The sequence below is a fragment of the Desulfobulbaceae bacterium DB1 genome (assembly GCA_001914235.1).
Lineage (GTDB): Bacteria > Desulfobacterota > Desulfobulbia > Desulfobulbales > SURF-16 > DB1.
This window is the reverse complement of sequence record MQUF01000006.1, coordinates 230,686-346,028: the sequence shown is the minus strand read 5'-3', so window position 1 is coordinate 346,028 and position 115,343 is coordinate 230,686. Positions and strand designations below refer to the sequence as shown.

At 50.7% G+C, this 115,343-nt stretch carries 110 protein-coding genes, 2 tRNA genes and 3 pseudogenes (2 of these 115 only partly in view); 76 read left to right on the top strand and 39 right to left on the bottom strand.

Going from position 1 to position 115,343, the window contains the following annotated elements:
* Nucleotides 1–848: the 3' portion of a hypothetical protein gene (locus tag BM485_08315; GenBank protein ID OKY75707.1), read on the top strand. The gene continues 49 nt to the left of window position 1, outside the view; only the last 848 of its 897 coding nucleotides appear in the window; its start codon lies off the left edge, out of view; the stop codon is at nt 846–848.
* 141 nt (nt 849–989) lie between these two features.
* Here the strand turns inward: BM485_08315 and BM485_08310 are convergent, their stop codons facing one another.
* Nucleotides 990–1,685 carry a Non-canonical purine NTP pyrophosphatase gene (locus BM485_08310; GenBank protein OKY75706.1) on the bottom strand — a complete coding sequence of 232 codons (696 nt, stop codon included), beginning with the start codon at nt 1,683–1,685 and terminating at the stop codon, nt 990–992.
* Between the two features lie 210 nt (nt 1,686–1,895).
* Nucleotides 1,896–2,507: a peroxiredoxin gene (locus BM485_08305; GenBank protein ID OKY75705.1), complete on the bottom strand. Its 612-nt coding sequence runs from the start codon at nt 2,505–2,507 to the stop codon at nt 1,896–1,898.
* A gap of 201 nt (nt 2,508–2,708) precedes the next feature.
* On the opposite strand from BM485_08305, the gene BM485_08300 reads away from it, so the two are divergent.
* The 8 genes from BM485_08300 (at nt 2,709) to BM485_08265 (ending at nt 15,288) form a co-directional block, all read left to right on the top strand.
* Nucleotides 2,709–3,251, top strand: coding sequence for a hypothetical protein (locus BM485_08300; GenBank protein OKY75791.1), 543 nt, complete (start codon nt 2,709–2,711; stop codon nt 3,249–3,251).
* A 71-nt stretch (nt 3,252–3,322) separates the two neighbouring features.
* A complete protein-coding gene (locus tag BM485_08295; protein ID OKY75704.1) occupies nt 3,323–4,408 on the top strand; it encodes a chorismate synthase in 1,086 nt (361 codons plus the stop codon).
* Nucleotides 4,409–4,493: 85 nt separating this feature from the next.
* On the top strand, nt 4,494–6,095 hold the full coding sequence (locus BM485_08290; GenBank protein OKY75703.1) for a glycogen synthase: 1,602 nt from the start codon (nt 4,494–4,496) through the stop codon (nt 6,093–6,095).
* Nucleotides 6,095–6,931 carry a hypothetical protein gene (locus BM485_08285; protein ID OKY75702.1) on the top strand — a complete coding sequence of 279 codons (837 nt, stop codon included), beginning with the start codon at nt 6,095–6,097 and terminating at the stop codon, nt 6,929–6,931. Before BM485_08290 ends, BM485_08285 begins: the two co-directional genes overlap by 1 nt.
* A gap of 106 nt (nt 6,932–7,037) precedes the next feature.
* Entirely contained in the window at nt 7,038–8,042 is a 1,005-nt protein-coding gene (locus BM485_08280) for a type I glyceraldehyde-3-phosphate dehydrogenase (GenBank protein ID OKY75701.1), read from the top strand.
* Between the two features lie 130 nt (nt 8,043–8,172).
* Nucleotides 8,173–12,438 (top strand): phosphoenolpyruvate synthase, encoded by a 4,266-nt coding sequence (locus BM485_08275; GenBank protein OKY75700.1) that lies wholly within the window; start codon nt 8,173–8,175, stop codon nt 12,436–12,438.
* Nucleotides 12,439–12,595: 157 nt separating this feature from the next.
* The gene (locus BM485_08270; protein ID OKY75790.1) at nt 12,596–14,449 is read left to right on the top strand and encodes a secretion system protein E; all 1,854 of its coding nucleotides are present in this window, start codon (nt 12,596–12,598) and stop codon (nt 14,447–14,449) included.
* Nucleotides 14,446–15,288: a hypothetical protein gene (locus BM485_08265; GenBank protein ID OKY75699.1), complete on the top strand. Its 843-nt coding sequence runs from the start codon at nt 14,446–14,448 to the stop codon at nt 15,286–15,288. Before BM485_08270 ends, BM485_08265 begins: the two co-directional genes overlap by 4 nt.
* Before the next feature lie 5 nt (nt 15,289–15,293).
* On the opposite strand, the gene BM485_08260 is transcribed toward BM485_08265, so the two are convergent.
* The 5 genes from BM485_08260 to BM485_08240 all read right to left on the bottom strand — a co-directional run bounded on the left by BM485_08260 (nt 15,294) and on the right by BM485_08240 (nt 19,867).
* Nucleotides 15,294–16,436 (bottom strand): hypothetical protein, encoded by a 1,143-nt coding sequence (locus BM485_08260; GenBank protein OKY75698.1) that lies wholly within the window; start codon nt 16,434–16,436, stop codon nt 15,294–15,296.
* 5 nt (nt 16,437–16,441) lie between these two features.
* Complete coding sequence (locus BM485_08255; GenBank protein ID OKY75697.1) at nt 16,442–17,167, bottom strand: hypothetical protein; 726 nt, start codon at nt 17,165–17,167, stop codon at nt 16,442–16,444.
* Nucleotides 17,168–17,187: 20 nt separating this feature from the next.
* On the bottom strand, nt 17,188–18,621 hold the full coding sequence (locus tag BM485_08250) for an aspartyl/glutamyl-tRNA amidotransferase subunit B (GenBank protein ID OKY75789.1): 1,434 nt from the start codon (nt 18,619–18,621) through the stop codon (nt 17,188–17,190).
* A 91-nt stretch (nt 18,622–18,712) separates the two neighbouring features.
* Complete coding sequence (locus BM485_08245) at nt 18,713–19,252, bottom strand: hypothetical protein (GenBank protein OKY75696.1); 540 nt, start codon at nt 19,250–19,252, stop codon at nt 18,713–18,715.
* A 9-nt stretch (nt 19,253–19,261) separates the two neighbouring features.
* Entirely contained in the window at nt 19,262–19,867 is a 606-nt protein-coding gene (locus tag BM485_08240; GenBank protein OKY75695.1) for a DNA recombination-dependent growth factor C, read from the bottom strand.
* Between the two features lie 208 nt (nt 19,868–20,075).
* Between BM485_08240 and BM485_08235 the strand changes: the two genes are divergently transcribed.
* From BM485_08235 to BM485_08205, 7 genes are all read left to right on the top strand, one after another.
* A tRNA-Lys gene (locus BM485_08235) sits at nt 20,076–20,151 on the top strand.
* 4 nt (nt 20,152–20,155) lie between these two features.
* Nucleotides 20,156–20,233: transfer RNA gene (locus BM485_08230), tRNA-Glu, on the top strand.
* Between the two features lie 224 nt (nt 20,234–20,457).
* Complete coding sequence (locus BM485_08225) at nt 20,458–20,868, top strand: transcriptional repressor (GenBank protein OKY75694.1); 411 nt, start codon at nt 20,458–20,460, stop codon at nt 20,866–20,868.
* 219 nt (nt 20,869–21,087) lie between these two features.
* Complete coding sequence (locus tag BM485_08220; protein OKY75693.1) at nt 21,088–21,465, top strand: desulfoferrodoxin; 378 nt, start codon at nt 21,088–21,090, stop codon at nt 21,463–21,465.
* A gap of 3 nt (nt 21,466–21,468) precedes the next feature.
* A complete protein-coding gene (locus tag BM485_08215) occupies nt 21,469–21,981 on the top strand; it encodes a ferritin (GenBank protein ID OKY75692.1) in 513 nt (170 codons plus the stop codon).
* Between the two features lie 157 nt (nt 21,982–22,138).
* Nucleotides 22,139–23,329, top strand: coding sequence for an MBL fold metallo-hydrolase (locus BM485_08210; GenBank protein ID OKY75691.1), 1,191 nt, complete (start codon nt 22,139–22,141; stop codon nt 23,327–23,329).
* 22 nt (nt 23,330–23,351) lie between these two features.
* Nucleotides 23,352–24,038: a hypothetical protein gene (locus BM485_08205; GenBank protein ID OKY75690.1), complete on the top strand. Its 687-nt coding sequence runs from the start codon at nt 23,352–23,354 to the stop codon at nt 24,036–24,038.
* Between the two features lie 27 nt (nt 24,039–24,065).
* On the opposite strand, the gene BM485_08200 is transcribed toward BM485_08205, so the two are convergent.
* Together BM485_08200 and BM485_08195 are read right to left on the bottom strand one after the other, a co-directional pair.
* A complete protein-coding gene (locus tag BM485_08200) occupies nt 24,066–24,806 on the bottom strand; it encodes a 4Fe-4S ferredoxin (GenBank protein OKY75689.1) in 741 nt (246 codons plus the stop codon).
* 15 nt (nt 24,807–24,821) lie between these two features.
* On the bottom strand, nt 24,822–25,553 hold the full coding sequence (locus BM485_08195) for a phosphohydrolase (GenBank protein OKY75688.1): 732 nt from the start codon (nt 25,551–25,553) through the stop codon (nt 24,822–24,824).
* Between the two features lie 488 nt (nt 25,554–26,041).
* Here BM485_08195 and BM485_08190 point away from each other — a divergent pair, with 488 nt between their 5' ends.
* Nucleotides 26,042–27,748, top strand: a complete 1,707-nt coding sequence (locus BM485_08190; protein OKY75687.1) for a hypothetical protein — start codon at nt 26,042–26,044, stop codon at nt 27,746–27,748.
* Here the strand turns inward: BM485_08190 and BM485_08185 are convergent.
* Complete coding sequence (locus tag BM485_08185) at nt 27,745–28,212, bottom strand: tRNA-specific adenosine deaminase (GenBank protein ID OKY75686.1); 468 nt, start codon at nt 28,210–28,212, stop codon at nt 27,745–27,747. The two genes, BM485_08190 and BM485_08185, sit on opposite strands and share 4 nt — an antisense overlap.
* 159 nt (nt 28,213–28,371) lie before the next feature.
* On the opposite strand from BM485_08185, the gene BM485_08180 reads away from it, so the two are divergent.
* Nucleotides 28,372–28,998 (top strand): acyl-phosphate glycerol 3-phosphate acyltransferase, encoded by a 627-nt coding sequence (locus BM485_08180; GenBank protein OKY75685.1) that lies wholly within the window; start codon nt 28,372–28,374, stop codon nt 28,996–28,998.
* A gap of 6 nt (nt 28,999–29,004) precedes the next feature.
* Nucleotides 29,005–29,319, top strand: coding sequence for a hypothetical protein (locus tag BM485_08175; protein OKY75684.1), 315 nt, complete (start codon nt 29,005–29,007; stop codon nt 29,317–29,319).
* Nucleotides 29,320–29,400: 81 nt separating this feature from the next.
* Here the strand turns inward: BM485_08175 and BM485_08170 are convergent, their stop codons facing one another.
* Nucleotides 29,401–31,281 (bottom strand): hypothetical protein, encoded by a 1,881-nt coding sequence (locus BM485_08170; protein ID OKY75683.1) that lies wholly within the window; start codon nt 31,279–31,281, stop codon nt 29,401–29,403.
* A 100-nt stretch (nt 31,282–31,381) separates the two neighbouring features.
* Entirely contained in the window at nt 31,382–34,063 is a 2,682-nt protein-coding gene (locus BM485_08165; protein OKY75682.1) for a DNA polymerase I, read from the bottom strand.
* A gap of 172 nt (nt 34,064–34,235) precedes the next feature.
* Between BM485_08165 and BM485_08160 the strand changes: the two genes are divergently transcribed.
* Nucleotides 34,236–34,544 carry a flagellar biosynthesis anti-sigma factor FlgM gene (locus BM485_08160; protein ID OKY75681.1) on the top strand — a complete coding sequence of 103 codons (309 nt, stop codon included), beginning with the start codon at nt 34,236–34,238 and terminating at the stop codon, nt 34,542–34,544.
* 102 nt (nt 34,545–34,646) lie between these two features.
* Here the strand turns inward: BM485_08160 and BM485_08155 are convergent, their stop codons facing one another.
* The 12 genes from BM485_08155 to BM485_08100 all read right to left on the bottom strand — a co-directional run bounded on the left by BM485_08155 (nt 34,647) and on the right by BM485_08100 (nt 46,617).
* Nucleotides 34,647–35,129 carry a hypothetical protein gene (locus BM485_08155; GenBank protein ID OKY75680.1) on the bottom strand — a complete coding sequence of 161 codons (483 nt, stop codon included), beginning with the start codon at nt 35,127–35,129 and terminating at the stop codon, nt 34,647–34,649.
* On the bottom strand, nt 35,129–35,371 hold the full coding sequence (locus BM485_08150; protein OKY75679.1) for a carbon storage regulator: 243 nt from the start codon (nt 35,369–35,371) through the stop codon (nt 35,129–35,131). Before BM485_08150 ends, BM485_08155 begins: the two co-directional genes overlap by 1 nt.
* Before the next feature lie 90 nt (nt 35,372–35,461).
* The gene (locus BM485_08145; protein ID OKY75678.1) at nt 35,462–37,480 is read right to left on the bottom strand and encodes a hypothetical protein; all 2,019 of its coding nucleotides are present in this window, start codon (nt 37,478–37,480) and stop codon (nt 35,462–35,464) included.
* 1 nt (nt 37,481) lies between these two features.
* A complete protein-coding gene (locus BM485_08140; GenBank protein OKY75677.1) occupies nt 37,482–40,007 on the bottom strand; it encodes a flagellar hook-associated protein FlgK in 2,526 nt (841 codons plus the stop codon).
* 4 nt (nt 40,008–40,011) lie between these two features.
* Nucleotides 40,012–40,581, bottom strand: coding sequence for a hypothetical protein (locus BM485_08135; protein ID OKY75676.1), 570 nt, complete (start codon nt 40,579–40,581; stop codon nt 40,012–40,014).
* A complete protein-coding gene (locus BM485_08130) occupies nt 40,578–40,925 on the bottom strand; it encodes a hypothetical protein (GenBank protein OKY75675.1) in 348 nt (115 codons plus the stop codon). The genes BM485_08135 and BM485_08130 overlap by 4 nt, the downstream gene beginning before the upstream one ends.
* Before the next feature lie 12 nt (nt 40,926–40,937).
* Nucleotides 40,938–42,017, bottom strand: a complete 1,080-nt coding sequence (gene flgI / locus BM485_08125) for a flagellar biosynthesis protein FlgA (GenBank protein OKY75674.1) — start codon at nt 42,015–42,017, stop codon at nt 40,938–40,940.
* Between the two features lie 298 nt (nt 42,018–42,315).
* Nucleotides 42,316–43,395: a hypothetical protein gene (locus tag BM485_08120; protein OKY75788.1), complete on the bottom strand. Its 1,080-nt coding sequence runs from the start codon at nt 43,393–43,395 to the stop codon at nt 42,316–42,318.
* 189 nt (nt 43,396–43,584) lie between these two features.
* The gene (locus tag BM485_08115; protein OKY75673.1) at nt 43,585–44,271 is read right to left on the bottom strand and encodes a flagellar biosynthesis protein FlgH; all 687 of its coding nucleotides are present in this window, start codon (nt 44,269–44,271) and stop codon (nt 43,585–43,587) included.
* Nucleotides 44,272–44,320: 49 nt separating this feature from the next.
* Nucleotides 44,321–45,052 carry a flagella basal body P-ring formation protein FlgA gene (locus BM485_08110; GenBank protein ID OKY75672.1) on the bottom strand — a complete coding sequence of 244 codons (732 nt, stop codon included), beginning with the start codon at nt 45,050–45,052 and terminating at the stop codon, nt 44,321–44,323.
* A 1-nt stretch (nt 45,053) separates the two neighbouring features.
* Entirely contained in the window at nt 45,054–45,836 is a 783-nt protein-coding gene (locus tag BM485_08105) for a flagellar basal-body rod protein FlgG (protein OKY75671.1), read from the bottom strand.
* A 91-nt stretch (nt 45,837–45,927) separates the two neighbouring features.
* Nucleotides 45,928–46,617: a flagellar basal-body rod protein FlgF gene (locus tag BM485_08100; protein OKY75787.1), complete on the bottom strand. Its 690-nt coding sequence runs from the start codon at nt 46,615–46,617 to the stop codon at nt 45,928–45,930.
* A 357-nt stretch (nt 46,618–46,974) separates the two neighbouring features.
* Between BM485_08100 and BM485_08095 the strand changes: the two genes are divergently transcribed.
* Nucleotides 46,975–47,481 carry an IS630 family transposase gene (locus BM485_08095; GenBank protein OKY75670.1) on the top strand — a complete coding sequence of 169 codons (507 nt, stop codon included), beginning with the start codon at nt 46,975–46,977 and terminating at the stop codon, nt 47,479–47,481.
* Nucleotides 47,482–47,486: 5 nt separating this feature from the next.
* Nucleotides 47,487–48,107: an IS630 family transposase gene (locus tag BM485_08090; protein ID OKY75669.1), complete on the top strand. Its 621-nt coding sequence runs from the start codon at nt 47,487–47,489 to the stop codon at nt 48,105–48,107.
* 13 nt (nt 48,108–48,120) lie between these two features.
* Here BM485_08090 and BM485_08085 read toward each other — a convergent pair whose 3' ends face one another.
* Nucleotides 48,121–48,414 (bottom strand): FhlB domain-containing protein, encoded by a 294-nt coding sequence (locus BM485_08085; protein OKY75668.1) that lies wholly within the window; start codon nt 48,412–48,414, stop codon nt 48,121–48,123.
* 66 nt (nt 48,415–48,480) lie between these two features.
* Between BM485_08085 and BM485_08080 the strand changes: the two genes are divergently transcribed.
* The 5 genes from BM485_08080 (at nt 48,481) to BM485_08060 (ending at nt 52,868) form a co-directional block, all read left to right on the top strand.
* Nucleotides 48,481–49,170 (top strand): sugar fermentation stimulation protein SfsA, encoded by a 690-nt coding sequence (locus BM485_08080; GenBank protein OKY75667.1) that lies wholly within the window; start codon nt 48,481–48,483, stop codon nt 49,168–49,170.
* Between the two features lie 129 nt (nt 49,171–49,299).
* Nucleotides 49,300–50,007, top strand: coding sequence for a 7-cyano-7-deazaguanine synthase QueC (locus BM485_08075; GenBank protein ID OKY75666.1), 708 nt, complete (start codon nt 49,300–49,302; stop codon nt 50,005–50,007).
* Nucleotides 50,004–51,008 (top strand): glycoside hydrolase family 3, encoded by a 1,005-nt coding sequence (locus tag BM485_08070; protein ID OKY75665.1) that lies wholly within the window; start codon nt 50,004–50,006, stop codon nt 51,006–51,008. The genes BM485_08075 and BM485_08070 overlap by 4 nt, the downstream gene beginning before the upstream one ends.
* Nucleotides 51,009–51,189: 181 nt before the next feature.
* A complete protein-coding gene (locus tag BM485_08065; protein ID OKY75664.1) occupies nt 51,190–51,726 on the top strand; it encodes a cold-shock protein in 537 nt (178 codons plus the stop codon).
* Nucleotides 51,727–51,812: 86 nt separating this feature from the next.
* Nucleotides 51,813–52,868, top strand: coding sequence for a quinolinate synthetase (locus BM485_08060; GenBank protein OKY75663.1), 1,056 nt, complete (start codon nt 51,813–51,815; stop codon nt 52,866–52,868).
* A gap of 46 nt (nt 52,869–52,914) precedes the next feature.
* Here BM485_08060 and BM485_08055 read toward each other — a convergent pair whose 3' ends face one another.
* Nucleotides 52,915–53,568 carry a hypothetical protein gene (locus tag BM485_08055; protein ID OKY75662.1) on the bottom strand — a complete coding sequence of 218 codons (654 nt, stop codon included), beginning with the start codon at nt 53,566–53,568 and terminating at the stop codon, nt 52,915–52,917.
* A 5-nt stretch (nt 53,569–53,573) separates the two neighbouring features.
* The gene (locus tag BM485_08050; GenBank protein ID OKY75661.1) at nt 53,574–55,865 is read right to left on the bottom strand and encodes a hypothetical protein; all 2,292 of its coding nucleotides are present in this window, start codon (nt 55,863–55,865) and stop codon (nt 53,574–53,576) included.
* A 321-nt stretch (nt 55,866–56,186) separates the two neighbouring features.
* Here BM485_08050 and BM485_08045 point away from each other — a divergent pair, with 321 nt between their 5' ends.
* The 17 genes from BM485_08045 to BM485_07965 all read left to right on the top strand — a co-directional run bounded on the left by BM485_08045 (nt 56,187) and on the right by BM485_07965 (nt 73,407).
* Nucleotides 56,187–56,732, top strand: a complete 546-nt coding sequence (locus BM485_08045; protein ID OKY75786.1) for a hypothetical protein — start codon at nt 56,187–56,189, stop codon at nt 56,730–56,732.
* Nucleotides 56,733–56,764: 32 nt separating this feature from the next.
* The gene (locus tag BM485_08040; GenBank protein OKY75660.1) at nt 56,765–58,258 is read left to right on the top strand and encodes a hypothetical protein; all 1,494 of its coding nucleotides are present in this window, start codon (nt 56,765–56,767) and stop codon (nt 58,256–58,258) included.
* A 68-nt stretch (nt 58,259–58,326) separates the two neighbouring features.
* Complete coding sequence (locus BM485_08035; protein ID OKY75659.1) at nt 58,327–59,889, top strand: hypothetical protein; 1,563 nt, start codon at nt 58,327–58,329, stop codon at nt 59,887–59,889.
* Between the two features lie 213 nt (nt 59,890–60,102).
* Nucleotides 60,103–60,450 (top strand): hypothetical protein, encoded by a 348-nt coding sequence (locus BM485_08030; GenBank protein ID OKY75658.1) that lies wholly within the window; start codon nt 60,103–60,105, stop codon nt 60,448–60,450.
* Nucleotides 60,450–61,319 carry a hypothetical protein gene (locus BM485_08025; GenBank protein ID OKY75657.1) on the top strand — a complete coding sequence of 290 codons (870 nt, stop codon included), beginning with the start codon at nt 60,450–60,452 and terminating at the stop codon, nt 61,317–61,319. The genes BM485_08030 and BM485_08025 overlap by 1 nt, the downstream gene beginning before the upstream one ends.
* Before the next feature lie 6 nt (nt 61,320–61,325).
* Nucleotides 61,326–62,708, top strand: coding sequence for a hypothetical protein (locus BM485_08020; protein ID OKY75656.1), 1,383 nt, complete (start codon nt 61,326–61,328; stop codon nt 62,706–62,708).
* A gap of 320 nt (nt 62,709–63,028) precedes the next feature.
* Nucleotides 63,029–64,867, top strand: coding sequence for a glutamine--fructose-6-phosphate aminotransferase (locus BM485_08015; protein ID OKY75655.1), 1,839 nt, complete (start codon nt 63,029–63,031; stop codon nt 64,865–64,867).
* A 218-nt stretch (nt 64,868–65,085) separates the two neighbouring features.
* Nucleotides 65,086–66,369, top strand: a complete 1,284-nt coding sequence (locus BM485_08010) for a GDP-mannose dehydrogenase (GenBank protein ID OKY75654.1) — start codon at nt 65,086–65,088, stop codon at nt 66,367–66,369.
* 14 nt (nt 66,370–66,383) lie between these two features.
* Nucleotides 66,384–67,412, top strand: coding sequence for an LPS biosynthesis protein WbpP (locus BM485_08005; GenBank protein ID OKY75653.1), 1,029 nt, complete (start codon nt 66,384–66,386; stop codon nt 67,410–67,412).
* A 78-nt stretch (nt 67,413–67,490) separates the two neighbouring features.
* Nucleotides 67,491–68,501, top strand: a complete 1,011-nt coding sequence (locus tag BM485_08000; GenBank protein ID OKY75785.1) for a capsular biosynthesis protein CpsI — start codon at nt 67,491–67,493, stop codon at nt 68,499–68,501.
* 182 nt (nt 68,502–68,683) lie between these two features.
* Nucleotides 68,684–69,991, top strand: a complete 1,308-nt coding sequence (locus BM485_07995; GenBank protein OKY75652.1) for a UDP-glucose 6-dehydrogenase — start codon at nt 68,684–68,686, stop codon at nt 69,989–69,991.
* 132 nt (nt 69,992–70,123) lie between these two features.
* Nucleotides 70,124–70,363 carry a hypothetical protein gene (locus tag BM485_07990; GenBank protein OKY75651.1) on the top strand — a complete coding sequence of 80 codons (240 nt, stop codon included), beginning with the start codon at nt 70,124–70,126 and terminating at the stop codon, nt 70,361–70,363.
* Nucleotides 70,323–70,586 carry an integron cassette protein gene (locus BM485_07985; GenBank protein OKY75650.1) on the top strand — a complete coding sequence of 88 codons (264 nt, stop codon included), beginning with the start codon at nt 70,323–70,325 and terminating at the stop codon, nt 70,584–70,586. Before BM485_07990 ends, BM485_07985 begins: the two co-directional genes overlap by 41 nt.
* A 3-nt stretch (nt 70,587–70,589) precedes the next feature.
* Complete coding sequence (locus BM485_07980) at nt 70,590–72,095, top strand: hypothetical protein (protein OKY75649.1); 1,506 nt, start codon at nt 70,590–70,592, stop codon at nt 72,093–72,095.
* A 219-nt stretch (nt 72,096–72,314) separates the two neighbouring features.
* On the top strand, nt 72,315–72,800 hold the full coding sequence (locus tag BM485_07975) for a hypothetical protein (protein OKY75648.1): 486 nt from the start codon (nt 72,315–72,317) through the stop codon (nt 72,798–72,800).
* A 116-nt stretch (nt 72,801–72,916) separates the two neighbouring features.
* Nucleotides 72,917–73,210, top strand: a complete 294-nt coding sequence (locus tag BM485_07970) for a hypothetical protein (GenBank protein OKY75647.1) — start codon at nt 72,917–72,919, stop codon at nt 73,208–73,210.
* Entirely contained in the window at nt 73,207–73,407 is a 201-nt protein-coding gene (locus BM485_07965) for a hypothetical protein (protein OKY75646.1), read from the top strand. Before BM485_07970 ends, BM485_07965 begins: the two co-directional genes overlap by 4 nt.
* Before the next feature lie 260 nt (nt 73,408–73,667).
* On the opposite strand, the gene BM485_07960 is transcribed toward BM485_07965, so the two are convergent.
* Entirely contained in the window at nt 73,668–74,381 is a 714-nt protein-coding gene (locus BM485_07960) for a hypothetical protein (protein OKY75645.1), read from the bottom strand.
* Nucleotides 74,382–74,875: 494 nt separating this feature from the next.
* Between BM485_07960 and BM485_07955 the strand changes: the two genes are divergently transcribed.
* From BM485_07955 to BM485_07840, 24 genes and pseudogenes are all read left to right on the top strand, one after another.
* Nucleotides 74,876–75,268 (top strand): hypothetical protein, encoded by a 393-nt coding sequence (locus tag BM485_07955; protein ID OKY75644.1) that lies wholly within the window; start codon nt 74,876–74,878, stop codon nt 75,266–75,268.
* 45 nt (nt 75,269–75,313) lie between these two features.
* Nucleotides 75,314–75,670, top strand: a complete 357-nt coding sequence (locus BM485_07950) for a hypothetical protein (protein ID OKY75643.1) — start codon at nt 75,314–75,316, stop codon at nt 75,668–75,670.
* A gap of 153 nt (nt 75,671–75,823) precedes the next feature.
* Nucleotides 75,824–77,152 (top strand): MBL fold metallo-hydrolase, encoded by a 1,329-nt coding sequence (locus BM485_07945; protein OKY75642.1) that lies wholly within the window; start codon nt 75,824–75,826, stop codon nt 77,150–77,152.
* A 175-nt stretch (nt 77,153–77,327) separates the two neighbouring features.
* Complete coding sequence (locus BM485_07940) at nt 77,328–77,588, top strand: prevent-host-death protein (protein OKY75641.1); 261 nt, start codon at nt 77,328–77,330, stop codon at nt 77,586–77,588.
* A gap of 25 nt (nt 77,589–77,613) precedes the next feature.
* Entirely contained in the window at nt 77,614–77,877 is a 264-nt protein-coding gene (locus BM485_07935) for a hypothetical protein (GenBank protein OKY75640.1), read from the top strand.
* A 75-nt stretch (nt 77,878–77,952) separates the two neighbouring features.
* Nucleotides 77,953–78,498, top strand: coding sequence for a transposase (locus BM485_07930; GenBank protein OKY75639.1), 546 nt, complete (start codon nt 77,953–77,955; stop codon nt 78,496–78,498).
* Between the two features lie 579 nt (nt 78,499–79,077).
* Nucleotides 79,078–80,487, top strand: a complete 1,410-nt coding sequence (locus tag BM485_07925) for a cell filamentation protein Fic (GenBank protein ID OKY75638.1) — start codon at nt 79,078–79,080, stop codon at nt 80,485–80,487.
* Between the two features lie 279 nt (nt 80,488–80,766).
* A pseudogene (locus BM485_07920) lies at nt 80,767–81,048 on the top strand (cytotoxic translational repressor of toxin-antitoxin stability system).
* On the top strand, nt 81,017–81,370 hold the full coding sequence (locus BM485_07915; protein OKY75637.1) for a transcriptional regulator: 354 nt from the start codon (nt 81,017–81,019) through the stop codon (nt 81,368–81,370). Before BM485_07920 ends, BM485_07915 begins: the two are co-directional and overlap by 32 nt.
* 147 nt (nt 81,371–81,517) lie before the next feature.
* A complete protein-coding gene (locus tag BM485_07910; protein ID OKY75636.1) occupies nt 81,518–82,345 on the top strand; it encodes a polysaccharide deacetylase in 828 nt (275 codons plus the stop codon).
* 182 nt (nt 82,346–82,527) lie between these two features.
* Nucleotides 82,528–83,184, top strand: a complete 657-nt coding sequence (locus BM485_07905; GenBank protein OKY75635.1) for an EpsI family protein — start codon at nt 82,528–82,530, stop codon at nt 83,182–83,184.
* Nucleotides 83,185–83,198: 14 nt separating this feature from the next.
* Complete coding sequence (locus tag BM485_07900) at nt 83,199–84,038, top strand: exosortase (GenBank protein OKY75784.1); 840 nt, start codon at nt 83,199–83,201, stop codon at nt 84,036–84,038.
* Nucleotides 84,039–84,056: 18 nt separating this feature from the next.
* Nucleotides 84,057–85,247 carry a hypothetical protein gene (locus tag BM485_07895; GenBank protein OKY75634.1) on the top strand — a complete coding sequence of 397 codons (1,191 nt, stop codon included), beginning with the start codon at nt 84,057–84,059 and terminating at the stop codon, nt 85,245–85,247.
* Nucleotides 85,247–86,392 carry a hypothetical protein gene (locus BM485_07890; GenBank protein OKY75633.1) on the top strand — a complete coding sequence of 382 codons (1,146 nt, stop codon included), beginning with the start codon at nt 85,247–85,249 and terminating at the stop codon, nt 86,390–86,392. The genes BM485_07895 and BM485_07890 overlap by 1 nt, the downstream gene beginning before the upstream one ends.
* A complete protein-coding gene (locus BM485_07885; protein OKY75632.1) occupies nt 86,389–87,432 on the top strand; it encodes a glycosyltransferase in 1,044 nt (347 codons plus the stop codon). The genes BM485_07890 and BM485_07885 overlap by 4 nt, the downstream gene beginning before the upstream one ends.
* 27 nt (nt 87,433–87,459) lie before the next feature.
* Nucleotides 87,460–88,581, top strand: coding sequence for a hypothetical protein (locus BM485_07880; protein OKY75783.1), 1,122 nt, complete (start codon nt 87,460–87,462; stop codon nt 88,579–88,581).
* Complete coding sequence (locus BM485_07875) at nt 88,578–89,147, top strand: hypothetical protein (GenBank protein ID OKY75631.1); 570 nt, start codon at nt 88,578–88,580, stop codon at nt 89,145–89,147. The genes BM485_07880 and BM485_07875 overlap by 4 nt, the downstream gene beginning before the upstream one ends.
* A gap of 158 nt (nt 89,148–89,305) precedes the next feature.
* Nucleotides 89,306–90,418, top strand: coding sequence for a hypothetical protein (locus BM485_07870; protein OKY75630.1), 1,113 nt, complete (start codon nt 89,306–89,308; stop codon nt 90,416–90,418).
* Nucleotides 90,419–90,437: 19 nt separating this feature from the next.
* Nucleotides 90,438–91,129: pseudogene (locus tag BM485_07865) on the top strand (transposase).
* 148 nt (nt 91,130–91,277) lie between these two features.
* On the top strand, nt 91,278–92,198 hold the full coding sequence (locus BM485_07860; protein OKY75629.1) for a hypothetical protein: 921 nt from the start codon (nt 91,278–91,280) through the stop codon (nt 92,196–92,198).
* Between the two features lie 299 nt (nt 92,199–92,497).
* Nucleotides 92,498–92,800, top strand: a complete 303-nt coding sequence (locus BM485_07855) for a transposase (GenBank protein OKY75628.1) — start codon at nt 92,498–92,500, stop codon at nt 92,798–92,800.
* A gap of 17 nt (nt 92,801–92,817) precedes the next feature.
* Nucleotides 92,818–93,624 (top strand): transposase, encoded by an 807-nt coding sequence (locus BM485_07850; protein ID OKY75782.1) that lies wholly within the window; start codon nt 92,818–92,820, stop codon nt 93,622–93,624.
* A gap of 187 nt (nt 93,625–93,811) precedes the next feature.
* Nucleotides 93,812–94,552 (top strand): 3-deoxy-D-manno-octulosonate cytidylyltransferase, encoded by a 741-nt coding sequence (locus BM485_07845; GenBank protein OKY75627.1) that lies wholly within the window; start codon nt 93,812–93,814, stop codon nt 94,550–94,552.
* Between the two features lie 133 nt (nt 94,553–94,685).
* Nucleotides 94,686–96,011 (top strand): transposase, encoded by a 1,326-nt coding sequence (locus tag BM485_07840; GenBank protein ID OKY75626.1) that lies wholly within the window; start codon nt 94,686–94,688, stop codon nt 96,009–96,011.
* 245 nt (nt 96,012–96,256) lie between these two features.
* On the opposite strand, the gene BM485_07835 is transcribed toward BM485_07840, so the two are convergent.
* From BM485_07835 to BM485_07790, 10 genes are all read right to left on the bottom strand, one after another.
* The gene (locus tag BM485_07835) at nt 96,257–97,066 is read right to left on the bottom strand and encodes a hypothetical protein (GenBank protein OKY75625.1); all 810 of its coding nucleotides are present in this window, start codon (nt 97,064–97,066) and stop codon (nt 96,257–96,259) included.
* Between the two features lie 3 nt (nt 97,067–97,069).
* Nucleotides 97,070–98,197, bottom strand: a complete 1,128-nt coding sequence (locus tag BM485_07830) for a hypothetical protein (protein ID OKY75624.1) — start codon at nt 98,195–98,197, stop codon at nt 97,070–97,072.
* 2 nt (nt 98,198–98,199) lie between these two features.
* Nucleotides 98,200–99,573: a hypothetical protein gene (locus tag BM485_07825; GenBank protein OKY75623.1), complete on the bottom strand. Its 1,374-nt coding sequence runs from the start codon at nt 99,571–99,573 to the stop codon at nt 98,200–98,202.
* 41 nt (nt 99,574–99,614) lie between these two features.
* The gene (locus BM485_07820; GenBank protein ID OKY75622.1) at nt 99,615–100,724 is read right to left on the bottom strand and encodes a hypothetical protein; all 1,110 of its coding nucleotides are present in this window, start codon (nt 100,722–100,724) and stop codon (nt 99,615–99,617) included.
* Nucleotides 100,721–101,848, bottom strand: coding sequence for a hypothetical protein (locus tag BM485_07815; GenBank protein OKY75621.1), 1,128 nt, complete (start codon nt 101,846–101,848; stop codon nt 100,721–100,723). Before BM485_07815 ends, BM485_07820 begins: the two co-directional genes overlap by 4 nt.
* A gap of 88 nt (nt 101,849–101,936) precedes the next feature.
* On the bottom strand, nt 101,937–103,178 hold the full coding sequence (locus BM485_07810; GenBank protein OKY75620.1) for a hypothetical protein: 1,242 nt from the start codon (nt 103,176–103,178) through the stop codon (nt 101,937–101,939).
* Nucleotides 103,179–103,315: 137 nt separating this feature from the next.
* Complete coding sequence (locus BM485_07805) at nt 103,316–104,158, bottom strand: hypothetical protein (protein OKY75619.1); 843 nt, start codon at nt 104,156–104,158, stop codon at nt 103,316–103,318.
* Between the two features lie 77 nt (nt 104,159–104,235).
* Nucleotides 104,236–105,987, bottom strand: coding sequence for a hypothetical protein (locus BM485_07800; protein OKY75618.1), 1,752 nt, complete (start codon nt 105,985–105,987; stop codon nt 104,236–104,238).
* Between the two features lie 110 nt (nt 105,988–106,097).
* The gene (locus tag BM485_07795; GenBank protein OKY75617.1) at nt 106,098–106,988 is read right to left on the bottom strand and encodes a hypothetical protein; all 891 of its coding nucleotides are present in this window, start codon (nt 106,986–106,988) and stop codon (nt 106,098–106,100) included.
* Nucleotides 106,988–108,127: a hypothetical protein gene (locus tag BM485_07790; GenBank protein ID OKY75616.1), complete on the bottom strand. Its 1,140-nt coding sequence runs from the start codon at nt 108,125–108,127 to the stop codon at nt 106,988–106,990. The genes BM485_07795 and BM485_07790 overlap by 1 nt, the downstream gene beginning before the upstream one ends.
* A gap of 23 nt (nt 108,128–108,150) precedes the next feature.
* Between BM485_07790 and BM485_07785 the strand changes: the two genes are divergently transcribed.
* The 7 genes from BM485_07785 to BM485_07755 are packed head-to-tail and all read left to right on the top strand — an operon-like array spanning nt 108,151 to nt 112,968.
* Complete coding sequence (locus BM485_07785) at nt 108,151–108,561, top strand: hypothetical protein (protein ID OKY75615.1); 411 nt, start codon at nt 108,151–108,153, stop codon at nt 108,559–108,561.
* Nucleotides 108,558–109,640 (top strand): dTDP-glucose 4,6-dehydratase, encoded by a 1,083-nt coding sequence (locus BM485_07780; GenBank protein ID OKY75614.1) that lies wholly within the window; start codon nt 108,558–108,560, stop codon nt 109,638–109,640. The genes BM485_07785 and BM485_07780 overlap by 4 nt, the downstream gene beginning before the upstream one ends.
* A gap of 1 nt (nt 109,641) precedes the next feature.
* On the top strand, nt 109,642–110,529 hold the full coding sequence (locus BM485_07775; protein OKY75613.1) for a glucose-1-phosphate thymidylyltransferase: 888 nt from the start codon (nt 109,642–109,644) through the stop codon (nt 110,527–110,529).
* On the top strand, nt 110,516–111,073 hold the full coding sequence (locus tag BM485_07770) for a dTDP-4-dehydrorhamnose 3,5-epimerase (GenBank protein OKY75612.1): 558 nt from the start codon (nt 110,516–110,518) through the stop codon (nt 111,071–111,073). The genes BM485_07775 and BM485_07770 overlap by 14 nt, the downstream gene beginning before the upstream one ends.
* A gap of 4 nt (nt 111,074–111,077) precedes the next feature.
* Nucleotides 111,078–111,956, top strand: a complete 879-nt coding sequence (locus BM485_07765) for a dTDP-4-dehydrorhamnose reductase (GenBank protein OKY75611.1) — start codon at nt 111,078–111,080, stop codon at nt 111,954–111,956.
* A gap of 47 nt (nt 111,957–112,003) precedes the next feature.
* The gene (locus tag BM485_07760) at nt 112,004–112,177 is read left to right on the top strand and encodes a hypothetical protein (GenBank protein OKY75610.1); all 174 of its coding nucleotides are present in this window, start codon (nt 112,004–112,006) and stop codon (nt 112,175–112,177) included.
* 8 nt (nt 112,178–112,185) lie between these two features.
* Nucleotides 112,186–112,968 carry a hypothetical protein gene (locus BM485_07755; GenBank protein ID OKY75609.1) on the top strand — a complete coding sequence of 261 codons (783 nt, stop codon included), beginning with the start codon at nt 112,186–112,188 and terminating at the stop codon, nt 112,966–112,968.
* Between the two features lie 23 nt (nt 112,969–112,991).
* Here the strand turns inward: BM485_07755 and BM485_07750 are convergent.
* Nucleotides 112,992–113,129: pseudogene (locus BM485_07750) on the bottom strand (hypothetical protein).
* A gap of 48 nt (nt 113,130–113,177) precedes the next feature.
* On the opposite strand from BM485_07750, the gene BM485_07745 reads away from it, so the two are divergent.
* Nucleotides 113,178–115,343, top strand: partial view of a DNA polymerase III subunit alpha gene (locus BM485_07745; protein OKY75781.1) — the 5' portion only. It continues 1,368 nt past the right edge of the window; only the first 2,166 of its 3,534 coding nucleotides appear in the window; its start codon is at nt 113,178–113,180; the stop codon falls past the right edge of the window.

Sequence of the window (115,343 nt, the reverse complement as noted above, 5' to 3'; positions counted from 1 at the left end):
GCTTCTCAAAGGCTTCAGAGCAGCTTTTTATCAGTCAGCCGACAATCAGTGAGCATATCAAAAATCTGGAAAGATCGCTTGGCTGTCTGCTTTTTGACCGTCTCGGCAGAAAAATCGAACCGACAAGCGAGGCGGATCTGATCTTTCCCAAGGCCCTGCAGCTCATTGGGGATCTGGAAAAAATCAATGAACTTGTATTGAAAAGCGTTGATCGGGTCAAAGGGAAACTGGTGCTCGGCGCGAGCACCATTCCCGGCAATTACATGCTCCCGGCGCTGGCCGCCAAATTTCGGGAAAATTACCCGGATGTTTCTTTTGAAATCGTTATCGCCGATACCAAGAAAATAACCGACATGCTGGTCAATCATGATTTCTTCATGGGGATTGTCGGCGCCGACATGGAACCGAAGGTTCTTCACTATGAACCATTCCTGGAAGATGAACTTGTTTTTGCCGGTGCGCCGAAATTCTTTCAAAACAAAACATTGAAGAGTCTGAAAATCTATGAGCTGCCGTTTCTTTTGCGTGAAGAGGGATCAGGAACCCGGAAGAATATGGAAGATTTTCTGCAGAGCATGGAGATCAATCTCAAGAAAATGAATGTGGTGGCGGTGCTTGGTTCCAGCGACTCGATCAAACAGGCAATAAAGGCCGGCTTGGGAACCTCCATTCTGTCACGACGGGCCATCGCCGACGAGCTGGCCACTGGCTCCTTGATCGAGATGACTCTTGGGGAAAAGATGAGGCGGGAATTTTATATCGCCACTCACAAAAAAAGAACGCTGCCCGGCCAATATAAGGCCTTTCACGATTTTCTTATCCGGCAGATGCAACAGACGGCTGGGTGAGGAGCAGGACGCAGTGAAGCCCGCGCCAAAGCGACAGGGGGCGCAGAAAAATATCGCATGGAAATTCCGCTGGAATTCCCATGCGATACAAACCGGGGACGCGGCACAATCAAAAACGGTTCCGCACCCGCCAAAAAATCCTCAGACCATCTTGGGTAAGGACCAGTCATTGTGCTCAAATTGGCTATGGTCCGGCTTGGGCGGTTTTGCCTCAGCCAGCCTTTGTTTGAGCCATTTCAGCACCTTGTCGAATTCCGTTGCCATTTCAGCCAGGGCCTTGCCCCGGTGACTGATTTTGTTTTTTTCCTCCATGGAGGCTTCGGCAAAGGTTTTGGCAAATCCCGGAAAGTAAAAAACAGGGTCATAGCCGAACCCGCCTTGGCCGCGGGCCGTGGAAAGAATTTCTCCTTCGCAGCTCCCCTCGTAGGTGAGGGCCGGGCCGGTGGGGACCGCGATTGAAATGACGCAGTGAAAGGCGGCCTTGCGGTTTGCTTGTCCTTCGAGCTCACTGAGCAGCTTTTTGATATTGTCCTCATCCGTGGCGTTCTTTCCGGCATAGCGGGCGGAGTGCACCCCCGGAGCGCCGTCAAGGGCTTCAACAGCCAGACCGGAGTCGTCGGCTATTGCCGGTATGCCGAGTGCCTTGGCGGTAAATGAGGCCTTTTTGTAGGCATTGTCGTCAAATGTTTCGCCATCCTCAATCACTTCCGGAATGGGGCCGAAATCATCAAGACATTTCAAGTCCACCGCGAAATCCTTCAGCAGTTCCTGAAATTCCTTCAATTTCCCCTTGTTCCGCGTCGCAAGGACGATGGTTAATTTATGGGTATCGCTCATAATTCACTCCTGACAGAAAGTATTAGAAAAAGGACCGGGTAATTTGATAGAGAAACAGCAATATGACAATTGTTGGCCGAATATGTCACGCGTTTTTTTGGATTAACCGGCAAATAGGAATATCCCAAAAAAAAGGCCCTCTGCCGGGAAAGAGCAGAAGGCCGTAACAAGGGCGAAACGAAAGTTTGCGGGAATTTGTTTTTTCAGGCGTCAACAAAGCTCTTCATATACTTTGCCGACGAGTTTGGCGGACGGAGTCAAGGTCTTTTCCCCTTCTTGCCAATTGGCCGGACAGGCCTGATCCGGATGTGCGGCCACGTGGATGCTTGCTTTCAATTTGCGGAGCGTCTCGGCGGCACTGCGGCCGACATTGTAAAAATTGACCTCTGACGCCACCACAACGCCTTGAGGGTTGATGATAAATGTACCCCTGAGGGCAAGCCCCGTCTCCTGATCGTAAACACCGAACATTTTGGAAACCTTGCCGGTTGGGTCGGCCGCCATGGGATATTTGGCGTTGGCCAGTGACTTTTCTTCACGTTTCCAGGCAAGATGGGTAAATTGCGTGTCCGTGCTGATGGTGACAACTTCCGCCCCCGCCTTTTTGAAATCGTCATATTTGTCTGCAAAATCAGCAAGTTCTGTGGAGCAGACAAAGGTAAAATCCGCGGGATAAAAAACAAGCACGCACCATTTGTCGGAATTTTTCAACTCCGCCAGAGAAATTTTACCAAAACCGAATTCCGTCGGCAGATATGTGTCCATGGAAAAATTTTCAACTTGTTGTCCGACTTTGACGGGTTTAATGCACTCATGGCCCATTGTTGATCCTCCTGATGATTCTTTGATAAGAAAGTGAAAATTCAATTTTTTCGCGAATCGAATTTGAAATACTCCACATTGTTGCACAAGAGCTCGTCTTTTGTTAAAAATGATAATCTTTATTGACATAAACGTAAAGAAAAAGTTCGTTTTTTTTACTGTTTCTTGACAGTTGCCCGTTTGGTGACTTAAATGGTTTTCATGATAAGAAAAACAAAAATCATTCTGACTGGTTACAGGGCGACCGGTAAAACGACGATCGGCAAACTGCTTGCTGAACGGGTATCTTTTTCCTTCCTGGATGTCGACAAGGAAATTGAGAAACAACAGGGACAGACAATCAATCGGATGGTGGCTGAGCGGGGCTGGGATTTTTTCCGGGGATTGGAGCGTGACTATCTGACCACTCTGCTTGATCGCCAAAATCTGGTTGTCGCGCCCGGCGGCGGTGCTGTTCTCCATCGGGAGCAATGGCGCCGGCTGATGGATGCAAGCCTTGTTGTCTGGCTGCAGGCGAATGTGGATACCATAACAAAAAGGCTGGCCCGTGATGCGGCGTCGGCCGGACAAAGACCGTCTCTCACCGGAAATGACATGATAGGAGAAGTCGAGAAGGTTTTGGCGGAACGGGAGCCTCTTTATCGAGCCGGTTCGCATCTGGCGATACACGCTGAAAAGGAGCCGGCACTGGTTGTTGAGGAAATTGTTGCATTCTGGCAGAGGAGTGAAGAGCCGCGGGAATAAAAGAATTCCCTGAAGCGGCCCAATGATGAGAAAAGAGCAGTTTAAACTGGAAAGCGGAAAAAGGAGACGTCATGGCCGGCAACACGTTTGGGCAGGTTTTCAGGGTAACCACCTGGGGGGAATCCCATGGCACGGCAATTGGAGCGACGATAGACGGGTGTCCACCCGGTATTCCGATCAGCAGTGAAGATATCCAGTCGGATCTGGACAGGCGCCGGCCCGGCACCGGCGGAGCGGCGAGCCCCAGAAAGGAACCGGATAAGGTCGAGATCCTTTCCGGCATTTTTGACGGCTGCACCACCGGGACACCCTTGACCCTGGTTATTTACAACAAGGATGCCCACAGCCGGTCATATGATTATCTCAAGGATATTTTCCGGCCGGGACATGGAGATTATTCCTACTTGATGAAATACGGCATCCGCGACCATCGCGGCGGCGGCCGTGCTTCGGCCCGGGAGACGGCGGCGCGGGTCGCGGCCGGTGCGGTGGCGAGAAAACTGTTGGCCTTCCATGATATTCAGGTGGTTGCCTACACCATGTCCTTGGGGGGAATAGATGCGGAAAATATCGATTTCTCCGCGATCGCGCAGAACAGCCTGTTCTGTCCGGATATGGAAGCGGCCGCCAGGATGGAGGAAAGAATAATACAGGTCAAACAGGAAGGGGATTCTTTGGGCGGCATTGTCGAAATTGTCGCCACCGGCTGCCCGCCGGGGCTTGGAGAGCCGGTATTCAACAAGCTTGATGCCGATCTTGCCGGGGCGCTCATGTCCATCGGCGCGGTAAAGGGAGTGGAAATCGGTGCGGGATTCGAGGCAGCCCGGATGACCGGTTCGCAGAATAACGACCAGCTGACTCCGGACGGCTTCACCTCCAACAATGCCGGCGGCATCCTTGCCGGCATTTCCAATGGCGACCCCATTGTCGCCCGGGTGGCGGTAAAACCGATTCCCTCCATTGCCAGGTCCCAGTGGACGGTGAATTTGGAAAACGAACCGGTTGAGATAAATATCGGCGGACGGCATGATATTTCCGCTATCCCGCGTATTATTCCGGTTTGTGAGGCCATGGTTTGCCTGACCCTGGCCGACCATTTGCTGCGTCTGCAAACCCTCGAATGGACACCGGAGCATTTTGAACTGGACGAAGAGTGACGGCGTGCGCCTTTTTTGAGTGCGTCCGTTTTGTCTCTATTTATCGGGAATGCATCCCGTTCTTGAATTTTTCGGGTAAACAGAAATGAGTTCTCAGAAAAAGATAAAGAAAATTGAAGATATCTGGATCGTCACCAGGGAATTTGACGGTCTGGCCGGGGCCGGCGGGGTAAAGGATGTCTGCCGTCAGCTGGCTGAATCGCTGGTCAAAAGGGCGAATGTTGCGGTCATGCTGCCCATGTATGGCTTCATCAGTCCGGCGGCACGGGGCTTCAAACCTGCCGAATCACTGCAGGTTGACATGCACTACGTCGGCGTCGAAAGGCGGGAAGATGTCCGTATCTGGGCAAAGGAAAAAAAAGAGGGCAAGCGTACCCTGACCATTTACCTGGTGGATGCGGACCGCTTCCGGGAAAAACGCGCGGTTTACACCTATACGGCGGAGGATGAAGAGGAAGACCCGCATCACCAGCGGGGGTCGGGACATTATGACTATTTTGCCATGAATGTCCTCCTGCAGAAGGCGGCCCTCAATTTCATGCTCTTCAAAGGGAAAAGGCCGGATATCGTCCATTGCCATGACGGCCACGCCGCCTTGCTCCCCGTTATGGCTCGCGAACGTGACGGCTTTCGACAGTTTTTTCGCAAAACCGGCTTTGTCGTCACCATCCACAATGCCGGTCTCGGCTATCACCAGGAAGTGGATGATCTGCCCTATGCCAAAGCAATTACCGGACTGCCGTCCCGCATCATCGGGAAAAATCTGCTGGGGGGACGTTTTGATCCCTTTCTCGCCTCAGCTCCCTATGTGGTCATGAACACGGTGAGCGAAAATTACGCCCGGGAATTGCGGGAAAGCGACGACGACGTCATGACCGGCTGGCTCGGTCATATCCTGGCCAACCGGGGGGTAATGCTGCAGGGGGTGACAAACGGAATCAATCCGGATGACTTTAACCCGCAAAATGCCGAGCGGCTCGGTATTGCCGCGCCTTTTTCGCCGGTCGAAAAAAAGCTTGGCGGAAAAGCGGTCTGCCGGCGCGATATTGTCGCCATGCTGGAGAAAAAGGACCTCGGCAAAGTCCTTGTCAGCGGATCGCTGCAGCCGCTGTATGGCCAGCCGCTCTTCACCTTCATTGGTCGCCTGACCGAGCAAAAAGGCGTCGACAACCTGGTGGGGGCACTGGAAACCCTGCTTCCCCTGGATGATGGGTTTCAGGTTCTCGTGCTGGGCACCGGCGTGAAGGAGCTTGAGGATGACCTGCGCAATCTGGCTGAAAACAAAAAGTATGCGGGCAGGGTCTGCGTCCTTTTCGGCTATGATGAGCTACTTGCCAACAAGGTGTATGCGGCAGGGGATTTTTTTCTCATTCCATCCCGCTATGAGCCTTGCGGGTTGACCGATTACATTGCCCAGCTTTTCGGCAATCTGCCGGTTGCTCACCATGTGGGCGGGCTGGTCAAGGTGCAGGACGACAAAACCGGCTTTGTTTATCATGAGCACACCGCCGCCGCCTTGATGGCGGCCATGCAGAGGGCGATGAAGACATTCCGGGAAAGACCCGGGAAAATAGCGGATATGCAGCAAGACAGTGTAAAAGTTATTCAGAATGTCTACACCTGGGATAAAATTGTGCTACGATATATGCAGCTTTACCAGGATGCGCTTGCCCTGTGCCGAAATTGATGCGTGCAGACCAGGGGAAAAATGACTGGTTTGCCCAGCGCCGGGATTTTCATGTCACCAAATTGCTGCAGGGCTTTTACCAGACATCGGAAGTGTTTCTGAAAATATACCGGGACTATCTGCAAAGCGGCCAACCAGCTTACGGAGATATCGAAAATCTGGTCGGTTCAGAAACAAAAAAGGGACGGCTTTGGCGGCTGAAGGACGATTGTCATCAGCTTTGGCGCGACGCGGACCCGACATATCAATTCAATGACTGCCAGCTTGAATGGGTGATGGGGTCTCTTTTCCATGAAGCGATGAAGCTCAAGGAAAATATCTACCTCTTTCAGTATTATGGACCACCGGCCCAGGAGATGGAGGGGCGGGAGCAGCAGATCTTTTCCTTTTGCGGACTTGAGTGCCGCCGTTTTATGGCGCGAATTTCCCGTGAAATCGAGCGTCAGATGGAAAGTTTGGGGGGTATGTTCAGCCGGGCAAGGTATCTGCTGCGCCTCATGCTGCCTGAACAAAGCGGCAATTTTCTTCTGCTCCGCTATCTGGTGGAGCATGGGGAGGCGGTTCGCGACCTGTGGGGCGAGTCGCTTGCGGATATTTTTTCCGATATGTTCCCCGGCGCGCCTGAAAATGGCTTCTGTTATGCGGCTCGGAGTTATTATGACGGCAACTGGTATGAAAAGGCATATGACGCCTATCAGGCGGCGCTTCGCCTCAACCGGCAGTGCGGTGAGGCGATCCGGCGTTCCCATCAGCTGCGGGCTGGATTGAAAACGAAACAGGCATCGGCTCATGCGTCTCTTGGAGGCAAGCGACGTGAAGCCGGTGTCATGAAATAATATCGTCGTTCTGGGATCAGAGAACGGCATAAGGAGCCATAACGAAATGACCGATAATGAAGAGGTTATTTCGTAACGGCTCCTAATCTTTCAGGAGGAGGTCGGCATGGCGGTGAGAATCGGGATCAACGGATTTGGACGAATCGGCAGAAATATTTTCAGGGCGCAGGGCAAAGATCCATTGTTTAAAGATATTGAGATAGTGGCCATCAATGATCTCACCGATCATCAAACCCTGGCCCATCTGTTGAAATATGATTCGGTGATGGGCGTTTACGACCAGGAGGTCCGGCAGTCGGACAAAGGGCTGAAGGTCGGCAACAGAGAAGTGGCGATTTTTAATCACCGGAATCCGGCCGATATCCCCTGGGGGGATCTGGGGGTGGATTATGTGGTTGAATCAACGGGACTTTTTACCAGCGCGGAAAAAGCCGGCGCCCACATCGATGCCGGGGCCAAAAAGGTGGTAATTTCGGCGCCGGCCAAGGGAGGGGTAAAAACAATAGTCATGGGCGTCAATGAGCATGAGTATGATCCGGCCCAGGACCATATCGTTTCCAATGCCTCCTGCACGACCAACTGTCTGGCCCCTTTTGCCAAGGTGATCATGGATCATTTCGGCATCAGGAAAGGATTGATGACAACGGTCCATGCCTACACCAACGACCAGCGGATTCTTGATTTCCCCCATAGCGATCTGCGCCGGGCGCGCGCGGCAGCCCTGTCGATGATTCCCACCAAAACCGGGGCCGCGGCCGCGGTATCGCTGGTTATTCCGGAATTAAAAGGAAAGTTCGACGGACTGGCGGTTCGCGTTCCCACTCCCAATGTCTCGCTGGTTGATGCGGTCATGGAGGTGGAAAAGGAGACTTCGGTGTCCGAGGTGAACGAGGCGTTGAAAAACAGCGCCAATCGCTTTCTCGGCTATTCGGAGGAGCCCCTTGTTTCCATTGATTATCAGGGCAATCCCCATTCCTCGGTGGTCGATGCCATGTCCACCAAGGTGATCGGCAACATGGTCAAGGTGCTCAGCTGGTATGACAATGAATGGGGCTATTCGAACCGGGTGCTGGATCTCATTTTGCTGATGGAAAGCCAGAAAACCATCTAAACCTGGTTCGTTTACGGCACAAAAATCAATAAAGCAACCAAGGAGCCCACGGCGGTCACTGGCGAATTGAATTTGTTTTCCAGTGAGTTCCGTGGGCCCTTTTGCGGTGACCGGATATTTTTTTTCATCTATGAATCAATCTGAAAAACGTCTCCATGAAACCTCCAGCGCCTTAAAGGCAAATCTCCAGGAAACCGCGGTTGCCGATGTCATTATTGATCCGCATCGCGCGGTCTTGCTTGACCTGATTCGTGATTATAAGGGAATTCACAATAACCTCTATGAATTGCTGTATGAGGTGCATCATCCCTATCGCAATTGGAATCTGATCGTTCCCAGACTGCGCACCTTTGTGTTGAAAAATGTCAGCCTTTTTTGCGGCACGACAAAAGGCCCTGAGTCATTCCGTCTTTTTTCCGACATTTTCCTGCAGGTGCTGGACGAAACCCGCAAGAACAAAACCCTGCTGAGTCTCTGCATGGAGTCGCTGCTGGCCTATGTCGACCGCATCATCAACTGCGGCAAGGCCGAATTAAAGGAATATGAAGTGGTGCTGGCGGAGCTTTTCTCCAAGCTGCACGCACTTGACGGTCAGATCATCATGCTCATGGTGCAGGGCCAGCACCCCATGAAAAAAATCGCCGTTTCCCTGGTTGAGTACAGGAAAAAGGAGGCGACATTTCTCATCGAGCCGGCAGTCCGGTTGTTCAAAAGGGTGCTGCAGCTTAATTACCGGTACTGGCTCGAGGTTGACGATCCTTTGCCCTGGTTTCTGGCCCAGTGCAGCGACATGTGTGACAACTGGGACGCGGGCAAGCTTTTTAATGCCATCTCCCACGATCAGATCCGGCTCTACCTGGAAAAGCTTGAGGCGATTCCGGTCAATAATGACCTGGAAAGCCTGCAGGCCATGCTGGCACTGCCGGCCCACATGGACTTGGTGCGCCTTTACCGGGAGATTCCTGAAAAACTGGTTGTCAGCCGGGAAGGCGAGGCAAGGCGGGAAGATGACCGTTTTGCCCAAAACAGAAAACTCATTTTCCTCTTCCGGATCATGCGAACCTCCGGGCTGTATCTGATCCACGAGGAGAGTCTGCGGGAGATCAACCGCAGCCTGGTGCTGCTCATTCGCAAGCAGACTTTTGAGGAAATCGAGTCGTTTCTGCTCACCGCGGTTCAGCTGTTAAAGGAAAATGTCAGACGCTACCCCCATACCGCACTGCAGTGTATCCAGGTTTTGGGGACCGAGGTTTTTCAGCGGGAAAACAGCCGTCTGGTGGAGACCTTCCTTTGGGAGACGGTGCGTTTTGGCTTCCAGTACGCCAATGTTGTCGGCGTCGACCAGGATTGGCAGCCCATCACCAACCCGGCCCATCTGGCCAATATCCGGGTCTGGCTCAATCTGATCATGCAGGAACCGAAATGGTGTTCCACTCTTTTTTCGGCGCTCATCATTAACCTCAAGCTTTCCGGGACCTGTGTCAAGGATACGGACCTGTTCCAGCGGGACATCAGCCATCTGCTCAATCATCCCATTGCGCCGGTGTATAATCTCGTCAAGCAGTTCACCAAACTTATGCCGGTTTTCTTTAATGAAATCGGGGCGGAAGGTCATCTGCGCGACGTCTCCACCGAGCTTGATGAAATCCACAAGCGCAAGGATCTGCTCATACACTTTCTCCGCAAGCAGAGTCATGTGGAGAGCTCCAACCTGATTGTCGGCTTTATCAAGGCCATCATCTGTTTCTGGCACACCCTGGACAAGAATGTCTTGCGGGATTTTTTGCCGGCTGAGGTATTAAATCAGGTGGAAACAAGCGGGCCCTTTGTCGATGAGCTGCATATCCTCACCACCCGCCTCTTTGCCGTGGACCATTTTACCAAGGAAAGCGATCTGTTGCAGTGGGATGAGGAGCAGATCGCCCACTTTCTTGCGCAACAGAAGGATGTCAGTGTCCATGAACTGCGGCGCTTTGAATTGCTGGTTGACATGTACCGGCTGCTTGATCTCAAGTATAACCTGGGCTTTCAGGAGCTGCGCCGCCAGCTGGAACAGGCGGCAAGCGGCGGGTTCCCGGAGATGGAGCAGTTGCTCGCCGATCTTGAAATCTGCGACACCGTGCAGTGTCTGACCGCGCTGCTCGATCATCTTGAACAGCTGAAAGATATCATTTTAAGCCCAAAGATCTTTGAGGCGCGGGAGGATATTTATCATAAACGGCATATTGCGGTCGATATCCCATCGGTGTACGGCCGATACAGCGAAAAGAAGTTTGACGCCCTGGGACTCACCTTCCGGTTGGAAAATCTGGCCAATATCTACTTGGAACGGCTGCCTTCAACCCTGAATCTTTCCTTTGTCACCCGGGCAACCTTTATTCGGATTGTCAAGTATCTGCGCCTTTATCTGCGGGCCCTGCGGATTGACGGCATCACCAGCCGCCGCCTGGAGACCTATGTTGCCCTGCTGTCCAATTCCCTGGGCATAAAACGTTTTTCCTATACCCAGTATATCGATATCTTCCGAGGGTTGTCGGAAGGGGTAAAAGACGTTATTTATGCCTATTACACCAATATCCACCAGAATAACCTCTCCATCATCATTCCCCAGATCGGCGCAGTCAACCTGCTGGCCAAATACCGTAATCTCTGGGAGGATGACGAAACGAGCGTCTCCGGTCGCTGTAACGGCGAGACGATCCATCGTCTTTCCGAGGCCTTCATGCGGGATCTCATCGCCGGCACCTTTGGGCTGCAGCATCTGGATAATTTTATTACCAGAATTTATCAGGTTCTGGAACGGCAGCGCGAGCTGCTTGATGAGCGGCAGCTTGATCTGCTGATGACCTATAATCCCGAAAAGGCCATTCATGAGTTTAACCGCAAGAGCGCCCATGCCAAAAACCTGATTCTGCTCGGCAACAAGGGATTCAATCTCAGCCTGCTCGCCATTGACAACAAACCGGTGCCGCCGGGCTTTATTATTACCACGGAAATTTTTCGCTGCTGGCCGGTGGTGAACAGCTTTTACATGGCGCGCAACGAGTTCATGAAGCAGATGCGTTACGCGCTGAACAAGGTGGAGGAAAAGACCGGCGCCAAATACGGGGATCCGGATAATCCATTGCTGGTTTCGGTGCGCAGCGGGGCATCCATCTCCATGCCGGGCATGATGGCCACCATTCATAATGTCGGGTTAAACAGCGAGATTATCCAAGGTGTCTCGGCAGTGCCGGGCAAGAAATATCTGGCTTGGGACAACTATCGCCGTTTCCTTCAGTCCTGGGGGATGACCAAGGGAATCGGCCGCGACACCTTTCAGGCCTTGATGAATGAAGCCAAGGCCAGGCACAGGGTGACGGTGAAGAGCCAGTTCAGCCCCGACCAGATGCGGGAGCTTGCCCTCAATTACCAGCAGAAACTGAAAGATCTCGGCATTATGATCCCCGATGATCCGTGGCTGCAGCTGGTGGGGGCGATCGAAATGGTGCTTGGCTCCTGGGACGCCCCGAAAACAAGGGGATACCGTAACCTGATGGGCATATCGGATGCGTGGGGCACGGCGGCCATTGTCCAGGCCATGGTTTACGGCAATCTTGGCCCCCAGTCCGGCAGCGGGGTTGTCTTTACCGCCCATCCCTATCGCAAGGTGCGCCGGGTGGCTTTGTGGGGCGACTATGCCCCCGGCGACCAGGGGGAAGATATTGTCAGCGGACTTGTCACCACATTTCCCATTTCGGTTGAACAGGCGGAAATTGATGGGAGACCGGTGGAGTTTTCCCTGGAAATGCGGTCACCCGAGGTCTATCAACGGCTGCTGTCCATTGCCCGGGACCTGGTTTATGAAAAGCAGTGGAATCCCCAGGAAATGGAATTCACCTTTGAAGGCCCACGGGAATCGGATCTGTATATCCTGCAGACGCGCGATATGATCACCATTAAAAAGAAAGAACGGTTCATGGTGTTCAAGGATGAACATCTGCTCAGCAAGGATATTCTGGGGAAGGGAATCGGGGTGAGCGGCAGCGCCATATCCGGCCTTGCCGTTTTCAACGAGGACAATATTCGGCAGATGCGGGAACAGAATCCCGGCACGCCGCTCATTTTGATCCGGCAGGACACGGTGCCTGAGGATATTAAGGAAATTTCCATGGCGGACGGACTGCTCACCGCCCGTGGCGGACAGACGTCCCATGCCTCGGTTGTTGCCTTGCGGCTTGAGAAAACCTGCGTGGTGGGATGCCGTGCCCTGCAGGTTTATGAAGCGGAAGAGCGCTGTGATATCGGCGGCAAAACCGTTCGATTCGGTGACCCGGTCGGCATCGACGGCAGAAAAGGCCTTTTTCTGCAGGGGCGGCATGAAATTCAGGTCGAAGTTCACATTCTGCCTATTTGATGCCCATGAGAACAGGGTGAGGGTATTTCAATGATTGGATGCGGTTTGACATGCAAAGGTGGCGTGGATGGCTAAGGTGCGGGTTGAGCTGGAAAAAGAGCAGCAGGCGGATGGTGGGAGCAGGCGGAAAACGTTTGCCGTTGAGAAAAAGAACGAAATCGCCAAATTGCTTATCAAGGCCGGCATCCTGACGGAAGAGCAATTTCATTATGCCGAGCGTGTTCATGCCAAACTCAGCACCCAGCGGAGTTTGCTCAGCGTCCTGGAAGAGCTGCAGTATGTCACCAAGGAACAGGTGCAGGACGTTTTGCGGTCAGGGCCGGTGTCGCTTCCCTTGGGATCCCTGCTGGTTGAGCTGGGGTACATCAGCGAGGCGGAGCTGGCCATGGTGCTCGCCAGTCAGCAGGACGCCAAAACGGGGAAATTCGGCCAGGCCCTGGTCGATTTGAACCTGGTCGATGAAAATGATCTGCTCCGGGTTCTTTCCTACCAGTTGGGGTTTCCTTTTGTTGAGCCGGCTGTCGCCGAAATAGATCAGAAAATCTTTCAGCGGGGCAGGATGGAGTCTTATCAGGAAAATAGATTTGTGCCGTTGCACCATCAGGACGACGCCATTCTCATTGCCTTTGGTGATCCGTTAAACAAGGATCATGTCAACGCCGCCAAAAAAATCTTCGGCGATGGGATCCGGATCGGCATTGCCAGGGAGAGATCCATTCTGGAATTGCTGAACGCCATTGAAAGCAAGGCGCAGAAAGGGGAAAAAGAAGCGCCGAAGCTTGAAGTAACTGATAATGCGGTGGTGCTGGCGGTTAATGCCATGTTGATTGAGGCCCATAAGCAGAACGTCAGCGACATCCATGTCGAGCCCATGGCCGCGAAGCTGCAGATTCGTTTCCGCCGGGACGGCGTGTTGACGCATTACAAGGATTTTCCCCTGGAAATGGCCCCTGCTTTGTCCAGCCGCATCAAAATCATGGCCGGCGCCGACATCGCCGAAAGGCGCCGGCACCAGGACGGCCGTATTTTTTTTGACGACAAGGATGTCCGCATTGATCTTCGGGTCTCCATTTATGCCACCATCCATGGCGAGAAGATTGTCATGCGTCTGCTCGGCCGGCAGAACGAACTGCTGGGGATTGATGAACTGGGCATGGAGCCGCGGGTGCTGCAGCGATTCATGGAAGAGGCGCTTGATGCGCCAAGCGGCGTCATTATCGTCACCGGTCCCACCGGCTCCGGGAAAACGAGCACCCTGTACAGCGCGGTCAATCATCTTAATAATCCCAATTGCAGCATCATCACCGCCGAGGATCCGGTGGAGTTTGTGATCGAAGGGATTTCCCAGTGCTCGATCAATCCCAAGATTAATCTTACTTTCGAGGAAACATTGAAGCACATGGTTCGGCAGGATCCTGATGTCATTGTCATCGGGGAGATCCGGGACCGTTTTTCCGCGGAAATGGCCATTGAGGCGGCGTTGACCGGGCATAAGGTCTTAACCACGTTTCACACCGAAGACAGCACCGGCGCACTTCTGCGCCTGCTTGACATGCAGATCGAGGCCTTCTTGATTGCCTCCACCGTGGCCGGCATCCTGGCCCAGCGTCTGGTGCGAAAAGTCTGTGATGCCTGTGCCGAAGACCATGTGCTGGGGCCGGATGAGCTGCGCCGGCTGGGATATATCCAGAAAAAGGAAAGCGGCCTGGTTTTCAAAAAAGGGATTGGTTGCCGGAAATGCCGCTTTACCGGCTATATGGGCAGGGTGGCGGTGCATGAATTGCTGATTCCCGGGGAATTGGTCAAGGATGCCGTTATTGCCCGCAAGACGTCTCATGAAATCAGAAAGGTCAGCACCCAGACAACGGGCCTGGTAACGTTGCTTGAGGATGGTATCTGTAAAGCCGGCCGGGGAATGACCAGTTTCGATGAGGTGATTCGCCAGTTGCCCAGGCTGGACAGGCCCAGGCCTCTTGCTGAAATAAAAAGGATGCTAGGTGTGGAAAAATGAATAATGCCCGGTCACTGATAGACCAGATAAACGAGTTTGTTGCCAAAGAGAATTTTCAGCTTCCGGTTTTTAATGAAGTTGCCATGCGTATCCTGAAAATGGCCCGGCATGAGGATTATGATATCCGCGAAATGAGCCGGCTGATTCATCAGGATCAGGTATTGGTGACTGAGGTGCTGAAATCGGCCAATTCGCCTTTTTTCGGCGGGCTTTCGGCCATTACCACGGTAAAGGATGCCATTGTGCGGCTGGGAGCCCGTCAGGTCGGAGAGCTCGCGCTTCTTGCTTCCGAGCGCGTGCAATACCGGGCAAAGGATAAGAAGCTGAACAGGATTTTAAATGAGCTGTGGAAGCATTCGGTGGGATGCGCCATCGGTGCCCAGTGGCTGGCGCGCAGGTTGAGCTATCATGAAAAGGACAATGAAGCCTTTATCGGCGGCTTGATTCATGACATCGGCAAGCTGTTTCTGCTGCGGGTTATCGACACCATGAAAGAATCCGATGATATAGCTTTTGATATCTCCTATGAGCTCAGTTATGAACTGCTGAATTCCTTTCATGCCGAGCAGGGATACAAACTGCTTACAAATTGGAATCTGCCGGCAATCTATTGCGATCTGGCCCGTGATCATCACCTGGAGGATTTTGACCAGGAAAATATTCCCTTGGTGATTGTCCGGCTTACCAATATGGCATGCATGAAGCTCGGTATCGGCATGAGCCGGGATCCTTCCATCGTCCTGGTCAGCACGGCCGAGGCATCGGCGTTGCGCATCAAGGAAATCGTCCTGGCCGAGCTTGAGGTCATGCTGGAAGACGCAATGCAGCTTGCCGCCTAAAACGTTCACACCAGCCGCGACAGCACCTGGTTTGCCACCGGCAGGGCCTGCTGGGAAAGATGGAGATGATCATCTGTGATGACGAGCAGATTTTTTTCAAGCAGTCGATCCATTTCCTTGCCGTAATAGGTTTTCGGGCTGAAGCCGAATCTTTGCTCCAGATCGGTGATTGAAATTCCTTTGATCATCCGTAGACCCATGATGACCGTTTCCCGGAAGAGGGCTTCCCGGCAGAGGCATTCCATGGCGCTATAGGGTGCGACTCCACTGGTAACCCGCTGGATGTAGAGGGCGGGATCCGCCACGTTGGTAATTTTCATGCCGGAAAGCGAGCCCACCGCACCCGCCCCCAGGCCGAGCCACGATCGGTTCTCCCAGTAGTTGATGTTGTGGCGGCAGGCAAAGGCGGGCCTCGCGTAATTTGAAATTTCGTAACGTTCAAATCCCGCTGCGGCAAGAAGCGTGTCCGTCACAAGCGCCATTTCCACCACTTCGTCTTCCGCCGGCAAGCTCAGTTCTTTGCGTTGGATCATCCCGGCAAGAGGCGTGCCTTGCTCCACCATGAGTTCATAAAGGGAAAAGTGCTCGGGCGCCAGGGCGAGCGCCGACTCCAGGGTATGCCGCCAACTTTTTGCCGTCTGCCCCGGCAGTCCGAACATCAGATCCAGGCTGACGTTGTCGAATCCTGCCCGGCGGGACAGAAAAAAGGCCGCGCTGGCGTCATCCGTTGAATGGACGCGTCCTAATATCGTCAGATCAACCGGATCAAAGGACTGCACTCCAATGCTTAACCGGGTCACCCCGCATTGCCGGAGCGCGATGAGCGTGTCGCGCGACAGGCTGTTGGGGTTTGATTCTACCGTGATCTCCGGTTTTGAGGAAAAGGGAAAGGCGGCCAGGCAACCGGCAACAAGCTCGGCAAGCGCGTTGCTTTCGCAGATTGTCGGTGTGCCGCCGCCGATATACAGGGAGGAAAAGATCCTCTGTTTGCACCAGGGATGGTCTGCCATGCTGCTGATGTGGCGGCGAAGCGCATCGAGATAAGCGGAAATTTCATGTTCCCGCCCGGCATGGGAGTTGAATGAACAGTAGCGGCACTTGCTTCTGCAGTAGGGGATGTGCAGGTATATGCCGGTGTTTTCATCCATCGGGGTTACAGCAGGTTGCTGCATGCCTGTTTGATTTCATCCATAAGGCCATGATCGGCAAAACTGAACGGCGCTTCGCCGGCACCGATAATGAGATGATCAAGCAGTTGGATATCCAGCAGCGAGCAGGCGAGGAAAAGGTTGCGGGTGAGTTTTTTGTCGGCCGCGGAGGGCTGCCTGCTGCCGGAGGGGTGGTTGTGGGCAATGATTACCGCAGCGGCATGATGACCAAGGGTCATTTTGATGAATTCCCTGGGATAAATGGAGTTGACCGACAGTGTGCCTTCAAAGAGAATTTCACAGGCAATAATGCCGAATGATGCGTCAAGAAAAATGGCCTGAAACACCTCTTTTTTCAAATCCCGCATGGAGTGAATCAGATAATCGGCCACTTCCCGGGAAGAGCGGAGGTAGTTCTTGCCCTCCAGGCGCTGTTTCAGGTAACGGCGGGCCACGCTCTGGATGAAGTGGATGGCGAAACCGTTGCTCGCCCCGATGCCGCTGACGGTCTGCAGATCAAACGGGGTTGCTTCCAGTACCTCGGCCAGGCTGCCGAATTTTGCCAGCAGCTTCCGGGCGCTTTCCTTGCAGTCGCGGCGGGGAGTGCCCAAGGTAAGAAGCAGTTCAAGGACTTCGTCGTCATTTAAGGCGTCAATGCCGCGGGAAGTGAATTTATCGCGCAGCCTTTGCCGGTGTCCCGTGCCCTTTTCCTTTGTCGTTTTCTCCGCCACGTGGATCGACTGCCCTGTTGTTATTTGCCGAGCTCCTGATTGAAGAGCTGGTTGGCCAGTTGCGGATTGGCCTTGCCTTTTGTTTTTTGCATGAGCTGACCGACAAAATAGCCCATGAGTTTGGTTTTGCCGCCCTTGAAATCCGCGGTCTGCTCCGGGTTGTCGGCAATGATCTGCCGCACCATTTTCAGAAGATCCCCTTCATCGCTCATCTGCACCAGATTTTTTTCCTTGACGATGGTTGCGGCATCCTTGCCGCTTTGCATCATGTCGTCAAAAACGGTTTTGGCAATCTTGCCGCTGATGGTGCCTTTGTCCACCATGGAGAGCAGGGCGGCGAGGTTTTGCGGGGAAACGGGGAAGCCGCCGATGTCAAGGCCGTCCTCGCCCTTTAACTCGCGCAGCATCTCGGTCTTGATCCAGTTGCCGAGCTTTTTTGCTTCAGGATAAAGGCCAAGGGCGCTTTCAAAGTAATCGGCCAGCTCCCGGGAAGAGGTGAGTATGGCGGCGTCCTCTTCATTGAACCCAAGCTGGGTCATGAAGCGATTTTTCTTTTGGTCGGGCAATTCCGGCATGGTCCGGCTGACCCGCTGAATCCAGTCATCATCAATGACCACCGGAATAAGATCCGGATCGGGGAAATAGCGGTAATCGTGCGCTTCCTCCTTGCCCCGCATGGAGTTTGTCACGTTTTTATCGGCATCCCAGAGCAGGGTCTGCTGTTGAATCCGGCCGCCGTCCAGCAGGATGTCACGCTGGCGGCGGACTTCATATTCCAGGGCCCGCTGCACATTGCGGAAGGAGTTCATGTTTTTCAACTCCGTACGGGTGCCGAATTCTTTCCGGCCCACGGGGCGGAGGGAAATGTTGGCATCGCAGCGGAAGCTGCCCTCCTGCATGTTGCCGTCGCAGATATCGAGGTAGCGGAGGACTGCATGCAGCTTTTTCAGATAGGCGGCGGCCTCCTCGGGAGAGCGGATATCGGGCTCGCTGACAATTTCGATCAAGGGAACGCCGGTGCGATTCAGGTCGACGTAGCTCTGGGGTTTGACCTCGTCATGCACCAGTTTCCCCGCATCCTCTTCCATGTGAATACGGGTCAGGCCGATGCGGCGCGTCACGCCGTTCACCTCGATTTCAACATACCCATGTTCGGCAAGGGGCAGGTCAAACTGGGATATCTGATATCCCTTGGGCAGGTCGGGATAAAAATAATTTTTGCGGGCAAACTGATTGCATTTAGTGATTCGGCAGTTGGTGGCCAGGGCCATTTTAATGGCGAATTCCACCACCTGCCTGTTGAGCACCGGCAGCACGCCGGGCATGCCCAGGCAAACAGGGCAGGTATTGGAATTGGGCTGTCTGCCGAATTCGGTGGTGCAGCCGCAGAATATTTTCGTTTTTGTTTTCAGTTGGGCATGAACTTCAAGCCCGATGACGGTTTCAAAATCCATAACAATATGTGATACCGAAATGATTGAATGAAAAAGATGCGGGAAAGTGCGCTCCCGCATAAAAAAATGACGCAGGCGACCAGGGTCGGCTTCATTCCATTTTGTGAATCCATTTACTGATGCGGTCGCGTTCCTCCTGCCAGCGGGCCGGACTGATCCGCACATCGAGAAACAGGCGAAACAGGTCATCAACCGTGCGGCTTGCCTTTTCCAGCATGCCGATGCGGTCAAGCAGCCGGCCTTCCACGGCTTCGGCCGTTTCGCCTTCTTCCGCTTCGGCCATTGTCCGGGGTGGCTTGACACTGCGGAACTCAAGCAGGCTGGCCTTGATGGTCATGTGCCATTCATATTCACCCTGAACCATATGGATGCGTGCCTGTTCCAGTTTTTTCCCCATGCGCAGACCGGTGCGCGCTTCCTTCAGTTCGGCTTGGAGCCCCTGGCAGATAATTTTTTCAAATGCTTCACCCTCGCCGTATTCGAGCAGCATGTGTTTTTCAAAGACAAGCTGGATGTCGCCCGTACCGGGCAGGGCGACCGTGCCCCCGCGCTCGTCGCTTTTATACCAGAGCCAGGTGAGAAACTCCTGGCCGAGAAATCGTTTTTCGATGATTAAATCAACTAAATCCATGTTGCGCCTTTAAATGAGAATGTCCGGAGAAAGACGTGACAGGGCGTCATGGACGTCCGGTTCGAGAAGATGTTCGGCGGTAAGATAGGGGATTTGCAGCCGCAGGGAGAGATCGAAAGTTTTTTTAAAGAAATCTTCCAGCTCGGTCTGCGCTTTGAGGCTGGTGGAAAAAAAAAGCAGGTTGCCCTGGGAAAGATTCCAGCAGAGATCATAGGTCGCCGGAACCGGAACCGCTTTTTTCAGCAGCATCAATTTGACATTTTCCTTGATTTCTATTTTCTGCGACCGGCTTAATTTTGGAACCTGCCGTTCTTTTTTAAGCCGTTCTTCTTCTTTCAAGGTAAATTTTTTCAAAACATTGGGAGCAACCTTGCGTTCGTCGATGCGCATGGTGAGCACAATGTAATCGCCGACGGCAAAGGAGGCATACTCGAAGGAAGAGTCAAACATGCTGAGCACCGAGACCCAGCCGACCGACCGCTCTTCATAATTGTCGTCGATATCGCGAAAGGCATTGTCCTTGATTCGTTCAGCGGCAAAATCAAGAAAATTCGGCACCATCTCGCCTTCAACGGCATAGCGGACAAAGGTTGCTGAAGAGGATAAAAGCCCCATGAAAAAAACCTTGTAAGAGATTAACGGGAAAGGGAGAAATATTTATTTGTAAAAAGCAAGGATAGCAGACCTGCTCTGCGATCACAAGGACTTTTCCTCCGAAAAAAAAGGCATGCAATCACTTCTTTCTCGACAAAAAAATGAAAAAGTGTATAAAAGGGGGATTGACAAAATAAATCGACTGGGGTAAAAATGCCGCTTCTTAAGCGGGTCGTTAACTCAGTCGGTAGAGTATCTGCCTTTTAAGCAGAGAGTCGCGCGTTCGAGTCGCGCACGACCCACCATGCAGTCCCCATCGTCTAGCCAGGTCCAGGACACCGGCCTTTCACGCCGGCAACAGGGGTTCGAATCCCCTTGGGGACGCCAGGGAAATTCAAGGAGTTAGCTCACACGGGCTAACTCCTTTTTTTTTGGCTTCGGCGTTTCGCTGATTTTTGCGCACCGTGCCGCAAAAAAGCGTGAAAATATCGAAATTTCCATATCAATACTTTAATTCGTAAGCAAAAACATTTATATAAGTCTCTTGTATAATTATCCAAAAAAGATTAATGTAATTAGTAATCATTTTTATAGTTTGCAAGGAGGATGCAATGGAAGCCCAAAACAAACTGCGCATGACCAAACAGCGGCAAGTAATTCTCGAAGAATTACGAAAAGTTAAGACGCACCCGACAGCTGACGACATGTACCAGATTTTACGGAAAAGAATGCCGAAAATCAGCCTGGGAACTGTTTACAGAAATCTCGAGATATTGTCCGACACCGGTATCATTCAAAAACTGGATGTGGGTGGAACCCAGAAAAGATTTGATGGCGACATCAGCATTCATTCACATGTCCGCTGCGTTGTTTGCGGCAAAGTCGGGGATATCGATATCGCCCCCGGCTACGACATCGAAGGCGAGGCGCAGAAGATGACGGATTTTCAGATAATTCGCCATCGACTGGAGTTTACGGGTTTTTGTCCCGCCTGCCGGCAGAAGAAAGGCAAAATCGCGTAAATTGTGGCCTTGCTGCGGTGAGGTGCGGGGAGGCGACGGGAATTTTTTCATGAATCCGTCAAATTTCCTTGCAATATGACGACTTTTTGTGGCCCAATAAGGTGTGAAGTACATCGCTGCTTGCATCTGCGGCCTCCTTTATGCGCGTTAGCAGAGAACGTTGAAGCACTCTTGTATCCATTATCCCCCCCAAAATATTAATTGAGAAGGAGTAATGACATGACAAAACAGTTGCAAGTCTACAAGTGCGAAGTGTGTGGAAATATTGTTGAAGTACTTCATGCCGGAGCGGGTGAACTGGTTTGCTGCGGCCAGCCGATGAAACATCTGGTTGAAAATACGGTGGATGCCTCCAAGGAAAAGCACGTTCCGGTCATTGAGAAAATAGACGGCGGCTATAAAGTGAAAGTCGGTTCCGTGGCCCATCCCATGGAAGAAAAGCATTATATCGAATGGATTGACCTGGTTATTGACGGGAATACGGTCCAGCGCACCTTCCTCAAGCCCGGTGCAGCTCCGGAGGCGAGCTTCAAGACGAGCGCCAAGGATGTGGCGGCTCGGGAATACTGCAATGTTCATGGTCTGTGGAGAGCCTGATTCATGTTAAGTGATAAAATGGAAAAGGCGTTAAATGAACAGGTGAACTGGGAGCTGTATTCCGCGTATTTCTATCTTTCCATGAGCTCCTATTTTGAGTCAATCAGTCTGTCCGGCTGCGCAAAATGGATGCGCGCCCAGGCCCAGGAAGAGCTGTTTCACGCGATCAAGCTCTATGATTACATTAATGAACGAGGCGGGCGGGCCATCATGGAAGCCGTCGCGAAGCCGCCTTTTCAGTGGGAATCCCCCCTGCATGTTTTTGAAGAGGTGCTGCGGCATGAGCAGAAGGTGACCGGCCTTATCAACGAACTTGTCAACAAGGCACTTGATGAGCGGGATCACGCCTCGAATATTTTTCTGCAGTGGTTTGTTTCCGAGCAGGTGGAGGAAGAGTCGTCAGTCGGCGGCGTCCTTGAGAAGTTCCGGCTGATCGGCGACAACAAGAGCGGATTGTTTGCCATTGATCAGGAGCTCGGCCAAAGGGTTTTTACCCCTCCCCCGCCCAAAAAATAGTCGAACCGCCAAAAAAAAGCGAAGAAGCCGCATGACCGCAAAGTCATTGCGGCTTTTTTTTTGCGCCGTCATTTTTTTGAAATTGCGATTGTTCGTTTGGAATGGTAACTGTTCTGTATTATTTGATAAGATCAAATCATAATTCGAGGAGGACGCAATGGGAGCACTGGAGGTAAAAGATAAAATTTTCTGGGTCGGCGCGGTGGACTGGAACATCCGTGATTTTCACGGCTATTCCACCTATAAGGGGACGACGTATAATTCCTTTTTGGCCATGGATGAGAAAATCGCCCTTTTTGACACGGTGAAAAAGCCTTTTAAGAATGAACTGCTGCACCGCATCAATAAGCTGACCGATCCGACCAAGATCGACTATATCATTGTCAACCATGTGGAAATGGATCACTCCGGTTGCTTGCCCGAGATTGTCGAGCTGGTGAAACCTAAAAAAATATTTTGTTCTCCCATGGGAGAAAAGGCGATTCAAAGCCATTTTCATCCCAAGGACTGGCCGCTGGAAGTTGTCAAGTCGGGGGACACTCTCAGTTTGGGGAAGAAAACCGTGCACTTCCTCGAAACGCGAATGCTGCACTGGCCGGACAGCATGTTTTCTTATATCCCGGAAGACAAGCTGCTCATTTCAAGCGACGCATTCGGTCAGCACTGGTCCACGTCGGAACGCTTTGATGACGAGGTCGGTCAAGAAGAACTGATGGCCCATGCCGCCAAGTATTACGCCAATATCCTCATGATTTTTTCTCCCAATGTGCAGAAGCTGCTGCAGTCGGTTAAGGAGATGAACCTCGATATTGATATGATTGCCCCTGACCATGGGCTGATCTGGCGCAAGAATCCCGGCCAAATTCTGGAAGCCTATGAAAAATGGTCCAATTACCACGCGGAAAAGAAAGTGGTGATGGTCTACGATACCATGTGGCACAGTACGGAAAAAATGGCCAAGGCAATCTGCCAGGGGCTCATGGAGGAAGGGGTCAGCGTTAAGCTGATGGATCTCAAGGTGAACCACCGAAGCGATGTGGTCACCGAGATTCTTGATGCCAAGGGTGTTTTGTTCGGCTCGCCGACATTGAACAACGGCATGTTGCCCACCATGGCCGACCTGCTCACCTACCTGAAAGGATTGCGGCCGAAGCGCAAGGTCGGTGCCGCATTCGGTTCCTTCGGCTGGTCCGGCGAGGCGGTGAAGCATATCAATGGCTATCTGGAAGAAATGGGGATTGATATCATTGATCCGGGCATCAAGGTGAAAAACGTGCCCACCCATGAAGATTTTCAACAATGTTTCGATCTCGGGATCAAGGTAGCCCAGGCGGTGAAAGCCGAATAACTGCTACGTGCCGGAGAGCTTCGTGAAGGAACGGGAGATAAAAAAAAGGCTACAGCGTCTGCTCAAGGAAAAGGATCTCGAATATATCCTGAGGGAGCTCCGCGCCGTTGCCCCCCGGAATCTTGTGGCGTCCTTGCTGTCCTCCCTTTACCAGACCGATGAGCGGATCAAGTGGAATGCGGTCACCGTTATCGGTGAAATCATGAACGACATTGCCCGGGTCGATATGGAAGCGGCCCGGGTTGTCATGCGCCGTATACTCTGGAGTCTTAACGAAGAATCAGGCGGCATCGGCTGGGGCATGCCTGAGGCAATGGGGGAGATCATGGCGGTCAACGGCCGTCTGGCCGGCGAGTATGCCCATTTGCTGGTTTCCTATATGCGGGAGGAGAATTACCTGGAACTGCCGGCCCTGCAGCATGGGCTGCTGTGGGGAATCGGACGTCTTGCCATGGTGCGCCCCGAACTTCTTCTCAAAAACGATGCCGACGGCCATATGGTCATGTACCTGGAATCAGCCGATCAGGTGGCGGCCGGTCTGGCCTGCCGTAATTTCGGCCTCCTGCATGTGCAGGAGGCCGCCTATCAGATCCGCCACTTTCTTGACAGTCCCCATGTCCTTGCCCTGTATGAGGATCGGCGCCTTTTTTCCACCACGGTGGGGGCGCTGGCCCGGCAGGCGTTGCAGCGTCTCGGCGTTTGCGCCTGAACCAACCGGAGCGTGGAGAGCGTGAGGTCAGGGAAGAATCTGCCCCCTGGCACTGATGACATACTCCCGCTGGGGGATTTCTTTCCCCGCTTTGTGCAGCGCTTCGCTGATGATGCTGCGCATGCCGGCGCAGCAAGGCACCTCCATGATGACCGACGTGATGCTTTTGATTGATCGGGTCCGGAATATTTCCGCAAATTTTTCCACATAGCTCTGCCGGTCATCAAATTTCGGACAACCCATCATAACCACCCGTCCTTGGATGAAATCCCGATGAAAATCAGGATAAGCGATCGGCGCACAGTCGGCCACAATCAGCAGATCGCTTTTGTCGAGAAAGGGGGCGGTGGCCGGAATAAGCCTGATCTGTACCGGCCAGTGGCTGAGGGCGGATGCTGCCGTATCGCTTGCCAGATCGCGCGGCATATTGGCCGCCTGACATGTGTTTTGTGGGGTGAAGCTCTGCAGGGTTGCGGACGGACAGGAACATGTGGGGCTCGATTTTTTCTTCTCGGGCCGTTCTTTTTCCTTGAGAAATTCCTCCACCGCCTTTTCGTCAAAATCATCGGCTGTCCGTTCAATGATCTGCAAGGCTCCGGTCGGACACTCGCCGATACAGGCACCCAGACCGTCACAATATTTTTCCGCAACCAGGCGCGCCTTGCCGCCAATAATCTCCAGGGCTCCTTCCGCGCATCCGGTCACGCACTGGCCGCAGCCATTGCAAAGTTCTTCATCGATTTCTATGATTTTTCTTTTTATCTTCATGGTGTTACCCCGTGGTTATTTTTTAAGAAGAACATCGGCGGCGATTTTTCTACCGGCCGTGGTGAGGAATGATTTTTCTATAATCTTTTGCAGATGAGCGGCCGGGGAAGTCTTCTCCCTTTGTTTCTCATCAAGATTCACAATGAGATCAGCATCATACAATACTTTGAAGTTGGTTGTTTCCTCGGCCCGCGGCAAGTGATGGTGGCCGATGATGTCGCATACCTCGTCAATCAGTCCAGGCTCCGCCTGCAGGCTTGTCAGGATTTCCCTGGCAACAGGGGGGCCTTCCTGATGCTGATAGCGGGGGGAGCTGCTGTTGAATTTCCGTTCCGCCTCTTTGATGCCGATATCATGCAGGTAGGCGGCGATGAGGACAACCGCCGGGTCGCCTTGTTCGGAGCGATTTATTTCTTCGGCATAATAGGCCACTTTGCCGGCATGGCCGATTCGTTTGAAATCGGTGCCGAAATAACGTTTCATGGCGACCGCCACCCGCTCTTTTAAGGACTGGCCGGCGGAGGATTTGATCTCATCGGGAAGCGTCCCCAGGCATTGTTCGGCGTATGGGCAGTAAGCCGCGCAGCCGAAATCTATTTTGGGGTTCAACATGCGGTGGCCGCAACCCGAACATTTTCTGCTTGAATCATCCTTGAAAAACTCAATGGCGTGAGCGCATTTGGGGCATTTTACCTCAAAAATGGCCTCGCCTTCCCAATAACGGCTGTCTTGTCCCGGGCATTTCATGGGCTCGCTCCTTTACGTTGGCAGGGAAAACTTTCAGGGTCGCGCGTATTCTCTTTTATATTATCAGAAAATTCTATTTCCCGGATACCGTCTCCTGCGGATTAAATTCCCTGATCATCATGTCCGGAGAATTTTTTGTTTTTGCAGGAGTGGCACCGTCCTTTTAGTGTTACAGTACCAGAAGCAGGCGGGACCTCCCTTGACTTAGGTCAACCACGAGAATTTTTTTTGTTCATGGCGGAAGGCACCATCAATCCCGGGCGGCACGAAGAATAAATTGACAGGAGAGGCGCGGAAGGATAGAAAATTGTTATGCAGGCGGCAGGTTACTTCTTGGCAACGGACGGATTGTCGTTTGCTTCCTTTTTTTCGTGCAGAGATGACGAATGGCTGATTTCTCCACCGTATTTTATGCGTTTCTGAAGAAAAATTTTGTTACTGCCGTGTATGACAATGCGGAAAAGGAGGTTGTCCGCAAGGTCATCCTGATGCACGGCATAGCCCTCCTCGGCATGGTTTTTCTTGGTTTTCTCGGAGCCCTCGCCCTTTATCAGAAGGCATACCTGCTTGCCCTCTTTGATTTCCTGACGCTTTTTTTGCTGGGCATTGTTCTTTTCATCCTGCGCAAAACAGGAAGGTATCTTTTCTGCTGTTTTGCCGGTGTCGCACTCATGTACGGCCTGTATCTGTTTCTTTTTTTTACCGGCGGCGTCAAGGCCACGGGCTTTATGTGGCATTACACCTTTCCCCTTTTTGCCGTGTATCTGCTGGGCAGCGGTTACGGCGCCCTGGCCGCGATCATGCTGCTGATTCCCGCAACTGCATTCCTGGTTTATGATATCGGCAGCGAAGCCGTGAATCTCTATTCTTTTGATTTTGCCACTCGCTATATCCCTTCGTACCTGGCGGTTTTCATGTTTTCCCTGATGTTTGAAAAAAGCAGGGAAAACGCCCACCGCGAATTGCAGGATGCCTATCTGCGGCAGGAAAAAATGGTGGAAGAGCGAACGACTCAGCTCAAAAAGGAAATTGAAACAAAGGAGGTCATTGCCGGACAGCTTCGCCAGGCACAGAAGATGGAGGCCATCGGACTCATGGCAGGAGGCGTTGCCCATGATCTCAATAATATCCTTTCGGGCATCGTGACCTATCCGGAATTGCTTTTGCATCAAATTCCCCCCGACAGTAACCTGCGCGAACCCCTGCAGACCATCAGGCAATCGGGGGAAAAGGCCGCGGCCGTGGTGGCCGATCTGCTGACCGTGGCGCGGGGGGTGGCGACGCCCAAAAAGGTTTGCGACCTCAACGAGCTGATTGCCCATTTTCTTTCTTCACCTGAATGTCGGAAGATTCAGCAGTTGTATCCCGGTATCCGCTGGTTGCATCTTGCGGACCGGGAGCGATTGCCGATTTTGTGCTCGCCTGTGCATATCAGTAAATGTTTCATGAATCTGGGGCTCAACGCGGCTGAGGCCATTGGCGGCGAAGGGACGATCACGTTCAGCGGCACAGCAGGACGGCAGCAGGCACAGACGAAAACGGGCACGAAAATAAAGGCAGACCATGTCGTGCTTCGTGTCAGTGATAATGGTCCCGGCATTGCGGAGAAGGATCTGGAACATATTTTTGAACCGTTTTTCACCAAAAAGGCCATGGGGCGCAGCGGTACAGGACTTGGACTCGCGGTTGTCTGGAACACCGTTCATGATCACGATGGTTTTATCAAGGTGCGGAGCAGCGACAGCGGGACGGTGTTTGATTTGTATTTCCCGCGGGCGGAAGGGAAGATCGACGAACAGGTCCATGAGGTGCCCATGGAAACGCTGCAAGGCAAAGGCAAGGTGCTGGTGGTTGATGATGAAGAACAGCAGCGGGAAATATGCCAGAGAATCCTGACCATGCTCGGGTATACCGTGACAACGGTTTCTTCCGGTGAAAAGGCCCTTGATTTTCTGAAAAAAGACAGGGTCGATCTGGTTATTCTCGATATGCTGATGGAACCCGGCATGAACGGTCGCCGGACCTATGAAAAAATCGTAACCATCCATCCCGGCCAGCGGGCGTTGATTGCCAGCGGCTTTGCCGAAAATGAAGACGTACAGGGGACGATAGCCATGGGTGCCGGGGGCTTGCTGAAAAAACCCTACAGTGTTGAAGAATTGGGAACAGCGGTACAACGGGAGATTCGGCGTTAATAGATGATTTTGTTTGCGAAATTATCCCACTGGCTGAAAACGGCTATTGCCTGTTCGCGCATCACCTGGTGCATGGGCATCTTTCTATTCTCGGGAGGAAGCAGGAGTTCCTGGTAAAGAAATTCATCGACGAATCCGAGGCCTGCCGCATCCCGGCGAGTGGCGGCGAAATAGATTTTTTCAACTCCTGCCCAGTACAGGGCGGAAAGGCACATGGGGCAGGGTTCGCAGTTGACATAGATAACGCATCCCGCCAGGCTGTAATTGCCTAATCGCCGGCATGCCTTGCGGATGGCCACCATTTCCGCATGACAGGTGGGGTCATTTTTTTTCAGCACCTGATTCCAGCCCCGGGCGATAATTTTTCCATCCTTGACGATGACGGCCCCGAATGGGCCCCCATCTCCCTGCAGGGATTTTTCTTTGGAGAGCCTGATTGCCTCCTGCATGAAGTTCGGATTCATGATCGTTTTCCGCTGAAAGAAAGAGGGTGTCGCCCGCACGGGAACAGGTGAGGGGAAAATGCCGTTTGCCGTTTCATACCGCACTATACCGTGAATGAAGCATTGATTTATAGGAAAATCTCGCGTACTTTGTCTCTTTTTCCGGCAAGAGCGACGCCAATGGCTCGTTGCCGGTGCAACGGCAATACACAAGAGAGAAACAAAGTGGATTATTTTCTTATCATACTTTCATATCTGGTTGGTTCGATTCCTTTTGGTCTTCTGCTGGGAAAGCTTGCCGGGGTGGACGTCCGCAGGGACGGCAGCGGCAATATCGGCGCAACCAACGTCAGCCGCCTGGTGGGCAAAAAGGTGGGCGCGTTGACCCTGTTGCTTGACGCGGCGAAGGGATTTGTGCCGATGCTCGTCGCCGATGGTCTGGGGGCCGACGGCAATGTTGTCATGCTGTGCGGCGGCGCGTCGTTTCTCGGGCATCTTTTTCCCCTGTATCTGAAATTCAAGGGGGGAAAAGGGGTCGCCACCGCTCTCGGAATCTTTTTGTATCTCTCGCCCGTTGCGCTGCTCATCTGTATCGCTGCTTTTGTCGCGGCTGTCGGTCTTTCCGGCTATGTTTCGGTCGGATCGCTTGTGGCCGCGGGCGTCATGCCCGTTGTTGTTTTTTTGCAAAAAGGAACCGGCGGCTGCTTCTTCCTGGCGATTTTTGTCAGCCTGCTTGTCTGGCTGAAGCATCGTGACAATATTGCCCGGCTTGTCCGCCATGAAGAAAAAAGCTGGAAAAAGAAGTGACGTCTCATGACCAAAAAAGACTGGGAAAAAATAATCGCGGCCCGAGAGGTGCTGGGCCTGGGAGAGGCGGCGAGCCTGGCTGAAATAAAAAAAGCCTATCGCCGCCTGTCAAAAATTCATCATCCCGATATGGCGGGTGGGGGCAAGGAAAGCCAGAACAAGATGCGTCAGGTGACCGAAGCCTACCAGGCGCTCTTGCTGTATTGCAAGAATTATCGTTTTCCTCTGGTGATGCAGAAGGAGACCCTTGATGCCGAGGACTGGTGGTTTGATCGATTCGGCCGGGATCCCCTGTGGGGAAAAAATGAGGACAGTGAGTAGGGATTGCCGGGGGACCGTCCTTTTTCCAGGTCATTCGGCAACGGCCCCGTTATTGCGCTGGAGCCGTTGCCGCACAACGGTTTAATTGAGATATTGCTCATTTGTCGTTATTTTTCCGTTTTTCATCAGCAACATGGTCCATGCCTCCATGATTGCTCTTTCCTTCTCCGCGGTTAATTGGGCATCAAATGCCTGGCGCGCCTGCTCGCTGTCTTTGCCCACATCTTTTTTGTCCTTGAAGCGGCAGACATAAAAAGCGTTTTCCGCTTCCAGGATGGTTTCCGGATAGGGTGTTTTTTCATTGAGACGGAATCCGGCTTCGATGACCGCGGCCGGCAGACCGTCCGCGGTCATACTGCTGCGGGAAAAATAGGCCGATTCTTTGACTGCGCCGCCTTTCTCCTTGATCTTCTCAGCAAAGACCGCGTCTTTTTCCTTGACCGCAATCAACGACTCTTCGGCCGCCTTCCGGCTGATGTTTTTTGCTTCCTGGGCGATGAAATCCTTTTCCACCCTCTCCTTGACCGCGTTTAATTCCGGAACCACCGGTTCCTTTGTGTCGGCAACAAGAAAGATGATAAAGCCGTCCGGGGTTTCAAGCAGTGAACTGAGCTCTCCCTTTTTCAGCGTGAAGGCCGTATCGATGACGGCCGGGGCGTCGGCCAGAGCAGCCGGGGGGGAATCCTGGGAGAAAAAATCCGTTTCGGCCGGGGTGACGCTGAAATTTTCCGCGTATTTTGCCAGGCTGCCGGCAAAAATTATTTTTTCATACGCCTCATTGGCCTTTTCAAAGACAATGTTTGCCGCTTTCTGCTGTTTCAGCTTGTGCTCAATGTCGTTTTTTGCCGTCTCCAGGGGAGTGACTGCCGCCGGCTGGATGTCCGTCAGCTGGATAATATGATACCCGAACTGGGTGGTGACCACATCACTGATTGCCCCTTTGGCGAGAGCGAAAACGGCATCCTCAAATGGTTTCACCATCTGGCCGCGAGTGAAAAAATCGAGATCTCCGCCTCTGGATGCGGAGCCGTCCTCGGAAAATTGCCGGGCCAGGGAAGCAAAATCTTCGCCGGATTTGACCCTGGCCAGAATGGCATCAATTTCCTGTCTGCGGGCAGCCCTGTTTTCCTCGGTGGTTTGTAAAAGGATATGGCTGGCGCGTCTTTTTTCCGGCCTGCTGAATTCACTTTCATGGCTGCGGTAATACTCTTGTATCTCCTCCTCCGAGACAGTGAGATCTTTTGTCGCCTCGCTGTTGCGAAAAGCGAGGTAGGAAAGTTTCAGCTGGAGGGCGGTCTTATAGTTCTCTTTGTTCTTTTCGAAGTAGGTGGCGAGTGCCTCAGGGCTGACCTGGACCTGATCGACATAGTCCGCGGGGGTGAATACCGCATAATCGAGTCGGATTTCCGCGTTTTCATAGAGAAATCGCGTTTCTGATTCATGATTTGTGATCCTGGCGAAACCGGCTAGTTGGTCGGCTATTTTGCCGAGCAGGAGGTCGTTGCGCAAGCCGGCCTCAAATTTGGTGGGAGTAAGCTGCGAGGCCTTGAGCACTTCGTGGTAGCGGTCAACATCGAACAGGCCGTTGTTCTGAAAAACGGTCATCTCCTTGACGGCATTTTGTATTTCCGCATCACTGACATGGATGCCCATTTCCGCTCCGCCCTGTTGCAGCAAGACCTTCTGAATCAGATCTTGAAGCACCTGTTTCTTGACGCCGAACGACTCGACGAATCCTTTCGGCAGGGTGCCGCCGAACTGATTCCTGTAGTTGTCGAGGGTGGTCCCCAGTGCCTTGTCGTACTCGCCCAGGGTGATCGGTTCGCCGTTGACGGTGGCTACGGCGTTGCGCGCCCCGCCCGTGTTGTTGCCGACGCCCCAGAAAACAAAAACAACGATGATGATGAGGACAGTGGCCTGCAGGTACGGCGACTGGGCCTTGCGGCGAAGAAGGTCAAGCATGGGTAAGGCTCCTTTGGCGAATATTTATTGGCTGCGATGACTACTGCTACGCATCTCAATTAATTTACTCATTATTAATTGTCAATTTTCAATTGTCAATTTACTTCGTTTCCGCGAGATTGGCACCCCAGGAAAGATTGACCAGGAGAGGCACGGCAAGCTGCATGACATTTTCCATGGCCTCGCGAACAACGGCGCAGGTGGCTTTGAGTTCGTTTTCCGGCACCTCGAAAACAAGCTCGTCATGGATCTGCAGCAATAATTTGCCGTTGAGGTTTGCCTGGGTAAGCAGATCGTGAACGTGGAGGGAAGCCAGTTTGATGATATCGGCGGCGGTTCCCTGGATGGGGGTGTTCAATGCGGTGCGTTCGGCGAATTCCCGGATGGTTTTGTTGCTGCTGTTGATGTCCGGCAACTGCCTGCGGCGCTGGAGCAGGGTGGTGACAAAACCGTCTCGCCTGGCCTGCGCAATGATCTCCTCCATGAATTTTTTCACCCCGCTGTAAAGATCAAAATAGCGGTTGATAAAGGTTTGCGCCTCCTTGCGGCTGATGTTGAGCTGTCCGGCCAGTCCAAAGGCGGACATGCCGTAGACAATGCCGAAGTTGATGCTCTTGGCGACCCGGCGCATCTGGGGGGTTATCAGGCTGGGATGGACCCGGAAGATTTCCGCTGCCGTCTGGGTGTGAATATCCTTGCCGGCCCGGAAAGCCTCAACCAGGGTCTGGTCCTGGGAATAATGTGCCAGAACCCGCAGATCGATCTGCGAGTAATCCGCTGCCAGCAGCACCGTGTTGCGAGGGGCGACAAAGGCTTCCCTGATCCGCTGCCCCTCGGGTGAACGAATCGGGATATTCTGCAGATTCGGATTACTGCTGCTCAGCCGGCCGGTGGCGGTAACCGTCTGGTTAAAGGAGGTATGGACCCGACCGGTACGGGGGTGGATGAGGGTGGCAAGTTTATCAACATAGGTTGATTTGAGTTTGCCGACACTGCGGTGCTCAAGCACCGCGGCCGGCAGTTCGTGATAGGCGGCAAGTTTTTCCAGCACGGAGACATCGGTGGAGTAGCCGGTTTTTGTCTTGCGCCCCATGGGGAGCCGCAGTTTTTCAAAGAGGATGGCGCCCAGCTGTTTCGGGGAATTGATATTGAATTCTTCGCCTGCCAGGACAAAAATTTTCTTTTCCAGCTCCGCAAGTTTTTCGCCGAATTCATGAGACATGTCGGAGAGGATTTGTGGATCGATCTGAATGCCTGTTTCTTCCATCCGGGCAAGAATTGGAACCAGCGGCATTTCCAGTTTTTCAAAAAGCTCCCACAGATTGAGTTCACGCAGCTGCGGGACAAAGAGCTCCCACAGCATGCAGGTGGAGACGGCATCCTCGCAGGAATAGTCCCGGGCGGCATCAAGGGGGACGTAGCTGAAAGCGTCCGGTCTTTTGTCGTTGCCCGTGACCTGGGAAAATGATGTCAGGCCGAGTTGCAGGTGTTCGCGGGCAAGATCGTCCAGGCTGTGACTGCGCCGGGATGGGTTGAGCAGATACGAGGCGATCATGGTGTCGCACAGGGGGCCGCGAAGCATCAGTCCTTGCTCTTTCAGCACCTGATAATCATACTTGATGTTGTGGCCGATCTTGGGCAGCCGGCTGTCTTCGAACAGCGGGCCGAGGAACTCGGCAACATCGGCCAGGCCAAGCTGGCCGGGGAGAACGGCGCCGACGGCATCCCTGTGTTCAAGCGGAATGTACCAGGCGTTTTTCGTCTCAGCGCAAAGCGAGATGCCGACCAGGCGCGCGGAGAGCGGATCAAGGGAGGTGGTCTCCGTATCCAGCACCAGAAATGATGCCTGGTGCAGAGAGCGGCAGAGCGCCTGGAGCTCTTCCCGGTCCGCCACAAGGGAAAAGCCCCTTGTTTCCATCGGTCGTGCGGAAGCCTCCTGTTTCAAAAGGCGGGAAAACTCGAGTTCGGTAAACAGGGCGTGCAATTTTTCCTGGTCAGGCGCGGGCAGGCGATAGGCCTCCGGATGATCGGGAACCTCCACGTCTTTTTTCAGGGCGATCAGCTTTTTCGACAAGAACGCCTGCTGCTGGAAGGCAAGCAGCTTTTCTTTCAGTTTTTGCTGCGAAAGGAGTTCGATATTTTCATAAAGACCATCCATACTGCCGAATTGATTAATCAGCTTGTCGGCGGTTTTCGGGCCGATGCCGGGAACGCCGGGGACGTTGTCCGAGCTGTCGCCGATCAGGCCGAAGAGGTCGTTGAGCTTTTCCGGTTCGACATGGTACTTGTCATGAACCGCTTCCCTGGTCATTAATTTGTCCGTCATCGGGTCCCAGACAACAATGTCGTCGTCCACCAGCTGCAGCAGATCCTTGTCGCCGGAGATGATGACGACCCGGCTCCCCCGGCCGGCAAGTTTTGTAGCCGCGGAGGCGATCAGGTCATCCGCCTCCATCCCCTGTTGCTCCAGGGAAAGGATATTATAGGCCCGGGCGATTTTTCTGATATAGGGAATCTGGCAGACCAGGTCATCAGGCATGGCGGGCCTGTTGGCCTTGTACTCTTCATAAAGGGCATGGCGGAAGGTCGGCCCTTTGTGATCAAAGGCAATGGCGAGGAACGCGGGTTCTTTTTCCCGAATGACCCGGAGAAGAATAGTGGTAAACCCGTAGATGGCGTGGGTGGGAAGACCATTGCTGTTGGAGAGGGGTGATATGGCGTGATAGGCGCGGTAGATATAAGCGCTGCCGTCGATGAGATAAACCGTATCGTGCTTTTTCATGCCGGGCACTCTAACAGGCGTGTTTTTTTTTGGCAAGAAAAGTGAGTACGGCACTTTTTTTTAAAGTTTGAGAAAAAAAAGTCGATATGGTAACTAGAAGAAGAAATTTTTTGGAGCAAACAGGCAGTCATATCCCCTGAAACAAGGGCTTGAGGGCGAACAGGAGCTGGTCATGAAGTTAACCGATGTAATCTCCCAGATCAGGACGGACAATAAGGTTGAGGTGAAAAAGACTCGCAAGGCCGAAGGTGTTGCCGAAAGTCGGCCACCTGTTGCCTCTGATAAGGTTGAACTCTCAAACAGCTCCAGGGATGTGCAGAAAATGAGAGAAATACTTGATCAGACCCCGGCGATGAGAATGGAGATGATAGAGGCCTTGAAAAAAGAAATAAACGAGGGCACGTATCATGTCGATGCCCGCGATATAGCAGACAGGATGCTTGACGATCTTCTGGCGGAAGACAGTCTGCTGTACGAATAGTCTCCCCTGTTGACGGAAGATGTGCGAAAAAGTCGGCCTTATGGTCGGCTTTTTTTGTTTGCGGGGCAGGCGTCGCGTTCATTGGCAGGAGTGATTCCGCTGTCAAGGTTGAGCCGGAAAAAGCGGCCAGCAGGGGTTGTATTTCTGCGGGTCGAGAACCACCTGCATTGCCAGTCGTTTGCCGGTATTCAGGATCACCGGACCAAGAAGATTGGCGGTCATTTCCCTGGGCTTGTTTGCCGGGATGGTCAAAATGAGCAGCACGTCCTTTTCTTTTTCCGAAGTGAGCTGCAGGTCGCTTTGTATCTGGCGGGGAATGTGCGGCTGGTAATCAATGTTGAGCATCCCGGCCTGGATGACGACAAAGGCCAGATCCGGATTATTCAGCGACTGCAGCCACATGAAGGGGGATTTCTGGCTGTGCGGTCGGAGCACAAAACGGTGCGATTCCGGAAAGCCGAGAAATGGGCTGACCATGGAAATAACCCGTTCCGGATCAACCGCTATTTCGCCGAACCGGCTCGTCTGCACGACAAGATGTTTTTCCGTGTTCGGATGATCTATATCCTGTGTTACGGCATTCATCAGTATCCTTCCTTTTTCATGGGAAACACATCGCTTAATCCGCTTAAGTCGGCCGGTGCGTCCAGTGCCGCTTTTTTGTTTTCTTCAAGAATGCGCAAATAAATTTCCTCACGGTGAATGGCAACCTGTTCCGGGGCGTCGACTCCAAGCTTGACCAGGCCGCCTTTGCTTTCCAGGACTCTGACTTTAATGTCGTCGGCAATGATGATTGCCTCGCCAACCTTTCTGGAAAGGATAAGCATAAGGGGGGGGCTCCTCGAGAAGTGTCTGGGCGAATAAGACACCCGGCCGGGTGTCTTGCTTAAGCATCACCGTCACTGTACCACTTTCCCTTATAAATAATCAACAAGACTGAGCTGCATGGTTTTTGCCGCGGCAGCGAGTGCGGCCTGATAGGCAACCTCCTTGGATTTGAGGTTGAGAATTGCCTCGGTCAGATCGGTGTCCTGTTTTTCCGACAGATTCTCCTGGTTGGCAAGCTCCAGATTGGCATAGACCTGCGTCTGAATGGTGATGCGGTTCGCCCGGGCGCCGAAGTCGGCAATCTGGCTGGATAATGCCGACATGACGTTGTCCAGATCCTCCAGCGACTTGGTCAGTCCCTGATGCTGCAATTCGTTGGCATTGATGCCGAAGACATTCAGGGTGTTGCTGCTGTCTTCGCTGACATCGAAAGTGTAGCGGTTCGGGTCCGAGCTTTCAATGCGCAGGTGGCCGCTACTGTCCCACGAGGCGGAAAGGCCGGGGATGCCGTTCAGTTTGACTGCGATATCATAGGGCGTATCCTTGGTGATATCGACCGGAATAAGCATGTTGAATTCTTCCGGCGGATAAACATCATGGTCCGTGACGTTGATGGAGAGATTGCCGTCATGAAATTTTTCGTCAAGAAGATCCTTGCCGGCATTGATCTCCTCCAGGGTGGCATATCTGTTCTCTTCCGCGTGAATGCCGGTGACAAAGGTATAATTCTGCCCGCGGAGATAATTTTCCAATTCTTTCATGACCTTGAAAACATCGGTGTTGCTGATGGCATCCTCGCCGTTTTTGGCTATTTCAATGGTACTTTTGGCCCCCACTTTAATTTTTGCGTCATTGTCCCGGTCTCCGGTATAACGAACATTGTTGTCAAGCCGGGTGAGGGAGTGGACGGAAAGTTTGCCGTCGTTGGCGATATCGTTTTTTTCACCGGTGGAAAGCGAGCCGCCGGAAAGTCCCAGGGCGGAAAAGGCCGGTTCGACGCCCCCCGGCGGATAGGCCGGGGTAAGGGTGCTTTCCAGCACAAAAGTCCGGTCGGCGCTGAGCTGAATGGAGCCGAAATAAACCTTGTCAGCCGCCGCATCGTTAAGATGGGTCAGGTCGTTGCCGTTAACGGTCGTTTCCACATGCAGGTTGCGTCCGTCAACCGCTTTCAGGGCCAACTTGCCGTTTGCATCCCGCGTGGCGACAATGCCGGTTTGGGCCTGCACGTCATTGATGGCATTGAGCATCACATTGTCCGTGTCCTGAACGGTAACCGTTGTGGGACCAAGTGCGGCAAAAACATCGATACCGTTGATGATCAGATCCCCCGCATCCATCGTCCCGGCGCTGACGCCCATGGTTGCCTGACGGAAAGCCGGAACCACGGAGGCGGTGACGCCGGTTCCGGGTATTGTCTCGCCGAGGGCATTGACGGTGTCCTCGCTGATCGCGTTAACGGCATCTGCCTTTGCCGCGGCTGAATAAATATCATAAACGTCGGAGAGCCCGTCCGGATTTATGGTTGTGACCGGGATACCGTTTATGACAAGATCGTCAGGGAGCAGCTGATACTCAAGCGGCGGGCCGGCCGCTACATAATCCAAGGGGGCGAGATCGGCGCCGTTGATGCGATAGCCGTCGATGTAGCCGAGCATGAACGGTGTCGGTTCAAGCTCGGTGTATCCGGTGGTTCGATAGCCGCCGAAAACATATTTGCCGTCCCAGCGGGTATTGGCCAAGGTCACCATCTGTTCCAGGTAGACATGCACCTCGTCCGCCACATAAAGCCGGGTTGACGGGGTCTGGCTGTCATTGGCGGCAATCAGCGTCTGATTTTTACTGTCCATGACCAGTTGTTTGATGCCGGTCAGGGACTGTTCCGCGGCGGAGATCATTGAACCGCCAAAGGAGATATTGGTCTGATATTGAGAGATTTCCGCCAGGGTGGAACGCATCCCCAGAGCGCTTACCATATTGACCGGATTGTCGGAAAGTTTCGACATCTGCATGCCGGAGGAAATCTGCCGGTTGATCCTTTCCATGTCGGTGGTAATCTTACCGAGATTGGTGCCGATCATGTTGTAAATCGTGTTCAGGGTTGTTCGCATATCACACCGCCTCCAGCAGAGTCCGCATCATTTCGTCCGATGAGGTTATCAGTTTGGCAGCCGCAGAGTAGGCCTGCTGAAATTTGATCAGATCCGCCATTTCCTCATCCAGCGAGACACCGGAAGTGGCGTCGCGCATGGCGCTCATTTGGTCGGTAATAAGCTGATTATATTCATAATCCCTGGAGGCGGTCCGCCCTTTTAGTCCGATGTCGCCCACCAGGGTGTTGTAAAATCCGTCAAGGGTGCCGGGGCTGCCGCCGATAAAACGAACCGCTTCATTCCGTTGGATATTGGTGATCAGCAGGGCATTGGACTGATCGCCGCTGAATATTTCACCAAGTGCGCTGACCGTTCCGGCCGCAACATGATCGGGATTATCGTTTATTACCTCGTTGATGCCGATGGTGGAAGCACCGGAGCCGGTAAAAAAGGTATTGATTCCGGCGGTGGCGAGGAAGTTGGAAGTATCGCCGCCAAAGGCGAACTGGTGGTTTGCGTCCGGAGTCAGCGTTAATTTGTTGTCGTGGACGGTCGCATGGATCCAGGGAGAGGCCTGGCCGCTGGCGTTGATGATGGAAATATTGATGGCGTCAGCCACATCCTGCAGGTCATAGGCCCGTTCAAGGGGAATCTCCACCGGCTGGGGCAACGCCAGGGTGTTGTCATTGTTGTAGATCCAGATCTTGAAGCTGCCGCCGTCAAGCTGCAGTTCGTCGGAATAATCAAAGCCGCGGATGGAATAAAGAACCTGGTTGTCGTCGGCGGTGAAAGTCAGTTTGCCGTCGCCGCCCGCGTCGGTGCTGCTGATGTTGCCGCCGCCGAGGCCGAGCTGTTCCAGGTAGCGATCGTCCGTGCCCGCTTCGATGGTAATATCGCTTGTATGGGAAAAGAGAGACAGCGTGCCGGTATTGTGGGCTCCGTCGGCCGTATAGGTGTCGTCTATCAGGCCAAGCTTTGCCGCCGCGGTTGAAAGAGCGGGATCAAGCCCGTCAATGATGATGCGTGATTCATCGCCTGGATTGGTATTGCGCAGGATAATGGAGTTTGCCGCGCCGCCGTTGGTGCCGTCGCCGACAATCGCCTCGATGGTGATTTTCGGGATGTTTTCCGGCACATTGGTCGGGTCATTGTAATTGGCGATGGCCAGATTGACGGCATCGACAACATTGGCGGCCAAGGTTGCCGGATCGGTGTCGTTCGGGGGGCCTGACGTTGCGTCCACGGTATAGCTGACGTCAACGCCGTTAATCTGAAAATCAATGACCGTCCCGTCCTCTGCGACCGCCATGGCGGTCACCGTGCTTCCGGCGACCTGGGTCGTCAGTTTGGCCTGCACGCCGGTAATGGCGCTGTTGATGGCCTGGGCGGCATTGTATGCCTTGGTGGAGGCCAGGCCGAAACTTGCGGTACCGCCCTCGATTTTACCGATTTCCCGGTCGTTGATGGTCATGACGCCGGCGGGAATAGTCTCCGTTGCCGTGGAGATATCAATGGTGCTGGTGAGCAACGTCGTGTTTTTCGCCATGTCGGCGCTGGTCAATTGGTCGGAAAAGCGGGTCAGGCCCACGCCCTGGGTATGCTGCTGGTTAACTTCACGGACAAGGGCGTTGGCCAGGGCATCCAGCCGGCCAAGATAGTTTTCCGCCACGCCCGGGCGGATATTGTTGTATGTCTCCATCCAGCCGCCCAGTTTGCCGCCCACTTCAGCGCCGTCACCCACGGCTATTTCAACCTTGGTGCCTTTGGAGTTTTCGCTTATCCACTGAAGCTGATTATCCTTCCAGTCGACCTGCCAGCCCTGATTGTTTTCCACCAGGGTGTGGCCGTCGGCCATGAGGATGGTAAATGCGCCGGTGCTCACTTCAAAGTAGTTGATGTCCAGATACTGGGAAAGATCCTTGACCAGAATATCGCGCTGGTCGCGCAGATCGTTCTGTTTGCGCAGGTCATCCTCGGAAGCGGCGATATTGGCGTTTAAATTGGCAATCTGCTTGGTGAGCGAGTTGACGTCATGGACCGCCGCCTCAAGACTGACATCGATATCATACCGGGTTTTGGCAAGTTCCGTGGTCATGCTGTTGAACTGATCATTGAGGATCTGGGCTTTCTGGATTGCCTGATCGCGGGTTGCCATGTTTTCCGGGTAGAGCGCCAGCGTCTGCCAGCTTGCCCAGAATTCACTCATCAGTTCGTTGACCGCCAGACCCGGCGCCTCGTTAAAGGATGTTTCCACCAAGCGCATGGAGTCCTGCTGGGCCTGCAGGTTGCTCAACGTGGAGTTCTGGCCTGCCAGCCTTTTTACCATGAACTGGTCATAGTGGCGGGTGATCTCCATGCCCCGGACGCCGTTGCCGAAAAAACCGACGCCTTCCGGGGTGGGAATCGCGGGGTTAAGGGACAGTGACTGCCTGGTATAGCCGGGGGTATCAACATTGGCGATATTGTGGCCGGCAACGGAAACGGACTGCTGATGGGCAAGCAGCGCTTCCTTGGCGGTATTTAATATCTGGGAAATGCCGACCATGTTTTTAAACCTCTCTGCTCATCAGAGCGGGTCCTGATGAGCTCTTCGTTCGCAGGGAACGGGAGCTGTAGAGCGGGGTTGCGGTAATTTCGCCGCAAATAAGGGAAATCGCATCGTTGATGTAGCCCAGTGTGGCGCTGGCAAAACTTTTGTTGATCAGATTGTTGCTGCTGATTTTTTCCCGCAACGAGGCCAGCTGATCACGATATTTTTTCACGGTCAGGGTTTGCTCGCGGGTCATGAAGGGAATGAGCTCGGCGAGCTTGATGATCCGTTGGCGGCTATTTTCGTCCCAGGCGAGAATTCTTCGGGCAACTTCCTGCAGGGAATGGTCGAGCTGGGCTATTTTGGTCAGCTCCTGCTCTTTTTTCCTGGTAAGGGAAATAAGGGAGTTGACATCCATCCGGATCAGCGCCTCTTTTTCCGCTTCGAGAATGGCAAGAAAGCCGCCGGAAATCGCAATCTGGCGTTTGAGAATATCAAGAATCAAGGGCAGGGGGAATGCCTCGCCGCTCGGCATACTGGTTTTTTCCGCCGCTGTATTGTGCTTGGTGACTGCTGTCTGTGTGTTCATTTGTCTGTTTCTCCATCAGCGGAATGCTTCATTGATCCGCTGAGCTTTCTGTAAAGGAGTTCACCGATGCCGATCCCTTTACCATGGGCCATGTTCTTGGTCATTTCTTCATCAAGCAGGGACTGATACATTTTTTCGCCGAATGATTTCTGGAAGAGGCCGTCATCCGGAATGCTTTCCCGCATGGTGGAAACGAGTTTGTTGAGCAGGATTGCTTCAAAATCCCGACAGGCTTCCTGGAGTTTCTTGTTTTCGATCGAATCGACAAACTGCTTCTCATTTGGTTTATCGACATTTTGCATGCTTTTCTGAAGTGCAAATGTCGATGGCACAATACTTTTCATTTGCGTGGCTTCCTAAATGATTTCAAGGTTTGCGTCCAGAGCCCCTGCCGCCTTGATTGACTGCAGGATGGCAATGAGATCCCTCGGGGTTACGCCGACACCGTTCAGGGCGGAGACAAGATCTCCCAGGCTGACCCCCGGTTCGATGGCGACAAGTTTATTTTCCTGGTCCCTGGCCGTGATATTAAGATTGTCCTGGGCCGAGGCCTGCTGGTTGTTTGTTACCTGGACGCTCAAGTTGCCGTGGGCCACGGCCAGCTCCTTAATCTTCACGTCTTTGCCCATCACCACGGTGCCGGTCCGTTCGTCGATAATGACGCGGGCCGCGGAATCAGGTTCAATCTCGAGATTCTCGATGGCCGCCATGAAGCCGATCTCATTGCCCGCGTAACTGTCAGGAATCGCGATGCCGACCGTGGCGCTGTCCTTGGCCTTGGCGTAATTGCCGCCCAGATGTCCGTCGATGGCATCCACCGCCCGGGACATGGTGGTAAAATCAGGAGCGTTGAGGTGAAGGACGATTTCGTCCTTGCCTTCAAAGGAAACAGGGACCTCTCTTTCCACCGTTGCTCCGTCCGGAATGCGGGCCACGGTGAGGTGGTTTTTCTGGATTTTTTCATTGGTGCCCGTGTCGAATTCAAAGCCGCCGATACTGACCGCACCCTGGGCAACGGCATATACCTTGCCGTCGAGGCCTTTCAGGGGGGTGACCACCAGTGTGCCGCCCTGCAGCGAGGTGGCGTCGCCCAGAGTGGAAAGGGTGACGTCAATGGCCTGGCCGTTTTTAAGAAAGGGGGGCAGGGTCGCGGTTACCATGACACCGGCGACGTTCTTCACCTTGACGTCATCCTGATTGACATGGACGCCGAGATTTTCCAGCATATTGACCAGCGCCTGTCCGGTGAAAGGCGATTTGTTCCCGTCACCGGTTCCGTCCAGGCCGACCACCAGGCCGTAGCCGACCAGCTGATTGGGTCGTATTCCCTTTACCGAGGCAATGTCTTTCAAGCGAACAGCCCCGGCCGGGCTGGTCGGCAATCCAAGCAGACTGATCAGGGCAAGAAAGATGAAAAAACGTGATGCGTGCTTCATTGGATCTCCTCGTTTGGTAAAAAAGCTCTTGGCCTTTCCTTAGAGCAAACGGTGTGCCGGTGGGGCGACTGGTGTTGCTTAAATAATGTAACAATCTGTAATTAAAGGAGAAAAAATAACAAGCAGGGCATTGTCTCCCCCATGTTTTCCTGTCGTCAACCGCAGGGGGGAAATTTTTTCCTAGCCATTTCGTGTCGGCCGGCTGCTCATGGGTGCATGCGGGGAAAAATTGCTCTTCATCGAGCCTCTTTCAAAATGAACAGCCTACAAGGCTGTCCACAATTTGATCTTTGACAATCTATCCGATCAGGCGTAGGAGCTGATCCGCAAACAGGGTGATGACCCCGAACATCAAGTGCTGGGTCACCTTGCAGTGTCCCTTGACCATGACATTGTTAGCGCCGAAGTCTTCTTTCAATCGGCTGTTTGCCCGTTCCGCGCTGGACCGGATTTTATAGCGCTCTGCCTCGTGCGGTGCCATGGGGACAACCTCTTGGCCGCGGCCATTCTTATCTGTGATTGGAACATGGCCGAACTTCCGGCTGGTCTCCTCGATCCGCTTGGCATCGTAGGCTGCATCCATCAAATCGTAGAGATAGGTCACCTTTCCGCTGGTCAACTTGATCAGCGGAATCGCTACCTGGCTGTCATGCAGCGAAGCAGAGGTTACAAGGGCACTGATTGGCAGGCCGATATCGTTGATGTCCAGATGCAGCTTGAAACCGTTCCATGATATTTTGTACCCCTTGGCGTCCTTCTTGGTGCCACGATCACAGGCAACCGGCAACTCACCAATGGCTTCCTCGGCACTCTGGCGGACCTGACGGTCAAGCCGCTTCTCGATGGCCGGCGTCCGTTGCTCGCCTTTGGCGGGACGCCCCCTCTTGCGAGGCTTCTTCGGCTCCCTGGCCACCTTCTTCGCCGCTTTCTCACGTCCGGCAATGGCCGTGGAGTCCCGGCTGATGTGTCCGACAAGCTCTTCGCCAAGGTATTCCTTCACCAGTGCATCATGGACCCGCCCACCAAGACTGCCGGCGGCAAATTCGGCAAAGGCCCGCGACAAGGTAGGCTCCGACGGGATAGCATTGGAAGTGGCAAATCCGCATATCTGCCGCAGATTCCCTGCTGATTGCAGAGCCCGACGCAGGTCGCTGGTCGTCGGATATCGGTAGAGCGCCTTTGCCACGAATGCTCGGGCGCAAGCCTGTCGGTCAAGAGGCTTGCGCCCGGGATACTGATATCGACGTATGTTCCTTGGTACGTGTTGCTCAACCTGGATAATCTCCAGAATAGACACCAGGCGTTCCTCCTGCGCGGTGAGCGGAGCTTGCAAACATTTGTTCAGATGGGGAAACAGACTTCTTTGGACATACCCCATCAACCATGATATTTTGTCGGTGAGCTTCACGGCGTTCTCCTGTGTTCTGTTTTGCTGGTTACAAAACAATACCAGAAAACGCCGTGAAGTTCAATTATTTCAATATGTTACGCGATAATATCTTTTGTGTGGCGCGTCTCGTCATTTTGAAAGAGGCTCCATCGGCAATCAATATTGCGTAATCAGCGCTTAAAACGGCCAGATCACATCCAGGCCGCGAGCCAGCCAGCCGGGCTTCTGTTTGTCGGCGACAACACCGGTGCCGCTGTATTCGATACGGGCATCGGCAATATGGGTCGACTTGATGGAATTATTGGGCGAGATGTCACGGGGGCGCACCAGTCCGGAGAGAACGATAAACTGGGTTTCGTTGTTGACCCTGATTTCCCGGTAGGCCTGGATGACCAGATTGTTGTCAGGGGTAACGTCAACCACCTTTGCCGAGAGGGTGGCGGTCATGGTACTGTTTCGTTCGGTTTCGCCCGTTCCTTCGAAATCATTTTGCATCTCCGCCTGAATATTTGCATCGGCAATCAATGAATCAAGGCCGAATAACTGGCTGATGCCGGCACCCACGGTGGATTCCCGTTCCGTTTTGGTCCGGGCATTTTTTTTGCCGTTGGAGGTTTCAACAATTTCCACCATCAGGATGTCACCCACCCTGCTCGCCCTGCTGTCCTTGTAAAGGTCAAGGGAGTTGTCGCTGAAAAGGGAACCTTCCTCGGGCGCGAAATTTTTCGGCTGAACGTCCGGCAGGGCGTAACGGTCGGGCAAGGTCGGTTTCGCCGGCGAAGACGTCGAAGCGCAGCCGCTCAGAAAAAAAATGATTGCCAGGCAGGCAGCATAAAAACGAAGCTCGTGATCTGTTTTTTTCATGGGAAGTATCCTTTTGTATGCAGACGCGCAGCAGGGTGAAGCGGGGTGTTTACCGTTCAACTTCAACCAGGCCTTGGCCGATAACCCTTGCCTGGACAACCCGCCTGCTCATCATGTTCTTGACTTTGACCATGTCGCCCAAGGCGCCGCCGTTTTTCGCCTCACCCGGGGCCGTGACCTGCAGTCCACCGCTTTTGGCCATGATCGTCACCCGGTCGCCCCGCTTGATTATCTGGGGATTTTCAAGCAGCCCGGCCGAGAGAATCGCCCCTTGGCGCAGGGTTTTTTTCAGTTTTTTGCCGACGGCGAAATCCGGGTTGGTGACCAGATCCTCGCCCAGCATGGATATGTCGCGGAATTCGGTTTTAATGTCACTTGCGGTCAGGATGGAACGACGGAACATGTTGCGGGAAAGCAGCACCACGGTTCCCTGGAAACGGAGATCGCCCGACATGCTGACCTCCCCTTTCTTTTCGCTGTTGACGAGAATTTCAACAATAAGATTTTTTTTCCCCGGCGTGTCGCTCTCCACGGAGCCGACAATCCGGTAATCGAGGCTCCCCTCCGGTATTGCAAGGGTCCGGGGGCGACAGGAAAAGTCGTTGACCGCAACGTCCGCAACCCGTCCGGGAAGATGCGCTTTGAAAACCTCGATAAAAATTTCCCGCAGCTCCTGTTCCGCCAGGGTTTTACCGGCAGCAGGCGGCTGGCCGGGCATTGCGAGGGCAATGGTGCCTGGAGAAAGACAGACAAGCAGGAAAAGGAGCAGTTTACCCAGCACCTTACCGTACCAGGTTGTTTGATATTTCAAGCAACTGATCAGCCGTGGTCACACCCTTGGAGTTTGACTCAAAGGCCCTTTGGGTAATAATCAGATTCACCATCTCCTCGGTGACATTGACATTCGATGTTTCAAGAAAGCCCTGGGCCAGGGTTCCCAGCCCGTTGATGCCGGGATTTTCCTCCCGGGGGTCGCCTGATGCCTCGGTGGGCAGGAAGAAATTGCTGCCCACGGCCTTTAATCCGGCCGGGTTGATGAAGTCATGCAGGGTGACTTGCACGGAAGCAATGGTCTGTTGGGCCGCATCAAGGGCGGACAGCATGCCGCCGGCATCGATTTCAACAGCCACGGCATCCGCCGGAACGGCGAATTCCGGCTGCAGCCGGTCGCCGTTGCTGGTGACGACATAGCCGTCGCTGTCTATTTTAAAGGCGCCTGCCCTGGTGTAGTATTCCACCCCGTCCCGGACGATCTGGAAAAAGCCCCGGCCTTCAATGGCCCAGTCGAGCTCATTGCCGGTCTGGGAATAGTCGCCCTGGGTAAAGACCTTATAGACGGCGGTGGGGCGCACGCCCATACCGACCTGGACGCCGGTGGGAACCTGGCCGCCGTCGACTGTTTCCGCGCCCACGGCCCGGAGAGAATTGTAAAAGAGGTCCTCAAACTGGGTCTGGCTTTTTTTGAATCCGCCGGTGTTGACGTTGGCCAGATTGTTGGAAATGACATTCAGATGTAACTCCTGGGCATTCATGCCGGTGGTTGAGGTAAAGAGGGCTCGGATCATTTTTTTTCTCCTGCGGATGAATTTTTCGAAAAATAGGGAGGTTCAGGTTGTTCTGGCCTGATTTTGCTGCTGAAAAAAGTCAAATTACCGTTTACCCCGTCAATTTTCCGACATTATTAATTGCCTTGTTGTCAAGATCGTCAAAGGTGCTGATGACCTTCTGCTGGGTTTCATAGGCCCGGTGCAGGTCAAGCAGCGTGGTCATCTCGGAAACCAGGTTGACGTTGGACGTTTCCAGTGATCCCTGGTGGACGGAAAAATCGACTGCCGGAAGTTCCTCGGCGCCGTCTTCTTCCTTGATGCGGAAAAGGTTGGTGCCCTCCTTTTCTATGCCGGTAAGATCATCAAAAGCGGCAATGTCCAACCGGCCCGCATTGACGCCGTCAACCAGCAGCCCGCCGTCGACGGCAAGCGAAACATTGGTGCCGTTGATGAGTATCGGGCCGCCGTCGCCCAGGACGAGATGGCCGTCCGGGTTGACCAGCTGCCCTTGGCTGTTGACGAGAAAATTACCGGCCCGGGAATAGCGGATGCCCTGGGGCGTCTGCAGTTTGAAGAATCCCTGGCCGCTGATGGAAAAATCAAGCGGATTGCCGGTGGTTTTTATGGATCCTTCCTGCTGGTTTGTCAGTAATTTCAGGGCTTTTCCGACCCGCGCGCGTTTTTCGTTGGTCTGGTAAAGCATCTCCCAGAAAGTGACATCTTCCTTTTTGTAGCCGGGGGTGTCGACATTGGCCAGATTGTTGGTTGCCTGGTTGAGCCGCTGGCCCTGGGCAAGCATTGTTTCCGTGCCTTCAATCAGGCCGAGACGATTCTGAATGAACATAGAGCCTCCCTAAAGGTGTTTTTGAGATTACGCTGCAACTCGTGTGCCAATTGATTTGAGGAAGAAAAAGGGAGCAAGGACGAAGAAACGTTTTTGGGGATCTTGATTTTGTCCCTTGAAATTCGAGGGTTAGAATGATTAATTGTATCGTGTCCTTCGGTGCAAGGACAAGGAGTGTGCAGGGCGGGGAGCGGGCGCGAGGGGGAAGAATTTTCCCAGTCAGTGAAGACAGCTAGTACAATGTAAAATTTAAGTTTTCGTATTTTTGCGTGATATTTGTTATAGTCGTCTTCAAAATACAAGGAGGACGACATGGCACCAAGATACAGAGTGACATTAACAAAAGAGGAACGGGAAGATTTGGAGGCTATTTCAACTAAAGGGAAAAGGGCAGCCCGCACCGTACTGTATGCTCGAGCATTACTTCTGCTTGATGCGGGGGAACATGGACCGAAGTGGGTTGTCACTCAGGTCGCAGAAGCTTTAGGGACAACGACGCGGAGTTTAGAACACTTAAAGAAACGATTTGTTGAAGAAGGTCTTTCTGCCGCCCTTGAACGTAAGGAGCGCGAGACCCCTCCGCGAGAAATTCAATTCGGAGGAGAATTTGAAGCACATCTTTTGGCTTTGGCATGTTCGGATGCTCCAGAAGGTAAAAATCGATGGACAGTACGTCTGTTGGCTGAGAAAATGGTCGAGCTGAAGATGGTAACGAGTGTTTCTCCGATGACGGTATGTAACACTTTAAAAAAAATGAACTTAAGCCTCACCAAAGCAAATACTGGAAGATACCGCCGGATCAAAACGCCAGTTTTGTAGCGGCAATGGAAGATATACTCGAAGTTTATGCGCGTCCGTATAGTCAAGAATTCCCGGTTGTGTGCATGGATGAATCGAGTGTACAGTTAATCGGGGAGGTGCATGAGCCTATTCCGGCAGCCCCTGGCCATCCTGTTCTGATGGATGATGAATATGTTCGCAATGGGGTCGCAAGCATATTACTTGAGGTAGAACCGCTTGGGGGAAAGCGCAAGGTAAAAATTACTGAACAGCGGACACGGATTGATTGGGCCCATTTCATCAAAGAGATGCTTGAAGAGCGTTATGCCGATGCCAAGAAAGTAGTTTTGGTCATGGACAACCTCAATACACACGACACGGCCTCGCTCTATGCGGCTTTCCCACCTGAAGAAGCCAGGGGCTTGGCGGAACGTCTTGAAATACACTACACCCCGAAACACGGGAGTTGGCTGAACATAGCAGAGATTGAACTCAGTGTATTGAAGCGGCAATGCCTTGCAGGCCGGATTGATTGTATCGAGAAGATGCGAGCTGAAGTGGCGGCATGGAACATTGATCGAAATAACCGCCAGACTAAGGTTGATTGGCAGTTTAGAACAGATGATGCGCGAATAAAACTAAAACGGCTTTATCCGAAACTTTAACATATACAATGTACTAGCCTTTATACGTTTTGTTGGTGCGATAAACAAAGGCGAGAATCTCCGCCACGATGAAATAGGTTGATTCGGGAATTTCCTCGTTGATTTCGAGTTTGGCAAGAACCTCGACCAGGTCGGCATCCTCGTGGATGGGGATGTCGTGTTTCTTGGCCAGTTCCAGGAGCTTTTCCGCCAGATGTCCACTGCCTTTTCCCACGACCTTTGGCGAGGCGTCCTTCTTTTGGTCGTAGCGAAGGGCAACCGCCTTTTTGCGCTGGATTTTGCTGTCTGTTTGTTTTTTTGCTGTCATAACGGCGGTGGATGTTTTTTTTGAGTGATTATCTCTTTATTGGAGCGTATCCCCGTAAAATTTGCAATGAAATTTACCGATCTCGCCTTGGGCAGGCTGATAAAACGATATAAGCGCTTCCTGGTCGACGTGGAGTTGCCGGGTCCGGAAAAAGTGACCGCGCATTGCCCCAACACCGGGTCCATGCAGGGGTGTCTCGCCCCCGGGAATTCTGTTCTGCTGTCTCTCAGCGGCAACCAGGGGCGGAAATACCCTTACACGCTGGAAATGATTCAGGTCAATGGCTTCTGGGTCGGGGTCAATACGGCCCGCACCAATCATCTGGTCCGCGAAGCAATGGAAAACGGCGTGGCGAAGGAATTTGCCGGTTTTGATGCGATCCGGCCCGAGGTCAAGGTGGGCGCCGGTCGACTTGATTTTCTCCTGCACCGGGGAAAGGAGAAAATCTATGTTGAGGTGAAAAACTGCACCCTGGTGGAGGACGGGACGGCCATGTTTCCCGATGCCGTCACCAGTCGCGGCACCAGGCATCTTGAGGACCTTGCCCGTTTGCGGGGCGAGGGACATCAGGCCGTCATCTTTTTCTGCGTGCAGCGCATGGACGGCGACGTGTTTCGTCCGGCCGCTCATATCGATCCTCTTTATGCGGCGACTCTTGCCAAGGTGGCGGGGGAGGGCGTGCAGGTGCTGGCCTACCGGGCTGAAGTCGGTCCGGATGAAATTCGGATAACCACGCCTCTGCCGGTCCGCTATTGAATTGGGAATGCGGGAAATGCGGATTGCGGCCGCACAGCGCAGCCGACAGCAGCGCAGCGGCGAAGGTACCGGCTTGCATGAAAACTGGAATTACGAATCAATCATTTGAGTGAGATAAAAAAATCACGAATGGAAAATGAAATAAAAAAGGCGGTCGTGCTGCTGAGCGGCGGGCTTGATTCCACCACGGTTCTGGCCATTGCCCGCGATCGTGGCTTTGCCTGTTACTGTCTGAGCTTTTCTTACGGACAGCGGCAGAAAGTCGAGCTTGACCGGGCCAGGGAGATTGCCCGGCGGCAGGGTGCGGTCACGCATCTTGTTCTCGGTCTTGATCTCGATAAGATAGGCGGTTCCGCCTTGACCGCCGATATCGACGTGCCGAAAAAAAGAAGCGCGGCAGAGATGCAGGCTTCCATTCCCGTCACCTACGTGCCGGGGCGCAATACTATTTTTCTTTCGCATGCCATGGCCTGGGCCGAGGTGATTGGCGCCTTTGATCTCTTTATCGGCATTAATGTCCTTGATTACAGCGGCTACCCTGATTGTCGGCCCGAGTATCTTGACGCCTTTGAAAAGGTGGCGAATCTGGGCACCAGGGCCGGAGTGGAGGCGGGGAAAAAATTTAAAATTCATGCACCCCTGATGCATCTGACCAAAAAAGAGATTATTATGAAAGGAAAGGGGATGGGAGTTGATTACAGCCTGACCCACAGTTGTTATGATCCGGACGGGCAGGGCCGGGCCTGCGGTCAGTGCGATGCCTGTCAGCTTCGTTTAAAAGGATTTGCCGAAGCGGGTTTTGTTGATCCTGCTCACTATCAAAAGGTTGTTGCATGAAAAAAAATCCAGATCTGGGCCGGCTCTTCATGGTCGGATTTCCCGGCATTCGGCTTGATGACTCCACCTTACGGCTGATAACGGAGCAGGGCATCAATAATTTTATTCTTTTCCGCCGCAACGTGGAAAGTCCGGCGCAGGTCGGCGCCCTGTGCCGTGAACTGAAAGAGGCCTGCCGACGCAGTGGCCTGCCCGCCCCCCTGATATCGATTGATCAGGAAGGAGGGACTGTTGCCAGGCTGCCGCGACCTTTTACCCAGTTTGACGATGCCCGTACGCTGGCCGAGTCGGCTGATCCGGAAAAAGCGCTGGGGCATTATGTCACCGCCTGTGTCGCGGAACTGTCGGAAGCGGGAATTAATATGAATCTTGCCCCGGTGCTTGATGTTTGTCCGGCCGGGCAAGGATATTTCATGGAAAAACGAGTTCTCGGAGAAGACCCGGAACAGGTTGGCCGGCTCGGCGCCTATGTGATCAATGGTTTGCAGCAGGGCGGCATCGCCGCCTGCGGCAAGCATTTCCCCGGTCTTGGGGCGGCAAAACTTGATCCCCATTTGCAGTTACCGGTGGTGACGCGGCCGCTTGCGCAAATAAAGGAAATTGATCTTGTGCCGTTTCAGCGGGCTGTGGCGGCCGGGCTTGCGGCAATCATGACATCGCATACCATATATACGGATCTTGACCCCCGGACTCCGGCGACCCTGTCGAAAATCGTGTTGCAGGGGCTTCTTCGTGATGAGTTGGGCTTTGACGGGCTGATTATCACCGATGATCTGGAAATGGGGGCGATAGAAAATGACAGGTCGGTTGCCGGGGCGGCTGTGCAGGCCTTTGTCGCCGGGGCGGATATGCTGCTCATCTGTCACGATCACGAGAAGGTGCGACAAGCCCATGATGCATTGATGCAAGCTGTTGCAACGGGAGAGGTTGGACTGCGGCAGTGTGATGATGCACTGCGGCGGGTGTCGCTCGTGCGCAGGCGTTTTGCCGGGGCGGCTTGAAAAAAATATCACCGGGAAGAGAAAGGTGGAGCTAAAAAAAAAGATATGATACCATGAAATTACACAAGTAAGAGCTTGCCCGTCAGGCTCTGAATCCGGTCGGAAAAGAAAAGGCCGGAGAGGCGTTCCATTGCCGTATTGGAGAAGTGCGGTACGGCGGAATTCAGCATGGAGGATGTGTATGGAACTTAAGGTTGAAGGCCGTAATCTCGATGTGCGTAAATCTTGGCAGGAAAAAATCGAGGAGGAAAAAGAGCGGTTGATGCGTCATCATCCCGGTCTGATCCTCAATCTTCGCGTGACCATTGAAGAAACTACTTCCCATAAACAGGGGGGGCATGAAGTGCGGGTTGTGGCCGCTGTCCCCAATGATACGGTGGTCGTCAAGAAAAAGGGAGATTCGGTAAGACCATTACTTGTAGATGCTTTTGACAAGCTCGGGATGCAGCTGAAGGAGCTGCAGAGGAAAAGACGGCAGACCGTCAAGGTTGTCGAGCCGGTCGGTGAAGGCGCTGCTGGAACAGGTGTGATCAAATCCCTTTCGCCCTTTGAGTCATACGGATTTATTGTCGCAAGCGACGGCAAGGAGATTTATTTTCATGAAAATGCCTTGAAAGATCTTGCCATGGACCAGCTTGCCGAGGGTGATTCCGTTTCTTTCGGGGTAACCGAAGGCCATAAGGGGCCGCAGGCGACCTGGGTGCGTGGCGTCCAGTAAAACAGGCTTTTCATAAATAACGAAATCGGGAATGGGGCTTTGCATGAAGCCCCATTTTTATTCATCTTCATCGTGATAACTGAATAATGACTGAACAGCAGAGTATTCTCTTTGACAAAATCCGCACCCGGAAAAAAGAACTGCGGGGCAAGGTTCTTCTTCTCGCGCACCATTACCAGAATGAAAGTGTTTATCAATTTGCCGATCTGACCGGCGATTCCCTCAAGCTTGCCCGGCAGGCCGCCGAGGCGGGGTCGTATCCGTATATCGTCTTCTGCGGTGTCCATTTCATGGCTGAATCAGCCGATATCCTGACCGGTCCGGATCAGGCGGTCATCCTGCCGGATCTCCGGGCCGGATGCCCGATGGCGGACATGGCCACGGTCGAGGGGGTTGAGGAGGCCTGGCGGGAATTGAGTGAAATCTGTGACATGAAAAAGGTTATTCCCGTCACCTATGTCAATTCGTCGGCCCGGATCAAGTCCTTTGTCGGCACGAAAGGGGGATCGGTTTGCACCTCGTCCAATGCGGAGCGGGTTTTGCGCTGGGCCCTGCGGCAGGGGGAAAAGGTGTTTTTTTTCCCGGATGAGCATCTGGGCCGCAATTCAAGCAAGGCATTGGGGATGAGCGATGGCGAGATCGCCTTGTGGCAGCGCGGGAAAAAGCTTGGCGGCAACAGCGTGGAACAGTTGAAAAAGGCCAAAACGATTTTATGGAACGGTTATTGTCACGTGCACCAGGAATTTGCGGTGCAACAGCTTGTCGAGCTGCGACGGGAGTACCCGGGAATCAAGATCATCGTCCATCCGGAAAGTCCTTTTGATGTGGTGCATGCGGCGGATTATTACGGTTCGACCGAGCGAATTATCGAGGCGGTTCAAGAATCCGCGCCAGGGACGATCTGGGCGATTGGAACCGAGGTTAACCTGGTCAACCGCTTAAAGATGCAGCACCCGGATAAAACGATACTTCTCCCGGCACCCTCGCCCTGCACCTGCGGAACCATGAGCCGCATAACCCCGGAGAACCTGCTGTGGGTGCTGGATAATCTGGCCGAAGGCAAAGTCGTCAATCAGATAAAGGTTGACCGCCGGACCGCGGAAGGGGCGAAGCTCGCCCTTGATCGGATGCTGGAGATTTAACCACCAGGAAGATTTTTCGCAGCCGTGCAACGTGCGGCACCTGCCGTTACAGTCCCTGCACGTGGACGAATTTGAAATCCGGTAAAACAAGGCACGACAATTTCCCGCCGTAGACTGCGCCGGTGTCAAGACCAATCCTGTTCTTTTCAACCAGCGGTTCATCAAAGGGGGTGTGCCCGAAGATGACTCTTTTGCCGAAATCAAAATCCGCGGCAAGAAACTGTTCCCGCGCCCAGCAGCACCAGCGAGGGGATTGCTGGCTTAAATGAACGTGGGGTTGCAGCCCGGCATGGACGTAAATATAGTCGGCATCCTCCCAGCACAGAAGAAGTTCATTGAAAAAATGCAGATGACTGACCGGAATGCGGGATGCAATCCGGCCGGTGAAGGGCGGCTTGATGCCATAGCTGAGAAGGGTTTTGTCGCCTCCCATCCGCAGATAAAAATCCGGGTTTTCCCCTGCCAGGGAGGCGAGAAAGACCTGTTCATGGTTGCCCATCAAGGGGATAACCCGGCCCGGAGCCTGATCCATCAAGCGGATGACAAAAGAAACAACCTTTTTTGAATCCGGGCCGCGATCAATATAGTCTCCGAGAAAGATGATCTTGTCCTCTTCCAGGTCCGGAGAAATTTTGTAAAAAAGTTCCAGCAGTGCGTTATAGCAGCCGTGAATATCACCAATGACAAACGTTCTGGACATTATCCCTATGAAGCCGACTGCCAGGTGCGAAGCAGTTCGGCAGCCTGCTCCCTATCCGGAAAGTCGGCATCCCCTTCAAGACTTTGCTTCAAGTGTTCCAGCGCTTCCGCATCTTCCCCCTGGCCCTTCAGGGAAAGGGCCAGGTGATAGCGAACGGTCGGCACATTGGGCAGGGCGGCCAGCGCCTCCCTGAACTGGGTAACGGCGAGACCATGGGAGCCGCGCAGATAGTGGATATATCCCAAGGTATCGCTGATGTTCGGGTCATTGGGAAGACGCTCTTTGGCGATCAGGGCCAGGCGCAGGGCCTCGCCGAGATCGGGATTGTCTTCATTGGCAAGAAGCCAGGCCAGATTATTGGCGGCCGGGGCAAATTTCGGATCAAGCTCAAGAAGTTTGTTGTAGGTCTTTTTGGCCTCCTCCGGTTTGCCCGCCTGCTCATAAAGAGGACCGAGCCCCATCAGGGCCTGGGCGGAATTGGGCTCTTGTTTCAACAGTGCCTCGAATTCATTGATGGCCTGTTCCTCTTTGCCGCTCTTGATCATAATGCGGGCCAGCATGACATAGGCCCGGGGATTTTCAGGCGCCAGAGACTGGACCTTGCGGAAAACCTCGCCTGCCTCATCAAGAGAGTTCGCGGCAAGGAGAAGGTCGCCCAGCAGAAGGAGCATGCCGGGATTGTCCGGCACTTTTTCCAGCTGGGCTCTGACCCGTTTCATCGCTTTATCCGGTTGTTTGTTTTGCAGGTCGATTGCCGTCAAGGTCGCCAGGGCCGTGATAAAATCCGGTTTGACGGAAAGAATTTCCTCCAGCAGCGGGGCTGCCTTGTCAAATTCTTTCCGGGCAAGTCTGGTCAGGGCAAGATTGTGCAGCACATCAACATTGCCGGGCAGCATTGTGTTCATCTGTTCAAATATTTTCAGCGCCTCATCGGTCTTGCCGGCGGCAAGAAGGCTCTGGCCGAGAGTAATGGCGGCCCTGATATTGCGGGGATCGAGCTGCAGGGCGATTGCCGCTTCTTTTTGCGCGCTTTCGAACTCACCGGTACGCAGATGATGGTGGGCGAGCACGGTATGGGCCCGGGAGTTGCGATTCATTAATTTAACCGCCTCAGCGGCCGCTTTCTGGGATAATTCCATGTTGCCTTTGTTGAGATGCGCAAGGGCAAGCTGCAATTGGGCCTCTCCCCAACGGGGATTGTCCTGAATGAGCTGGTCGAGAGTCGTGATCGCTTCGTCGTTTTTGCCGTTTTGAATGGCAAGTTTGGCTTTTACCAAGCGAGCGTGGGGCAGTTTTTCATTTTCCTTTAAAACCGCCGAGACAAGTTCTTCAGCTTCGGGAAATCGTTGTTGATCAAAATAAAAATCAGCGAGCAATCCTTTCATCTGCAAAGGGTTCTCACTTTTGGCAACGGCATTTTTCAGCGTTTCTTCCGCCTTTGCGAACTCACCGGTTTCTTTATAAAAATTTGTCAGGAAGAGCATGATCCGTTCATTGGTGGGCTCCAGGGCGAGGGCCTTCATGATGCTTTCTTCCGCCTTGGCGGTCTCTTTTTTGCTGATGTAAAAGGAGGCCATTTCAAGAAGAGGCTGGGGGGAATCCGGAAAACGAGCAGCGGTTTTTTGTAAATTTTCCTGAGCTTTTTCGGGATTTTTATTGCTCAGATAAAAACCGGTCAGGGCCTGGTAGGTCGATATCTTGTCAGGGCTGAGTTCAATGGCTTTCAACAGTGCTTCTTCCGCTTTCTCCATGTTGTTCTGCTGGGCGAAGATTCTGGATTGCAGAATGTAAAGGCGGTCGAGATTGGGCTGGCCGGCCAGGGCTTTATTCAGCGCTTCTTCCGCTTTTTCCATATCGCCGCCGACCAGTTCGATATTGGCCAGAACCGCCAGCGCCTCGGCGTGATTTGGATCAATCGCCAGAATTTTTTCAATGTAGGTTCTGCTTTCATCGGGCTGTTTCCCCAGAAGATAAAACTCGGCTGTTTTCAGCAGGGCATCAAGGTTTTTGGGGTCGAGGCCCGCGGCACGCTGCAACTCCTGGAAGGCGTTTTTCGGTTCACCGGTTTTCAGATAGGCCAGACCCAGCTGATAGCGTGCTTCGGCGTATTTCGGATCAACCTGCACGGCATTTCTGAATTCGAGAATAGCCTCTTTCATCTGTTTTTTGGCGATATATTCCATGCCCTTGTCGAAATGGGCCTGCTTCTTGACATCGGGGTTTGAACAGGCGGTGACGGAAATGAAAAGAAGCAGAAAAAGAGTAGTGCATGAAATCAATCTGTTCCAGGCCGGCATATCGATCCTCTTGTCTAAAAGTACGCGTTGAAAGGGGAGATGTGAAAAGAAATTACATAATTTAGGAATATATAAAGGTCAGGATAGAAGATCATCGGGAAAAAGGCAATAGAAAGAGAAAAATTCCTTTTTCACCGCGTGGAGAAAGAAAGACGGAATACGAGAATATTGTTGCCTTTTTCCCTGACGGCGCATAACATATCTTAATCATGATTTTGTGTTATTTTCGTATCATATTCTTTGAACTGCATGAGGTTTCCGGAGGTTTTTGAGATGGGCAATTCGAACAGGCGGAACATGTTGCACCGGATTTTTTGTTGTATGTTGTGCGTCTTTTGTTTTTCCGGCCAATCGTTGTGGGCGCAGCAGGCGACGGGGGATGAGAAAAATTATTTAATCGGTGTCGGCGATGTGCTGGAGGTTCAGGTATGGCAGGAGCCTGATCTGTCGCGGACCGTAAAAGTACGGCTGGACGGCAGGATTTCGTTGCCGTTGACTGGGGATGTCCAGGCTGCGGGGAAAGCAATTGATGAACTTGACAGCTATCTGGAGAAAAAAATTGCTGAACTGGTTACCGAGCCTGCCGTGTCGGTAATACTGGTTGAAAATCGCAGCAGGCGGTACTATGTTGTCGGGCAAGTCGGCCAACCCGGTGAATTCGCCATTGAGTACCCTCTGACCCTGCTCCAGGCAATCGCCAGAAGCGGAGGCTTCCAGGAATGGGCCAAGCGGGAGGAGATCAAGGTGGTCCGCCGGACAGGAGGAAAAGAGGAGCTTTTGCGCTTTGATTATGATTCCTTTGTCAAAGGCAAGGATCTTGGGCAGAATATATTTATTGCACCGGGTGATACAATTATCGTTCCCTGACAAGGGAAAATTTCAACATGGGAAGGATAGTCGTGGACAGGAAAAATTTATGCGCAATCGGCGGCGTGGGGCTTGTGCTGTTGTTGGACCCGACTTCAGGTGCTTCCGGCAGGGAAACAATTCTTTCGGGAAATGTCTCCATGCAGCAGGAGTATGATTCCAATATTTACCAGGAGGAAAGCGACAGGCAGGAACAATGGACCACCATTTTCATGCCCACCCTGACTCTTGTTTCATCAGGCGAGAAAGATACGCTTTTGCTTGCGGCAAGCTCGGATCTGAGCTGGGATCAGCGGCTTGATGATCGCGATTTCAGTCACAGCCTGCTCGTGTCCGCCGACAGGGAACTTTCTCCGCATTTGAAGATAACCCTTTCCGACAATTATTCTTATAATGATAACGCGCCGCAGCGGGATATGGATGCCGGGCTCAGCATCAGCAGGCGCTTTCAACGGGCGGATGCCTATGAACAGGCTGAAGTGGCCCGGCTGCTTTTTCCCTCGCTGGCCTATGATCCGTCACGGCATTATCTCATGGTGCTGTCTGAAATTGAAAGGCGATACGCGCAGGCCTCCCCGTCGGTAAAAGGGCAGGTGGACCTGTATCTGTCAAACAGCGACGGCAGGCGCAGGTATTGGGATAATGAAGTGGCCGTCGGCGCCGAGTATGAATACGCCAAGGACAGTATAATCGGTCTGGGCTATCGGTATTTTATCAACGATAACAGAACCCCCTGGGATTATGCCAACAATAACAACACCGATGAGGATGACGGCGGGTATGAAGATTATTTCGAACATTCCCCTTACGTGAGTTTGTCCTATCGTTTCAACCCGCAGTGGCGGGCTTCGGTGAATTATCAATTCACCAAGGGGCAGCATGAAACGGCAAGTGACCTGAAAGAGCATGATACCCTGTTTGCCCTTGATTATACCTTGAGCCAGCAGGATCAGCTCATCGGCACCTATGGCTACACCACCTCCAATTTTGTCGGCGACCAGGAGGATCTCGTTGAGCAAACCGGCTCTCTGGGCTGGAACCATGAGTTTACCCCCCAGCTTCGTCTGGCCACATCGGTGGACGGCAGCTATCTGACCCGTGAGTATTATGAGGATGAAAGGGAAATAGGTCTGGATGTCGGACTCACCCGCCTGCTGCAGCGGGGATCGATTTCCATCGGCACGGGCGTGACTACGGCTGATTCAAAAACAGACGGATCATGGGAGGATCTCAGGGAAAGCTGGTCCGTGGACGGGGCAATGACCTATGCCCTGCTGGAAGACCTGACGGGAACAATAAACGCCTCCTATGAAAAGCGGGATTCCTGGCAGGATATTGCCGGCAAGACTACCTTTGACGATTATGAGGCCGGTGTGGCGCTGACCTATTCCTTCATGCGCTGGTTTGCCCTGAGCTGCCGTTATTCATACAGCATGCTGGAAAGCGACAGCGACCTGATCTCCGATTACCATGAGCATCTCATTGTCGTGGAGTTGTCCGCAGCCAAGGAACTGATGCGCTGGTAAATGGAGAACGTGCGCAATCCCTCCGTCCCGGAAGTAACCAATCATACAATTTCAACCAAAAGATATACATGGATCAACAACAGCGGCAGCTCGTAAAAAAATACCTTGATATCGCGTTACGGCGGAAAAAACTGATAATTGTCTTTTTCTTTTTCGGAGTGATTGCCGGACTGGCGGTTTACCTTACAACTCCAAAGGTTTATCAGTGTACCTCGCTTATCCAGTATCAGCGTCAGCAGATTAATCCCGCGTCCATGTCGAAGGATGACATCAAGTCAAAAACTTCGGAAGTGGTGGCAACGGTAAGCCAGCAGATAACCAGCCGCAGCAATTTGGAGGCGATGATCAAGGAATTTGACCTCTACGCTGAGATGCGCGCCGCGCTTCCCATGGAGGATGTGGTTGATGTCATGCGTGCAAAGCATATCTCTTTTAAAGAGGAGATCGGCGACATTTTTATGGTTTCATATCAGGGAAGCGACCCTAAAAAGGTACTACGGGTAACCAATGCCCTTGCCGCAAAATTCATTGAAGAAAATATGCGCTATCGGGAGGAGCTTGCATCCGAAACTTCGACCTACATCAAGGACGAACTGCGAATGGCCAAAGACTCCCTTGACCGGAAAGAAGCGGTCATGCGGGATTACAAACTGCAGTATTACAATGAAATGCCGGAACAGCTCGCCAACAACATGGCCCGACTGAATTCTCTGCAGGATCAGTACCAGAAAAACCAAGACAGCTATCATCAAATGGAGCAGACCAGGATCTTGGTCCAGGAGCAGATGTCATTGCGCCAGGAGTTGGTGGAACAGCAGTTGCGGGGAGTCGGCACCGTGGGGAGCGCCGGTCAGGGGGGCAAGGCCACGGGCGGGCTGGCGGAAATCACTGAATTGCGGAAAACCCTGAAAGATATGCAAGCGCGCTATACGGATCAGCACCCCGAGGTGCGTCGGGTGAAAAAGCTTCTCGAGGAGCTTGAGGGCGGATATACCGGCGAAGACGGCAAAAGTGACGGTGCGCTTTCCCCGCCGATTGATCCTCAGATTGAACAGATAAAAACCCAGTTGAAAGAAATTGAATTTAATATCGCTCGGTTAAAAACCGACCGGGCGGAAATTGAAAAGGAAATCGGCAAATACCGGCAATGGATTAATAACACGCCGATTCGAGAGGCCGAATGGGCCGGCTTGACGAGGGATTACGAGCAACTTCACTTATACTATCAGGAATTAGTCGCGCAAAGTTTGCAGGCTGAATCGGCCCACAGTCTGGAAAAGCAGCAGAAGGGCAGCCAGTTTAAAATTGTTGATCCAGCCCATTTTCCGGAAAAGCCGTTTAAGCCCGATTTTGTCAAAATCATGCTGATGGCCATGGCGGTCGGCTTGGGAATGGGTGGAGTTCTCGCCTTTGGCGTGGAACTTATCAACACCACCTTTAAGGAACCGGAAGACCTGGAATCATTTCTCGGCCTGCCGATTGTCTGCGCCATCCCGGTAATAGACACAAGCGGGGAAATGAGACGCAAGAAGCTTGTAACCATTGCCTGGACCATGCTGTTTGTCGCGGCATCTCTCGCGCTTGTCGTTTCCCTGGCTTATTTTTGGAAAAAGGGCATGATTGTTCTTTAGAGCCTCTTGCAAAATGACAAAGGATGTGCGTCGAGTTCCAAGTTGAACATGCGCAGACGATTCCCCCTGGGAAAGAGGGCAGCCGGGTCTGATTCAAGCGTTACAGCATACGGTGATTCCTCAGAGAGAGGGCAACTGGAGCTGGTGCAAGCGTTACAGCATACGGCGATTCCTCAGAGAGAGGGCAGCCGGGTCTGATTCAAGCGTTACTGGATGCGGCGATTCCTCAGAGAGAGGGGAGCCGGGGCTGGTGCAAGCGTTACAGCATGCGGCGATTCCTCAGAGAGAGGGGAGCCGGGGCTGGTGCAAGCGTTACAGCATGCGGCGATTCCTCAGAGAGAGGGCAACTGGAGCTGGTGCAAGCGTTACAGCTACGGCGATTCCTCAGAGAGAGGGGAGCCGGGGCTGGTGCAAGCGTTACTGGATACGGCGATTCCTCAGAAAGAGGGCAGCCGGGGCTGGTGCAAACCTTACAACATGCGGCGATTCCCTCTCCCTCTGGGAGAGGGCCAGGGTGAGGGCTTTTTAAATCTAATCGTATTAAATTCAGGAGAAACATAGTGGGAAAGGTTTTTGATGCCCTTTCAAAGTCCGGCGCCGACAACAAGCCTGTTGAGCGGAAAAGTCCGGCTTCGGTTAAAAGCGAGGGCGAAAACGTTCCTTCGGGAGAATTCCCGAAGGAGCCGCGAATCACAGGGGCAACGATCATGCCTTCTCGGTCGCCGGTTGTTCCGGCCGGCTGGGACGAAAGATTTCTCGCGGCCCGAGCCAATCCGGCAGTTACCGAGAGTTTCAGGAGGCTGCGGGCGAAAATACTCCATCTGCAGGATGTGAATCCGATTCGTTCCTTGCTGGTTACCAGCTCGAGCCCGGGCGAGGGGAAAAGTTTTGTCTGTGCCAATCTCGGCGCGATAATGGCCCATGGGGTTGCCCAGCATGCCCTGCTGGTTGACTGTGATCTGCGTCGGCCGAGTCTGGCCCGTTTTTTCGGGATTGAGTCCGGCTCAGGCCTGGTTGACCATTTACGTGACGGGCGGGATCTGTCCTCACTCATCGTCAGAACCGGTATGGAACGGCTTTCCTTGATTCCCGCCGGCACTCCTCCGCAAAATCCTTCGGAGCTTCTGGCCTCCCACGCAATGTCTGAATTGATGAAGGAGGTTATCTCCCGTTATCAGGATCGTTTTGTTATTTTCGACAGTCCTCCCGCCCAAGCGGCATCAGAGACCGCGGTTCTTGCCCAGCACGTCGACAAAGTGGTAATTGTTGTCAAATGGGGTGGGTCCGGCCGCGAGCAGGTAAAAAAACTTGTGGAGCAGTTGGGGCATGAAAAAATTCTTGGTGTTGTTTTTAATGCCTTTGAGATGAATTTTTTTGAAAAAAGACTGCAGGGCGAAGGTTATTATAAATATTATTCCGAAGAGTATTGAAGCTCGATGCCGTTTATTCTGAACAAGTATTATCCTTCCCGGAATATCTTTTTTTTTCTGGGTGAAGGGCTCCTGATTTTTTTGGCCATAAGTGGCGTTTATTTCTTTTTCAAGGGACCGGTGCTTTACGCCGAGGCTTTTGCCCTGTACACATTGCGGGCTTTTTCCGTCACCCTCATCTTTCAATTTTCTCTTTATTTTTTCGATCTTTATGATTTGAGCGCGGAGAAATCAGTCGCGGAAGATTTTGTCAGGATAACCCAGGCCTTCGGGGTGGGGTGCGTTGTTCTCGGCATCGTCTATTTTTTTATCCCGGTTATCATGATTTCAACCAGGATATTCTGGATTGGTTACGGCGCTATCTGCGGCAGTATTTTTTTCTGGCGATTTTTGTACAACTATGTGCTGGAAAGGAGGATGTTCGCCCAGCCGATCGTTATTCTCGGCACCGGGGAGATGGCCGCAAATATTGCGGATGCAATAATAAAAGAGCGGGATTCCGGCTATAAGATCGTTTCCCTCATCGGTGAACGTGCCGCCCACCCTTTGCCTGAGAATGTTGCGCTTTCCCCGGAAATTGATGAACTTCCGGATCTTTGTCGAAAAAATAAAGTTGAAAAAATCGTGGTGGCCCTGGATGACAGACGGGGCAAGACGCCGATTCGTGCCCTGTTGCGCTGCAAGCTCGACGGTATCACCATTATTGAAGGAATTACTTTTTATGAAGGGCTCACCGGCAAGATTTTAGTGGAAAAAGTCAACCCTTCCTGGCTCATTTATTCATCCGGGTTCAAGGTTTGCCGCTGGTGCGTTTTTACCAAAAGACTGATCGATGTCATTGTCTCCTTTTTCGGCCTGCTCGTTTCCCTGCCACTTACCCTTATCAGCGCCGCAATTATTAAAATTGAATCACCCGGGCCCGTTTTCTATACCCAGGAACGCGTGGGAGAAAAAGGGCAGGTCTTTAACGTGATAAAATTTCGTTCCATGCGCAGCGACGCGGAAAAGGACGGGCCGGTATGGGCCATGAAAAATGATACACGGGTTACCCGTTTTGGCGGGTTTATCCGCAAAGTGCGCATCGATGAAATTCCCCAGATGTGGAATGTTTTAAAGGGTGAAATGAGTTTTGTCGGGCCGCGGCCGGAGCGCCCCGTCTTTGTCGAGCAGCTCACCGCCTCTATTCCCTATTATTCCCTGCGGCACAGCGTCAAACCCGGGATAACCGGATGGGCGCAGATCTGTTATCCTTACGGTGCATCGGAGGAAGATGCGTTGCGCAAGCTTGAATATGATTTGTATTATATAAAAAATCTGACCATCTCCATGGATTTCTGGATAATTTTTCAAACCATAAAGACGGTTCTTTTTCAGAAAGGATCGAGATAAATTATTAATTTCAAGTTATAATAAAAAGATTGGAATTCCCCTCACCCTGACCCTCTCCCAAAGGGAGAGGGGACCGGCATGCATGTCCAGTCCGGCCTGGCCCTCTTGCAAGGAGAGGGGATGGCAAGGGTGTCCAGTTCGGCCTGACCCTCTTGCAAAGAGAGGGGACCGGCATGCATGTTCAGTCGGCTTGATCCTCTTGCAAGGAGAGGGGATCGGCATGCGTGTTCAGTCCGGCCTGACCCTCTTGCAAAGAGAGGGGATCGGCATGCGTGTTCAGTTTGGTACTTAATAATTTATAAAATATACGGAGTACGTTTATGTGCGGCATAGTCGGTTATGTAGGGCAGCGGAGAGTGGTGCCCATTCTTTTGGAAGGATTGAAAAGACTTGAATACAGAGGCTATGATTCCGCCGGTGTTGTGTATCTGGAGGATGGCGTTTTACAAAAGCATCGTTGTGAAGGCAAGCTGGCCAATCTGGAAGAAAAGATGGAGAAGGTGTCGACGGACAGCCGTATCGGTCTTGGTCATACCCGCTGGGCCACCCATGGCCCGCCGTCGGAAGCCAATGCCCATCCGCACAGTGACTGCAGCGGCGAACTGGTCGTTGTTCATAACGGCATCATTGAAAATTTCCAGACACTGCGCGAAAGATTGAAGGCAAAGGGGCATATTTTCACCTCCCAGACCGACACCGAGGTGGTTGCCCATCTCATTGAGGAATATCTGCGGGAAGATCTTGCCGAAGCTGTTCGGGAAGCGGCCAAAGAGCTGGAAGGTTCCTTTGCCCTCGGCGTTATGTGGAGCAGGCAGCCGGACAGAATCGTCGCCGCCCGCTATCAAAGCCCGCTGGTGCTGGGCGTGCTGGAAAACGGCGGCAGTTTCATGGCCTCTGATATCCCGGCGCTGCTGCCCTACACCAAGGACGTTATTTTCCTTGAAGACAATGAAATGGCGGTGCTGACCGCGGTCGGCGTTGAGGTGCGGCGGCTGGACAGCGGCGAGCCGGTGGAAAAAAAGATTCAGCATATTGTCTGGAATGCGGGGATGGCGGAAAAAGCAGGCTATCGGCATTTCATGCTGAAGGAGATTTTCGAACAACCACAAGCTATTTTAAACACCTTTCGCGGCAGGATCAATCCGGAAACCGGCGCGGTCAATCTCCCTGAAATCGGTTTGAGCCGCGAAGAGTTGCTGTCGATCCGGCGCATTTCACTGGTGGCCTGCGGCACCTCCTGGCATGCGGCACTGGTGGCCAAATACTGGCTGGAAAAATGGGTCGGGGTGCCGGTTGAGGTGGATATTGCCTCGGAATTCCGCTACCGCACATTGCTGCTTGGGCCTGATGTCATGGTGATTCCCATATCCCAGTCCGGCGAGACGGCCGATACCCTGGCAGGCTTGCGTTTGGCAAAGAAACTGGGCGCCCGGGTTATTGCCGTCTGCAATGTGGTGGGCAGCACCATCACCCGGGAATCGGACGGCACCATCTATACCCATGCGGGGCCGGAAATCGGTGTGGCCTCCACCAAGGCATTCACCTGCCAGTTGACCGCGCTTTTACTGTTGACCCTTTTTCTCGGCCAGGTGCGCCGGACAATAGATGGCGAAAACAGCAGAGAAATTGCCCGGTCCCTGCTTGAACTGCCGGGACTCATTGAAACGGAATTGCCGCGTCTTCAGCGGGAAATGTATGTTATCGCGGAAGAATTCGCCAACAGCCGTGATTTCCTTTATCTCGGGCGCGGCGCGAATTTCCCTATTGCCCTTGAGGGGGCCCTGAAGCTGAAAGAAATTTCCTATATCCACGCGGAAGGATATGCGGCAGGCGAGTTGAAGCATGGCCCCATTGCCCTGATAGACCGGGATATGCCTGTTCTGGCCCTGGCGCCGAAAGACGCCGTCTACGGGAAGCTTATTTCCAACGTGGAAGAGGTGAAAGCGCGCCATGGCAGGATGATCCTGGTGGGCAGCGCTTCCGACAACCAGCTTGATCGAATGAGTGATTTCGTGATCAGGGTGGCTGATGTCCATGAAGCGGTGACTCCCATTCTGTATACCATTCCCCTGCAGCTGCTTTCTTACGAAATTGCCAACTTGCGCGGCTGCGATGTTGACCAGCCGCGAAATCTGGCGAAAAGCGTCACTGTGGAATGATTTTGGATTGCGAATTGCGGATTGCGGATTTCTGATTGGGGATTGAAATTGACGGTATGAACCAAGATGAGATAAAAGCGCGGACGAAAGAGTTTGCAAAAAAGAGCGGCAGGGCATAAAAAAATAATTTGAAATTCTGGAATCAGAGTGAACATTAAATTTATCTCTCTCCGAGAGGGGTAGGTAATGGGTTCCGGGATTGAAGAGGAGAAAATTATATGAACGCGACTATCGCCGTTGTCGGTCTAGGCTATGTGGGGCTGCCGCTGGCAATTGCCTTTGGCAAAAAATATCAGACCGTCGGTTTTGATATTAAGGATGAGGCTATTGCCGCCTATAAAAAGGGGGTTGACCCGAACTGCGAAGTTTCAGCTGAAGATTTTCAACTCGCCAATCGTATCGAATTCACTTCGGATCCGGCCGCCATCGGCAAAGCTGATTTCGTCATAGTCGCAGTGCCGACGCCAATTGATAATGCCCGACAGCCGGATCTCTCGCCACTGACAGGGGCCAGCCGCAGTGTGGGCAAAAATATGAAAAAGGGGGCGGTGGTGGTCTTTGAATCCACCGTGTATCCAGGCGCCACGGAAGAAGAATGTGTCCCCATCCTGGAAAAGGAATCGGGCATGGAGTGGAAACGCGATTTTTTTGTCGGCTATTCACCGGAAAGGATCAATCCGGGCGACAAGGAACACACCCTGACTAAAATCGTTAAAGTGGTCTCTGGCGACACTCCTGAAACGTTGGAGAAAGTAACGGATCTTTATGGCGCAATTATCGAGGCCGGGGTCTATCCGGCGGCAAGCATCAAGGAAGCTGAGGCTGCCAAGGTTATCGAAAATACCCAGCGGGATCTTAATATTGCCCTGATGAATGAATTGGCTGTTATTTTTGACCATCTGGGCATCGACACGTTGAATGTCTTAAAGGCGGCGGGAACAAAATGGAATTTTCTTCCATTTCGTCCGGGGCTCGTGGGTGGTCACTGCATTGGTGTTGACCCATATTATCTGACCCATAAGGCGGAAACCGTCGGCTATCATCCCCAAGTCATTCTTGCCGGCCGCCGGATCAATGACGGCATGGGTAAGTTTATTGCGGAAAAAACAGTGAAACTCATGCTGGCCGCAGGCCTCAACCTCCAGCATGCCAAGGTGGGCATCTTGGGCCTGACTTTCAAGGAAAACTGTCCGGACCTGCGTAATTCCAAGGTCTTTGATATTATCAATGAGTTGCAGGCGTTCGGCATCAAACCCTTGGTTCATGATCCGCGGGCCGAGGCCAAGGACGCGCTGCGGCATTTTGGTGTCACCCTGTGTCGCTTGGAGGAAATGAAAGAGCTCGGCGCCTTGATATTCGCCGTGCCTCATCGGGAATATCTGGCGGAACCGCTTGAGTTCTTTACTGGTGCTTTGGGCAGGGACGGATGTCTTGTCGATGTGAAATCCTCCCTCGATATGGAAAAAATCAAACAGAACGGCATCCATTTCTGGAGGCTATAAGGAAAGTTGCGAAAATGAGTGCATACGAAAAATTACAACATCAATTAAAAGAAGAGCCGCGCCGCTGGCTTGTCACCGGCGTTGCCGGCTTTATCGGTTCCAACCTGCTGGAAACCCTGCTCAAACTTGATCAGCATGTCATCGGTCTGGATAATTTTTCCACCGGCTTTCGGCACAACCTTGATCAGGTTAAGGCGTTGGTTGGGCGGGAGCAATGGCAGCGCTTTCAGTTCGTCGACGGTGACATCAGAAATCTTGCCACCTGCCGGGATCTCTGCGGCCAAGTGGATTTTGTCCTCCATCAGGCGGCCCTGGGATCTGTCCCCCGCTCCATTGATGATCCGATTCTGACCAATGAAAACAACCTGACCGGTTTTCTCAACATGCTGGTCGCGGCCCGTGATGCCAAGGTAAAGCGGTTTGTCTATGCGGCGTCCAGCTCAACCTATGGCGATCATCCGGGCCTGCCCAAAGTTGAGGATCAGATCGGCAAACCCCTTTCCCCCTATGCCGTGACCAAGCTTGTCAATGAAATTTACGCGGATGTTTTTGCCCGGACTTACGGCTTCCAAACAATCGGTTTGCGCTATTTTAATATTTTCGGACGACGACAAGATCCGAACGGGGCGTATGCGGCGGTTATGCCGAAGTGGTTTGCCGCGGTCATCAGGGGAGAACAAACGTACATTTACGGAGATGGCGAGACCAGTCGCGATTTCTGCTATATTGATAACTGTGTGCAGGCCAATCTCTTGGCCGCTGCTTGCGAAAATCCCGAGGCTTTGAATCAGGTTTATAATGTTGCTTTTGGTGAAAGAACAACCTTGAATGAGCTGTTTCACATGATCGAGCAGCGGGTTCGCGCCATCCTTCCGGCGATTGCCCCAATGAGTCCGCAGTACCGAGATTTTCGTCCCGGCGATGTACGGCACTCCCTGGCTGACATAGGCAAGGCGGCAAAACTGCTTGGGTATAAACCGCAATTTTCGGTAAAAGAAGGGCTTGATCAAGCAGCCCAGTGGTATGTGGGCAGTTTGAAATGATCGCGGATTGAATTCTTCATAGTCATGGCATTTGTGTAATCTCGACGATATCGGAGATAAAAAAGGAACGCTGTGGAAATAAAAAAAATTCTTATCACCGGTGGTGCCGGTTTTATCGGCTTTTATCTGACCAAGCGGCTTCTTACTGAAGGGATGGAGGTTGTCGGCCTTGATAACCTCAATGACTATTACGATCCCGCCTTGAAAAAAGCCAGGCTTGAGCAGCTTGTCGGCATCCCTGGGTTTTCCTTTGTCGGAATTGACCTGGCTGATCGATCGGCTGTGGCCGCACTTTTTGCCGCTAATAAATTCGACGCGGTGGTCAATCTTGCCGCCCAGGCCGGCGTGCGCTATTCCCTTGAAAATCCGCACTCTTACGTGGACAGCAACGTGGTTGGTTTTGTCAACATCCTGGAAGGCTGCCGGCACGGCAAGGTGAAACATCTTGTCTTTGCCTCATCAAGTTCCGTCTACGGCGGCAATACGAAAATGCCGTTTTCGGTGCATGATAATGTTGATCATCCCGTCTCTCTTTATGCGGCAACCAAGAAATCAAATGAGCTGATGGCCCACACCTACAGTCACCTTTATGGCCTGCCGGCAACCGGATTGCGTTTTTTCACGGTGTATGGCCCGTGGGGCAGGCCGGATATGGCCTATTTCCTTTTCACCAAAGCCATTTTGGCGGGCAAACCGATCAATGTGTTCAATCACGGCAAAATGAAACGTGACTTTACCTATATCGATGATATCATCGAGGGTGTTGTTCGCGTCATCGGAAACGTCCCGCGGGAAAATGCCGGGTGGGACCGGGAAAACCCCGATCCGGCCACCAGTTATTGCCCCTACCGCATCTATAATATCGGCAACAACCAGCAGGAAGACCTGATGCACTTCATCGAGGTGCTGGAAAATTGCCTGGGCCGGAAGGCGCAAAAGGAATTCCTGCCCATGCAGAATGGGGATGTGCCGGCCACCTATGCCGATGTCGCTGATCTGGTCAGGGATGTGGGGTTTAAGCCGAGTACGACCATTGAAGAAGGATTGAGGAAGTTTGTTGATTGGTACAGGCAATACTACGGCGTTTGAGAAAGAGACAAAAATGAAAAATGAATTGCCGGCCCGTGAGCTGAACTATTGGGCCATTTTGTATGATGTCCCTGTAGAAACTCGCCGTTTCTGGTTGCGTCAGATACAAGAAGGCAAAAGACCAGTTGGACCAACAAGACCAGTTGGACCAATAAGACTAATAAGACAAAAAGAACAAAACAATGAACATAACAATGATAGGGACCGGCTATGTCGGTTTGGTTACCGGCGCATGTCTGGCGGAATTCGGCCACCGGGTGACATGCATGGACAAGGATGTCGCCAAAATTGATCGCTTGCGGCAAGGCGAGATCCCGATTTATGAGCCTGGCCTCGATGCCTTGGTGGCCAAGAATGTCAAAGACGGCCGTTTGTCTTTCACCGAGAATCTGGCGGAGAGCGTGTCAAAGGCACAGGCCGTCTTCATTGCGGTGGGAACACCGTCCTCGCGCCGTGGCGACGGATACGCTGATCTCACATACATTTATGAGGCGGCCAGGGATATTGCCCGGCATATAAAAAATTATACGGTTGTGGTGGACAAAAGCACGGTGCCGGTCGGCACTGCCCGCCAGGTGGCTCGGGTCATCAAGGAAGCAAATCCGGCAGCGCAATTTGATGTTGTGTCAAATCCGGAATTTCTGCGGGAAGGTGCGGCAATAAGCGATTTTATGCGGCCGGACCGGGTGGTTATCGGGGTGGAGTCGGAAAAGGCGACGGAGGTCATGAAAGAGGTTTATAATCCTCTCTATCTCATTTCCACCCCTTTTGTCGTTACCGGTCTCGAAACGGCGGAATTAATCAAGTATGCCTCAAATGCCTTTTTGGCGATGAAAATATCATTCATTAACGAAATGGCAAACGTCTGTGAAGCGGTGGGTGCCGATGTGGTGGATCTGGCCAAGGCCATCGGCCTTGATGGCCGGATAGGGCGCAAATTTTTGCATGCCGGACCAGGGTACGGCGGTTCCTGCTTCCCGAAGGACACCCTGGCCCTGCTGCGCATCGCCCAGGAAAACGGGGTGGCCGTGCGTTCCGTCGAGGCTGCGGTGGAAATCAATGCCGCGCAGAAGGCCCGGATGGTGAAAAAAATTCGTGAAGCGCTCGGTGGTTCCGAAGCGGGCAAGACAATCGGCGTTCTGGGTTTGACCTTCAAGCCGGAAACAGATGACCTGCGTGATGCCCCGGCCTTGACCATTCTGCCTCCGCTGTTTGAAAAAGGGGCGAAAATCCAGGCCCATGATCCGCAGGGAATGGCTGAAACGGCGAAGATGTTCCCTGGGTTCAGGTATGTCGGCAATGCCTATGAGGCATGCGACAATGCCGATGTCGTGGTGCTGTTTACTGAATGGAATCAGTACCGCGCCCTTGATCTTGAGGAAGTGAAATCCAGGATGAAATTACCTGTTTTCGTTGATCTGCGCAACGTGTATAATCCGCAAAAAATGAAAGAAGCCGGTTTTGCCTATTTTGGCGTCGGAAGAGGGTAGAGGGGGAAAGTCCCTTAAGTTATAGGTCGGGAACCCTTTACCGACAAGATAGTGTCGGCTGATGGAGTCGGTATTGACGGTGTTGAACCCTTTTGTGGTATAATAATCCCGCGGGAAATAGTTTAATTTTATATGAGTCCCACCTTATTTAAAAAGAAAGGGTACAGGTTTTTTTTCTTCTCAAGGGAAGAATCCAGAATGCATATTCATGTTGTGTCGGAAAATGGAGAAGCAAAATTCTGGCTTGAGCCGCAAATCGAACTCGCAAAAAATTACAGGTTCTCGAGATTAGAGTTAAAGGAAATTGAATCTCTCATTGAGGAATATAGTAATGATATCAGCGACGGATGGAAAAATCACTTCGGAAGTTGAGGTGACGCACATCTCTTCCCATGGTGTATGGCTTTTGGCGCAAGGAAGGGAGTTGTTTATGTCGTATGAGGAGTTTCCTTGGTTTAAAGATCTGTCAGTCCGAGCCATTATAAATGTGCAGGAACCTTCGCCCGGGCATTATTTCTGGCCGGAAGCTGATATCGATTTGACGCTGGAAATTATAGAGCATCCGGAGCGTTTTCCTTTGAAGGCCAGAATGTAGATAATGGACAGCCTGAACCTCGAACTCCTTAAAACCAAGGAAGAAATAGACCGCCTGGTCAGGAACTGGCGGGCATTGCTTGATGTGATGCCCGAGATGGTTGTTCTGGTCAGGGAGGATTGTATCATCGAATACATGAATCCCAGCGCTGTTGCCGTCTTTGGTAATTTGTCCGGCCGTGATTGCCGTCAGCATCTCTGCAATGCCGATGATCGCTGCCGGAAGTGCTGTCCTATTATCCTTTCCGTGAGTGAAAAACAAAAAACCGGGCTGGAAGAAACCCGCATAGGCGCGGTTGATGTTGAATACAGTTTTGCCCCTTTCCAGGGTTATCTCGGTGATCGGCTGGTAATGCTCGTCATGCGTGACATCACCAGCCGCAAGCAGCATGAACTGGAGTTGTTCAGTTTTCACAACAATATCGAAGAAATTCTCCAACAGAAGATAGCGGAGTTAAAGGAAAGCGAAAAGATCCAGCAAAATCTGTTTCGGGAAATTAACGTTCTCAAGCGCAAACTGCAGAACAAGGACAAGGCCGATGAAATGATCGGCTCCAGCCGGAAAATGCGGGAATTGCGGGAGATGATCGATCAGGTGGCCGGTTCGGACGCCACCATTATGATTACCGGCGAATCCGGCACCGGCAAGGAGCTGGTGGCCAATCTCATCAGGAAATGCAGCACCAGGGCCGACAAACCGTTCCTTAAGGTAAATTGCAATGCCATCAATGACAACCTGCTGGAAAGTGATCTGTTCGGCTATGAAAAAGGCGCTTTCACCGGTGCGGCGGGCCGTAAAAAAGGCAAGTTTGAAATTGTCGACGGCGGCACCATTTTTCTTGATGAAATAGGCGATATCAGCCCGAGAATGCAGGGCTCCCTGCTCCGCGTCCTGCAGAACGGCGAGGTCATCCGGGTGGGCGGCAATAGCCCGGTCAATGTCGATGTGCGGGTCATCGCCGCCACCCATGTCGATCTGGCCCAGGCCGTGCAGGACAACAAATTCCGCCTTGATCTTTACTATCGCCTCAATATCATCAATATCGGGATTCCGCCGCTGCGGGAAAGAAAAGAGGACATCGTCGATCTGGCGACCTATTTCGTCAAGCATTACCGCCAGGCTTTCAAAAAGGATGTGGATTTCCTGCCGGACAGCATCATCAACCGCCTGTTGCTCCACAGTTGGCCGGGAAATGTGCGCGAGCTGGAAAACGTTATCCAGCGCGCGGTTCTCATGTGCAAAAATTCCATTATCACCGAACAGGATCTGGTGTTCGACACCAAGGCATCCTCTTCCCGGCATAACGGCTCTATCGGCCAATATTTCGAGCAGATAGGGGATAAAGCGCTGAAAGACATTATCGGCGATTTGGAACGCGAGCTTATTTTCAATTGCCTGCAAAAGCATGACGGCAATGTCCAGCTTGCGGCAAACGACTTGCAAATCGGCAAGACCGGCTTGTATGACAAGATGAAGCGCTATAATATTTCCGCGAAAATGGCAAAGTAGCGAACGGGCTTCCCCTCTTCCCGTGCAAGGTGTAGCCTGTTTCGTTATTCTCGGGAACCCGTGCTCTTTGGCGGCACTTTTATTGCATGTATTTTAAGTATTTACTGGCGCAAAGCAATAATATGAGAGCATAAGGATGATTTTGAGATGAGCATTGACTCAAGGCAGCCCGCGAATAAACAATGCCCATACTGGGTAACTATCAGTCATGAGTGCAGGATGACCAAGGGCGGATTATATATCCCGATGCCGGAACATATAGACATGTTCTGTTCGTCGCCGAAATATACCCTGTGTCATCAGTACATTCGCGGCTGTGAGTTGCTGCAGGACACGGCAAAAAAATTCGGCTATATCGTGGATGGCGGCAGACGCCGGTTTCGCCGTGTCGATGACAGAACGCCTCTCCGGGTGTCGCTGTGTGATAAGGATCGTCGGCCTCTGGAGCTGCTTGATGAAAACGCGATCACCATTGATCTGAGTCTGGGCGGCATGCGGCTGCAAAGCAGTCGGGAGTTGCCGCGTGATTCCTTGATATGTTTTGAGTTTGACTCCGGTTTTACCGTTCCGGATCTGGCCGGAGTCGGCGAGGTGAAATGGTGCGAGCCCAAGAATGGTTCATCGCTGTTTCAGGCCGGGCTTGCCTTCAGTGATTTTCGTATGACCCAGGCCATCGGTTCGCATCTGGGGCTGCCGATGATGTAAGGGGCTCGATTAGTGTCGTCACGCATCATCCCGCGTTTCATTTGTAGGTCGGGAATCCTTTCCCGACAGGACGTGTCGGCATGGGGATGCCGACCTACAGGACTTATAGCAATAGTATGAAATATAATTTTGACTGGGATCCTGACAAAGAAAAATTAAACAAAGAAAAGCATGGCGTCAGTTTTGAGGATGCAGCCACAGTTTTTTGTGATCCCCAAGCCTTTACAATATTTGATCCGGACCATAGTCAATCGGAAAATAGATGGATAACTTTAGGCATCTCTCAAAAGGGGAAATTGCTGGTTACTTGCCATACATACAAAACAGAGAACGGGGAGGGCGTTATCCGAATTTTTTCCAGCAGAAAAGCAACAAAATCGGAAAAAAAGCAATATGGTGAAATGACATGAGAAAGGAATATGATTTTTCAAAAGGAGAGCGCGGAAAATTTTTCAATAAAGATGCAAAGTTGATGATACCCGTGTATCTCGATGATGAGATTTTGTCATTCGTGCAAGGGATTGCGAAAAAAAGAAAAACGGATATCACCTCTGTAGTCAATAAAATTCTACGTACAGACATGCAACTTGCTGAAGTGATTAAATGATTTTTTAAACTCTGCTGCGCTCAAGTGTCCTTCTGGTGGGGCTGGAAAGGCGGGCTGGTTGAATTGGTTCGATTAGTTTGTTCGTTGGGGCGGCATTCTTTGCCGCTTTTTTTTGTTGTAGAGGGCCACTTGACGGAATCTCTCTCTCCCCCGTCAAAGCGGGGAGAGGGTCGGGGTGAGGGTATTTCCCGCACCAGCCAATAAAAAAACCGTTACTTCCGAAAGAAGTAACGGTTTTTTTATTGATATCTGTGAACTCATTATGCTTTTTTGCGGCGGCGTGCTGCACCGGCAAGACCGGCAAGGCCGCTACCCATGAGCAGCATGGTGGCCGGCTCGGGAACCGGAGTGACGTCTGTTACGCCCACAACCATATCATCATAATCTTGATCCCCAAGGTCTAATAAATCTTCAAATGCCACAACGACATCGGAGCCCAAGAGTGCTCCTACTGAGTTGTCCGATGTGTCAAAAATCATTGCATGATCTTTATTGTCAGCGGTATTGAAATAAGTGTGTGAATAAAATATGCCGTCTGTCTGATTCGTGTCAAGATAGAAACCAAAATTAGTACCGATGTTTTTGGTAACACTGGTACTCTGGTTTGTAACTGTATTGTTAACAAGGTCAAATAACAGTGTTACAGATGTAAGAGGAGTTGCGCTTCCGTTAAAAAGCATTAAGTCTTCACCGATGGCGTACGTTCCGTCACCATTGTCTGTAAAACCGTAGATACCAAATTCGTTAGTTCCGGCATAGCCAGCCAACTCAAACATCAAGAATGCAGTTGCATCGTCAGTTGCGCCGTCAGTGTCGGAAAGGATTACTGACTGAGCGCCAGTATCAGTATAGCCTGCTGTTCCGTCAATACCAGTGATGTCGTATAAGTTACTCGGCAACGCCAGCGCGCTCCCAGCCATCAACAACGAGCCCGCGAAAGCGAGGGCCAAACCTTTTGCGATTGTCTTTTTCATCTTTTCTTCTCCTTTTAGTTCATTTGCAAATGAAACATGAATTTTAAGTCTAAATGCTTGTGTCTTTTGTATAGCATTTAGTGTGCCATTTTGAAATGTTTTTTTGGGGGAAATAAGGATGCGTTGTTTTCTGTCAGGATTTCGAGGGGATACCGTGGTCCGCACGGAAGAATTACGTGGGGAAAAGGGGGAAAACAAATCGCGAAAGGGAGAGGGGGAATGCATAAAACTGGTTTTTTTCCGGAAATGACAACGGAAGAGGAGAAGCGTCTCAATGATTTGTGTTGTAATATGTTGTTTTTTCATGATTTATCTGTGTTCCCAGGGGGGCTTGCATATGCGGCGGAAAATCCATTTTTCCGGAATCGGGCCGCGGCAAGGAGACGGGGGCAGTGTATCCGGAAGATGCTTGACAGGATGCACCATGGACATTTAAGATGAATGACCAGGTGTATTGCTGTTTAAATTCATAGTGGCGTGAATTCTGATTAATAATGAAACACATGGGAAGATACGGTGACTGGCTGCGTCAGGCGGAAAATGACCTTGAATGGGCGGAGCATTCCATGAAAGGAGGGTTTTTCTCACAGGTTTGCTTTATCTGCCAGCAGTGCGCTGAAAAGGCGTTGAAGGGCTATTGTCTGTTCAAGGGGTTTGATCAGATTCGCACCCATTCTCTTTTTCGCATCGTCAAGGATCTTGGGGAAAACGGGATGCTGGAGAAGCATGCCCGGCAGCTTGATATTTATTATATTTCCGCTCGTTACCCGGATGCCTTTCCAGATGGCGCGCCTTTTGATATTCTGACGGAAGAGCAGGGGGACCTGGCCCTGCGGGCGGCAAAGGAAATTCTTCAGGAGATCAAAAAACGGATTCAAAATTGCTAGGATGCGGTAAATTGGGGAATGCTGCAAAGACAATGAATTGCATCCATGAAACAGGCTAGCTCACTCGGCAAAAGCAGACCAAAGGTCTCGGTGCTTGATTTCACCTTTGATGAGATCAGGGAGTTTCTTGCGGCCGGTCTGAAAAACCGCAATGTGGAAAAGGCGTATATTGCCGGATCCGTGGCAAGCGGAGGAGCAGGCGCCTGGTCCGACATCGATCTGGTGGTTATCAAAAAGACGGCAACGCCTTTTCCTGAGCGCCCCTTTGAATTTGTCGGACTCTTTGATTTGGGAGTTCCTTTGGATATTCTTGTCTATACGCCGGAAGAGATTGCCCGGATGGATGCTAACCCGACTGCTTTCTGGCGTGATGTGCAGAAAAAGTGGGTCCGCATCGTATAAAACACAATCCGCGATCCGCATAACCGGTCCGGGCAATGATTATGAAGCTGATGTCGCCAAGCAACTTGCCTTTGCCAAGGCCTTGCTGCCCGTGCTCGATCAGTACCTGGCAGGGGAAGAAGTCGTCCATTAAACTTAAATAACTCAATACCAATGCCAATTTCCTTAACCCATCTCGGCGGTGAAACCAGCGTCACCGGTTCCTGCCATCTGCTGCAGGCGGCAGGACTCACCATCATGGTCGATTGCGGCGCGGCCCAGGGCGGGGATTCCTTCCTTCCCATGGAGCAATGGCCTGTTGCGCCTTCTCGGGTTGACTATCTTTTTCTCACCCACGCCCATATCGACCACATCGGCCGGTTGCCGGAGTTGATCCAAAACGGCTTTGCCGGTGAAATTATCTGCTCGCATCCGACGAAAGCGCTTCTGCAACCCATGCTGACCGACGCCATGGGCTTCGGCCGTCTTGATGAACGGGAAATAAAAAGGCTGGCCGGCCGTATCGACGAGCTTTCCTGGGGCTTTGAATACCAGCAGGAGTTCAAGCTGAAGAAGGGAGTGTCTTTCAAGCTGGGACGCGCCGGCCATATCCTTGGGTCGGCCTTTATCCGCTTTGTTGTTCCGGAGGTTGATGGAAAGGGCTTCGCCATCATCTTTTCCGGTGATCTGGGCAACAGGGACACCCCGATTATTCCCGATCCGGATCCGCCGGAAACGTGTGATCTGCTGATTCTTGAATCAACCTACGGCAACCGGCTCCATGAAAGCAGGAACGAGCGCATCGAAAGCCTTTCGACCAAGCTTGAACGGGCCCTGACGGATAACGGCAAGGTCTTTATCCCCGCCTTTGCCCTGGGCCGCACCCAGGAGATTCTCTTTGAGCTGGACCGGATATTTGCTGAGGAAAAATGGCGGGCAAGGAGGATTCCGGTGTTTGTCGATTCGCCGTTGGCCCTGGAAATCACCGATGTCTACTCCCGGCTTTCCCCTTTCTGGGACAGTGAGTCGAAGAAACATCTCGCCGCGGGTGACCATCCCTTTGATTTTTCCCGTCTTTACAGCGTCGAAACATATAAAGATCATAAAACCCTGCTGGGAATTCCCGGCCCGGCCATCATCATTGCCGGCAGCGGCATGTGCACCGGCGGCAGGATTATCGATCACCTCGAACAGGGCTTGCCGGATTCACGAAACGACATCTTTTTTGTCGGCTACCAGGCCAAGGGAACGCCGGGGCATGATATCGTCAGATACGGCGGCACGCCGGGCGGGTATGTCTTTCTGCATGGTGAAAAGGTCATCATCCGCGCCGGGGTCGAACATCTGACCGGCTATTCCGCCCATGCCGACCAGAAAGGTTTGCTCGACTGGGTGGAGTCAATGCCCGCAAAGCCGGCGAAAATCAAGCTTGTCCACGGAGATGAGGAGGCCAGGGCCGCCCTGGCGGATGCGCTGGGTAAACGGGGATATGCGGTTTCTTGATTTCCGTGCTTTTTTTCATCTCCTGCCGACCGAAAAGGCTAAGTGGGAAGTTTGTAGGTTGGGTTAAGCGCAGCGCAACCCAACAGAAATCTCAATTCGCATTGACCGGCTTGCTTTTCGGTGCACAGGCGGCTATAATGGGCTTAATTATGGTCAACCTGAATAGGAGTCAAACATGAAAACCCTTTCCCTCTCGGAAGCGAAGATGAAGTTGAGCGCCCTGGTGGAGGCGTTGCAGATCACCCACGAAGAGGTGGTCATCACCAAGAACGGCCAGCCTGCCGCGGTACTGGTCTGTCCGGAGGAATTCGAGGGATGGCGTGAGACTATTGCCGTGAAGAACGATACCGAGCTGATGGCGGAGATCAAGGGGGGGCTGGCCGCGCTCAAGAAGAAAAAGGCAAGGCTCTATACCCTGGACGAACTGTTCGGCTAACCAGGTGGACCATTATATCATACGGATGCCGGAGGAAGTGGCCGCGCTGGTGCGCGGCCTTCATCCTGAACTGAAAAAACGGTTCAAGGCAGCCTTTGCCATGCTGGTGGGTGACCCGCACTGCGGCAAGATGTTGCGCGAGGAGCTTGCCGGACTCCGTAGCCTGCGGGTCAAGAACATGCGGATTGTTTACCGTATTTCCGCCAAGGGAATTATCGAGGTGGTAGCTCTCGGCCCGCGCAAAAGCATCTATGAAGAGACCTTCCGCATCGTCAAGGCAAGTTTGTAGGTTGGGTTAAGCGCAGCGCAACCCAACAGAAACAAAAATCGATTCCGTCAATAAAATTTCGGGAAAAGATCGTCAATGCAATACCGACGGGCGAATATAAAGGGCGGAAGTTATTTTTTCACGGTTGTTACCCATCAACGGCGGAAGATTCTTTGTGAACCGGAAAACATCGATCTGCTGCGTGCCGTTTTCCGGGATGTGCTTGCCCGTCACCCTTTTACCATTGATGCCATGGTTGTGCTGCCGGATCATCTCCACTGCATCTGGACCCTGCCTGCGGGGGACAATGATTTTTCACGGCGCTGGCGATTAATAAAGGGGGCGTTTACCCGAAAATGCGATGGCAAACACAAAGGTGAAGCAAGTTTTTCCCGGCAGTCGAAAGGGGAGCAGGCGGTTTGGCAGCGGCGTTTCTGGGAGCATCTGATCCGTGATGAACAGGATTTTCATTATCACGCAGATTATATCCATTATAACCCGGTCAAGCATGGACTCGTCTCCAGCCCTTTGCATTGGCCCTATTCAAGTTTTGCAAAATTTGTGTCCGCAGGGGTGTACTCGGCCGATTGGGGGGCAGATGGTGAAATGAAATCCGGGAACCCGGTTGGCATGGAGTTCTGAAAGATGTTGGGTTTCACTTTGTTCAACCCAACCTACCTGCTGCGGGTCAAGAACATGCGGATTGTTTACCGCATTTCCGCCAAGGGAATTATCGAGGTGGTGGCTCCCGGCCTGCGCAAAACCATCTATGAAGAGTTGTAGGTTGGGTTTCACTTTGTTCAACCCAACCTACTGCGGGTCAAGAACATGCGGATTGTTTACCGCATTTCCGCCAAGGGAATCATCGAGGTGGTGGCTCCCGGCCTGCGCAAAACCATCTATGAAGAGTTTGTAGGTTGGGTTAAGCGCAGCGCAACCCAACAGAAATCTGCGGGTCAAGAACATGCGGATTGTTTACCGCATTTCCGCCAAGGGAATCATCGAGGTGGTGGCTCCCGGCCTGCGCAAAACCATCTGTGAAGAGTTTGCAGGTTGGGTTAAGCGCAGCGCAACCCAACAGAAATCTTGAGCGATATGGTTATTCAAATTATTGTTGACGCGCGACATTAACGTATGCCATTATGATGTCACTCTTTTGTGTCGTTCCTGCCGTTGCCGGCCGGGGGAAACCATGCAACGAAGCCATCAAGGGGAACTTTCATGTCGCGTAGTGTGCCTGCTGAAGAATTAGAGCTGATCGAACGGGTAATTTCAGAGCATCCCGAGGGTATCGGCATCTCAGCCCTGGAAGAGGCCCTCCACCGCCGCCTGCCGAAAATGCTCAACCGTCGTACCTTGCAGCGCCGCCTGGAACGCCTCATGGTGGATGCACGCATCACGACCGAAGGCGAAAGCATCGCTCTGGTTTACAAGCGCGCCCCAAACGAATTGCGCGGCAGACGAGACCGCACGGCAAAAGGGGCAGGTCGTGTCGAGACTGAACCATATATCCCGGTTTCGCGAGAAGGCGGCATCATTTGCGATCTCATCCGGCGTCCCCTGATGCAACGGCAGCCTGTCGGGTATCAGCGGACGTTCCTTGAGGACTACGAGCCAGGCGTTACCTTCTATCTCCCCGAGTCACTGCGGGCCGACCTCCATGCCATGGGCAGTACCTCGCCTGACCAACGGCCGGCAGGAACCTATGCCCGGGAACTCCTGAATCGTTTACTGGTTGATCTCTCCTGGGCCTCGTCCAGGTTGGAGGGCAACACTTACAGCCGTCTCGATACCAAAAATCTGATCGAGTTTGGACAGGCGGCGGCAGGCAAGGATATTCAGGAAACCCAGATGATCCTGAATCACAAGGCAGCCATCGAAATGCTTATCGAAGAGGTCGATCAGGTTGGGTTCAATCCCTTCACCTTCCTCAACCTGCACGCCCTGTTGTCGGAAAACCTGCTCCACGATGAAGACGCCTGCGGGCGCTTACGTCGCCGGCCGGTAGACATCGCGGGCTCGGTCTTCCACCCGTTGGCCATGCCCCAAGTTCTGGAGGACTGCTTCCGTTTGCTGCTCGCGAAGGGTGCTGCCATCCCCGACCCCTTTGAGCAAGCCTTTTTCGTGATGGTCCAGTTGCCGTATCTCCAGCCATTCGAGGATGTCAACAAGCGGGTCTCCCGCTTGGGGGCCAACATTCCGCTCTTTCGCCACAACCTCTGTCCGCTGTCTTTCGTCGATGTGCCGGAACAGGCATATGTGGACGGCACTTTAGGCGTCTATGAGCTCAACCAGGTTGACCTGTTGCGCGATGTCTTTGTTTGGGCTTATGAGCGTTCCTGTCAGCGCTATCTCGCCATCACCCAGACCATGGCTGAGCCTGATCCTTTACGCATCCGCTACCGGGAGACCTTGATCGATGCCGTGCAGTCTATTGTTCGAGAAAGTAAGGAGCCTTCCGCTCAGAATGTTCACCAACTGGCCGATCAGTTGGTGCCGGGCAGTGACTCCGCCATGTTTGCCAAGATGGTGCAGGATGCCTTGCAGCGCTTGCATGAGGGCAATGTGGCCATGTATCGGCTGAAGTTGTCCGAGTTTGATGCCTGGAAGCTGGTGCGGGATCGGCAGTAAACGAAGAAATGCCCGTATAAGCTGGAAGAAAGAATTAAGCGCTTATTCATGCGGTGGAGAGTTTGTAGGTTGGGTTAAGCGCAGCGCAACCCAACAGAAATCTGCGGGTCAAGAACATGCGGATTGTTTACCGCATTTCCGCTAAGGGAATCATCGAGGGGGTGGCCCTCGGCCCGCGCAAAACCATCTACGAAGAGACCTTCCGCATCGTCAAGGCAAGTTTGTAGGTTGGGTTAAGCGCAGCGCAACCCAACAGAAATCTAATAATTGGTATATATTGTGAAGTGGGTAGTAGAATTCACCTGAAGGGCGCGGAAGCAGAAGGAGAAGCTGCCCGTCAAGGTGCGCGAAATCCTGTTTCAGTTGGTTCGTGATATCGAGGCAAGAGGGCCAATACGCGGAGACTGGCCGAATTACTCCAAATTGTCCAACTCGGAGCATCATTGCCATTTGAAGAAGGGGAAACCAACCTATGATGTGGCCGTATGGCGGGAATGCAAAGGGGAAATTTGTTTGGTGGAGGTGGTTTATGCCGGAACCCATGAGAAAGCACCATATTGATAAAGACTATGTGACGATTCGTGTGCGGGTTCATCGCAGTAATGCGGCAAAGGTGAGAGAGTATGCTAAGGCGATCGACGAGGCGGAAGAGCGTACCTATACCATCGCCGAAGTATTCCCAGAGTATGCGGGAAAAGAGCAGCAGATTGCGCTGCGTGGTTATCGACACCGGGAAAACCTTACACAACGGCAATTATCGGAATTGACAGGTATCCCCCAACGGCATATTTCGGAGATGGAAAACGGGAAGCGTCCCATCGGCAAAGAGGTGGCCAAAAGACTGGCAGATGCTCTTCGTGCTGATTATCGCATGTTTTTGTGAGAAAGAGGCAAATACGGCATCGGAGACCGCAGGGTGTGGTTATGTTCGATGTCATGCAATAGCGGATTTGGGATTTGGGATTTCGGAATGCGGAGAAAACCAATCCAACCAACCCGACCAATCAGACCAATTAGACCAAACAACAAATTGAACCAGCCAACCAACTACCTCACCATTGATGTTGAAGACTATTTTCAGGTTGCGGCATTCGAAAAAGTAATTTCTCCCCGAGAATGGGGAGGGTGCGATTTGCGGGTGGAAAACAACACCGGGAATATTTTAAATCTGCTGGCTGCCCATAATGTCAAAGCCACATTTTTTATTGTCGGCTGGATTGCCGAACGCTGTCCGGCGCTGGTAAAAGAAATTGTCCGGCATGGGCACGAAATAGGCTGCCACAGCTATCTGCACAGAAAAATTTATGATCTTTCGCCCGCTGAATTCAGGGAAGACACCCGGCGGGCCAAGGATATTCTTGAAGAAATAACAGGCAAGGCGGTCGTCGGCTACCGCGCCCCCAGTTATTCGATAACAAAAAAATCGCTTTGGGCCTTGGATATTCTGGAGGAACTCGGCTTCAAATACGATTCAAGCATCTTTCCCATTTATCATGACAACTACGGTATTCCGGACGCCCCCCGTTTCGAATATAAATTGCCAAACCATGACATGATGGAATATCCTATTTCCACGTCGCTTTTCCTGGGAAGAAAAATTCCTGTGGCCGGCGGCGGCTATTTCCGCCTGTTCCCTTACTGGTTTACGAAAATGGCCCTGAAAAAAATTAATAGCGACGAGCGCAAGCCCTTTGTTTTTTATCTCCATCCCTGGGAAATCGATCCGAGCCAGCCCCGCTTCAACCATGCCGGGAAATTGTCGAAATTCCGGCATTACAACAACCTGCACAAAACCAGGCAGAGGCTGGAAAGATTGCTCAACGATTTTGTTTTTGGACCGATGGGAGTGACTGGTTGATTGACACAGTTGAGGAAGTTTAACGAAAAACAAAAAAATGAAGAGGAGAGCATAAAAGAGATAATTGCAACTACAGCCCGTTTTTTTTGTGTTCCTTAAGCTCAACATCGGCTTGAGCGAATTATGTTGGAATACTTGATTATTAACCGGATGAACATTAAAAGAGTCGCTGGGAAATCACCATGCAATTAAAGCCTTCGTTTCGCTTAACTATCATACTGCTCTTGTTCGGTCTTACATACCTGGCGATACACCTTAGCCAAGCGGTCAGAGATGTTCCCATTCTAAAACCTCTATCTCAGTTCCCCACGCAAATAGGAGAATGGAAGGTTGTCAGTTCAAAGACGCTGTCGCAGCCAACAATCGATATGCTGGGTGTAAACGATTACATCGAGTACAATTATGCTTCTGGAAATGGAACAGTTGTGAATTTATATGTAAGTTACTTTTCTTCCATTGGCGTAACCGGCGGATACCATTCACCGCGCAACTGCCTTCCTGGGGGTGGCTGGGGAATTGCTGAGCTCTCAACTGTCCGGTTGCAGCCTCAATCCGCTCCATCATCCATCATAAATTCCATGATTATCCAGAACGGTGCTGACCGGCAAATAACGTTGTATTGGTTTCAAAATCGAGGCAGAATAATTTATTCCGAGTACTGGGATAAAATCTATACAGTTCTGGATGCCCTCTTCAAGCAGCGCCGGGATGGCTCGTTTATTCGTATCATGGCGCCGACCAGGGAAGAGAATATCCGGGAAACTGAAGAGCTTGTGAAAAAGTTTGCGGAAGATGTCATGGTTACACTTCAGGATTACCTGCCGGGGAAAGAAATATGACGAAGCCTTTTCAGATGAATGCAACACACGGAAAATTGGGTGTGCAGGCAATTATTTTTTTTGCGGCGTTTGCTTTCCTCTACTATCCTTTTATCCTGACAATGATAGCAGACTGGGAGGTTAACGATAATTACTCGCACGGTTATTTCATTCCGTTTATATCCGCATATCTTATTTATGAAATGCGAGATGAACTTAAGAAGGGGCGTATCCTCCCGACAAATTGGGGCTTTGTCCTGATAATCATCGGCCTCATGCAACTTGTTGTTGCGAAAATAGGTTCCGAATATTTCCTGCAAAGAACTTCAATGATTGTTGTCCTTTTTGGGGCAGCTCTTTTTTTGGCAGGGAAAGAATTTGCAAAAAAGATTTGGTTTCCTCTTGTCTATCTTTTTTTTATGATTCCTGTTCCCGCTATTATCTGGAACAAATTTGCCTTTCCGATGCAGCTCTTTGCATCCGCAATTACTGAAAAGGTGATCCTTGCCTTGGGAATCCCTATTTTCCGTGAGGGGAATGTTTTGCATCTCGCTCAAACAACTCTCGAAGTAGTTGATGCCTGCTCGGGGCTGCGGTCACTTGTGACTATGTTCGCGCTGAGTGCGGTTCTTGCCTATATGGCAAAAGGAACCGTCATAAAAAAATGGCTTCTTTTTCTTGCTGCTGCACCGATTGCTGTACTGGCTAATATCATCCGATTAACGGGTACTGCGGCCCTTGCGCACAGGTTCGGCGAAGGAGTGGCACAGGGGTTTCTTCACGATTTTTCCGGGTGGCTTGTTTTTGTTTTGGGGTTGATGATATTAATAGGGTTCAAATCACTGCTTGAAAATAAGAGTAATCAAAATAAGTAGGAATTTTCTTAATTAGCTATGCTGCTGCAACTCTTTTGTATCATTATCCTTTTTTTGTTGTCAGTCGTTTGTCTCTATTACTGGTTTTTACTTTTCGCCTCTTTTTCCCGGGCAAAGGATGAAACGATAAAGGGTAATAAAAAAATTACATTTGCCATTGTCATTCCTGCGCATAATGAAGAGGATGTCATTGCAGCAACCCTTTCCTCTTGTAAAGGCTTGGAATACCCTGCTGATAAATATCAAATTTTTGTCGTTGCCGATAATTGCACGGATAAAACTGCGGATATGGCGAGGAAACACGACGTTGCAGTTTTTGAAAGATTTGATGACAGCAATAAAGGAAAGGGCTTTGCCTTGGCTTGGGCTTTTGACCGTATTCTTCAGGAAGATTTTGATGTAATACTTGTAGTTGATGCGGACTGTCTGCTGGATGCGGGGACTTTGGCGGAACTTACCGTCGTTTTAGCTCAAGGCGATGAGGTTATACAGATAAATTATTGTGTTGGAAACCCTGATGAATCACCGATGAGTTATGCCCTCGCGGTGGGGAATTTCATTGAGAACGAATTATTTTATGCCCCTAAATCACAGCTTGGCATGGCGGTGATTCTTCGCGGAACCGGAATGGCCATCAAGGCGGATGTTTTGCGCAAGTATCCATGGGATGCTCATTCGATCGTAGAAGATATTGAATACAGCTTGTCTCTGATCAAGGCGAACTATGCAATAAAATTTTTAAAAAAAGTTCGGGTAATTTCTCCTTTTCCGGTAACGCATGAACAGCTCAAAGTGCAGAGAACCCGTTGGGCCAGCGGCAACCTGAGTTTTGGTAAAAAAGAAGCTTTCAACCTGATACTGGAGGGGGTAAAAAACAGAAATATGGCCGTAGCTGATGCGGGTTGGTCTTTCCTTGTTTTGAGTAAACCTCTTCTTCTTTTGGGGCTATGCGCGGCAGTGTTGGTATCTATTGCATGTGTTTTTTTTGCACCCGGAGATTTTTCAACTTTTCTGTTGATTTTCGCGCTTGTTGTAACGTTTTTGTATATTGCCTATTTCGTGGTTGGTATATACCGGTTTGGTTTATCCTGGCGCAGATTTTTTTACTTAATGCAAGTCCCGGTTACGGTTATTAACCTGATGTTTGTTTCCATGCTTGGATTAATCGGGTTTAAAAAGGATGATTGGGCCCGCACGCCACGCTCATAATGATTTTTCGAACAATTACAATGACGATAAAGATTTGCCACCTTATAGCCACCAATTTTTATGGAGGACCGGAGAAACAAATAGTTGAACATCTTCAGCGTTTGGATCCCGAACAGTTTTATGGCATTGTCGCCTCTTTCATGGAAGGCGAACAAAATGAAATTCTTGAAAAGGCTGCGGTTGTCGGCATTACAACTCAAGCCATCCCCATGGCTGGTCCGATTGACTTCAAGGCTTTATCCATACTGGATAGTTTTATCAAAAAAAATAAAATAGATATTCTCTGCGTTCACGGTTATAAGGCGACTGTCATGGGGTGGCTTTGCGGGCGGAAAAATAAAATCTCTGTTCTTGCCTTTTCGCGGGGTTATACTGCGGAAAACAAAAAAGTCGCCTTTTATGAATGGCTTGACAGGCAGGTTTTAAAAAGAGTTGACGGTATTATATCGGTTTCCGAAGGACAAAGGCAGAAACTTGCCTCTTTTGGAGTAGATGGGAGACGAAGTTGGGTTGTGCACAATGCTGTTGTTGTCCCGCCGAGGGATGATGCACAGGTTGAAGCTGCGAAACAGGCAATACATTCCCGGTTCGATATTCCCTCTGACGCGAAGATAGTCGTCGCGGCCGGCCGCCTGAGCCCAGAGAAAGGCCATCGTTTCCTGGTTGATGCCGTGGCGAGATTGAATCAGGAAGGCAATGAGGCTGTTTTTATTTTTTGCGGTGATGGCCCCTGTTATACTGCCCTTATTGAGCAGGCGAAAAAGCTTGGCGTTTACGGTAAATGCCGCTTCCCTGGGTTTCAGAGGAATATTCAGGAGTTTTTTCTGGCCATGGATCTTATGGTTCTGCCCTCTTTAACAGAGGGGCTTCCCAATGTCATACTTGAATCGTTTGCCTTGGCAAAACCTGTTCTGGCGACCAGTGTAGGAGGTGTTCCAGAGCTTGTTGTTGACGGAGAAAACGGATATTTGGTGGACAAAGAACGTTCTGATTTGCTGGCCAATGCCATTGCAAAAAGTCTGGATGATCCGGAAAAAATGCGCGTTATGGGTGAGGCCGGATACAATCGGGTCAGGGCTGAATTTAGTTTTGGGGAACAATCAATTAATCTCCAGGGTATTTATCGAACTTTGTTGTCCATATGAAAAAAACTGCATTGCCGGATAAGGCAAATTTTCCTGTCGTTACTGTTGTTATGCCTGTGTATAATGAGGCACGTTTTATCGAAGGAACATTGCGGCAGCTTCTTACCCAGGAGTATCCAGCGGACCGTTTGGAAATCATTGTAGTTGATGGAATGTCCCAAGATGCCACCAGGGAAATTGTCCAGCGTATGGCCCGCGAACATTCGCAAATAAAATTGCTGGAAAATCCAAAGAAACGATCAAGCGCAGGGCGTAATATTGGCTTTAAAGCCGGTTCCGGGGAATATTTTGTGGTCATTGACGGGCATTGTTTTCTGCCGAATAATCAGTTAATTCGAAATATTGCGGATTGTTTTGAAAAATCCGGGGCTGACTGCCTCGGCAGGCCGCAACCACTGGACCCTCCCGGTCTCACAGATTTTCAAAAAGCTGTAGCGCTTGCCAGGGCTTCACGAATAGGGCACGGTGGCGATTCATTCATATACAGTGATTATGAGGGTTTTGTCAGCCCAACCAGCAATGGTGCGGCTTATCGAAGAAATGTTTTTGAGAAAGTTGGCTATGTTGATGAAACATTTGATGCCTGTGAGGATGTGGAGTTTAACTACCGGGTCGAAAAGGCGGGCTTGACTTGCTACACGGCGCCATCCCTTGCCGTGCAATATTATCCTCGGGAATCTTTAAGCGCTCTATTCCGGCAATTATGCCGCTATGGGCAGGGGAGAAGGCGTTTTGTTCGTAAGCACCCTGAAGCGCTAACTTTCAACCAACTTGTGCCTTTATTTTTTGTTCTTGGATTGGCTGCCATTATAATGGTTTTCGTGGGAGTCTTTATAACGGATACTGCGAATGTTTTAGCAGGCGTGTTTATTTTTCCGTATTTACTTTATGCTGGGTTAATTCTTTATTTTAGCGCTGATATTTCCGTGAGAAACGGATGGCAATATAAATTTATTCTTCCGTTGATTTTTTTTGGGATTCATTTTTCGTTGGGGTGGGGGTTCTTAAAAGAAATATTTATTTTTAGAGATTTCGAATGAAACTTCTCAAGACCCATGGATCAACGTATGATTAAAATTGCCTTCGTTATCGATACAATTGAATCACCGACAGCAGGGACGGAGAAGCAGTTGCTGCTGCTCATACGTAATTTGGATAGACGTAAATTTTTACCATATCTTTGTGTCCTTCGATCTTCCCCTTGGCTCAAGGAAACATTTAAAGACTGCCCCCTAATTGATCTTGAATTTGGGGCACTAAGATGTTTCCGTTCCGTCATGCAACTTCTCAAATTTGTACGATATTTGAAGCAGGAAAGAATCGATATTGTCCAGACCTATTTCGTGGATGCGAACAAAATTGGTGTGGTTGCTGGTTGTTTGGCTGGTGTAAAGTCTGTTATCTCCTCAAGAAGAAATCAGGGTTATTGGATTGGTCTTTTGGAACTCCTTCAACTTCGTTTTTTGAATTGCTTGACAACCCATTTCATTGCGAATTCCCATAGCACAAAGCAGTGGGCTATGAAACGAGAAGGAATTCCAGGGCAAAAAATTTCCGTAATTCTGAATGGGATTGAGTTAGAATACTATGATTTGTCCCGTAAGGCGAAGGTCAATCTCCGCAAGGAATATAATACCCCAGATTGTGCTCGACTTGTTTGCATCGTGGCAAACCTCAGGCCTGTTAAGGGCCATGAAATTTTCCTGCGAGCAGCCAGAATAGTTGCGGACCAGATATCATCAGTTTATTTCGTAATTATCGGGGAGGGCCAAGAGCGTAAACGGCTTGAACGGTTGGCCTCCGAATTGTCATTATCGAAATATGTTTTCTTTCTTGGGAAGAGAGAGGATGTTGCCGATCTTCTCTTGGATATGGATGTGGGTGTCCTGGCTTCACATTCGGAGAGTTTTTCTAATGCGTTAGTTGAATATCTGGCATGCGGACTGCCTGTTGTTGTCACAGATGTTGGAGGTGCGAGAGAGGCCGTTCAAGGCGGAGTCAATGGATTTGTAATTTCCCTTGATAGTGCAAGCGAAGGGCTTGCTAGAGGCATTCTTGGAGCTCTACGAATGAATCATGAGTCGGTTTCCGCACTAAACAGAAAGATTGTCCAAGAGCTTTTTGCAAAAGAGTCGATGGTTGCGGCCTATCAAAATCTTTACCATAAGCTGGTAGGAGACCACGGGTGAAAGAGTTATTGAAAAAAATATTACAGCTCCTTGCTCTCATTTGCACATTCCCGCTGGCCATGATTTTTCGACTATCGCAATCGTCTTCACTATTTGCTGGCCAGGCTCAATTATTGGCGCTGGTTCCTGGCAAGGCAGGCAGTTATCTTCGTGTGGCATATTATTGTCAGACTCTAAAACGCTGTTCCTCCCATGGATATATTGGGTTCGGCACTTTTTTTTCTCAATCGGAGGCTGAACTGGGATTAGGTTATTACATAGGGAGTTACTGTATTCTTGGTAAGGCGGTTCTTGAGAATCATGTCACCATTGGTAGCGGAGTCAATATCCTAAGCGGGAAGCATCAACACGGTTATGCGCAAATAGGTGTGCCTATTCAAGAACAATCTGGGGAATTCATTAAAGTCCGCATTGGGGAAAATTGCTGGATAGGTAATGGGGCAATAATTATGGCTGACTTAGGTCTCCAAAATGTCATTGCGGCAGGAAGTGTGGTTACGTCGAGAACAGAAGATTTTTCTCTCATGGCAGGAAATCCTGCAAAATTAGCCAAAAAAATTTTTTAAGTCCTTTTCAAATTTTGATCTTCATGCTGCTTATGTTGGTAGTCTTCCTTTAATCCGTGACGGAGTTGCAGCAAAAGATCGTCTTGAACAAGAAGGCCATGGTTATTTATAGATAATCCTGAATCAGTGCCTGCACAAGCAGCTATCAAGGGAATAAAATGACTACAACTCTAGACAATAGATTATATTTATTTGTCATACTCACACTAGTTGCACTTTTGCTTATCGCAGTTCCAGTATTTAAAATCATACGATGGAAAATGTATATCTGGCTCCCCGATTATATACGTCAGGTCTTGGAACGCCCTGAACAGGTGTCTGGAGTAAAACATATACTGTTTCTTTTCGTAGATCATTATGAGCCGGGGTGGGAAAATGGGGAAGAAAAAAATAAAAATTGGCTGGCAAATTACCGAAGCCTAGCGGATCGTCATAGCGATAGCTACGGAAGAAAACCACAACATACGTGGTTTTTTGCCTATGATCAGCGAAATGATACGATAATGGCCGCTTTAAGCTCCTTTACCAGAGAGGACTACGGAGAAATTGAATTCCATTGGCATCATGGAAATGACACAAATGCAACATTTCCCGAAAAACTTGAAAAAGCTGTGCAGTGGTTCAACACTTATGGCGTTATGATCTCTCGTGAAGGCTGCGTAAATTTTGGATTTATCCATGGGAATTGGGCACTGGACAATTCTGGAAAAATTGAACATTGCGGTGTTAGTAGAGAACTGGAAATTCTCAAAAAGGCAGGCTGTTACGCAGATTTCACCTTTCCGAGCTTTGGGAATAAATCGCAGCCGGCAAAAATAAACAGCATATATTATGCTGAGGAGGACGATGAAAATAAATCATACAATTCTGGAGTTGACGTGCAGGTTGGTAGCTCAAACAAGAGAGACCTTATGATTTTCCAAGGCCCTCTCACCTTAAAAGATTATGGGGCTGTCGAATCAAGGCTCACACCTGATTCTAAAAAAATAGATAGTTGGATTAATGCCAATATTCATGTTAAAGGCCGCCCCGAATGGATATTCGTGAAAGTGTATACGCATGGCATCCAAAGCCGAAAAACAATATTTAGTGATGTGGTTGATGATATGTTTTCCTATTTAGAAAAAAAATATTCTCAAGGTGAATACCGACTACATTATGTAACCGCGAGAGAAGCTTACAACATTGTCAGGGCGGCAGAAGACGGCAAAACTGGAGATCCAAATGATTTTTTGAATTATGAAATTTCACCTCCTCGTAACAAAGAATAGCCTGTTCGTCTAAACTGCCCTGAACTTGGAATTGATGCACCTGATCGACGAGCAGTATCTCGAAACGCTTTGGTGCGGAGCCCGACAGATGTCCCGGCATCTGCGTCGTCGGGCTATGGGGTGAATCGCAAACGAATCGGACGCCCCTGATGCGGCAGATGGGTCTCTCGGCCATTTACCAGAAGCCGAACACCCCGAAACCACATCCGTTGCACAAGATTTATCCTTACCTTGTTGCGCGGCATGACGATCAACAGGGCCAATCAGGTCTGGTGTGTTGATATTAGCTATGTCCCGATGCGGCTGGGTTTTCTGTATATGGTAGCGATTATGAATTGGTCCAGTCGCAAAGTTTTGTCCTGGCGGTTATCCCACACCATGGACTCCGATTTCTGCGTGGCCGCACTTGAAGAGGCCCTGGCTCGCTATGGCAAACCAGAAATTTTCAATACCGATCAGGGCAACCAGTTTACCAGCGAGGATTTTACCGATGCGCTCAAAGACGCGGACATCCGCATCTCCATGGATGGTAAAGGACGCTGGATAGATAATTTTATGATCGAAAGGCTATGGCGCTCACTGAAGTACGAATGTATTTATCTCCATGCTTTTGAAACCGGAAGCGAGGTACGACAAGGCCTCAATCGCTGGATTAATTTTTATAACACACGGCGTCCTAATTCCGACCTTGACGACAGAACTCTGGATGAGGGCATATTGGCAAAAAGACCGACCCGGCTACAAAGGCCAGGTTATCAAATTGGCGGCTTAAACATGACGGCTTTCCACCTTATTTTAGCCGCTAACCTATTCTAATAACCGGTGCCACCTCTGTAGAAACTATAAATTCTTTAAGAAAATGATACTAACTCTACTGGATCAGTACGAAAAAAAAAAAATAGTCAATAGCCATGGCCCTAAATATCCTCCTATTTTTATTGTGGGACCACCTCGGTCTGGCACCACACTGATATATCTCGTATTGACTCGGGCCTTAAAACTTTCATATTTTTGTAATGTGGTTGACAAATTTCCAGAGAATCCATGTCTCGTTTCACTCATTGCTTCAAAATTGAAACCGTTCATTCCTAAGCATTCTTTGAAAAACAATTATGGTGAAACGCTTGGCTGGAATGCTCCAAGCCAAGGCCGACACATATGGTGCAGATGGTTTCCACCAGATCAAAGCTATGTCAGCGAAGGCCATCTGTCTGATTGGCAATTAAAAGAAATGCAAGGAACAATAGCACATGTTGAAGCCTACTTTGGCGCTCCTTTTATCAATAAATCGCAAGGACATTGTGTGCGAATCTTGGCTCTCAGAAAGGCTTTCCCTGATATGGTGCTTATTCGAGTTCACCGAAACCACCTCTTGACCGCCCAATCAGTTTTATTGGGGAGGGAAAGGGTATTTGGCACTACCGGTCATTGGTTCTCTGTTAAGCCAAAGGAATTCGAACAGATAAAAAACAGTACTCCAATCAAACAGGTTTGCGAACAAATTTACTATTTGGAAAAAAACATGGATTGTGACATTGGAAATTGCAAAAACCTGCCAGTCTTTAACATCAACTATGAGGTCTTTTGCAAAAAAACCCAAGAGATAGTTTCTGGTTTTTGTGATTTTTACAAAAAACAGAAAGGAGTATCACTTGAGCAAGTCAACGCGGTTCCAGAATCTTTTGAGGTTTCCAATTCAATTCGCCTGAATGAATCTGATTTAAATGAATTATCCCATTATTTGCGGTCGTTGTGGGCTGGTAATCCCCCCGAAAAATAGAGGTGTTAAAAAGTAGAATTTTCTCGTAACCCTCTGTGTCAATGTAAGTGAGACACCTGCCCATTGAAAAATTAGTGTAGGGCGGGTAGGAGATCATGATTGCAATTAAACACAAAAACCACTTACAACTCAAAGCAACCAACACATGCGCTGGCTCCATTAACTCGATCACCAGGTGGCGCCATTAAGGCGATCTTGAAATGGCTCCATATAGGCGGTCTGGAAAATTTGGACAGGCTGTTAAGTGAAAATGTTGCTCCAATCTGTTAAATTCACCAAAAACAGAAAGGAGTAAAAACATGACAAAGAGACCACGACGAAATCATTCCTCTGCATTCAAGGCAAAAGTTGCCATTGAAGCGGTCAGGGGAGAACAGACACTGGCCGAGCTCGCTCAGCGGTTTGATGTTCATCCCAACCAGATAACTGACTGGAAAAAGCAACTTCTTGAAAATGCAGACGAAATATTTGAAAAAAACAGCAACGTGAAGCAAGGGCCAGGTGAAGTTGAGTTACATGCAAAAATCGGCCAGCTCACCATGGAAAACGATTTTTTATCCAAAGCGCTCGGGCGCATCAACGTTCCGAGCGCAAAACGATGATCTCTACGAATCACGCCTTGCCAGTAACCAGACAGTGCAAGATTCTTGATTTATCTCGATCAAGCCTGTATTACCAACCAGTACCGTGCAGTGAGCACGAGCTGAACATCATGTCGCTGATTGACGAAATCCACCTGCGGTATCCTTTCTATGGAAGCCGCCGGATCAGTGACAAACTGCTGGATAACGGATTTCATGTCAGCCGTGGCCGGACCAGCAACCTCATGAAGAAAATGGGAATTGAGGCACTCTATCGTAAGCCAAGACTTTCCAAACCGCATCCCGGCCATAAAACATATCCGTACTTGCTGAACGGACTGACGATTGATCGGGCCAATCAGGTATGGTCGACTGATATCACCTATATTCCTTTATCCAAGGGCTATGTGTACCTGGTAGCAGTCATGGACTGGGCCAGCCGGAAAGTTCTTTCCTGGAGACTGTCCAACACGTTGGACACATCGTTTTGTCTTGCTGCTCTGGAAGAGGCAATCGAACGATATGGTTGCCCTGAAATTTTCAACTCTGACCAGGGGTCTCAGTTTACCTCTGAGGCATTTACCAGCAAACTCAAGGACCATGGAATCCGGATCAGCATGGATGGTCGTGGCCGCTGGCGGGATAATATTTTCATCGAGCGTTTATGGCGTAGCGTAAAATATGAGGAAGTATACCTCAAGGCCTACGACTCGATAGCGGTAGCCAGAAAAGAACTCCGCAACTACTTTGAATTTTATAACAAACAGCGGCGTCACCAAGGGCTTGGCAAAAAATTCCCAGAAGAAATATACTGGGGAACGTTACAACAAGAAAAGGCAGCATGAACAGGAGCAGCATTCCACCACTTAAAAACGCCCAGATGGTGTCCAAGCAAACCGGACCACCTCTTAAATCAATCTCAATCAATGGCCACAACAGGGTTTTTCAACAGGCTGCTAAGATCAGCGTTTAACCACCGGGCTTTTCAGCCTGACACCTTTAACACATCGCTTCTCAAACATTTTGAATATTATGGACTTACTGCCTGATTGTTATGGAATCATCCCAACCCGGTATGCCTCTTCCCGCTTTGAAGGAAAGCCTCTTGCCCTTATCCTCGGCAAGCCAATGTTCTGGCATGTTTATAACAGGACCCGTCAATGTACTCGATTAAGCAAAGTCATGCTTGCCACTGACGATCAGAGGATAATGGTTGCAGCGCAAAATCTTGATGTCCCTGTTTTAATGACAAGTGCCAGCCATACCTGCGGCACTGAGAGGGTGCTTGAAGCGGCGCGACTTCTTGATGTCGCCCCGGATGCTGTGGTCATAAATATTCAGGGGGATGAGCCCACTTTGGAACCAGCAATGCTTGAGGAGCTTATCTTACCCTTTCTTTCTTCAGATGTTCAGGTGACAACCCTTGCCCGTGAAATCGACTTTGACGAAGCCCACAATGCCGACGTGGTCAAGGTCGTGCTGGACAACTCAGCGAAAGCGCTCTATTTTTCCAGGGCGCCAATTCCCTACCCCCGAGACGGGAAACAGGATGGTTTCCATGCTCATATCGGCATTTACGCCTTCCGTATGCAGACCCTTGAAACTTTTGTTTCCCTGCAAAACGGTGTTCTTGAAAAAAAAGAGAAACTTGAGCAGTTACGCCTACTGGAAAACGGCATCCCCATTCATGTAGTCAAAACAACTTACAAAAGCCATGGAGTCGACCGTCCCGAAGACATTGAACTCGTCACAAAAATCATGGCAAACTCCTAAATATTAAACTGTATCCTGAATCCGTGAAATTTTTGCAGTAAAAATCGTCTGTATAATCAAATAACATTTTGAAATTTAACAAAAAATATTGCAATATTCGCCTGTCTAAAAACATCACTCTGCAGGTGAAAAAATGAAACGATTTATTCTTGAACGCTCATCGGACGAATTTTATACCTCTCATTCCGGCCTGGCCCTGATCGGGCTCGGTATCAATCGCTTTACCAGCTTGAACGCCAAGCTGAAAAAGGCGATACCCGACACCAAGGACATTGCCAATACAGATGTCATTCGCAGTTATCTCGGGCTCCTCTCGCTTGGCAAAAGCGATTTCGAAGCCATTGCCGACATGAAAGACGACAGGTATTTCCAGCAATCACTTGGCATCAAAGCGGTTCCTTCGCCCGAAACCTTGCGCCAGCGCCTTGACGAAACCGCAACAGTTTTTCAGCCAATTGCTTCCTCCACCTACACGGAGTTCATCCGCAATGCCAAAGGAAAAGTAACCCCCTTGGCCATGGGTCATGTCGCCGTCGATATGGACGTCTTTTGCATGGACAACTCCGGCACCAAAAAAGAAGGTTCCAAGCATACCTATCACGGTTATGACGGCTATGCGCCAATAGCCGCCTACATGGGAGAGGAAGGCTGGTGTATTAATCTTGAGTTCCGGGAGGGCAGCCAGCACAGCCAAAACAATTTTATTCCTTTTCTGCAGGAAACCATCTCCCGTGCCAAGTCTTTAACCAAAAAGTCACTGTTATTCAGGCTTGACTCCGGACACGATGCTGTCGAGACCCGAGCAACGCTTTATGGCCACAAAAAGGTCGATTACATCCTGAAATGGAATCCCCGCAAGCAGGACCTTCCCGCCTGGCTGGCCCGTGGGCTGCAAGAAGGAGAAGTGAGCGAACCACGACGCGGCAAACGGGTTGCCGTATTCAGTTTCAACCAGCTTCAGGAGCACGAGGGCAAGGAGTTCAGTACCCGCCTGATCGTCCGCGTGATTGAACGTACCATTGACAAACGCGGCCAGTTGCTGCTGGTGCCGGATATAGAACTTGAGGGCTGGTGGACATCCCTTTACCTGCCGGAAAAAGAGATCATCAAGCTCTACCGGGACCACGGCACAAGCGAGCAGTTTCACAGCGAATTTAAAACCGACATGGATCTTGAGCGGTTGCCTTCGGGAAAATTTGCGACCAATTCCTTGATCATGTCCTTGGCCGGCTTGGCTTATAACATCTTGCGGTTTATCGGCCAGCTTGGCCTTCTCGGTGATCGCTCACCAGTGCGCCACTCGGCAAAGCGCAGGAGAATTCGTACCGTTATTCAGGAACTCATGTACCGTGCAGCCAGACTGATTGAGACCGGCAGGAAACTGAAGCTGCGGTTCAGCCGCCACTGTTGCGCATTTGACTCGTTTCAGGCCGTTTATAACCGGCTTGCCTTTGGCTAATGCAAGAACAGAAGAGAAATTTGCCGGAAAGTGGCTGAACAGCAGGCCCTGCCGGGAAAATACGCCTAAAAACAGGCAAATATAGCAATTTTTCAAAGAACAACGGGGACGATGTCCCAATTTACCAGCAATATGCTGGCAATATATAAATTTCTGGCGGTCGCGGTGTTGAAATTTTTTCGCGCCCCACAATTTTTAGGGAGAATCCGGGATACCTCACGGATTCAGGTGTAATTGATCAACAATTACTTTTTCTTTTGCCTGCTTCGGCGATGCTCCAATTTTCGTGCAACCTTTTTCTTCAATTCATCCAGGAAAGCTTTTTCATCAGAACACCAGGAAGCATCATGTTGTAGATACACCCCGAAACAATCTGCAGGCAGATCTGGAGTACTGTTCCACCAGGCAAATGAAAAAACCAAATTTGCAAGATCAGCCAATCTCTTGTTTGCGGTGACTTTTCCCATAAATCGGCAATCATCAAGGTCTATAACATGAATGTCGGCCTCCCCTGAACGTTCAATCCAGAGAAAATTACTTATCTTGGCATCACCGTGATAAATGCCGGAATGGTGCATTCGGCCAAGGAGAGATGCCACGGCGGAAATAATAATATCCCGTTTTTCAGGCTCTTGAAAATCTTCCCTAAGCTGGTCCTTATCCTTGTCGGGTTTGACATACTCGTAAAGACACGTTGTCCCTTTATATGAAAACCTTTTCCCTATGTCGACGGCGGCCAACAATACAGGGGTTGATATGTGGTGCTGTTCCATAATTTTCACTCTGTCTCTAATATTAAGAGCAAGTGAAGGCAGTATGAAGCGTCTGATGCGAAAAAGAAAATTTTTTACAAAATAATGTTTTACAATGTAAGGCTTGCCCGAAAAACTAATTAATGATACTCTGGACCGTTTTTCACGTTTAAAATCTTGTACACTCTTTTCAAAAAGTACCTGTGGGTTAAGGGTTATGATGTCTCGGAGTTTTTCATCAATTTCGGAATTGATGTAGCCGCTCATATTTTTGCAGACTATCTGCTCTTTTTCATCAATCATTTTTTATGACGGAAATTTTCCAAGTATCTTTTGAGCCAAATCGGCAATTTTTTGGGCGCGACTCTGCCAAGAATACTCACGAGATCGTTTCCATCCATTTTCAGCAAGTTTATTTCTCAATGAATCGTCTTCAAAAAGTTTACGCACACCGGCGGCAAGAGAAAAGGGATTGTCCGGCTGGACAAAAACCGCCTCATTTTCTGAAACAATTTCTCTCATACTTGGCAGATCCGAAACAACCACCGCAACACCTGCAGAAATCGCCTCAATGAGTTTTAAAGGACTGGTAAAAAGGGCGCTTATGCGATCCCTAGCAGAATTTGGAATGACGGCAACCTTCGTTTTTCTCATAAAAGAAAAAACTTCAGAGGCCTGGAGATATCCCCGGCTTATCAGCCGTCCCTGCTCGATAAGCTGAACAACCTTTTTCTGCCTAGAAAATTTTTCATCCAGCTCGCCGACAATCTCCAAAACATATTTCTCAGGTAAAAGCTCCACAGCATCAATAAGGACATCCACACCCTTCCATCCGTAACGGGTCGTCCCTACATAGACAAATGTGTTGACGTTTTCCGGTTTTATCTGTTTTTCGGCGAATAACTCTATTCTTTTTGCACTACTTGGAATAATTTCCTGATTCTCCGTTATTATATAGTGTTCCGCCATAACACGCCGCAACCCCTGAGAAATAAAAACAACGCCAGAGGCATTCGCCATCACCTTTTTTTCGAGCAGGTTATCACGAGTGGAAGCATTTTTCTTTTCGGAAAAAATCTCATGGGATTCATAAATAAGTGGGGCAGAATGATTAAGAAGAAAGTCAGCAGTCTGAAGATGCCTGGAAAAGAGAATATCCGGCTGATCTTTTTTTAAAGAAACACCCAAAAAATAATTATAGAATTTATGACTTGTGATAGGACCTAATGATTTTCGGATAAAAGATATTTTTAAATTAGAGGGTTTTTCCAAGCCATAATAACTAAAAATCTCCCCCCCGGCATATACGCCTTGAGGCACATAAAGAATCAGTTCCTCGAGTTCTCCCGCAAGAGCAAAACAGGTGTTAACAACCTGAATTGACCGAGCAGTTTTAGAGGGCAATGCCTCCGGATAGCAGTAGGCTAACCTCATTGCTAATAATCTTCTCCAGGAATACAGTCTCTAGGTGAACATGGATGGGAACGGCAAAAATCAAGAATTCCCTCAATCTTGCCATGTATTTTCTGAAACATTTCCTTTGTCGGATTTTTTCTATTGAATCCGGGACAGGGAATCTCGAAATGGTTTTTCAAAAATGCCACAAAATCATCAACTGAATTCCGGTCGCAACCATCTGAAATTGCTTTATTTATCAAAGAAGGAAACAAATTGATATCTTCGCATCTATATACAAGTTTCGGCAAGGTATAAAACAGAGGGCCAAAGGTGATCACCGGTTTATAGTGCTGCAAAGCTTCAAAACCCGCCAAAGAATTAAAAGTAACAACCAGCTTGGTTTTTTCAAGTAATTTAGCCATCGGATATTTATACAAAAAAAGAACATCAGGATGCTGTTGTTTATATTTGTCACTGATAATTCCGGGACGCGCAGGATGTTCCTTGACAACCATTCTTATTTTGTTTTTCTTCCCGCTGTTTAATTTCTGCAAAGCGTCTTCAACCAGAGTAGCCAAACACTCCATATTGGTAATACCAAGAGGATTCGGCACTTCCCCACAGATTTCATTACCCTGCAATGGCACCAAGACGAACTCCTCTGGTAAAGTGAGTGATGTTTGGTCGGGCAAATGCTTACCGCTTGACTTGAGAGACTGGTGGCGCAAATCGTTTAACAAAGAGCGGGTGGGTCGAAGGTCTGGGTGCTGTGATACCCAGAAGGGATTGCGCTGATATCTCGTCTTCTGCAACAGAGAAGCCAAACGGCTCGGTTTTTTTATCTCCACAGGGTCATACTGCATATCCGGAACTTCAATGCTCGGCACAATTGTTCTTTTGGTCGCATTGTCCCATCGTTTTTGCCATATGGCTGGTTCAAAAACGCGTAAAGGTTCCCATAATACCCCACATGACTCACCTCTGAAAAAACCACCGCCCAAGTAGCATACCGGCAGATTGTTATCATTGGCGACAGCGGTAATACAGGCAGAATCGAGGAAATTCTTGGCCTGCGTGATGATCAAATCCACATTGTTTTTTATGAGATAATCGTCCAGAAATTCTAAATATGTCGCACAAAGATGATGAAAAGCCTGTTTTATCTTCCGGTCTTTCGCAAGAGTATAAAAATGTGTTCTCGCCAATGCACTTTCTATTCGCAATGATGATTTGTTCTCACCCTGAACAGGATTGACCTTGTATAAATGAACACTATCTTCATACTGGCTATCCAGAAAAAGTCCGATCATGGGATCGGACGTCATAAATGTAACATTATGAAATTTTCTGAGATAGTTTCCGAATAAAAAATCAAATTTCATTTTGTGGACAAGATACAAAATATTCGCCATACACATTTCCTCTCATACCAGAAAAATACCATTTAATGATTTCACATCGGATGTATCATTTGCAGATAACTCTCTAGTTTATCAACAGTGTGTTGCCATGTGAGCCTATTCAATATCCGTTCCCTGCCCTGCTGGCCAATTGTTTGTTGTATTTTTTGATCGCTTAAGATTACTCGTATTCCATCGGCAAGTTGGTCACTGTTGCCAGGAGCGCATAAAATCCCGGCATCGCCGATCACCTCAGGTATTCCTCCAGAATCCGAACCGATAACAGGAACCCCGCAACTCATTGCCTCAGCGATTGAAATCCCAAAAGTCTCCAAATGCAGACTTGGAAATACGGCAACGTTAGCAAAGGAATAATACTGCGGTAATAAGTGATGCGGGACATTGCCGAGAAATTTCACCCTGTCAGCAAGTTGAAATCGACGCACGCATTCATCCAACTCAGTACGATAGTTTCCCTCGCCGGCAATCAGGTAAAAAAAATCAGGGAACTCAGTTTTTAGCTTAGCAACAGCTTCAATAACATGATGAAACCCTTTAAATCTCTTCAACCGGGCGGCACTGAAAATCACCCGTGCATCAGCGGAAGGAAGAAGCTCCGCTTTTAGTGACCTATTAACGGTCAAAGGACGGAAGGTTTCTGTGTCAACTCCATTATAAAGAACCTTCGGCCGTATCCCGCAGTAATCTTCTATCTGCCCGGCATTAAAACTGCTGCAGGCCGTAAAAAAATCAAGCCTTTTTACCAACCAGCCATATCCAGGGAAAAACTCTGTTCCACCGCTGCAGAAAACAACCTTACTCTTTGATTGTTTCGCGACCCGCAATATCCATGGAATGTCATATGGTTTGTGAATGATTATGACATCATATTTACGTTTACGTAAATCTTCTGAACAATTTCTGGCCATTGACCATCTTTCAGCCATTTTTTGAAAGCGCATCCCAAAACCAGGGAACTGGTCACGTGATCGATATGGATAGGTAAAGACGGCGAGAGGATACTTAGCAGGTAATGTTGAATTCCCTCCATAAATATGAACTTCATGTCCCCGACGATCCAATTCCCGACCAACTTCCCAGTTGAAAGTTTCAATCCCTCCAGTAAGCACCGTGGTCGTTAAATTATAAAGCGCTACTTTCATGTATCAATACTCTGCAGGACTGCATCGAGCACTTCATCAACAGGAAGAAGAGACATGCAGGAAGGGTTAACGGAGCATTTCTTCGTGACACAATCATTACCACATGGTCGAGGCCGGCTTATAACGTGGTGAATTTCATTATCTTGAATTGGCCCTATCCCAACGTGACTGGTAGGAACAAAAAGAGATACTGTTGGTATTTTTAACGCAATTGCGATATGCATGGTCCCCGTATCATTAGTCACAAGAGTTTTCAGAAAAGATACAATTAGAGACAGATCCCCAATTGGGATGAGGCCGCAAAGAGATGTTACCCGGTCATTGCGATTGATGCCCTTTGTAATTTTGTCAGCCAGTTTCTTTTCATTAGGGGAACCCAAAATAACAATTGAAACTTTGTGATTTCGCTGGATAAGTTCTTGGCCAAGCATGATAAAATTCTCAACCGGCCACATCTTAAATTGCTTACTGGCACCAGGTTGGAAACCGACAAGAGTCATTTTGTCCGGATCAGGAAATCCCGATTTCATATACACTTGCAACTTATTCCGCTGATCATGAGTCGACAGGGGCAAAATAAGCCGGGTTGACCAAACCGGATGATGGGGACGGATTGCTTCAAGAACAGCCAGACGATGAAATATTACATGCTTTCCGACAGGAGGGTCTACTACATGACTAAAAAAACGACTGGTTAATTGATCAGGCGAATATCCAACCAAAAGAGGAATTTTCGCAAGCACTGTCATATAGACAGGAAACGGATCAGAGACTTGGAGCGCAAGGACTAGCTGAAATTGATCTTGCTTAATTGAATGAACAATTTTAAAAAAATTAATTATACCCTTTTGAAAGGGAATAAATCCGTCAACATGGGGGTTATCAGAAAAAAGAGGGATAAACTTTTTTTGAACCAACACCTTGATGATTGCGTCAGGAAATTCCTGCCGCAATGCGCAAAATACCGGAGTGGAAAGGAGAGTATCCCCTATTGCCGTTGTGCAAAGTATTAATATTTTATTATAATTTATGGAATTCTGTTTTTTAAATGCAGGCAGAGGTCGATTATATTTTTTTTGAATTTTTTTTGCTAAATTGTAGAAAAAACGGGAAATTACTGTCATGTTACGAATCGCTCATACTTCTGCCGGCAAATCTCCCATCGACAGAATCTTTTTTTGCTGGAAGCAGTTAAAAAATAGATGACGAAGTTTAATCAGAAAATGTTTTTTGTTTTCTCACATCTAAATACAATCCAACTGCCATTGCCATCACCATCCAGTAGGCCAGCGCTATCCCTGAATCATAGACATCATCAAACAACATTCTTGCCCAAAAACCGCACATAAGACAAAGAGTGCCGGCAAATACAAATCGTTCAAACTGAGAGGTAGATAGTCTCATTCCTTTAAAAAAAACACTGAATTGCACAAACAGCAGAAACAGTAAAGCAACAAGCCCCTGCACTCCGGTCTGAAGAGTAAAATTGAAAAATGTGTTGTGGCCATGGGTTAGAGAATTAGGGCGCGAGTTCACTGTTTCCTTGTCCACTTTCTTCAGATTGGATCGGCCATATCCATAACCGACAAAAGGATGCTGCTTGAAGGACTGCCAGAAATGCTCATAGAGCAGAAACCGTACCTGAATTGCATCTTTCTGATCAAATTTATCCAAATGTTTCGAAAGAATCGGCTCCCAATTTCTACCCATAAATTTTGATTTTATCGGAGTTACCATAACAAAAAACACCAAGGCTATCATAACGGGTAACATTATATAAAATATCCGTTTAGGCGAGAACTGCCGATAAAACATTAAAGGCACCAAAAGAACTACAGCCATCGCAACTATCCCGGCCCGCTGGTAGGATAAATATAACATATAAATATTACATATCAGGAGAATAGAGGTAAGCAGAACATATTTTTTCCCGGAAACAAAATACAATGACGCATAATAAAGGCTGGAAAATATCAAAAAATAGCTGCTGACTTCTGTTAACCCTTTGCTGAAAAGTTTTTTAGTGGCAAGAGAGCGAACAAACTTCAACTGGATAAAATCATTGTCGTAAAACTGATAGAAAAAAAGAAACAACGCCAGCAGGTTCCCTAGAAAAAAGATTGCCAAAACCAGATAAAGCCTTTCCCTCTCAGCACAAAAACCTGCCAAGGCATAAAAAAGAAAAATATAGGTTAGGAACTCACCTCTTATTTCATTTAAAGTATATGAAAGATCAAAACATGAAAAAATGGAAAAAAGAATAACTGTAAATAGCAAAAAAATGGGAGGGTGAAGAGGATTCAGTCGAAACTTCCAGTCATTTTTTATATATTTTAAAACAAAACAACCAATCAAGACAAAAATTACGCCCGCACCTTCAAAGGTATTGGTATGGTTCGTCGGGATGGCGTAAACAAGAAGAGTCAACCCCAGGTAAACCAATGACTCCGCCACAATAATGGAAAGTGGTTTTCCTTTCTGCCTGGAAAATAATTGCGGTAACATCACATTATTTCAAAATGCCAAGATTCAGTATTATCATTTTTTTTAAACTTCCCTTGCATGTTTTTTTATCAGAAAAATCGCCAAATTTATGCAGCAAAAATATGAAAATTGGGAATTTCGATCGACGTTGCCGGATCGATAATTTTCCCTTTCTTAATAGGTGCGTTGTCGAAATCTTCAACCATATAAATAGTTTTGCCGAGATCGGACAATTGGCGGAAAATATCCCTTGGGGATTTTCCTCTGGACTGAAGATATGGAGTATGAATTTCCACAAAAAGTTTTACATCTTTTTTTTGCAGAGTTTTTCTCCCTCCATGAATCACCAAGTCTTCAGCTCCTTCAACATCAATTTTTATAGTGGTTGGGGAAATCTGAAATGCTTCAACAAATCTGTCAAGAGTGATACAAGGAACCTGAATTTTCATGTGTTCAGCACCATCTGCTACCGGGTTAGTGGCAAAAATTGACGAACCGGAATTACCGAAAATTCTATTGGTATACAGATCCAAAAAACCGATTGAATCCGAAAGGGCAGTTCTTTCCAAAAAAACATTATGAACATCATTGAGAATCAGATTGATGGAACACTGACGGAATGCAACAGAATCGGGCTCAAAACCGAAAACCATCCCCTGTGGAACTATATATTTTCCAAGTAAAGTTGAATAGTTACCTATCCATGTCCCAACTTCCAATACAGTTTCATCAGGCTTAATACGGTCAAAACAGAGTTGGATTAGATCTCTCTCCCACCTGTTTCTTCTGATCCGGGAACACAGGCGGATTAATTGCCGGACATCATCTGTATAATAAGTATCAAAATGGAGGGTAAATTTTGGATTACTTGCCGTAATTATCTTTTTATTTCGATAAAAGGAATTTTTTATTCCCTCGCGAAAAGCATAAAATGTTTTCTTAAGTGACATATACATGGATTCCTGAGATAGACATATTGAGTCTTGGTGATCGCTTACACCTGACATACATTCTCCCCCTACTTCATTCAGACGCTTTCCATCTCCTGAACATTCATCGTGTGGTAGAGTTGTTTGTAGGCGGGAGAATTCTCCATCAGGTGATTATGGCTGCCGGAAGCAACTATTTTTCCATGATCCATCACCAGGATTCTGTCAGCATTGCGAATGGTGGAAAGACGATGGGCAACAACAATCGTCGTTCTGCCTTTCATTAATTTTTCCAGCGAATTTTGAACCAACTGTTCATTAACCCTGTCCAGCGCCGATGTTGCCTCATCGAGAATGAGAATCGGTGAATTCTTGCATATTGCCCGGGCTATAGCGATGCGTTGCCGCTGGCCACCGGAAAGATTTAAACCTCTTTCACCAAGTACGGTTTCGAAACCATCAGGAAGCTCCATGATGACATCATAAATATTGGCGAGCTTCGAGGCCTTTTCAATATCAGCATCGGTAACATCAGGTTTTCCGAACGCCATATTTTCCCGGATTGATCCGTTAAAGAGAATAACATCTTGACTCACCAACCCGATAAGCCCGCGTAAATCGGCAAGATCAATCGTCCGTATATCATGACCATCAAAAAACACTGTGCCTTCAGATGGGTCAAAATACCGAGGAATTAAATCAATCAATGTACTTTTCCCGGCGCCGCTTGCCCCGACAATGGCCAATATTTCACCCTTGTGTATCTTGAGATCGATATTCTGCAAGGCGTATTCATCATTGCCATTATGACGATGGGAGACATTCTCGAAACATATCTCCTTTTGAAAGGAGTCGACACGAACCGTTCCACTCTTTTCCTCTGGAAGCTGTTCCAACCACTCCAAACGATCAATAGCCGCCACTGTCTCCTGAAGAATGGTATAAGAATCCCCGATTTTTTTCATGGGGGAAAGCACCATGATGATCGCACCCAGAGAAGAAAAAAGATCTCCACTTGTGATCACCCCTTTCACAACAAGCAGACCACCATACCATACCACCAAACCTACACCTACGCCGCTGGCCACGTCACTGAGGAATTTGATCATTTCCTTGAGACGGATGATTTTATATTCCTGTCCGTAATGTTTCAAACACTCATTCATGAAACGGCTGACAAAACTTTCTTCATTGATAAAAATTTTCACCACCCGCAACCCGGTTACACTTTCACCGACTTGATGAGTGATGGTGGAGAGAGTCTGCTGGGCTTTGCCCTTCTGCCTCTTCACCTTAGTGCCGAAACGGTGCGTCAAGCGGATCATTCCCGGCAAAACAACGAGTGCCAACAGGGCAACATCCCATTTCCGGTAAAAAGCAACTACGAGCATGACAATAACGGTCGGTCCTTCCTTGAAAAAGGTAAGGAGGGTGTCCGAAACCAAAGACTGTAACATGCTGATATCATAAATCACTCTGGAAATGATTCTACCCGAAGTCTCGGAACCGAAAACAGAGAGTGGCAACCTGAGCAGGTGGCTGTATGTTCTAATCCTTAAATCCCTAACCATCTTCAGCGAGGCAGAACGCATCATGAGTGAATAGACCATCTGACTCCCGCCCCTGAGGGAATAAAGAAAGATGATGGCCAGGGGGAGCCAGGTAAGCACGGCATATTTTTTCTCAACAAAGATCGAGTCAATAACCGGTTTTACCATCCAGGCGATGCCGCCGCTGGCGCCTGATGAGATCAGACTGAAGACAACCGCCAGCAGCACCGATCCGGCATAAGGGCTGACAAAACGCCAGACCTTTCTTTGAAACAGCTGTGTAAGAGATGATTTATTCATAATAAAATATCAGAAAACCCAGAAAGTAAGAGAAACAAACACGGGATAGTAAATGAGATGCCTTTTAATTGCAAGAAGGAGTTTACCGGGATGAGCAAAGAAGAGCGCTGTCACCCAACTTTTTTTCTTGCCCTGCGTCTGTCCGCATGGCGTGCTATGCGCTCCGTTTTGGAGCGAATCCAGCGCCAGGTCAGCCGCTCAAGCAGGTTAAGAGACTGCCCCTCTTTGGCAAGATAAACCTGAAAAAGCAAAAAACGCTCGCTGTCGGAGAAGATGGCATTTTCCCTGCTGCTGTAATTGAACTCGGCCAGGGCCTTGACCGGCCAGCGGAAGCGGCCCAGGGTGTTTCTGTCGATTCTCTGCAGATCAAAAAGAGCTATGTCCGGCGCGCCGCTGTCAATATTAGCCAGCAGGACATGGGTGGCGTTGAAATCAAGATGGTTGTAGCCGCTGGCATGCATTTTTCCGGCGTACCCTGCCACACCCCGCAGAATATTCTTTCGCAACAGTGTGTGCTGCAGGCCGGCCAGCCGGTCCGGCTGATTGCGGATCAGCTCTTCCAGCTGCACATAGGGAGAAAAATCCTCGGTCAGAAAAAAAGAGTCCACGGTGCCGTTCTCATACACCCTCTCCCCCATGGCCACAGGCACTGCCGTGGCCAGGCCATGCCTGCGGAAATCATAAAAATAGACAAACTCCTTGCCGCCCTCCGATTGCCAGACAAGGGAGGAGGATGGCCGGAGTCCTTTTTTCTGTTGTTGTTCCCGGTCATGCCTTTTCAAAAAAAAGACCGTGCCTGCGATTTCACAGCGGTAGACTGAGCGCTCCTTAATTTTTTTAATGAGCGTGCCAAGGTGCAGATCATAAAAGTCTTCAAAGGTGCGCAAACCGGCGCTTTGCAGCTGCTGCTGATACAGGACGTTGATGACAAGCCGCCAGGACGAGCCGGGATCATGGCCCAGGTATTCGACAATGTCAACAGGGGCGGCCAGATCTTGCATCAACGCACCCCACCTTTTCTACGTGCCGCCGTCTCTTCGATGATTCTCACCGCCGCCTGGGGTCGGCTGTACAGATCCTCCCGGTCCGCGTAGGCATAAGCGTTTTCTCCCCAAATTTTCAACTCAGCAGGGCTGAGCATAGCGCCAAGAACCCTGTTCATCTCCTGCTGCGTGAATGGTTCCGGAACCAGACAGCCGGCATTCGCCCTGGTGACATGAAAGGAGTAGCCGCAGATTTCCGTAGCCAGAACCGGCAGCCCGGCCACCATGGCTTCTAGAATGGCATTTCCGGTATTTTCCGTCACCGCCGGGTGCATCAACAGATCAGCCCCGGCCAAAAAACGGGGGACGTCGGGCCGCGCCCCAAGAAAATGCACCCGGTCCCTGACGCCGGCCCGGGCTGCCAGACGTTCCATTTTCTTGGCGTCCCCCTTGCCGATGACAAAGAGGCGGGTTTGCGCCCGCACTTCCCGCGGCAGGGCAGCCAGGGCAACAATGGCCCGGGCCACCCCCTTACGGACAAAATCCGAACCGATCATAACCAGCATGAACTGCCCGTCCCCCACCCCGCACTCTTCTCTGGTCTGCCTGCGGATTTCGGGACGCAGCTCGGCCCGAATCCGCTCCCGGTCAATGCCGGGTGGCAGATAGTGAAAGCGCTCTTTCGGGGTGTTGTAGACACTTATATAATTGTTCTTTTCCGCTTCAGAGAGATACATGATGCAGGCTGCTGATTTCTTAGCAAAAACCGCCTTCTCAAAGCCGGCATAGGTGCGATACCTAGCCGTGAGTCGCGCCCAAAAGCCGCGCCGCCGGACAATATCAAGCACGTAGCAGACATCCGCCGCGTAATAGAGATCCAGTCCGGGCAAGCGGTTAAAACCCACTATCAGGTCAAAGCCGGCGGTATAATGATGTTTGCTGAGTTGCCACGCAAAAGCTTGAGAGCGACCGTGATTTGTCAGGCCACGAACTTTCACGAGAACTACTGCAAGGCCTTCCGGTTTTTCTCCCTGCCAGGACATGGTGAAGACGGTGACGGTATGCCCTCTATCAAGGCAGGCCCGGGCGATACGCAAAAAATTTTTTTCCAACCCGCCATATGGATAATAATTATTGATAAGGAAGGCCAGTTTCATATTCACTGAGAGTAATTTGTTGTTTGTTTTCCGTAAAAAAGATCGATACAGCGTTGCAAAAAAAGGAAATCATAGGGGTTGAAAAAATGGAAGAGTTCAGGTACTTGATGATGGAAATAAGAATGACCTCATACGAAAAAATAAAATACCAATCTCCCGTTGTTGAATTTTCCGCGGTGAAACGGGCATATGCCCCCCAATCCCCTGAAATTGTTATTCCTGCTCATTGCAAATACGGTTTTTTCGGTCATCTTGAATACGGTATACTATGTAAATTCTTTCTTTCCGGCGCCGGCTGGCGATCAGCTAACGAAAAACTATTTATGCTATCAAAATACCCTATACCCGTCAAGTATGAAAAAAGAATATTGTATACTTGGGATTTTATTTTAACTCATCCTTGCCAATACCCTCTAATTTATGAAAAAAGATGAATAATCAGATTACTACAGAAAATATCCTGGTGACGGGCGGCGCCGGTTTCATCGGCGCCAACTTCATCCACTTCATTCTCAAAAATCGGCCTGATCTGCGGGTAATTAATCTCGATGCCCTGACCTATGCCGGAAACCTGACCAGTCTCGCCGGCCTGCCGGTGGAACACCGCAATCGCCATACCTTTATCCACGGCGATATCCGTGATGCAGATCTGCTTGCCGGACTCTTCAACAAATATCCATTAAAGGGTGTTATTCATTTTGCGGCGGAATCACACGTTGACCGTTCAATTCAGGGGCCGAAAGTCTTTGTTGACACCAACGTCGGAGGCACCTGCGCCCTGTTGCAGGCAAGCCTTAATTCCTGGGACAGACGTGGCAGACCTGCGGATTTTCGTTTCCATCATGTTTCCACCGATGAGGTATACGGCAGCCTGGGTCCGGTTGGCGCTTTCACCGAAAAGAGCCCCTATGACCCCTCCAGCCCGTATTCCGCATCCAAGGCCGCTTCGGATCATTTTGTCCGGGCTTACGGGAAAACATATGGCCTGCCTTTTGTCATCACCAACTGCTCCAATAATTTCGGTCCCTTTCAGTTTCCTGAAAAACTTATTCCGCTCATACTATGCAATATTCTGACGGGAAAACCGTTGCCGGTATACGGTGACGGCAGCAATGTCCGGGACTGGCTTTATGTACTTGACCACTGCGCAGCCCTGCTCCGTGTCTTTGAGGACGGAACAGCGGGACAATCTTACAATATCGGCGGCGGGGCTGAACGCTCAAATCTTGACATCGTCCGCCTGCTGTGTAGAATCATGGACGACAAGCTGGGAAGATCCGCGGGCGTCTCAGAGTCGCTTATCACCTTTGTCAAAGACCGCCCGGGCCATGACTTCCGCTATGCCATTGACGCAACAAAAATAAGCAAAGAACTGGGCTGGATGCCGATATCCACCTTTGAAGAGGCCGTGAACGAAACCGTTGACTGGTATCTGGCCAATATGGCATGGGTCGACTCCGTCCGCTCCGGGGCATATCGCCAATGGCTGGAACTCAACTACGAAAAGAGGTAAAATGAAAGGAATTATTCTTGCCGGCGGGTCAGGCACCCGCCTGTATCCCATCACCCAGGTAGTCAGCAAACAGCTCCTGCCTGTCTATGACAAACCGATGATCTATTACCCCCTTTCCGTTCTCATGCTGGCCGGAATCAGGGATATTCTCATTATTTCAACACCCATGGATCTTCCCCGCTTTCAGGAACTTCTCGGCGACGGTTCACAGTGGGGTCTCACCTTTTCTTATGTTGAGCAGCCGAAACCAGAGGGCCTGGCCCAGGCATTCATCCTGGGGCGGGACTTTATCGACAACGAGAACGTCTGCATGATCCTCGGCGACAATCTCTTTTACGGGCATGGATTGCCTGAGAAACTTCACAGGGCGTCGGCCCGGACCCAAGGGGCAACGATCTTCGGCTATCAGGTGAGTGATCCGCAGCGCTATGGGGTTATCACCTTCGGCAAGGAAGGGCGGGTTATTGATATTGAGGAGAAACCTGTTGTGCCGAAATCAAATTACGCAGTCACCGGACTTTACTTCTATGACAATCGGGTAGCGGATATCGCGGCGCAAATCAAACCATCACAACGGGGCGAACTGGAAATTACCGACATCAACCGCGCCTATCTGGAAATGGGGGTGCTTCATGTTGAAAAATTAGGCCGCGGCATCGCCTGGCTTGATACCGGCACCCATGATTCCCTGCTTCAGTCTTCAAGATTTATTGAGGTTATTGAAAAAAGACAGGGGCTCAAGATAGCCTGTATCGAAGAAATCGCCTATCTCATGAAATATATTGACAATACGCAACTTGAAAAACTGGCGCTCCCCTTGATGAAAAATAATTATGGCCAGTACCTGATGAAACTCATTCAAGAGGAAATCCTTTATGCACGTGATTGAAACGGAACTTTCCGGCGTGGTAATACTTGAACCCCGTGTGTTTGAGGATAACCGCGGTTTTTTCATGGAAACCTATCACAAGGAGAAATATGAGAAAGCAGGCATCACGGTTGCATTCGTGCAGGACAATTTCTCCTTTTCCAGAAAAAACAGCCTGCGCGGTCTGCACTACCAGCACCCCCATGGCCAGGCAAAACTCGTCCATGTTGCCCAGGGAGCGGTGTTTGACGTGGCGGTTGATATCAGGATCGGCTCGCCAACCTTCGGCAAATGGATAGGGGTCGAACTCTCTGCCGCAAACAAAAGACAGATCTTCATCCCGCCTGGGTTTGCCCATGGCTTTGTCGTGTTGAGCGATACCGCCTCTTTTGTCTATAAATGCAGTGATTTTTATTTTCCCGACTGTGAGGGAGGCATCATCTTTTCCGATCCCCAACTTGCCATCAGCTGGCCGGGCGACAATTTCCTGCTCTCGTCCAAGGATCAGCAATTCCCCGTTCTGCAGGATATTTTCCCCGGAAATCTGCCCCGCTATCCCGGATGAACCCATGAAAATTCTTGTAACCGGCATAAACGGCCAAGTCGGCTGGGAACTGCTGCGGAAAGGCCCCCTCCATGGTTGCCGGATCATCGGCTTTGACCGGAACGCTCTTGACATTACCGACAGGCAGGCCGTTTTCCGGGAGATTGGGGGAAATTCTCCTGATCTGGTGATCAATTGCGGCGCCTATACGGCGGTTGACAAGGCGGAAGAGGAAGAGGAAATGGCCTGGTCGGTAAACAGGGATGGGCCGGCATGGCTCGCTGCCTCCTGCGCCTTGGAGCACATACCGCTTATTCATCTCTCCACTGATTATGTTTTTAACGGCCGGGCAAGCAGGCCCTATGCGGAAACATCACCCACTGCTCCCCTCGGCATATACGGCAGGAGCAAGGCAGCCGGGGAAGAGGAGGTGCGGGCACGGCTGGCGAGCCATCTCATTATCCGCACCTCCTGGGTTTACGGCATCCATGGCCGCAACTTTGTCAAAACCATATTGCGCCTGGGGCAGGAAAAAGATGAACTAAGAGTGGTCGATGATCAACTGGGGTGTCCCACCTTTGCCGGCGATCTCGCTCTGGCCCTGCTGAACATGGCAAAAAAAATCCGCGCAGGACAAACGAACTGCTGGGGAACCTATCACTGTTGCGGGGCAACCGCGGTGACCTGGCATGAATTCGCCACCCTCATCTTAGATCTTGCAAGAAAAATTCATCCCGTTAAAGTAAGAGAAATTATACCGATCACCAGTGAAGAGTTCCCGACAGCCGCACCCCGGCCGAAATACTCAGTTCTGGATTGCCGGAAAGTGCACAGTGTCTTCGGAGTTCAGCTGCCGGATCTGTCCAGCAGTCTTGCAACATTTTTTTCAGATCAGGAAAAATGATTCGGCAAGGGGCCTCACGCATCCACATTTTTTTTAAGGGGTAACCAATGATCAAAAAAGAACTGCTCGATATCCTGGCCTGCCCGAAATGCAAGGGCCCGGTTGAACTCAACAAAACGGAAAACGGTTTGATCTGTCGCACCTGCAGGCTTGTCTATGAAATAAAGGACGACATCCCCATCATGCTGATCGATGAGGCAAAACCCCTTGAAGAGGATTAAACCGAATCATGTCGCTGCCGCATCTCAAATCGCGTTGCTTTGTCAATGCCCCCTTCGCCTATCTCAAGGCAAACCTTGATCGGTTTCTTTCCGAGGGATTGCAACCGGAAATCGGACTTGAAGGCGACGTTTTATACAACGGGAACAAGGAAGATTTTATCCAGGTTGCACGGCAGCTTGCCGCCCACAACCTTGGATGCACCCTGCACGCGCCTTTTTTTGAACTGTCCGTCGGTGCTCTCGACCCGTATATCCGCAAAGTCAGCCGCGACAAGATCCGCAGGACATTTGACCTGATCCCGGTATTTCAACCCCGATCCATTGTCTGCCATCTCGGCTTTGAAAAAAACAAGCACGGGTACAAGGAAAAAGAGTGGTTCCGCTATTCCCTTGAGGGGTGGCGCGAACTTCTCGCCCTGGCAACGGAACATGACACGCCGCTCATGCTGGAAAACACCTATGAAACAAATCCGGCTCAGCACAAGAAAATGCTCCAGGCCCTTGATTCACCGCGAGCCCGTTTCTGCCTCGACGTCGGGCATGTGCTTGCCTTTGCCGAAAACCGCTGGCAGGACTGGTTGCCGGAACTTGAGCCGTGGCTCGGCCAACTCCATCTCCATGACAACCATGGAGATCATGACGCGCATCTGGCCATCGGGCAAGGCATATTTGACTTCAACGGATTATTCACCTATCTCAACCAACGAGGACTTTCTCCCATTCTCACCATGGAACCGCACCATGAAAACGGGGTTGAAGAAAGTTTTGCGGCATTGGAGAGATTGGTCTGACTTGTCTCATCAGTCTGACCAATCAGACCACTCAGACCACTCAGACCACTCAGACCAATAAGACCAATTAGACCAGTAAGACCAGTAAGACCAGTATGACCAGTATGACCAGTATGACCAGTATGACCAGTATGACCAGTCAGACCAGTCAGACCAGTCAGACCACAATGACCAACAAGACCAATGAGACCGATATGACCAGCGAAACCATTCCCGCCAACTTCGTCCACCTCCATGTCCATACCCAGTACAGCCTGCTGGACGGCGCCATCCGGCTTGACGACCTGCTCGCCAAATGCAAGGAATTCGGCATGGACACGGTGGCCATCACCGATCACGGCTCCATGTACGGTGCCCTGGAATTTTACGTCAAGGCGAGAAAGGCAGGCATCAAACCGATCATCGGCTGCGAATTCTACATCGCCCCTGGTTCCCGCGGGGATAAAAGCGCGAAGAGTGCGGGCAAGGCAGCCTTTCACATCGTGCTGCTTGCCATGGATCTCGTCGGCTACAAAAATCTGCTGAAACTTGCCTCCATCGCCCAGCTCCAGGGTTTCCATTACAAACCCCGCATCGACAAAGAATCAATGATTGCCCACAGTGAAGGGCTCATTGCCATGACCGCCTGCCTGCACGGGGAAATTCCCTATCTGATTGCCACTGAGAAAAATATCGATCTGGCCCGGGAAAAGGCCCGGGAGCTCTACGCGATTTTCGGCGACCGGCTCTATTTCGAGCTGCAGGAAAACGGCATGGAGGAACAACGGATCGCCAACAACGGCCTGAAACAGCTTTCCAGAGAGCTTTCCATCCCGCTGATCGCCACCAATGACTGCCACTATCTCAACCGGGAAGAACACAAGGCCCATGAGCTGCTGCTCTGCATCCAGACGGGCAAGACCATCATGGATGCCGGCCGCTTCAGGTTCAGCACGGATGAACTCTTTTTCAAATCCCCCCAGGAAATGAAGAGCCGCTTTGCCGATTGCCCGCAGGCCATCGAAAATACCGTGGCCCTGGCCGCCCGCTGCAATCTGGAAATCCCCTTCGGCAACCATTATTTCCCCATCTTTCCGGTACCGGAAGGAGAAACCCTTGATTCCCTCTTTGACCAGACCGCCCGTCAGGGATTCAAGGAAAGGATGCGGGAACTGCGAAAAAGGCAGGAGGTCGGGGCGGAGCTTGAAAAAACCTATCGCAAACGGCTGGACATGGAAATCGACGTCATCAAGACCATGGGATTTCCCGGCTATTTTCTCATCGTGGCCGACTTCATCAACTGGGCCAAAAACCATGATATCCCGGTGGGACCGGGGCGCGGCTCCGGCGCCGGCAGCCTGGTGGCCTTCTGCATGCGCATCACCGATATCGACCCCATTCCTTATGGCCTCATCTTCGAACGCTTTCTCAATGTCGAACGCAAATCCATGCCGGACTTTGATGTTGATTTCTGCCAGGAACGACGCGGCGAGGTCATCAAATACGTCCATGAAAAATATGGCGGTGATGACCATGTCACCCAGATCATCACCTATGGTTCCATGAAGGCCAAGGGCGTTATCCGCGATGTGGGCCGGGCCCTGGCCATGCCTTTCGGCGATGTCGACCGTATCGCCAAGCTGGTGCCGGATGAGCTGAAAATGACCATCAAAAAGGCAATGGAGCAGGAACCGCGCTTAAAAGACCTGTATCAGCGCGATGACCAGGTCAGGCAACTCATCGACATCGCCAAGGTGCTCGAGGGTCTGCAGCGCCACACCTCCATCCATGCGGCCGGGGTGGTGATTTCGCCCGAGCCCATGGTGGAATATCTGCCGGTGTGCAAGGGACCGAAAGGCGAGGTACTCACCCAGTACGACATGAAGTACACCGAGATGACCGGTCTCATCAAATTCGACTTCCTCGGCCTGAAGACGCTCACTGTTATCAATCGCGCCCTGAAGCTGATCAAGGAGGAACGGGAAGAACCGCTTGACATCGCCGCCATCCCCATGGATGATCCGAAAACGTACGATCTGCTCTGCAAGGGCGATGCCCTGGGAGTGTTCCAGCTGGAAAGCTCAGGCATGCGCCAGTTGCTGATGAAGATGAAGCCGGAGGTGTTCACCGATCTCATCGCCCTGGTTGCCCTCTACCGGCCGGGACCGCTCGAAAGCGGCATGGTGGATGACTTCGTCAACACCAAGCACGGCAAGATGGTGGCCACCTATCCCCTGCCCCAACTGGAACCGATCCTGAAAGAAACCTATGGCGTCATCGTTTATCAGGAGCAGGTAATGAAAATTGCCAATGTCCTGGCCGCCTACTCCCTGGGCGATGCAGACAACCTGCGCCGCGCCATGGGTAAGAAGATCCCGGCGGTGATGGAGGAACAG

Coding starts and splice junctions, on each gene's coding strand:
- BM485_08030 (OKY75658.1), top strand. CDS start 60,103: ATGCGGCGATTCCTCAGAGAGAGGGGAGCCGGGGCTGGTGCAAGCGTT.
- BM485_08215 (OKY75692.1), top strand. CDS start 21,469: ATGTTAAGTGATAAAATGGAAAAGGCGTTAAATGAACAGGTGAACTGG.
- BM485_08160 (OKY75681.1), top strand. CDS start 34,236: ATGAAGTTAACCGATGTAATCTCCCAGATCAGGACGGACAATAAGGTT.
- BM485_07955 (OKY75644.1), top strand. CDS start 74,876: ATGAAACACATGGGAAGATACGGTGACTGGCTGCGTCAGGCGGAAAAT.
- BM485_08220 (OKY75693.1), top strand. CDS start 21,088: ATGACAAAACAGTTGCAAGTCTACAAGTGCGAAGTGTGTGGAAATATT.
- BM485_08035 (OKY75659.1), top strand. CDS start 58,327: ATGGATCAACAACAGCGGCAGCTCGTAAAAAAATACCTTGATATCGCG.
- BM485_07845 (OKY75627.1), top strand. CDS start 93,812: ATGGACTTACTGCCTGATTGTTATGGAATCATCCCAACCCGGTATGCC.
- BM485_08175 (OKY75684.1), top strand. CDS start 29,005: ATGACCAAAAAAGACTGGGAAAAAATAATCGCGGCCCGAGAGGTGCTG.
- BM485_08005 (OKY75653.1), top strand. CDS start 66,384: ATGAGTGCATACGAAAAATTACAACATCAATTAAAAGAAGAGCCGCGC.
- BM485_07840 (OKY75626.1), top strand. CDS start 94,686: ATGAAACGATTTATTCTTGAACGCTCATCGGACGAATTTTATACCTCT.
- BM485_08290 (OKY75703.1), top strand. CDS start 4,494: ATGAGTTCTCAGAAAAAGATAAAGAAAATTGAAGATATCTGGATCGTC.
- BM485_08050 (OKY75661.1), bottom strand. CDS start 55,865: ATGCCGGCCTGGAACAGATTGATTTCATGCACTACTCTTTTTCTGCTT.
- BM485_08185 (OKY75686.1), bottom strand. CDS start 28,212: ATGAATCCGAACTTCATGCAGGAGGCAATCAGGCTCTCCAAAGAAAAA.
- BM485_07895 (OKY75634.1), top strand. CDS start 84,057: ATGCTGCTGCAACTCTTTTGTATCATTATCCTTTTTTTGTTGTCAGTC.
- BM485_07790 (OKY75616.1), bottom strand. CDS start 108,127: ATGAAACTGGCCTTCCTTATCAATAATTATTATCCATATGGCGGGTTG.
- BM485_07825 (OKY75623.1), bottom strand. CDS start 99,573: ATGGCGAATATTTTGTATCTTGTCCACAAAATGAAATTTGATTTTTTA.
- BM485_08295 (OKY75704.1), top strand. CDS start 3,323: ATGGCCGGCAACACGTTTGGGCAGGTTTTCAGGGTAACCACCTGGGGG.
- BM485_07885 (OKY75632.1), top strand. CDS start 86,389: ATGAAAAAAACTGCATTGCCGGATAAGGCAAATTTTCCTGTCGTTACT.
- BM485_08250 (OKY75789.1), bottom strand. CDS start 18,621: ATGGATTTTGAAACCGTCATCGGGCTTGAAGTTCATGCCCAACTGAAA.
- BM485_07925 (OKY75638.1), top strand. CDS start 79,078: ATGTCGCGTAGTGTGCCTGCTGAAGAATTAGAGCTGATCGAACGGGTA.
- BM485_08115 (OKY75673.1), bottom strand. CDS start 44,271: ATGAAAAAAACAGATCACGAGCTTCGTTTTTATGCTGCCTGCCTGGCA.
- BM485_07915 (OKY75637.1), top strand. CDS start 81,017: ATGCCGGAACCCATGAGAAAGCACCATATTGATAAAGACTATGTGACG.
- BM485_08015 (OKY75655.1), top strand. CDS start 63,029: ATGTGCGGCATAGTCGGTTATGTAGGGCAGCGGAGAGTGGTGCCCATT.
- BM485_07815 (OKY75621.1), bottom strand. CDS start 101,848: ATGACAGTAATTTCCCGTTTTTTCTACAATTTAGCAAAAAAAATTCAA.
- BM485_08085 (OKY75668.1), bottom strand. CDS start 48,414: ATGACAGCAAAAAAACAAACAGACAGCAAAATCCAGCGCAAAAAGGCG.
- BM485_07835 (OKY75625.1), bottom strand. CDS start 97,066: ATGATTGATGAAAAAGAGCAGATAGTCTGCAAAAATATGAGCGGCTAC.
- BM485_07775 (OKY75613.1), top strand. CDS start 109,642: ATGAAAGGAATTATTCTTGCCGGCGGGTCAGGCACCCGCCTGTATCCC.
- BM485_08190 (OKY75687.1), top strand. CDS start 26,042: ATGCACGGCATAGCCCTCCTCGGCATGGTTTTTCTTGGTTTTCTCGGA.
- BM485_08140 (OKY75677.1), bottom strand. CDS start 40,007: ATGGTCGGCATTTCCCAGATATTAAATACCGCCAAGGAAGCGCTGCTT.
- BM485_08170 (OKY75683.1), bottom strand. CDS start 31,281: ATGCTTGACCTTCTTCGCCGCAAGGCCCAGTCGCCGTACCTGCAGGCC.
- BM485_08075 (OKY75666.1), top strand. CDS start 49,300: ATGGAAAATGAAATAAAAAAGGCGGTCGTGCTGCTGAGCGGCGGGCTT.
- BM485_08280 (OKY75701.1), top strand. CDS start 7,038: ATGGCGGTGAGAATCGGGATCAACGGATTTGGACGAATCGGCAGAAAT.
- BM485_08310 (OKY75706.1), bottom strand. CDS start 1,685: ATGAGCGATACCCATAAATTAACCATCGTCCTTGCGACGCGGAACAAG.
- flgI (OKY75674.1), bottom strand. CDS start 42,017: ATGAAGCACGCATCACGTTTTTTCATCTTTCTTGCCCTGATCAGTCTG.
- BM485_07970 (OKY75647.1), top strand. CDS start 72,917: ATGAAATATAATTTTGACTGGGATCCTGACAAAGAAAAATTAAACAAA.
- BM485_07945 (OKY75642.1), top strand. CDS start 75,824: ATGCCAATTTCCTTAACCCATCTCGGCGGTGAAACCAGCGTCACCGGT.
- BM485_07800 (OKY75618.1), bottom strand. CDS start 105,987: ATGAATAAATCATCTCTTACACAGCTGTTTCAAAGAAAGGTCTGGCGT.
- BM485_07890 (OKY75633.1), top strand. CDS start 85,247: ATGATTTTTCGAACAATTACAATGACGATAAAGATTTGCCACCTTATA.
- BM485_08045 (OKY75786.1), top strand. CDS start 56,187: ATGTTGTGCGTCTTTTGTTTTTCCGGCCAATCGTTGTGGGCGCAGCAG.
- BM485_07990 (OKY75651.1), top strand. CDS start 70,124: ATGAGTCCCACCTTATTTAAAAAGAAAGGGTACAGGTTTTTTTTCTTC.
- BM485_08090 (OKY75669.1), top strand. CDS start 47,487: ATGGAAGATATACTCGAAGTTTATGCGCGTCCGTATAGTCAAGAATTC.
- BM485_07855 (OKY75628.1), top strand. CDS start 92,498: ATGACAAAGAGACCACGACGAAATCATTCCTCTGCATTCAAGGCAAAA.
- BM485_07900 (OKY75784.1), top strand. CDS start 83,199: ATGAATGCAACACACGGAAAATTGGGTGTGCAGGCAATTATTTTTTTT.
- BM485_08145 (OKY75678.1), bottom strand. CDS start 37,480: ATGCGAACAACCCTGAACACGATTTACAACATGATCGGCACCAATCTC.
- BM485_08055 (OKY75662.1), bottom strand. CDS start 53,568: ATGTCCAGAACGTTTGTCATTGGTGATATTCACGGCTGCTATAACGCA.
- BM485_07820 (OKY75622.1), bottom strand. CDS start 100,724: ATGAAAGTAGCGCTTTATAATTTAACGACCACGGTGCTTACTGGAGGG.
- BM485_07975 (OKY75648.1), top strand. CDS start 72,315: ATGACCAAGGGCGGATTATATATCCCGATGCCGGAACATATAGACATG.
- BM485_08260 (OKY75698.1), bottom strand. CDS start 16,436: ATGGATGAAAACACCGGCATATACCTGCACATCCCCTACTGCAGAAGC.
- BM485_08240 (OKY75695.1), bottom strand. CDS start 19,867: ATGGGGCTTTTATCCTCTTCAGCAACCTTTGTCCGCTATGCCGTTGAA.
- BM485_07905 (OKY75635.1), top strand. CDS start 82,528: ATGCAATTAAAGCCTTCGTTTCGCTTAACTATCATACTGCTCTTGTTC.
- BM485_07935 (OKY75640.1), top strand. CDS start 77,614: ATGCCGGAGGAAGTGGCCGCGCTGGTGCGCGGCCTTCATCCTGAACTG.
- BM485_07770 (OKY75612.1), top strand. CDS start 110,516: ATGCACGTGATTGAAACGGAACTTTCCGGCGTGGTAATACTTGAACCC.
- BM485_07765 (OKY75611.1), top strand. CDS start 111,078: ATGAAAATTCTTGTAACCGGCATAAACGGCCAAGTCGGCTGGGAACTG.
- BM485_08195 (OKY75688.1), bottom strand. CDS start 25,553: ATGAAATGCCCGGGACAAGACAGCCGTTATTGGGAAGGCGAGGCCATT.
- BM485_07880 (OKY75783.1), top strand. CDS start 87,460: ATGATTAAAATTGCCTTCGTTATCGATACAATTGAATCACCGACAGCA.
- BM485_08135 (OKY75676.1), bottom strand. CDS start 40,581: ATGAACACACAGACAGCAGTCACCAAGCACAATACAGCGGCGGAAAAA.
- BM485_07805 (OKY75619.1), bottom strand. CDS start 104,158: ATGTCACTTAAGAAAACATTTTATGCTTTTCGCGAGGGAATAAAAAAT.
- BM485_08265 (OKY75699.1), top strand. CDS start 14,446: ATGAATAATGCCCGGTCACTGATAGACCAGATAAACGAGTTTGTTGCC.
- BM485_07760 (OKY75610.1), top strand. CDS start 112,004: ATGATCAAAAAAGAACTGCTCGATATCCTGGCCTGCCCGAAATGCAAG.
- BM485_08080 (OKY75667.1), top strand. CDS start 48,481: ATGAAATTTACCGATCTCGCCTTGGGCAGGCTGATAAAACGATATAAG.
- BM485_08245 (OKY75696.1), bottom strand. CDS start 19,252: ATGGATTTAGTTGATTTAATCATCGAAAAACGATTTCTCGGCCAGGAG.
- BM485_08150 (OKY75679.1), bottom strand. CDS start 35,371: ATGCTTATCCTTTCCAGAAAGGTTGGCGAGGCAATCATCATTGCCGAC.
- BM485_08105 (OKY75671.1), bottom strand. CDS start 45,836: ATGATCCGAGCCCTCTTTACCTCAACCACCGGCATGAATGCCCAGGAG.
- BM485_08305 (OKY75705.1), bottom strand. CDS start 2,507: ATGGGCCATGAGTGCATTAAACCCGTCAAAGTCGGACAACAAGTTGAA.
- BM485_08300 (OKY75791.1), top strand. CDS start 2,709: ATGATAAGAAAAACAAAAATCATTCTGACTGGTTACAGGGCGACCGGT.
- BM485_08275 (OKY75700.1), top strand. CDS start 8,173: ATGAATCAATCTGAAAAACGTCTCCATGAAACCTCCAGCGCCTTAAAG.
- BM485_08020 (OKY75656.1), top strand. CDS start 61,326: ATGCCGTTTATTCTGAACAAGTATTATCCTTCCCGGAATATCTTTTTT.
- BM485_08130 (OKY75675.1), bottom strand. CDS start 40,925: ATGAAAAGTATTGTGCCATCGACATTTGCACTTCAGAAAAGCATGCAA.
- BM485_07860 (OKY75629.1), top strand. CDS start 91,278: ATGATACTAACTCTACTGGATCAGTACGAAAAAAAAAAAATAGTCAAT.
- BM485_07965 (OKY75646.1), top strand. CDS start 73,207: ATGAGAAAGGAATATGATTTTTCAAAAGGAGAGCGCGGAAAATTTTTC.
- BM485_08010 (OKY75654.1), top strand. CDS start 65,086: ATGAACGCGACTATCGCCGTTGTCGGTCTAGGCTATGTGGGGCTGCCG.
- BM485_08225 (OKY75694.1), top strand. CDS start 20,458: ATGGAAGCCCAAAACAAACTGCGCATGACCAAACAGCGGCAAGTAATT.
- BM485_08285 (OKY75702.1), top strand. CDS start 6,095: ATGCGTGCAGACCAGGGGAAAAATGACTGGTTTGCCCAGCGCCGGGAT.
- BM485_07930 (OKY75639.1), top strand. CDS start 77,953: ATGCAATACCGACGGGCGAATATAAAGGGCGGAAGTTATTTTTTCACG.
- BM485_07985 (OKY75650.1), top strand. CDS start 70,323: ATGATATCAGCGACGGATGGAAAAATCACTTCGGAAGTTGAGGTGACG.
- BM485_08210 (OKY75691.1), top strand. CDS start 22,139: ATGGGAGCACTGGAGGTAAAAGATAAAATTTTCTGGGTCGGCGCGGTG.
- BM485_08200 (OKY75689.1), bottom strand. CDS start 24,806: ATGAAGATAAAAAGAAAAATCATAGAAATCGATGAAGAACTTTGCAAT.
- BM485_08070 (OKY75665.1), top strand. CDS start 50,004: ATGAAAAAAAATCCAGATCTGGGCCGGCTCTTCATGGTCGGATTTCCC.
- BM485_08180 (OKY75685.1), top strand. CDS start 28,372: ATGGCTCGTTGCCGGTGCAACGGCAATACACAAGAGAGAAACAAAGTG.
- BM485_07795 (OKY75617.1), bottom strand. CDS start 106,988: ATGCAAGATCTGGCCGCCCCTGTTGACATTGTCGAATACCTGGGCCAT.
- BM485_08095 (OKY75670.1), top strand. CDS start 46,975: ATGGCACCAAGATACAGAGTGACATTAACAAAAGAGGAACGGGAAGAT.
- BM485_07995 (OKY75652.1), top strand. CDS start 68,684: ATGAACATAACAATGATAGGGACCGGCTATGTCGGTTTGGTTACCGGC.
- BM485_07950 (OKY75643.1), top strand. CDS start 75,314: ATGAAACAGGCTAGCTCACTCGGCAAAAGCAGACCAAAGGTCTCGGTG.
- BM485_07780 (OKY75614.1), top strand. CDS start 108,558: ATGAATAATCAGATTACTACAGAAAATATCCTGGTGACGGGCGGCGCC.
- BM485_08060 (OKY75663.1), top strand. CDS start 51,813: ATGACTGAACAGCAGAGTATTCTCTTTGACAAAATCCGCACCCGGAAA.
- BM485_08065 (OKY75664.1), top strand. CDS start 51,190: ATGGAACTTAAGGTTGAAGGCCGTAATCTCGATGTGCGTAAATCTTGG.
- BM485_07755 (OKY75609.1), top strand. CDS start 112,186: ATGTCGCTGCCGCATCTCAAATCGCGTTGCTTTGTCAATGCCCCCTTC.
- BM485_08155 (OKY75680.1), bottom strand. CDS start 35,129: ATGAATGCCGTAACACAGGATATAGATCATCCGAACACGGAAAAACAT.
- BM485_07940 (OKY75641.1), top strand. CDS start 77,328: ATGAAAACCCTTTCCCTCTCGGAAGCGAAGATGAAGTTGAGCGCCCTG.
- BM485_07830 (OKY75624.1), bottom strand. CDS start 98,197: ATGAGGTTAGCCTACTGCTATCCGGAGGCATTGCCCTCTAAAACTGCT.
- BM485_07960 (OKY75645.1), bottom strand. CDS start 74,381: ATGAAAAAGACAATCGCAAAAGGTTTGGCCCTCGCTTTCGCGGGCTCG.
- BM485_08120 (OKY75788.1), bottom strand. CDS start 43,395: ATGGGGTATGTCCAAAGAAGTCTGTTTCCCCATCTGAACAAATGTTTG.
- BM485_08100 (OKY75787.1), bottom strand. CDS start 46,617: ATGCTTGCCCAGGGCCAGCGGCTCAACCAGGCAACCAACAATCTGGCC.
- BM485_07870 (OKY75630.1), top strand. CDS start 89,306: ATGACTACAACTCTAGACAATAGATTATATTTATTTGTCATACTCACA.
- BM485_08165 (OKY75682.1), bottom strand. CDS start 34,063: ATGAAAAAGCACGATACGGTTTATCTCATCGACGGCAGCGCTTATATC.
- BM485_07980 (OKY75649.1), top strand. CDS start 70,590: ATGGACAGCCTGAACCTCGAACTCCTTAAAACCAAGGAAGAAATAGAC.